Below are 115,343 nucleotides of genomic sequence, written 5' to 3'. Positions count from 1 at the left end.
AAGAAGGGATAGAAACTATTATAACAACCGGTCCTCCGCACAGTGTTCACCTTATTGGTTATTACTTACAGAAGTCTCAGCCTTTAAATTGGATTGCAGATTTCCGTGATCCGTGGACAACCATTGGTTATCACAAAAAACTGAAACTATCTTCATCAGCAGAAAAAAAGCACAAACAACTAGAGTCTGATGTTTTGAATGCTGCCGATAAAATTATAGTTACGAGCAATACAACAAAGCTAGAATTTCAACAAATTACTAATCAGCCAATAGAGGTCATAACTAACGGATATGATTGTGAAATAGCTTCTTCTTATAAATTGGATTCTAAGTTTACTATTGCACATATTGGTTCCTTATTAAGTGGAAGAAATCCAATGAACCTGTGGAGGGTCTTATCAATTTTGGTAAAGGAAAACGAGGATTTTAAGAAGGCACTACAATTGCGTTTTATTGGTGTAGTAAGCGAAGAAATACTTGCATCAATATCTGAAGCCGGTTTGCAAGAGTATATTGAGATTGTTGGCTATGTTACGCATCATGAGGCATTAGCATGTCAAAAATCATCTCAAGTATTGTTACTGGTAGAAATAGATTCGGTAGATACCATTGGTATCATACCCGGTAAGCTGTTTGAATATATGGCGGCAAAAAGACCTATATTGGGTATAGGTCCTAAAAATTGGGAAGTTGCTGGTATTGTTAAGGAAACGAAAACCGGACAGATGTTTGACTATTCTGATGATATTGAGTTGAAAAACGTACTTTTAAACTGGTTTCAGCAATTTCAAAAAGGAGAATTGCAAATAACCTCTGGTAGTATAAAGCAATACAGTAGAAGGGAACTCACCCGAAAATTGGTCGAATATATTTAATGGGTATCGTACTAAAACAGTCGTTGAATAATACAATTGTAACCTATTTTGGTTTTGCAATTGGGGCGGTCAATACCTTGTTTTTATACACCAATTTTATGCAGCCGGGTAATTATGGTTTAATACAGGTCATCTTATCTGTATCTGCTGTACTTATGCCTATTCTGGCATTTGGTGTACCCAATAGTTTGGTGAAATTTTACTCTAGTTTTAAGAATGATCAAACTCAGAATTCATTTCTTACTTTAATGCTTTTACTTCCCTTAATATTGATTGTGCCTGTTGCGTTATTAAGCTATTTAGCTAATGACACCATTGGAAAACTGCTTTCTAGACAGAATAATGTGGTTAAAGATTATGTCTGGCATATCTTTTTAGTGGGTATGGCCATGGCATATTTTGAAGTTTTTTATGCCTGGGCAAGAATTAGAATGAAATCTATGTTCGGCAATTTTATGAAAGAGATCTTTTGTAGAATAGGTCAGACTATCTTGCTTCTTCTTTTATATTTCAAAATCATAGATATTGAATTTTTTATTAATGCTTTAGTAGGTTTCTATCTTGTACGTGCTGTAATCATGAAATTCTATGCATACACGGTGCGTAAACCTAAATTGAATTTTATACTTCCTGAAAATTGGAAGACCATAGTTAAGTATAGCGCTCTTATTATTTTGGGTGGATCTACTGCTATTGTACTTATGGAGGTTGATAAGGTGATGCTGAATAACTTTCTTGAACTTGAAAATGTAGCTTTCTATGCTGTGGCTGGGTTTATTGCATCAACCATTGCGGTACCATCTAGGGCAATGCATCAAATAACATACCCGTTGACGGCAACTTACTTAAACAGTAACGATAAGCCTGCGCTTGCACAATTATATCAAAAAAGCTCATTGACCTTATTCATTGTTTCCGGTATTCTTTTCCTTCTCATCCTATTAAATTTAAATGAACTATACGAGCTGCTACCAGAAAAGTACTCCGGTGGGTTTATGATCGTTTTTTGGGTTGGATTGGTGAAGGTGTATGATGCTTTGCTGGGAAATAATAATTCGATTCTATTCAATTCTGATTATTATCGGTCTATTTTGTTTTTCGGGGTATTATTGGCTGTACTTGCTATATTATTTAATCTTTGGTTAATTCCCAAGTATGGAATAAATGGTGCTGCCATTGCTAGTTTCAGCGCCTTTTTTATATACAATACTTTAAAATTAGGGTATGTGAAATCCAAATTTAAAATATTGCCATTTACAAATGAGACTTTGAAGGTGTTTGCGTTATTGGTTGTTGTAGCGGCTATTTTTTCTGCTTTTAGCTTTGGTTTTCATCCGCTACTTAATATTATTCTCAAAAGTATTTTAATGATGGTATTTTACATAGGTGTACTTTATCGCTTTAAAATATCGGAAGATGTCTATGGTTTTCTAAGTAAATACTTGCGCCGCTAACTACATTTGCTGTGCACGTTGCCTATTCGGTTTTTGAATACCGTATTGCTGTTTATATATTTTCACGATTATTAAAAATAGGTTGATTATCAACGGACCAAAAATCAGTCCGACAAAACCGAAAAGGGGAATACCTATTAAAACGCCTATTAGGGTAATTAAAGGATGAGTGCTATCGAGCTTTTTAAGTACAAAAAGTCTAATGACATTGTCTGTCATTGCTACGACTGTAGCACCATAAATTAAAATGCCCCAAGCTTGAAAACTTTCTCCGCTTGCAAGACTTAGCACAAATACCGGTAGAATACCTACCAGCGTTCCGATAAACGGAATCATAGACCCAATAGTTACAATTACGAACCAGAAAAGCGGATTTTCAACCCCAAAAATATAAAAACCTATCAATGCTATAATTCCTTGGGCTACAGCAACTAGAGGTATGGCAATAGCATTAGACCGTACAACGTTGTCGATTTCCTTGCCTAATACAACTAAATTTTTATTACTTAACGGTATGTATTCAAGAAGCGATTCTTTTAATTGTTTTGGACTCTTAAGCATGTAGTAAAGTAGAAATAACAGAATACCTAATGAGATGAGAATATTGAAAGTACTATTGGCGAAACCCTGCATATTATCGGTTAACCAGTTAGATGCTTGCTGAGGGTCAATGGTCGACGAAATATCGTACCCTATATACTTTTCAATTTGAAATACTTGGTCTTTGAAAGCTTTTGTTACTTGTTCAGATTTATCTGCCAAATTACCTATTTCTGAACTAAGCATAAATCCTGCCCCTGTTATAGGAATAAAAATACCTATAAATGCCAGAAAAATGAGTAACATGGCGGCCCACGTTCTCTTTATTCCTTTGTTGATTAGTTTTAGCATCCACTTTCTTAATACTACATAAAGTGTTAGTGCACCTAGCACACCAGATATGTAAGGAAGCATATATTTGATAATCAACCCACCTAAAAAAATAATCAATGTTAGAATAATTAGTTGTCTAAGAACTTTATGATTGATTTTCTTCATGAGATACGTTTATTGGTTGATTAAATGTCAGTTGAAAATTAATCTTATATATTCAGGTTCATTAACTCACTTCAATTTTTTAGTAGTCCGAAAATGATTCATTTAAATATCAGGTAAAACCTATTTAACTTTGACGCATTATTATGTATCTAAAAGAAACACATATTGTACCTGAGAATGTAAATGCATTGCGATTACAAGAATATGGGGTTGGAGTTTTTCAGCGTATATCAACGAAATCTGCTTTAAAGAAAGCTATTAGAAAAGAATTGGTTTTGGTTGATGGTATTGTTGCGTCTACTGCGACCATGATAATTGGCGGAGAGAAAATAATTTATAAGTATCCATCAGAAAACAAAGTAAAGACAAGACTCGTGTTAAAACTTGATGTGGTTTATGAAGATGAGTATTTGGCAATTATCAATAAAACTGCAGGAATATTGGTAAGCGGCAACGGATTTAAGACCGTAGCCAATGCACTTCCTCAAAATTTACAAAAGAGTCCTGCCGATGACGCTGTTGCACCTCAACCGGTGCATCGTTTAGATTATGCCACAACAGGTTTACTTTTAGTAGGTAAGACAAGTAGTGTTATTACTAAACTGAATCAGTTATTTGAAAATAAGAATATTAAAAAGGAATATTTTGCGGTTACTATTGGCAAAATGAAAAACAGTGGTACTATTACCTTTGAAATAGATAATAAGCCTGCAAAGTCTTCTTTTGAGGTTATAGAAACCGTTGTTTCTAAACGCTTTTCGTTTTTAAATTTGGTTAGGTTGAGTCCGCATACGGGTAGAAGGCATCAATTGCGCAAACATCTATTTGCTATCGGAAGCCCGATTTTAGGTGATGCCGATTATTTTTTAGATGGACTGCAGTTGAAGGGTAAGGGGTTGTACCTGCATGCAAGGTCACTTCGTTTTAAGCATCCTATGACCGATGAAGAAATACATTTAAAAACTGATCTGCCTAAAAAATTCACAAAATTATTTACAACAAATATTAGGCTATAAGAGAAAAAGCGCCGCAGTGAATAAAATCACTACGGCGCTTAACAACTAACCAACCTAAAAACTTTTTTTAATATCTTCTGATACTTCTAGTCGCTGAACTTGTTCTTGAACTTGAGCTTCTAGCAGGAGCTTTACTCACAGATCTTGAACTAGAACTTCTGCTTACCGTACTTCTAGACGGACTACTGGTCGCTTTTCTAGATACAGTACTACGTTGTGTTCTGGTATTTGTTGCAGTTCTAGTGTTTGCACTTCTGCTAACCGGTTTTTTATACGTAGTACTTCTTTTTACGGTATTACTTCTTGGTGTACGGCTTACTTCTCTCTTGGTAACCGTTCTGTTTGGCGAAGTACGCACAGCAGATCTGTTACTTCTTTTAACCGTACCGTTATTGGTACTTCTTGTAACTGTTCTATTTTGTGTTGTTCTACCGCTATTCGCATTGCTACGTCTTACAGTAGTCGATCTATTTATATTTGAACTTTTGTTAGCTCTTTTGGTATTATTAGATGCCAACGTTCTGTTCGTTCTTAAACCATTATCTCTTTTAGCAACGGTTCTATTACTTCTATAGTTGTTGTTTCTTACCGCAACTCGCTTGTCATTTCTATAGACTTTGGCTCTATTGTTTCTAACCTTATTGTATCTATATTGTTTACCTACATGAACATAAGCTCTTCTAAAGTTGTTTCTGTAAGGGCTATAGTAAGAATATCTTACAGGGGTATAATATCTTCTGTAAGGGCTATTATACACAAAGCTAAATCCTACTGCAGGTCTTACGAACCATCTGTGAAATGGACGGTATACATAGTTTCTATTATATATGTTGATATAACCAGTATGGTAATCATAAAAACCACGGTTGTTATAGAATACGTTCATTTGACCAACACTACGTACACGGTTATTTCTATAATTGATATCTACATCACCAATCTGACTTACACGACCGTAATAGTCATAATAAATAGGTACATTTTCAACTTGTATTACCGCACCGTAATCATCATATTGAGCAAACGGACTATAATCATAACCAGAATTAAATGTTACTCCGTTTTTTCTTCCTATAACCTGGTTCTCTATATAGAAATCAAATTCACCATCTGGGTAAACAGAAAATGTAATTCCGTTTTCTATAAAAATAAATGAGTTGTCGTATCTATAAGAATTGCTGGTTGCAACCTTATCTTCGCTAATACCTGTAGCGAAAACACCTGTGGTGCTAAAAATCATCGCTGTAAAAAGTAGTACTAATTTCTTCATAATATAAGGTTTTAAATCTGCCCCTTAGGCAGTTGTTCTAAATGTAATTATTCACATTCTCTTAGTAGTAAGCAAACAGCGTGCCAAAAAAAGAAACCTTTAATTATCGTATTGATAATCAAAGGTTTAAATATTATTTATTAATCTTTTGAAGTATTAGAAACTAAGTTAATTTTTCTTTTAAGTAGCTCCCCGTATATGATTTTTTGCTTTTTATAACCTCTTCTGGAGTACCTTCTGCTAATAATTGCCCCCCATTTTCTCCACCACCTGGTCCAAGGTCAATAATGTAATCGGCACATTTTATTAAATCTATATTATGTTCGATTACTACAATTGAATGTCCTTTTTTAATAAGAGCATTGAAAGACTTCAATAATTTTTGAATATCATGAAAGTGCAATCCGGTTGTTGGTTCATCAAAAATGAACAGTGCCTTGTCTTTTGTGCTTCCTTTAATTAAGAAAGATGCCAATTTAATACGTTGCGCTTCACCGCCGGATAGGGTAGAGGAAGATTGTCCCAAAGTTACATAGCCTAAGCCAACATCTTGCAATGGTTTTAGCTTGGTGACAATTCTAGTTTGCTCCCCAGTTTCAAAAAACTGAATGGCATCATCAATGGTCATATTAAGAACATCATCTATGTTGGCATTGTTGAATGTTACTTCTAGAACTTCTTTTTTGAATCTTTTGCCACCACAAGTTTCACATTCCAAGTGAACATCTGCCATAAACTGCATTTCTACAGTTATCTCGCCTTCACCTTTACATTTTTCACAACGACCACCATCAACATTGAACGAAAAATGTTTTGCTTGGTAATTTCTTATTTTACTTAGTTTCTGATTGGCATATAAATGTCTAATATCATCATATGCCTTTATATAGGTAACCGGGTTGGAGCGTGAAGATCTACCAATAGGGTTTTGATCAACAAACTCCACATGTTTAATATGGTTGAATTTGCCCTCTACCGATGTGTGCTGACCAGCTTTCTCTCCATAGCCACCTGTCTCTTTTAATATAATAGGATACAGCAACTTTTTCACCAAAGTACTTTTACCACTGCCGGATACTCCCGTAACCACGGTCAACATATCTAATGGAAAAGTGACATTAATATTTTTAAGGTTATGTTCTCTTACACCTTTTATAGTAATATGATTTTTAGATGTTCTTCTTTCTTTTGGTACTTTGATCTCCATCTTACCATTTAAATACTGTGCGGTAAGCGATTTTGATTTAAGTATTTCTTTTAAGGTTCCTTGTGCAACAACCTCACCACCGTGAGTACCAGCTTCAGGACCTATATCTATAACCATATCTGCCGCTTTCATAATATCTTCATCATGCTCCACAACAATTACCGTATTGCCTAAGTTTCGTAATGATATTAATACGTCAATAAGATTTTCTGTATCTCTAGGGTGTAAGCCAATACTAGGTTCATCTAATATATACATAGAGCCCACCAAGCTACTACCCAATGATGTAGCTAAGTTTATACGCTGACTTTCCCCACCGGATAAGGTGTTCGATTTTCTATTTATGGTCAAGTAGTTCAATCCTACTTTATCTAAAAATCCTAATCTTGTGTTTATTTCTACTAAAAGTCGCTTCGCAATGGTAGCTTCACTTTCATTTAGTTGTAGCTCATTAAAGAAGACAATTAACTTTTCAATTGATAAACCTACTAATGAAGAAATTGAAGCGCCGCCAACTTTTACATAATCGGTTTCTTTTCTTAATCGTTTTCCGTTACAGACATTACATTTGGTTTTTCCTCTATATCTAGAAAGCATCACCCTATTCTGTATTTTATAGCTTTTCTCTTCTAACATTCCGAAGAACTTATGCAGACCTATAAAATGGGCATTGCCATCCCATACTAATTGTCTTTGATCTTCAGTAAGTTCAAACCAAGGTTTGTGAATAGGGAAGTCATATTTATAAGCAGAATTTACCAATTGATCTCGATAAAAACCCATGCTTTCCCCTCGCCATGGAAAAATTGCATTTTCATAAACAGATAAAGCCGTATTTGGAACTACTAAATCTTCATCTATACCAATGACATCTCCATATCCTTCACATTTAGGACAAGCACCATACGGATTATTGAAACTGAAAAGATGAACGTTAGGTTCTAAAAACGTCATACCGTCCAATTCAAACTTATTGCTGAAAGGTGTTTGTTTTCCATCTGCCAATTCTTCGATCATACATTCGCCCTTACCTTCAAAAAAGGCTGTATCTATGGCATTTGCCAATCTGTTATGAAAGTCTTCATCATCTTTGGTGATGATTCTATCGATTACCAAATCGAACTTTTTACCAATATCTTCAGGAGCTTGGTCTATACGTAGTACCTTATCATTATACTTTATACGCGCATAACCTTGTTTAGAAAATAACTCTAAGGATTTTAATGCATCTCTATCTTCACGAATAGTTACAGGCGCCAAAAGCAAAAGTTTTGTCCCCTCTTCATACTTCTTTACATGGTTTACTACATCTGTAACAGTATGTTTTTTTACCTCATTACCAGAAATAGGAGAAAAGGTCTTGCCAATACGTGCATACAATAGTTTTATATAATCATATATTTCAGTAGTGGTACCTACTGTAGATCTTGGGTTGGTAGAGTTTACCTTTTGCTCAATTGCAATTGCTGGGGCTATACCTTTTATATAATCTACTTTTGGCTTGTCTAGCTTACCTAAGAACTGCCTAGCATAAGAAGAAAGACTTTCTACATAACGTCTTTGACCTTCGGCATATAGGGTGTCAAAAGCTAAACTTGATTTACCAGAACCAGATAAGCCTGTTATTACAACAAGTTTGTTTCTAGGTATAACAACATCAATATCTTTAAGGTTGTGCAGTTTTGCTCCCTTGATAATAATGTTTTCTTTCGGATTTACTTCGGCGAGTGTAGGCATACAAATTTCTAAGATTACAAAGATACGCTTTGACTTTTTTCTGAACTAAAAAATGCCGGTTATCTAAAAATAGAAGAAGATTTTTTCACATTTTTATAAGACTATTTATTTTTTTATATCTTTGAGATTCATAAAAATTCAATTAGCCTATAACGCAACATTACTTTTAAAAGTTAGAATTTAACCATTAGACCCTTGTTCATTATGAATTTGGGGCTGCTTTTTAACCCTACAAGTAACGTTATGGTAGTACAAGTTGAAGATTCCCAATTAGTAAAACAGTACATTCAAGGAGACGAAAGAGCTATAGAAGCTTTAATTAATCGTCATAACTCTCGCCTTACCGGTTTTATCTATTCTAAAGTAGGTGACCGCGAACTGACCGAAGATATTTTTCAAGACACATTCATGAAAGTTATACGTACCCTTAAAAGAGGTGCATATAATGAAGAAGGTAAATTTTTACCTTGGGTAATGCGAATTGCACATAACCTTGTTATCGATCATTTTAGAAAGCACAATAGAATGCCAATGTATAATAGTAAAGAAAGCTATAATATATTTTCATTACTTGGTGACGATAAATTGAATGCCGAAAAACAATTGATCAAAGAACAGATCGATTCTGATTTACTTAGAATGATTAAAGAATTACCTGAGGATCAGCAAGAAGTTTTAGAGATGCGTATATATAAGGATATGAGCTTCAAAGAAATTTCTGATAATACAGGTGTTAGTATTAACACCGCATTGGGTAGAATGCGATACGCTTTAATTAACCTTAGAAAGTTAGTAGAGGCCAATAATATAGTTTTAACGAATTAATAGGTCTTAGGTCGAGTGGATCTACTATCTTCATCAATGTGTCGTTCTTTAGATGAACCTAAATACACGTAGCATGGAAAAAATATACACGAAAGACCAGAATAAGACCAAAGTAATTACAGCTAAGCCAGAAACAATTGAGTTTTTACTCGCTTATTCTAAATCTTTAAAAATAACAGAAGTAGACGGATTGCAGTTTGAGAGTAACTTGAACTAATAAATTCTTACAAATATATATAGACCCTTAGGTATACCCTAAGGGTCTTTTTTTATGTCTAAAATTGGTTTATCACTGTATTTTGCTGCTGTAAAGCACTTTTTTTCTTGTAGGGAAACAAGCTTTTCTGTCTTACCTTATATATAGGTATAGTAATGCAGGGCTAATAATAAAGGGCTTTTAGCTCATTTTTGTCTTTCCTACATTTCTCGGCCGAACTATCTGAAATTAAATTTATTGTATAGAAATATACTTTTTCGATATTTCACATCATAAATACGTGTTTTGACAACATACTTTTTCCTACAGCCCCCCTTTTCTCTAGTTTTATATCAGAAATAAAAAACAAACCAATTAACTAAAAGGATTAACCCAATCTTAACCAATTAAAGAAAGTAACTCGTATGAAACTACAAATTGAAGACTCAGAATTAGTTAAAGATTACATCAACGGTAACGAAGGTGCTCTTGAAGTTTTAATTAACAGACACAACCAACGTATTACTAGTTTTATCTATTCTAAGGTTTTAGATAGGGATATCACAGAAGACATTTTTCAAGATACCTTTATTAAGGTTATTAAAACTTTAAAAAGAGGTAAGTATAGTGAAGAAGGTAAATTTTTACCTTGGGTAATGAGAATTTCTCATAACCTTATTATCGATCACTTTAGAAGAAACAAAAGAATGCCAATGTTTGAAGGTAGCGATGACTTTAATATCTTCTCTGTAATAGGTGATGATAAGTTGAATGCCGAAAAACAATTAATAAAAAATCAAATCGATACTGATTTAAGACAATTGGTTGAAGAGTTGCCAGATGATCAAAAAGAAGTTCTTTTAATGCGTATCTATAAAGATATGAGTTTCAAAGAAATCTCTGAAAACACTGGTGTTAGCATTAATACTGCTCTTGGTAGAATGCGTTATGCTTTAATTAATCTTAGAAAAATCATTGAAAAAAACAACATCGTTCTAACCAATTAATTCGGAGTAGAAAATACAATAAACAATATTTCCAAATTTGCTGCGTTATTTTATTGTAACAACGTAGGAAGTATGGAAAAAATTTACTCAGATTACCAAGAACAGACCGGATTTAACAAAGTTTGTCCGAAGACAATCAACTTCTTATTGAGCTATTCACAAGCCCTCTATGAATTTGAACACGAAGATTTAGAATTCGAAGTATTTTTGAATTAATAAAAAAAACCGCTTTTAGCGGTTTTTTTTCTTTTTATAGTAGTCGTTAAGTACCGTTTTTCTCCCAATTGTTTTCGTAATTATATCTTTTTCCAAATCCCAGCCTCTTGCAGGTGAATATTCTCTTCCATACCAGATAATTTGCAAATGAAGATCGTTCCAAATTTCTTTAGGAAACAAACGTTTTGCATCTTTTTCTGTTTGCACCACATTTTTTCCGTTCGTAAATCCCCATCTGTATAATAATCTATGAATATGGGTATCTACGGGAAAAGCCGGTATACCAAAAGCTTGTGAAATAACAACACTTGCGGTTTTATGACCTACAGCTGGTAATTCTTCTAAGTATGCTAACTCTTGTGGTACTTCACCATTATGTTTATCAATTAAAATTTGTGATAAACCATGAATTCCTTTGGCTTTCATTGGTGAAAGGCCTACTGGTTTTATGATTTCCCTGATTTCATCAATACTTAATTTAATCATGTCATAAGGGTTGTCTGCCTTTGCAAATAGGAGGGGGGTAATTTTATTTACCCTAACGTCTGTACTCTGAGCAGACATTAAAACGGCAATTAATAAAGTATACGGATCTTTATGATCCAATGGCACAGGAATTTCTGGATACAACTCTTTAAGAGTAGAAATTGTAAAAGCTATTTTTTCGGCTTTTGTCATTAATTGTTTAATTTTGTTTGTAAATATTTAAACACAAATTTAAAAAATATCATAGATGAATACATTAAAAGTTGGTGATAAAGTACCATCATTTTCTGCAAAGGATCAAGATGGCAATACTGTGAATTTATCGGATTACAAGGGAAAAAAACTAATCGTATTTTTCTATCCAAAAGCTAGCACACCAGGTTGTACGGCAGAAGCTTGCAATTTAAGGGATAATTATGCTGAATTACAATCACAAGGCTATGAACTTTTAGGGGTAAGTGCCGATTCTGAAAAAAGACAAACGAATTTCAGGAACAAATATGAGTTTCCTTTTCCTTTATTGGCAGATGAAGATCACACTGTCATCAATGCATTTGGTGTCTGGGGCTTAAAGAAATTTATGGGTCGTGAGTATGATGGTATTCATAGAAAAACCTTCGTGGTAGATGGTGAAGGTATAGTTACAAAAGTAATTGATAAAGTAAAAACTAAAGATCATGCAGCGCAGCTATTATATTGATATTTAGTTAATTAAATAAAAAAAACGCCCATTTTAAATGGGCGTTTTTTGTTTCTTATATATTATAAATCAAATGTTTATTTTGCTTCTTGACCCTCTGTTTTTCTAGTGAATAATTGTTTTTGCTTAATGATTTCAGCAATACCTTCTGGTAACATTTGTTCCCAACCTTCGTCGTTGTTCATTAATTTTTTTAGAACATCCCTAGAGAATATGTGCATTACCTCTGGTTCGTAATCTATAATGTCCATTACTTTGCCGTTGTACTTAAAGAATTTATACAACTCTTTCATACGTGGGTGAACTTTAACATTATTACTGGTCATGATCTGACCGGTATCGGCATTTTTCATTGGGTATAGATACACCTGTAAATCTTTAAAGAATAATTTACCGAATGCCTCTAATATACCACCACTTAAATGACGGTAGTATTTTTCATCGAATATGTCTACTAGGTTATTTACACCCATGGTTAAACCAATTCTATTTTTGGTATAGTTATTAAAGTACTCTACCAATTTGTAATATTCTTGGAATTTAGAAATCATTACAGAGTGGCCTAAAGAACAAAGTAATTCAGCCCTGTCCATGAAATCTTGCTCATCGATTTCACCGGATGCTTTAAGGTTAGATAGTGTTATTTCAAAAATAACGATGGTATTGTTTTGATCAACACCTTTATCACGAATGAAAATGTCATAAGACTTTTCGAACATATCTAAATTCACTTTGGTAACGGGTCTAAAACTACCACGTAATGCCAATATGTTCTTTTTGTAAAGTACAGCTGCAGGTAATAGGTTATTTCCGTCAGGACCGAACATTACAGCATCTGTCATGTCATTCTTAATAAGTTGTAAGCTCATTAAACGGTTGTCGACCTCTTTAAAGTTTGGTCCAGAGAAGTTGATCATATCAATCTCTAACGTATCCTTATCTATATGATCATATAGATATTTCAACATTTTCTTAGGCTTATGATACTTGTAAAAAGCACCATAAATTAAGTTTACCCCAAGAATACCCAATGTTTCTTGTTGTAATCTTGCCTCGTTCTGCTTAAAACGAATATGAAGAATAATTTCATCATATTCTTTTTGATTAGGGTCTAGTTGGTAGCGAATACCTACCCAGCCGTGACCTTTGTATCTTTTAGAAAAATCTATGGTCGCTACTGTATTGGCATATGAAAAGAACAAACGCTCCGGATGGTTTTCGCGACTAATACGCTCTTCCATCAATTGCATTTCATAATGCAACATGGTCTTTAATCTTGCTTGGGTTACATAGCGTCCGTCAGATTCAACACCATAAATGGCATCACTAAAATCTTTATCATAAGCGCTCATTGCTTTTGCAATGGTACCAGAAGCGCCACCTGATCTAAAGAAGTGACGTGCGGTTTCTTGTCCGGCGCCAATTTCGGCGAAAGTTCCGTATATATCCGGATTTAGATTTATACGTAGGGTTTTTGCTTTAATAGAGGGAATATTCTCAAAAACACTATCTTTTTTTAATACCGATGCCATTTTTTACCTGTTTAACTTTTAACAAAGTTATAAAGAATGGTTGTTACATTGGGCAATAGGAGTAAAAAATTGGACTAACTTTCGGTTATTGTTTTTAATCCCTATGAAATACGGTGATCTTATAATTTTCATTAACCAATTTTATTAAAAAGGAATTAAATTTGTAATACATGACTAACAATTTACGTGTTACTTTTTTAGGTACGGGAACTTCTCAAGGAATTCCCATTATTGGCAGTACGCATCCGGTGTGTTTGAGTGATAACCAAAAGGATAAAAGGCTACGGGTGTCTGTTTTGCTTTCTTGGAATGATTACAATTATGTCATTGATTGTGGTCCTGATTTTCGTCAGCAGATGTTAACTCAAAATGTTCGTCACTTAGATGGTATTTTATATACTCATGAGCATTCTGATCACACTGCCGGCTTAGATGATATACGTCCCTTTTTTTTTAGGCAAGGTAATATACCCATTTATGCACATAGCAGGGTGGTGAAATCATTGAAAAAAAGATTTGACTATATATTTCAAGAAAAAAACAAATATCCTGGTGCACCAGCGGTAGATATAAATTTAGTCAATAATAATGAGCCTTTTCAAATTGGTGATAGCATGGTAAATCCTATAATTGTATTGCATAATAAATTGCAGGTGTTTGGCTATAGAATAGGAGATTTTACATATTTAACTGATGTGAAGACGGTGATGCCAGAAGAAATAGAGAAAATTAAAGGTTCTAAAGTTATTGTAGTCAGTGCATTGCGAATAGAGCCTCATATTTCTCATTTTAATTTAGAAGAAGCGCTCGATTTTATAAAAAAGGTAAATCCTGAAAAAGCATATCTAACGCATATTAGTCACCTACTTGGTTTTCATGACGAGGTAGAAAAAATATTGCCGAATAATGTACATTTGGCCTACGATAATTTAACAATCACTATTTAATTATGAAGAGCAAAATATACCTTTACTTATTTCTATTTGTATCATTAATATGTCTATACCTGGTGGTGAGCAGTGGTAATATGACCAAAGCAAATGCAGAAACAATTACAAGGCTAGAAAGTAAGGTTGAAACTTTAAAAGACTCTGTCCAGAAATCTTCTTTGAAAGTACTTGATATGCAGTATTTTTCATTAGAAAATAATGATGATGCCTTAGCTTATTTTGAGCATTTAGACTTACAAGACCCGGCTGGTTACGTTGCCGATAAATTATTGGAAACCAATGCGCAAAAAGGGGATAACCCACTAGTGCCTTACGAGGGAATGCAGAGCGATTTTAAAATCAATAAAATTAAGGTTCTAAACCACAAATGGATTCTTACCGATTTCTCGGATGGAAAATATTGGGGAGAACTATTGATCAAGTACGAACTAAAAGATGATCTTGGGGTAGACTTTACCTTGGTAGATCATTTATTGTATACGCGTAGTAATTAGATTTTATTCGAAATCCACTTTTTAAGAGCGTAGAAATTCTGTGGTGCAACACCATGCCCTGCAGGAAATTCTTCATATACATGTTTAATACCCAAGTTCTTTAAAAGCTCTGGTGCCTTTCTTGCCCAATCTACGGGTATCACTTGGTCCATATCTCCATGAGAACTGTAGAAATTAAGGTTGTCAAAGTTGTTTTCCTTATAAGAATCTACTAGAATGGATTCGTTGATGTATCCGCTTAAAGCAATTATATTTTTTACTTTTTCAGGATATGATAATGCAACGGCATAGCTAAGAATTGTACCTTGACTGAAGCCTAAAAGGTTTACATTGTTTTCATCCAAGCCGTATGTAGAACAAGCCTCTTCTATAAAGGTCTTGATTTTATCACGCGATGCTATAGCTTGGTCATCATCGCTCCATTTTCCTTTTTCGTCATCAAAATTAATGGCATACCACGCATAACCATAAGGTTGTAAAATATAAGGAGCGCGAACAGCAATAATGCATAGTTCTTCTGGTAATTCTGGTGCAAAGGAAAATAAATCTTCTTCATTACTACCATAACCATGTAGCATAAATAAAACTGGTGGTTTTTTGTCTGTAAGACTAGATGGTTTAATAATGTGTTCTAAAGATAGGGGAGCTGTCGTCATTGTGTTATTTAATAAAAGTGAACCATTTTTGAAAATACGGACCTACAATAGGCACAATTTGTTCTTTGTTGCTTAATGCACCGATAAAGCCATATACCCAAAGTACAATGTAGCACAGGTATAAGCCATAAAGCGCATATTGGTTGAACCATACACTAGAAAATATAGCAAAGCCATGAAACATTAAGTGTAGACCAAATGCTTGACGGGTATGTATTCTTGCAAAACGATATTGTGGTTCGTTATTCATAGATAGGGCAATTATTGCCCCAACGATGGTTAAATAGGCAACTATTGCCGTAGTTCTTCCAGGTATTTCGGGAGATTTCTCCATGTTACTTATTTAAAACTAATTGGTTATTTGCAATGGCGCCTACTACTTTTCCTTTCATTTGCTTGCCAATTGCGATGGAGTTTTTACTGGAGCTAAAGATCTGATCTTGTGAAAATTCATAAGTGTCATCTGTAGTAAAAAGCGAAAGGTTTGCTTCTTGTCCAACTTCTAGCTGTGGCTCTGTCATTCCAAAAACAGAACGCCCTTTGGTTAGCAAGGCAATGGTCTGTTCAATATCAAAAAGTTCATTTAGCATACCGAATATGCTTTCTAGTCCTATTGTTCCAAAATCAGCATTGTCAAATTCTACATGCTTTAGTTCTATATTTAAAGGAGTGTGATCAGATGTCACAAAATCTATAGTTCCATTTTTTACTCCTTTTTGCAATGCTTTTATATCTGCTGCCGTTCTCAGTGGTGGCATTACTTTAAATTGTGTGTCAAAATTTTCTAAGGCACTATCGTTAATAACAAGGTTGTGAGCTGTTACACTACAAAACACCTGTAATCCTTTTTTCTTGGCGTCGGCTATAAGTTTCACTGAATTTGCTGTAGAAATGGTAGGTATAAATAATTTTCCTCCCGTATATTCCAAAACAAACAAATCTCGTGCAATCTGTAATTCTTCCGCCAGAGCAGGAATTCCTTTCAAGCCTAATTTTGTGCTGGTAACACCTTCGTTGACAATTCCTTTTCCCGATATACTTTTATCCAACGGAAAAGAAAATACCATTCCGTCAAAATTTTGAGCATATTGAAGGGCGATTTTTAAAAGGTTGGCATTTGCCATTGGATGTTTATAATCGTAAAAGCCCGAGGCGCCGGCATTTTTCATGTCGTAAAGCTCTGCCAGTACTTCACCTTCACCTTTTACGGTCAAATTCCCTAGAGGGTGTACCCTTGTTAATTGATTCTTGGCGGCATTTTTTAAGTATACAATATCTGATGCGGAATCTGGTGTTGGGTTACTACTCGTATTTAAAATAACATCTGTAAATCCGCTTTTTGCGGCAGTTAGTAATCCGTTTTCAATAGTTTCTCTTTCTTCATAACCAGGCTCTCCGAAACTAACTCCGCTATCAAACCAACCAATTGAAACATGTAAATCCTTTATGGCTATAACTTTTGTTTTACCGGTAGGCTCAATAGTAGTCTCAATAGCATCTATAACGCCATTTTTAATAAGAATATCCCTCTTTTTTAAATGAAGGCTCTTAGTACTCCCATTTACTATAGTCACTGATTTTAGAAGTATATTCATAGGTTTATGGGTGGTTTGTTAATAGGTTATTTTAAGAATCTTTGCAGTACCGTTTCTATTAAAACAAAAGCCAGTGCTAAAATAGCAAACCATTTCCAAAACTCGTTAATGGCATTGTCTTTTTGACTTTCTAAAAAGAAATTTGATACTGATGTATTACTGTTATTTTCTGGGAGCGCAGTATATAATAATTCGCTCTCTTTTCTGTCATTATTAAAGCTAATGTGTCTTATCGTTTTGTCATTATGTATAATTTTATAGATACCGGCTTCTTTGGGGTTTTCTATAAGATTAACCTGAACCTTTTTAGGTAATACCCGTTGCTGAGGAATAAACTCATTATTGTCATTAACTATTTTAATGATATCATCTTGTTGCAAAGTAAGGGGTAATTCTATTTCCGTTTTGCTACCAATACTTGCATATAATGGTGGAAGTTTTAAACTATTCATACCCATATTGTAAAAAGCAGGAACAATTAAGGGCGAATTCTTGAAATTTGAATTATCACTACTTAAAGCCGCAGTAAAGAAATAGGCGTTTTTAGACCCTACTAAAAAGGGTTCATTATTCTGATAAGACAATGCCACCGGAGCTTTTGTACTAATTCTAAAGCGTTCTTGAACATTGGGGAACTGAAAATCCGTTACTTTTTTATCGAAAACATTCTTAAATAACGGGTGTGCAGTTTTTACAACGGCGATGGGTATTTCTTGTGCTATTTCAGTAGAGAACCTAGTTGCATCATAAGCACTAGATAATTGATTGTAAGAGTTAATATCGCCTTTTGTAGCAGGTATGAATGCAAAACTACCTCCGTTGGTATTTAAAGATTTCAACGCGGTAATAAGAGAGCTTGGTAATTTTGATATTTCGTTTAGAACTACTAAATCTTGATTTTCAATAGTGCTATAATTTAATTGCGCTAACGTGCTAGTGGTAAAGCTAAAATCTTCATCGGTATATATCCGCTTTAAATAATCGGCAGAGGTATTGCCAATTACCAATACCTTAATTTTCGATTTTTCGTCAATGTTGAAGAAGAATTGATTGTCATAATTCAACCCCGTATCCATAATGGTTACCTTACCCAAGACAATGTCTTTTGCATTTATTGTAAAGCGTACATCCGCTTTTTTGTTTTGATCAAAATTAGCGCCTGTTTTTGCTATTAGTTTAGCATCATTAAATAAAGACACAGGTATGGTCTTTTCTTCAGAATTAGTAGTTAATTGTGCTACTACCTCTATGTTATCATTATTGCGCTCCGCTATAAAAACCGTATCTATAGCCGTATTGCTGATGATTGTATTACCAGGTTTTATATACTGCACGTTGATGGTGCTGGGTGAATCTACATTGGTTAAATTGCCCATACGTTGTTGAAAATCTGATATAAGCACCAAGTTTTTTTGAGAAGCGGTATTATCACTGAAATAGGTTTTTCCTTTTAGAATAATTTCAGAAATACCTAATTGCTCTGAATCTACGGAGAGATTCAGAAGGTCGTTTTGAATATCTTTTATATCAACATCTTTATATACCTGTTTATTGGTGAATAATGTAAAACGTTGATCAGAAGGTATGTTGGTTATAAAATCTTGAATGATATTTTTAAATAGGCTACCATTGTCAATTTGCCCGTTCATGCTAAAAGAATCATCTATATAAAAAACGTTTTCCTTTTCTTGTAGGGCATTGTCATTAGCCATAAATGGTTGGGCAAATGCAAAAACTAATGCAGCTAGTAAGCCCATTCTGATAAATAACAGTAACCATTTTTTTAAAGTGCTGCTTTTTCTAGATTCAGAAACTACTTGTTTTAAGAACTTTACATTAGTAAACGGTGTTTTCTTAAATCTGCGTAATTGAAATAGGTGAATTAGTATAGGAATGAGTAGTAGTAAAAGACCCCAAAGAAGTTCTGGATATTTAAATTGCATTCCTAATTTTGATTATAGCAAAGATAATTATTTTGAAATTAGAAGCTTGTGAGAAATCAACTAATATTTTTGTTCGTCTATCATCAGCAAAAGAAGAAATAATCTACCGATGGCTTTTGTTCCAATTCTTTAAAAAACGATTTAATCATATTTTGGTCATCTTCGTTAGCAACGGTAATAATGGTTTTGGAATTTTTTGATTCTTTTAAGTTAGAGAAGTGGGTCAGGCGGATACCGTAAATATCTTTCCCAATTTTCTTTTCATTATCACAGACCCATTGAAAAGGAATATTTTTCTCTACAAGCAGATTGGCAATCTTTTTTCCTTTTTTACCAGCGCCCCATACCACTAGATTGTCTATTGTTTTGTATTCCAATTTTAAGAAGTAGTGCAACTTAATATCCAAGAAATAATTTTGTGCGTAGTGCTCGCTGGTTCGCGATGTTCTGTTGTTGTAATCTCGCCAATAATGTAGGGTAGTGGTGCAGGGTATGCACTTTAAGCCTATTTCATAGAAACGGAAGGCAAGGTCATAATCTTCAGGATAACGATTAGGATTAAAAGCATCGCTAGCTTCAAAATTTTCTTTATGTACCATCCAACAAGGGGAGGGTATTACACATTCCTTATATATTTCTTTAAAATTATCACCGGTAGCTGTTAATTTGTTCAACCACTTCTCATATCGGTCGTAACCGTCATTTACTCCTGCTTTTGAAAAATATTTTACCTTTCCTACAGCTAGACTTCCTTTTCCTTGTTGTACCAGAGAATTGACCATGACTTCTATTCGTTCTGGGCTCATGTGATCATCAGCATCCATTCTTGTTATAGAGTTGCCACTACTATGTGCGTATGCTTTTCTAAGTGCCGTTATAATGCCGGATTCTTCATTTGAATATATTTTAAATCGAGCATCATTGGCTGCAAAAGTTTTGGCAATTGCTAAACTATCATCGCTTGAATTATCGTTGACGGCAATAACCTCCCAGATATTGTAGGTCTGATTTTGGATGGATTTTAAACATTCTTCAAAATATTCATCAACATTTTTAAAAGGAATAAGGATACTTACAAGCGGTTTTGTCATCATGGCAAGGTAATAAATAACTGAAATTCAACCTTTTCATTTCTTTGAAAAAGTTTTGAAATCACAGAGATGAAAAATAAATAAGAAAAGGCTTTATTAGATAAGAAAACCTTTATATATTTGCACCCGCATTCAGGGAATACCTGATGAGGCACTCAGGAGAAATGGCAGAGTGGTCGAATGCGGCAGTCTTGAAAACTGTTGAGGGTCACACCTCCGGGGGTTCGAATCCCTCTTTCTCCGCTTAGAGCAAAGCTCAATATCTTTTTGATATTGAGCTTTTTCTTTTTACCGTATTATTGTAGACACGCTGCTGCAGAACATATTTTATAAATTAAAATGGTATCTACGTATTTTAATGTTTTGCGCTAATAAGTATAGTTTTTTTGAAATAAATTTGATAGTGAAAAACTATCTAAAAGCATTAATTTAACGTATGCTTACATAATTTACTGCTTGTTAAACTATTTATATTAGAATAAATTTTGCGCATAAAGAAATTGAACATTCTATGGTTAAAACGAGATCTACGTTCTCAAGATCATGAACCTTTGTTCAACGCAGAAAAAGCAGGTTTTCCTTATCTTATAATTTACTTATTTGAACCATCTTTAATTAAGTACCCAGATACAAGTCTTAGGCATTTACAATTTATATATAATTCTGTCTTGGCTTTAAATATCATCTTAAAACCATACAATAGAAATGTATCTCTCTTTTATGGAGAAATGGAAGATATTCTAAAATATTTAAATGCAAATTTTGAAATAGATACAATTTATAGTTATCGCGAAAGCGGAATAAAATTGACATGGTCAAGAGATAAGAAGGTAAAAGAAATTTGTAATGCATATAACATTACGTGGAAAGAGTTTCAGCGAGACGGTATTATTAGGGGGATAAAAAATAGGCAAGACTGGAGTAAACTATGGCACTTAAAAATGCATGAACCTATAATAAGAAACAATTATTCGGTTTCTAATTTAAAACCATTGAGTCATCCGTTTCAGTTACCACAAGATTTTAAAAGTAATTTAGAAAAAGTAAATAGTAATTTTCAACCGGCTGGTGAACAAAATGCACTGAGATATTTAAGTTCTTTTGCTTTAAGTAGAGGTGCTAATTATCAAAAACATATTTCGAAACCGACGGAGAGTAGAAAAGGGTGTAGCAGATTGTCACCATACCTGGCATGGGGTAATATTAGGCTAAAACAGGTATTTCAGTTTGTAGGTACACACCCCAACGGAACAAAGAATGACAAGGCTTTTTCTGCTATGCTGACCAGACTATTTTGGCATTGTCACTTCATTCAAAAATTTGAAGTAGACTGTAGTTACGAAACGCAATGTATTAATAAAGGGTATGAATTGTTAACTCATGAAAAAAATGATGCATTTATTAAAGCATGGAAGTTGGGCGTAACGGGTTTTCTGTTAGTCGATGCTTGTATGCGTGCAGTAACCGATACTGGCTGGATTAATTTTCGAATGAGGGCTATGCTAGTTTCATTTTTGACTTTTAATCTAGACCAAGACTGGAGAGAAGGTACCTACCATTTAGCCAGACTGTTTTTAGATTATGAGCCCGGCATACATTACCCTCAATTTCAAATGCAAGCAGGTACTACGGGTATTAATACAGTACGGTTATATAATCCGGTTAAGAATTCTCAAGAGCATGATCCAGATGGTGTTTTTATAAAAAAGTGGATTCCAGAACTTAATAATGTTCCTACGGCCCATATTCATGAACCTTGGAAAATGACCGTTTTGGAGCAATCTTTTTGTGAAGTTATAATAGGTAAAGATTACCCATTTCCAATAGTGGATTTACAAGAGAGTGCGAGGGTTGCAAGAGAGAAGATATGGGCGCATAAGAATCATCCTGCTGTGCAAAAGGAAAAATATGGATTATTAAAAACTCATGTTAATGACACCCAGAATGATATGCGCTAATGATTTTGCTATGTAATCATCTCATTATCATAGATATATTCTAAACCTATTTTTTAAATCTAATTACAATACAACTACTTATTGCTACTTGCTTAACAAACGGCAAAAATTACAAATGCTTAATTATTTTTGCATTTAGCGGTTTTGTTATAGAATAGAAAAAATCAATTAAGTTTCCCTCTTTGTTTATCAAGTATTTTTGAAAGTTCCACCTTACCGTAGAATTTGTTTTACCATTAAATTCTTTATTTGTTAACCATTGATATAATGGATGTTGATGGCTACCCTTTACATCGATTTTTTCAGTAAGTAAAAAATCAACTCCATAATTACGTTCGCAGAATGCTTTTATTTGCGAGCTATCTCCTGGTTCTTGACCCCCAAATTGATTGCAAGGAACGCCAATAACAGTCAAATTTTGATAAGTATTGCTTAATTTTTGCAAATCTTTATATTGATCGGTAAAGCCGCATTCTGAGGCTACGTTTACAAATAGAATATGATTGCCTTTTAATTTCGAAAGATCAATAGGTTTACCTTCAAGTGAATTAATTTTTATATCATAAATAGAAGTTTTGGTAATCGTATTTTTATAAATGGAAGCTGTTTTAGCTTTTTCAATTTTTTTCATAGGAAATTGTTAAAAATCTGTCTCGCTTTTTTTATGGTAATCAATATATAAGTGTGTTATTTCTGGTGGTCAAGGCTAATTAATTATTTTATTATTTTCATTTCATTTAATAAAAAATATATTTTATAATAAAGCGAATATCACTGAAATGCAATGTTGTAAATGGTAAGATTTAGGTGTCTAAACCATATGCATTACTAATGTGTTTTGCTATTGTTGCACATTTAATTTAAAAAATGATTTTGCAGTGGTTTACTGATTTAAATAGTTTTGTAATTCCGCTATTTTATTAGGTTCATTGAATATACCTCCATAAAATGCAGTTACCGTAGCAGAAGTGTCATCTTTTATACCACGAGAAGACACGCACAAATGCTTGGCATCTATAATGACGGCTATATTTTCAGTTTCTAAAATCTTAGACAGTTCACCAGCTATTTGATTTGTTAGTCTCTCTTGTACTTGTGGTCTTTTAGCGTAATATTGAACAATTCTATTAAGTTTTGAGAGCCCAATTACTTTACCAGAAGATACATAGGCTATATGTGCTTTTCCTATTATAGGTACAAAGTGGTGCTCGCAGTTGGAATAGAAGGTGATGTTTTTTTCAACCAGCATTTGGTTGTACTGATATTTATTGTCAAATAATGCAACTTTGGGCTTGTTGGCAGGGTTTAATCCAGAAAAAATTTCATCGATGTACATTTTAGCTACTCGATTAGGTGTTCCCCTAAGAGAATCATCGTTTAGATCCAGCCCCATTACATCCATAATTTGTGAAAATAATGCTGCTATTTTTTCTTTCTTTTCTTCATCTGATATTTCAAAAGCATCTGCTTTCATTGGGGTTTCCAGACCTGTGTAAATATGATCATCACCTATTTCGTCTTCTGAAAATCCGTTTAAATTGTTTGTTTTAATAAGGGTATTCAACATAATTTCTTGGTGTTTCATATAGTTTAATCTTTAAATCTAAATTCGGGTCAATCTCAGTTTTCAATATATCGTATATAACTATGGCTATATTTTCTACTGTAGGGTTAAGAGTTTTGAATTCGTCAGTATCTAGGTTCAGATTTTTATGGTCAAATCGGTTTAAAATTTTTTCTTCGATCAAATCTGATAAAATCTTGGTATCTATTACGTAACCAGTTTCTTTATCACAAAACCCAATTACTTTAACTTCAAGTTCGTAGTTATGACCGTGATAATTTGGGTTGTTACATTTACCGAAGACTCTTTTATTTTTCTCATCGCTCCAATTTAAATTGTGCAATCTATGTGCTGCATTAAAGTGCTCACACCTTACTAAGGCTAGTTTATTCATTTTCTAAAAAGACGTTTGTATAATTTAACAGGATAAAGATATTATTTTGTTTAATGAATAATGTTAAATATTAAACAAAATTTAAAACTCTTTTTCAGGTTTCAGGATAACGCTACTGTCTATCGCCATCTATTACAACTTATTTAATGGTTAAAAAAGTGGTCGCAAAAAAAAATTATAAGCCATAGTATTCGTATGTAATCGGCTAGCGCTATCGTGTTTGATTATCATTGTTTTAACTTTTGTGAATGGTAGCTTAGTTGCTACACCCTTATTGAGAACAAAACATTATTCATGTCTTAGCTCTGTTTTTTAATAGTTTTTTTTAAAATGATTATATTATATTTAGGATAGCTAAGGTGGCAGGCGCATTATATTTGTTGTCTTTAAAACGCACCTCTTCTAAATAGTCTATGACAAAAGCCAAAATACATGATAGGGAAAAAGAACGCTTAGCGCTTCTTAATACCTATTCAATTTTAGATACGCTACCAGAGAAAGATTATGATAATCTAACTAAATTGGCGGCGGAAATTTGTCAGACCCCAATTTCTTTGATCACACTACTAGATGATAAAAGGCAGTGGTTTAAATCTCATTACGGGTTAGGGGTTTCTGAAACACCTATAGAAGATGCTTTTTGTGCACATGCCATCACTGGAAATGAACCTATTTTTACTACTGAAGATGCTCGCGAAGATGAGCGATTTCATGATAATCCATTAGTAACGGGTGATCCCAATATAGTTTTTTACGCGGGTATTCCTTTAAAGAATGCAAGTGGATTGCCTTTAGGAACCTTATGTGTTATCGATAATAAGCCTAGGAAATTAACGGATAGCCAAAAAGAATCTTTGAATATTTTGTCTGAGCAAGTTATCAATTTATTAGAGCTTAGAAAGAACAAGTTGGAACTTGAGCGGGCGCATAAAAAGCTGAAGAAATTCTCTAAAAAACTAGAGAAAAAAGTATTTCAACGCACTAATCAGTTAGAAATCAAAACTATAAAGTTAGAGCTAATGATTAATGACCTAGAGTCTTTTAATCATATCTGTAGTCATGATTTGCAAGAACCTTTACGTAAAATTCAAATGTTCATCTCACAGATCAGCGATAGTGAATTTAATAACCTTAGCGATGCCGGTAGACATAAATTAGAACGTATCGATAAATCTGCAGCTCGTATGAGAGATCTTATTCAGGATCTATTAACGTACGGTGCAACGGAAACTATTGATAATAGTTTGACGACGGTATCTTTAAAGAAATTGGTATTAGATGTAAAAGATGTGTTGAGTGAGGAGCTTAAAGCGCACAAAACCGTTCTTAGGGTGCCAAAGGATTGTCTAATTACGATTAGGCCTATTCAATTTAAACAATTGTTGTTCAATCTGTTCACTAACGCCATTAAGTTTACTGATAAAGAAGAAAAACCTACTATAAAAGTAGTAGGCAAAATTGTAAAAGGTTCAGATTATCAAGAAATGGATTTATCGGAAGATCAGCTTTATTCACGCATTGTGGTGTCTGATAACGGTATAGGTTTTGATCAAAAATATGAAGGTAAAGTTTTTGAAATATTTCAACGTTTACATAGCGATGATCAATATCAAGGTACCGGAATTGGTCTTGCTATTGTAAAACGCATTGTTACTACCCACAAAGGTCAAATAAGGGTTAAAAGCTCATTAGGTAACGGAGCTACTTTTGAACTATTTATTCCGCTTGCCGATCAAAGAGATTTAAAATAATCTTTTACTTTACCGATATGATTTTCTTTCGCTGTTGTGCTTAACCAACTAGCTTTAAAGCCATTTATGGCCAATTGTTCTATTTGTGCTAAAGTTAAGCCGAGCGCTTTTGCCGTTTGGTAGTAATTCTCGTTCATATACCCACCAAAATATGCTGGGTCGTCTGAATGTATGGTAGCAACAATTCCTTTTTCGAGCATTTTGGCAACAGGGTGATCTTCCATCTTATCGATTACTTTTAAAGCAACATTACTAGTAGGGCAGAGGGTCAAGGCAATTTTTTCATCGACCAATCTTTTAACCAATGCGTCGTCTGTTAAACAACGATTGCCATGATCTATACGTTCAACGTTTAAGATGTCTAAAGCTTCCCAGATATATTCCGCAGGCCCTTCTTCACCTGCATGCGCAACAAGCTTGTAGCCTTGTTCAGCAGACGCTTTAAATACTTTTTCAAACTTACTTGGTGGGTTTCCCATTTCTGATGAATCTAAACCAACGCCATCGATAATGTCTTTAAACGGTAATGACTCTTCTAAGGTTTTAAAAGCATCTTCTTCGCTCATATGACGCAAATAGCTCATGATGAGTTTGTAAGATATGTTTAACTCATTTTTTCCCTTTTCTAGAGCACGGTGAATTCCTTTTATCACCACATCAAAAGCAACACCTCTTTCGGTATGTGTCTGTGGGTCAAAAAACACCTCTACATGCTTTACATTTTCACTGTGTACTTTGGTAAAATACGCCCAAGTTAAGTCAAAGAAATCTTGCTCATGTAATAGTACCTGCGCACCAGCATAATAGATATCTAAAAACTCTTGAAGGTTGTTGAATTTATATGCTTTTTTTACCGATTCTATAGAATCGTAGGGTAACGTAATATGATTTCTTTTTGCAATTTCGAACATTAATTCTGGTTCAAAACTCCCTTCTAAATGTAAATGCAGCTCTGCTTTCGGAATGCCTTTTATGATGCTTTGAAGTTTTGATGTTTCCATGTGAAAAAGATTTAAATACTTTAATGTGATAAGTAGGTCTTAGAATTTTGACAAACTTACTTATTAAAGGTGATAATAGCGAACCGTAAATGCGATAACGACCTTTTTTAAAACTTAAGATTTTTTACAATACGTACGTATTGTAAATGTCATCTAACTCTTTTTCTGGATCTGTACTTAGCCCAGATCGGGTAGTGGAGCTTTGTATAACCGTACTTCTACAAGCTGTTAACCAACCAAAACGGTCAGGTAAATCTAATTTACCTATTGGTCCGCCAGCTTCTTTGCCTTCACAAATCAATTTCCAGGCTTTTAAATATTCGTCTAAAATTTCGTATTCTATATCCGGAGAAAATGCTTTTAACTTTTCTTCATTGATTTGATACTTGATATCTAAAAATTTTGTCCTTTTACAGAATAAAATCACACCTACATTAAAAAACTCTTCTCGTTCAACTTTCGGTACAATTCTAACTATCGCAAATTTGAAGGTATGTCTATCTTGCATCTTCCGCTTCTTTTACTAAAACATCGATCATAGATAGCTTAGTGATTATAAAATTAATGTAAGCAGCTCTTTTTTCATCCGCATTTAAAACATCAGATTCGCTCGTCAACCAATCTTCTGGTATGTTTGAAACAATTTCAGTTACTTTCTCTAGTGTGATGAATTTTTGAATTTCTTCGGCAGCTTCAGGTAGGGCAGTGGCTTGTTGTAAAAGTACATGGTCTTTTATAAACGGAAATGTTCTGCTTAGGTGACTCTCCCAAGTCTCCCAATTATGGTGAAAATAAAAACTTGCACCATTATCAATTACCCATAATTCATTATGCCAGTACAATAGATTTGCATTTTTAGCGGTACGGTCAATATTACTAATTAAACTATCAAGCACCACAACCTTTGAAGCTGTCATGGCATCTTCCTTCGAAATTATAGGGTCGAAAGTTATAGCGCCAGACAAAAAGTGTAACCCAAGGTTAAGCCCTACGCTAAACTTCAGTAAATCTTGAATTTCTTCGTCTGGTTCTGTTTGTCTAAAAGAATCTTCTAAGTTCATAAAGACCAATTCTGGTACATTCAAACCGATGGTCCTTGCCAATTCGCCACCTATAAATTCAGCGATAAGTGATTTTTTACCTTGCCCAGAGCCTCTAAACTTGAGTACGTACAAAAAATCATCATCTGCTTTAACAATAGCCGGCATAGAGCCGCCCTCTCGCAAGGGTTGTAAATATTGAACAACATCTACTGTTCTAATATCGAGTGTATTCATACTGCTAAGATAGTAGTTAGTTCTTTGTGTGCTAAATTCAGTTTTAGGTATGGCTTATAAAAATCTATACTATTTTTTATAAGTCGGTTTTTTATATGAGAAGCAGCATTTTGCATCCTAGTTTTGTTGTAGACTCCTAGTCTTTAATTTTCTTCGTTAACTAACGGAGAGATCATAATATGCGCCCTGTGCGTACCAGGGTTCATGATCCATGGATGGTTTGGGGCAGTCGGAGTTTCTGGTAACCCGATTGATGCCGATGTAGCAAATGGGGTATATATGACATAACGCAGCTTTGCACCTTCTACTTTAGAAGTTTCTTCATTATACATTGAATTTGGACCATAATAAATGTGTAGGGCAGAACCGGGGGTAATTTTTATAGTCCCAGATTTTACTTCTGCTTCACGAATTGCGAATATCTCTTCTGCTGATTTTCCTTCCGCACGTAGAGCTCTACCTCTTGCCATAAATGGTTCTAAGCTTTTGTGGTAGCAAGCTGCGTTGAATCCGTCTTTTCTTGGATCATCTGCCAATACGATATATGCACCATCTCCTTCTTTTAAGGTAACGAACTCACCGTTCATATTATAGCCTATTACTTTGCTTGTAGCCCTGCTTTCAGCTGGTGTCGCCATTAATGCCGTGTTAATAAGATCTTGATCGGTTTCAACGGGTTTTAGTTGCTTTTCTGCTTTAGCGGTTGTTTTCGATTCTGTACTTTCTGTAATCTTGTCTTTAGATTTATCTGATGAATTACAGGAAAGTACTAGAGCGGAACAAAGTAATGCGGCGAATAAGTTTTTCATGATTATTGGTGATTTTTAAATTTCGTTAGATGCAAAAGGATCAAAGAACCCTATTAAAAAGTGATGGATTACGGTTACTAAAATTGCAAACAACATTATATAATATATAGTTTTAAGTAATTTTTCATTTAGTTGGTTTTTTTGGTCATCCACTTAAATTAATAAAATTTACATAGAATAATGACAGTTTCTTTTTTCACTTATAGTTAGATTAACTGAACATGGGTTTTTCTTTTAATACTTTGCATTTTTCACCAAAAAGTAAGTACACTATACCTATTTAGTTTTTTAAAGGGTTTACAGTTTAAGTTATAAGTGATTTTTAATTTCTTCTGATCGGGTAATAAAGTTTGAAATATCTTTCGCCCAGATATGATAGGTTCGTTTTGAAGGGTGTACCCCGTCAACGAAAAATTCAGAAGGATTTATTTTAAGATTGAATCTTTTTATATAATCTGCGCTAGAAGGCTTTAGTGCATAGTAATATACTTGGTCAAAATCTTTTACAATTTTCTTTAATTCCTCACCTAGTATATCAACCAGATTGCCAATTGTAAACTTTATGATCGTTGTAAAAGCGGGAAATTCTTTTATTGGAGGCATATTGGTAAATACAATAGGTGCATCTTTAAATTTACCTTTAATGCTTTTAATAAGTTCACGAACGTCTCTATTCCATTTCTTAGGTGAGTTCAGTTCAAAAGCGTCATTACCGCCAAGACCAATTACAATAAGGTCAATGGCTTCTTCTGTAATAAGGTCTACAATATGGTCATTTACTTTTTTAGCCGTGTAACCACTTTTGGCATAAACTTTCCAGTGTACATTGGTTTGTAAACTAGCTGCTAGTTCATTGGCAAGGAAACCTGTGAATCCTTCTTTATGAGTTTTGACACCTACACCTGCAATAGTGCTTTCGCCTATAGTAAGTAACCGAAGTGTTTTCTTAGAAGATACTATTGTAGAGCCGTCAGAACCTTCTGCCTCTTGTAAGCGCGGAACGGTTTTTTTAATTTTTTTACCTTGAAAATACATTATAGGCAATAGCGGAATGCTTAAGAAAGACCCTAATGTATATTTTAAGTTCATTTTTGAATTGTTAAATGACTATAATCAATTGCGGATTTATGGGTTGTTGTGTTATTTGTATGAAGGTAGGATAAATTACCTTGAAAGTAATGTTTGAGAAGTTTGTTTTCACTATACTAATTCGGCTATTCATTAGAATCTAGTTTATTGTACTTTTTTAGTATTTCAAGAACCTTTTCTATAGGTAAGGATTTTATCTCATGTCCATTTCTACCCGTCATACTTTTTGCTGCCAATAAAGAGTTAAGGATAGCTTCTTCAGTAGCTTCGATCACTCCTAAAAATAGTGGGGATATGGCGCTATTTCTTAGTTCTTTTTTCTCATTGAACAAAGATGAACTTTGATACGGAATCAAATTGTCTTTTGCCGTTGAAACGGCTATCACATAGTCTCCACTGCCATTAGAAGCGATTCCTCCTGTTTTGGCTAATCCCATAATGGCTCTTTTTGCCAATCTTTCAAGATTTCTTGCATTTAATGGGGCATCTGTCATTACTACGATCATACAAGAGCCGTCTACATCATAGGTGAAATTTCTAGAGTAATTATCTAGTTCTTTGGCAATTGGCACACCGTTCAGTTCAAAGACTCCTCCAAAATTTGTCTGTACCAAAACACCTACAGTATAACCGCCAAAAGATTCTGGAATAATTCGAGAAGAGGTACCTATGCCTCCTTTATACTGAAAACAGATGGTACCTGTGCCGGCACCAACATTTCCTTCAGCGACTTTACCTGTTTTAGAATTTTTTATAGCGCTTAATACGTGTTCTTCCCTAATATGTCTTCCTCTAATATCATTGAGATAACCATCATTGGTTTCCCCAACAATGGAGTTGACGGAATGTACATTTTGGTTCTCTTCGTTTTCTAAAGTGTAGGTAATTAAGGCATTTGAAGCCACCGGTACGCTTAATGTATTTGTTAAAATGATCGGGGTTTCAATATTGCCAAGTTCTTTGACCTGAGAATAGCCCGCTAATTTTCCAAAGCCATTTCCTAAGTATATGGCGGCGGGTGATTTTTGTTGAAAGAGATTGCCAGAGTGGGGTAGGATCGCTGTGACTCCAGTCCTAATACTATCACCTATGATTAAAGTGGTATGACCAACAGTTACATCTTTAACGTCTGTAATAGCGTTATTAATACCGGTTTTTAAAACACCTACTTCAATACCATAGTCTCTTAATCTTTTGTTCTGTGAATATGTGTTTACCGTTATAAAAATAATTAGAAGTAGAATTTTATTCATAGTTGGTGTATTACTTCGAAATGGGTTGCTTATTGACAACTTACCTTATATTGTTAGACATGATTATTCCGCTACAAAATTGTCATTATCTTTATCTTCGGTCCAATTGTATTCAATTTCTTTAGCGACTTTTCTAGCAAAGTCGATACCATGCCTATCTGCTAAGAACCCTAATGCCATATCCATACCGGCACTTACACCAGAAGAGGTGTAATATTTACCATCAATTTTCCATCTGGCTTTTTTGTCCCAGTTGACATCTGCACCTTGGGTCTCTACCCATGAAAATGCCCTTTTGTTGGAAGTTGCTTTTTTACCATCTAAAAGTCCTGCTTTGGCAAGAAGTGCACTACCTGTACATACAGATAGCACATAATCACTCTCAGAAGAAAGCTTTTTTATTTCATTTAAAAGCTGAGTATTATCTACTTCTTTTCTCGTACCTAAACCACCAGGAACCAAAATTATCTCAGGTTGTTTTGTGATAGTTTCTAATTTTTCTGTCATAATTGGTACACTGTGTCTATTGGTAATGACGCCACCTTCTAGCGAGTAGAACTTGAGGGTGTATGTGTCTACTAGGCGCCCAAAGATTTCTGCCGGACCAAAAACGTCTAGGGTTTCATAATCATCGAACATGATAAAGGCGATTTCTTTGGTATTTTCCATTTGATCAGGGTTGTTTTGCGCATTCACTTTAAAACAGATTGTTAATATTGCTATTTGAATAAAAAGGAAAATTTGAAATGTTGATGCTTTCATCTTTTGTTTCATAGTACATTTTTAATGTTTTATCATGGTGTAAACTTCTTCTTATTTTCTTGATTATAGTATTTGGTCAGATTCAATAGTTATTTAAGAATTACAAGAATAATTCTTTTATTGAATATTTGATTGTTACAGTTTGGTTATAGATGGTTAAATAGACTAAAACAAGGTTGTTTTTCCCTGCAAATAGCTAAAAATCATAGTTATTTTATCAGGTAGTCGTGCTAGGGTTATGTCGAATTTTAAAGTTGCAAGAATTTGCTATAAAGCACATCTTATTTGCCTCTTCATGTAATTGATTTGCTTTATCAATCATATTAGAATCAGTGATTTTTACTTTAGGATTTAGAGTAACATCGGTGAAGTTTCCGCTTCCGCTTTCAGTTTCTTGCATTATTCCTGTAGCATCATCCATATATTCGGTTACAACAATTTTATGTACGGAGCATAAGTGCAAATACCAGAGCATATGGCAAGCGGACAAGGACGAAAGAAAAAGGTCTTCAGGATTGTATTTACTTTTATCTCCCAAAAACGATGGATCAGCTGAACCATTTATGATATCATATTTTCCTATGGCTTTGATTTTATGATTTCTGTTGTAGGATTTATAGTTTCTGGTTCCGTTTCCCTCATTACCGGTCCATTCTACTTTTATTTCATAATTATGTTTTTTCATACTCATAATTTAAGGTTTCAACAGTTTTAAATGTTAGCAACAATTATAAGAAATATAGAAATCATATGGGTATGATAAAGCGTGTAATTTTTCTAAATAAAGAACCGGTATCAAATTAAATCTAGTATTTCGTTTTCACTTTATCTGAGGTTTTAAGCAGTTTCTATTACAGAGCTAAAGTTCTGTTTCAAAATAATAGAAATAATTCTTATTTAGAATAAATAAAAATAACTATTTTTGTTGTCGAACCAGAAAACGATAACTAAAATTTAATGAGAACACCTATTTCTATTGCCATGGCACTGGTAATTTGTGTAAGTGCCTTTTCACAAAAAGATAAAATAAAGAAAGACCGCGAGGCTATAAAAAGCATGTGCGGTTGTTATGAAGTGTCTTTTAACTTCGCAGAAACCTTTAACCATAGTACAGACTCACTATATAAACCGTCTAAAACCAAAGTAGATAAAGGCTTAGAGTGGGCAGAATTAATAACAGACGAGGACGATAAAATCTCTATTCAACATTTATTACAAGTAGGCAACCCTGCTGATCCGTATATTGTAAAACACTGGAGACAAGATTGGTTGTTTGAGAATACGGATTTGTATTCCTATAATACTAATAACACTTGGACATTTAAGAAGCTGCCTGCTGATCAGGTGAAAGGGCAGTGGACGCAAAAAGTATTTCAAGTAGATGATAGTCCGAGGTACGAGGGTTCTTCTACCTGGGTTCATGTAAATGGTAAAAGTTACTGGGAAAATACGGCAGATGCGCCTTTACCAAGACGTGAGTACACTACAAGAAGTGATTACAACTTGACCGTTCGTGGTAACCGTCATGAAGTTACCGACTATGGTTGGTTACATGACCAAGATAATACTAAGGTAATTCGTAAATCTGGTAAAGAAGATGTTATTCTTGCTCAAGAAAAAGGGTATAATACGTATGTAAAAGTTGATGATACCAAGTGTGCCGCAGCTGCTGCGTGGTGGAAATCAAATACAGATAAATGGGCTTTAGTGCGTATCAAGTGGGATGATGTATATGGTCGTAATCAAGACCTTTCTTTAGAACAGAAAGTAAATAATAAAGTATTGTATAAATATCTTTTTGATGATGAATATGATCAAGAAGATGAAATTGAAGAAGTAATTGAATCATTCGTTAAAAAATAAGAACATGAAAACCGTAAAACAAATAGCCTTAACCGCTCTGTTGTTTGTAAGCTTCACTGGTATTGCACAGCAGAAAAATGAGTTGATAGATCGTAAATTTTGGAAGAGCAATCCAGATGTTGCCACCATAAAACAAAAAATTGCAGAAGGTAATGACCCTGCTGAGATGGATAGCAATTCTTTTGATGCTACTACTTTAGCAATTACCGATAAGGCAGATATAGAGGTAGTTAAATATTTAATATCTCTTGAAGGTAACGCTGTAGATAAGAAAACTCATGATAGTCGTATTTATTTACACTGGGCAGCGTATGCTGGCGATGCTGAGTTAGTTCAGTTTTTATTAGATAATGGAGCATCGGTTACGGCTTTGGATAGTCATAGATATACACCGCTTGCTTTTGGTGCAAATGCCGGACTTACAAACCCTGAAATTTACAAAGCTTTTGAAACTATAGGTGTGAATTTAGTGGAGGAGAAAAATGAACATGGTGCTAATGTTTTACTATTGGCTGCACCTTCTATTAAGACAGAAAAAGAATTGAATTTCTTTTTAGATAAAGGTTTGTCTTTAGATAGTAAGGATAATGATGGTAACGGAATTTTCAACTACGCTTCTAAAAAAGGAAATATAGATTTTTTAAATCTTCTTATTAAAAAAGGAGTTGATTACAAGTCACTTAATGATAATGGTGGTAATGCTTTTATGTTCGCATCGCAAGGTGGCCGCGGATTCAGTAATGGCTTGCCAGTCTATACCTATTTAAAAGGTCTTGGTTTGGAACCTAATATTGTAGAGAAAAATGGGAGCACACCTTTGCACCGTTTAGCTTTTGGTACTAAAGATGCTGCTATTATTGAGCTTTTCTTAAATGCTGGTGCAGATGTAAGCCAAGCAGATGAAAAAGGGAATACTCCGTTTTTAAACGCTGCTGCTAGAAACCAGCTTTCTATAGTTCAATTATTAGCCAAAAATGTGAAGGATATCAATGCTGCCAACAAGAGTGGGGAAACTGCACTTATGCTAGCGGCTCATAGTAACAAGGCAGATGTGGTTGAGTTTTTAATAAGTAAGGGAGCGGATATCAATGCTCAAGATACTGCCGGTAATACGGCTGCTTACTTTTTGGCAGATTCGTATAATAAAAGAAACGCAAAGGCTTTTGATGCTAAGTTAGCTTTATTGAAGTCTAAAGGATTAAAATTCAATAGCGTTCAAGGTGAAGGTAATACATTATATCATGTGGCTGCTAAGAAAAATAACTTAGAGTTATTGAAAAAAGTGTCCGTTTTTAATATAGATGTCAATGCTAAGAACGATGAAGGTTTAACTGCTTTACATGTAGCGGCAATGAAAGCAGAGAATGATAAGTTGCTTAAATTTTTACTTGCTAAAGGTGCGGATGCAAAGAGTACCAATGATTTTGAAGAAACGGTATATGATTTGGCTAGTGAAAACGAATTGTTGCAAAAAGAGAATACGTCTCTTAATTTCTTAAAGCAATAGAATCCTAAATCATATTTATAAATCTCTTATAGAGAACAATTTTTTATATACATGAACAAATTTTTAAAATATATTCCGGCAATTCTATTGGTCGGGTCCTTATTGACCGCATTCAATCCTGTAGATAAGACTCCTGTAAAGTGTCTAATACAATTAACAAACTATTCAGGTGAAGGTGCATATTTAATCGTATCTATTGTTGATGCCGATAATGAATATGTAGAAACGATTTACGTTCAAGGTAAAGACAGCGAATGGTACAGTGAAATTACAGAATGGTGGAAATTCTACGGAAAAAATCGCCCGAATATAGATGCTATTTCTGGTGAGACCATTAGTGGTGGAGAACGCGCACTGAATGTTTTACAGATTCCTAAGGATAAAATAGACCAGGGTTATCAACTACGTTTTGAAACTTCAGTTGAAGATCAAGGGTATTATGCAGATGATATTCAGTTTCCGTTAACCACAGAAAACTTGACCACCAAGGTGGAGGGTAAAGGTTTCATTCGTTACGTACGTATGTTGCCTCAGTAATTGTCTTAAATCATTGTCTTTGGGAGCAGTATTTCGAGACGAAGCAATCTGCTGAATGGTGCCGTTATATGAGATTTGGGTTCCTGTGAAGCAGATTGTTTAATGACAATTTTTAGTTAGCGTGTCACATTGAGCGCAGTCGAAATGCATTGGTTGTGAGATACGAACCTATAAGTTCTCGACTGCGCTCGAAATGACATTAAGTATTTATTTTACAATCACAATTATGTATTCCAGAATGTCTTAGTACAGACATTCTGGAATTTTTAAAATAACAAGATTACAAAATTACATTTCCATTTATGACCATTTCTATTTGGCGCTTTAGTCATCTTACACTTGCCTTGGTTTCTTCACTATTCTTGATAGTGGCTGCTGTTACCGGAATAATTTTAGCGGTAGAGCCCATTTCTCACCAAGCAAAAGGCTATGCGGTAGAGAATTGGGAAGAAGTATCATTGGCAACTACTATAGATGCATTAAAGAATTCTTATGATGAGGTTTTAGAATTAGAAGTAGAATCATCAGGATTCGTAAAGGCTTCGGTTTTGACTATGGAGATGGAAACATTAGATATATATGTGAACCCTATCACAGGTGAACAATTAGGTGAGGTTGAAGAACGACCGTACATATATACTTTTGCGACTAACGTACACCGTTCTTTATTTCTAAAAAGTATAGGTAGATTTTTCGTTGGTCTTATTTCTTTACTCTTATTTATTATTGCCATTACCGGGCTTGTGTTGCTTGCTAAGCGCCAAGGCGGATTCTTAAAATTATTTTCGAAAGTCCAGAAGGATTATTTTGAGTTACGATACCATGTATTATTAAGTAGATGGTTCTTTATTCCCATCGTGATACTTGCATTTACGGGTGTTTATTTATCTGCCGAGAAGTTTAAATTATTGCCGGATACTGTTGTCGAGAAACAAGATGTTGCTTCAAATGGAGCCTCTAAAGTGTATGAACATATTACTGATGTTCCATTTTTTAAGGAAACTACTTTGGCAGATATCAGACAGGTAGAATTTCCTTTTTCTAGTGATTCAGAAGAATATTATCTTATTGCTTTACAGAATATAGAGGTTGATGTAAATCAGCAAACAGGCGCTATAGTGCGCAGTGCAGATTACCCTTTTGTAACATTGGCTTCAAGACTAAGTTTGGTATTACACACGGGTGAGGGTAATGTCATCTGGTCTGTTGTATTATTGCTTGCAAGTGCTTCTATTCTATTTTTTATGTATTCAGGTTTTGTAATGACGTTGAAGCGTAGAAAGAAAGCAAAACGGATAACGCAAATAACAGATAAAGATGAATGTGAGTATATCATCTTAGTGGGGTCGGAGAGTGGTACCGCATTCGATTTTGCACAGCGATTTTATAAGGGATTAACAAAGGTTGGAAAGAAAGTCTATTTATCGGAGCTAAATAACTATGCTGAATACGCAAACGCGACCAACATTATTATATTTACTTCTACCTATGGTGAAGGTGAGCCACCAACAAATGCCCGTAAATTTTCTGAATTGTTTTCGAGGATACAACAACCGAACAAAATCGATTTTTCGGTAATTGGTTTTGGTTCATTAGATTATCCAGATTACTGTAAGTTCGCTATTGAGATAGATGATCAAATAGCATCGGCGAAGAATTTTCAACAGCAATTGCCTTTGTTTAAAATTAATAAATCAGATTTCGATTCTTTTGAACTTTGGATGATTCAATACGCTAATAAAGTCGGATTCACAATTCCTGTAGAAAGACCACTTTTAAGAAAGAAAAAATATAAGAAAGTTGAGTTTGAAGTTTTGGAGCGAACCGATTTAAATGTCGATGATACGTTCTTGTTAAAACTACTGCCAAAATCTAAAGTTGATTTTACCTCGGGAGATTTGTTAGAAGTATTTCCAAATGATGATGATACCGTTCGTCAATATTCGATTGCCAGAATTGACGATACTATTTTACTTAGCATTAAAAAACACGAGTTAGGTAGAGGTTCTAATTACCTCTTCAGATTAAAAGTTGGCGAAACCATAAAAGCTGCAATAGATCAAAACGAAGACTTCCATTTTCCTAAAAATGCTAAAAAATCAATTTTCATCTCAAATGGCACCGGCATAGCTCCTTTCTTAGGAATGATCTCTGAAAATACAACTCAGAATATCTCTATGTTCTGGGGAGGACGTGAAAAGGCTTCTATGGGGATTTATAATTCCGTTTTGGAAAAAGAAGTCTTAAATTCTGAAAATATCAATGTATTTACTTCATTCTCTAGGGAAGGTGAAAAGCAATATGTTCAAGATGTGGTTTTAGAGCAAAAAGAGTTAGTGTTGAAAACCATTAACCAAAATGGCACCATTATGATTTGTGGATCACTGGCTATGCAACATGATGTTCTTGATGTGTTAGAAAGAATACTGCAAGGCAACCAAACCATCAATTTTGAAGCTTTTGAAAAGAGCGGTCAGCTAAAAACAGATTGTTATTAAGCTGTCATTGCGAGGAGCTTTTTTTGCGACGAAGCAATCTGTCGAATTTGTCTAGTATGTTATTTTTGGATAACGATTTAATTTCTAGCCTGCCTGTCGTTATGGAAGGCGCCGTCTTAATGCAATGCTTGTGAGATTCTAACTTAATAGTTCTCGACTGCGCTCGAAGTGACATTAGTTTATTTCCATCGCATCTTTTGCAATCTCACTGCATTTAATATCGCCAAAAGCGCAACACCAACATCGGCAAAAACAGCTTCCCACATAGTAGCTAATCCGCCGGCACCCATAGCTAAAACAATAAGCTTTACACCGAAAGCCAGTGCAATATTTTGCCATACAATTTTACGAGTAGAATTCCCGATTTTGATTGCGGTAGCAATCTTAGAGGGCTGATCATTTTGTATAATAACATCGGCAGTTTCAATGGCGACGTCACTACCAAGTCCGCCCATAGCAATACCGACATCACTAATGGCAAGAACAGGAGCATCGTTAATTCCGTCACCTACAAAGGCAATTTTGGTATTGGATTGTTTTTTGAGTTTCTCTACTTCTTCTAGTTTTTCTTCAGGTAATAATCCGCCTTTTGCCCAGTCAATTCCTAATTCTTTGGCCACTTGTTGGGTAATGGAATCGGTATCTCCAGAAAGCATGATAATTTTATCAATTCCTGACTTACGCATATTTGCTATAGCTTCGAATGCGTCATCTTTTAATTCGTCAGCTACAGTCACATAACCTGCAAATTTTCCATCAATCGCCATCATTACGATAGATTCTACAATGCTATCAGTTGCTGCGGGCACTTCAATTTGGTTCGTGATCATCAACGCCTTATTACCGACCAAGACCGATTTTTGGTTAATTGTTCCTCGTAATCCCTTACCAGCAATTTCGATAACATCCGTAGCTTTAAACTTGTCTCCGCCTGCCTTGTATTCCAAAATTGCCTTTGCAATAGGGTGTGTAGATTGTTCTTCAATGGCGATCAAGTACTTCATGAATTCGTCTTCGGTAAAGATCTGATCTTTAATAAGATCCTTAATCTTAAAAACCCCTTTAGTTATAGTGCCTGTTTTGTCCATTACCACAGTGTTGACCTTGGTTATGGTGTCTAAAAAGGATGCGCCTTTAAATAGAATTCCGTTTCGCGAAGCAGCTCCCAGTCCACCAAAATAACCTAACGGAATAGAAATTACCAAGGCACACGGACAAGAAATAACAAGGAAAATTAGAGCTCTGTACAACCAATCTTGAAAAACATAATTCTCTACAAAGAAGTAAGGTAAAAAGGTTAGCGCAATAGCTAGATAGGTGACAATAGGTGTGTAGACTTTTGCGAATTTTCTAATAAACAGTTCTGTCTTAGATTTACGAGCAGTAGCATTCTGCACCATATCAAGAATACGGGCAATAGAACTGTCTTTAAAAACCTTGGTGGTTTCAATTTCAACTACTCCGTCTAAATTTATGCTTCCGCCGTATATGGAATCTCCTTTTTTAAGGGTATCAGGCTTGCTTTCTCCTGTTAGGGCTGCAGTATTAAAAGAACCTCTCTCTGATTGTAGAATACCGTCTAGCGGGACTTTCTCGCCAACTCTGACTTGTATTATTTCTCCTATTTTAACCTCTTCTGGAGCGATGGAAGTAAATTGATCATCACGGAAAACCAAGGCTTGATCTGGTCGCAGATCAAGTAAAGCTTTAATACTGCCTCTAGCACGCTGTACCGCAGCGCTTTGAAAAAGTTCACCCACTGCGTAGAACACCATTACGGCAACACCTTCTGGATATTCACCAATACCAAAAGCCCCAATAGTAGCTACACCCATTAAAAAGAATTCTGTAAAGAAATTCCCTTTTTTAATGCTATCCCAACCTTCTTTTAATACAGGTAAGCCAACAGGTATGTATGCGATTATGTACCATGCTAATCGTACATATCCTTTGAAAAAATGTAGGGTATTGAAATAGTCTAATACCATACCGGTAACAAGCATTGTAAAACTTATGAGTGCTGGTAGGTATAAATTGAAATTTGATGTATCCGTGACTGCTTCATGGCTATGCCCCTCGTCACTGCAATGGGCGCAAGTACTCTTTGTTTTTGTAAATGTTTTTAAATCTGTCATCTTCTTTTGCATTATAAAACAAAGGTGGGTAAAAGAGTGGTGCAACAGAAGTGCATTTAATGGTCACTACACGAATCGCATATGCCTTTTATCACCAAATTGGCATCTTCCGCAATGTAACCTGCAGGTAAATTGATATGTGGAATTTTGTGTTCGGTCAAACAAACGGTTTTGTCACATTGTCCACAGTGAAAATGTAAGTGTAAATCTTGGTCGATCTCACAATTACAGCCGGGTTGACATAATGCAAATTTTGAAACATTGGTGCCATCATCTATTTGATGAACAATACCTTTTTCTTCAAATGTTTTTAAAGTTCTATACAGTGTAGTTCGCTCCGCTTTTTCAAATGCATTCTCAATATCGGTAAGCGCTACTGCATTTTGTTTCCCGGCCATGAATTTGTAAATAAGAATACGCATAGCAGTAGGGCGTACACTTTTGTTATCTAATGTTTTTTCTATTTCAGTCATGCAAAAACGGAGTTTAAAAATACGCTCAACACTAATGTAATCAATGTTTTAAAAGATTTCAACTTCAGAAGATCTTTAACTTTAAATTAAGCAATTTAAGGTGTTTGAAACTGCTTGCTTTTTGTTGTAAAGTGCTGAAAATTTGAAAAATAACGCGTCTGAAAGTGATTTTTTTAAAATGACGATTACGGATTAAAAAATCTGTAAATCGTGGTCTTTCTTTAGTTCAAAAAATGGAGATGTTTTAGCTATAGTTGCCTCAGTTTTTGAGCTAGTAGTCTAGGTTTTTGTTTGGTGATTAATGATCCTTCAGTCAGTAAGATAGCGGATTCTAATTACAGATGATCTTTAACTTTTAAGTCTTTGATTTTTGAAAATTCAAAAAGCGTTTGATGTCTATTCAATATCGTGAGCAATATGAAAAATAGCATCACCTTGATTCACGATTGGTGATTCGTTGATGCAAATTATATATCCGGAATCTTTTGCTTTTACTTTCTTTTCAAAATACCCGAACGGACCAGAAATACTTCCTATTTCTTCTCCTTTTTCTACTGCTTGTCCAATTTTGATTGAAGGGTGAAACATACCTGAATGTTTTGCTCGAATCCATTTAGAGGCATGAACCAATTTTGGAACTGTTTCTTTCAAGGCATATTCTCCAAGTTCTTTTTCGAAATTTCGCATGCCCAAGTGATGCATCATTCGCAATGCGCCAACAATACCCGTATCGGTTATTTCGCTGTCTATTTGAAGTGATTTTCCGCCTTCATATAATAATACCTTCTTATCAAGTTGATGCAGCGTCTCACGAAACGATTTTTCTCTTCCGGCGGACTTTACAATGAATTCTGCGCCAAATACTTTCGCTAGTGCTAATCCGTCCACATCATCTTTGTCGATTCTTATTTGCGGGGCGTTAAAGCGGCTGTCGCCCCCAGTGTGGTAATCTATACAGTAATCTATAACCGGTGCAATGTCTTTTACTAAATGATAGGCAAAACGGCTTGCTAAGGATCCTCTTAAGCTACCAGGGAAAACCCTGTTCAAATCTCTGCCATCAGGAAATTGACGGGTCTGGTTCAAGAATCCGAATATATTAACAACGGGAATACAAATAACCATTCCACATTCTGGTTTATTGAATTTTTTGGATACTATTTGTCTAACTATTTCAACACCATTAATTTCATTACCGTGAATACCTCCAGTAATCAATAGGGTAGGACCATCTTTTTTACCGCGCTGCACAATTACCGGAACTTCAATTTTTGTTCTGGTGTGTAATTTTGCGATATCCAAATTCAATTGTGCGCCTTTGCCCTTCTGAATGGTTTCTCCTAAAAGTGTATATTTTTTATTAAACATCTTGTATTACCTACATTAAGATTTCTACTATAACCTAAAATGTTACGGTTTGGTATATTTTGATTGGTAAAATTAGTTTATAAAAAGGTGTGAATTACTCAAAAAATTATTTGTTTAAGCGGCGATTAATAGTGAATCATGTTCTTTGTTTGGACATTTGATTTGCTTTTTGACGCCTATAAAATGTGTTCTGTGATTGGTAAAAATTAAATTTATCTTTGAGTAGTTAATTACATTGTATTTTTAAAACTATATGAAGATTTATAAGTCTGTCTCCTATATTATATTATTGCTTTTTATAGCATCTTGTAAAAATCAGAACAAAAACGAAGCTAGCGGTGTTGCTCAAGAAAATCATGAATTCACCAATGATCTTATAAACGAGACCAGCCCTTACCTTTTACAACATGCACACAACCCTGTAGATTGGAAAGCTTGGTCAGATGATGTTTTTAAAAAAGCATCCGAAGAAAATAAGCTAGTTGTTTTAAGTGTAGGGTATTCTACTTGTCATTGGTGTCATGTTATGGAAGAGGAGTCTTTTGAAGATACCGAAGTAGCTAAACTTATGAATGATAAGTTTGTTAGCATTAAAGTTGATAGAGAAGAACGACCGGATTTGGATATGGTATACCAGACAGCTCTGCAATTGGTTAACGGAACAGGAGGGTGGCCTATGAACGCTATTATAATGCCCAATGGGAGTCCGGTGTTTCTAGGTACTTACTATGAGAAAGAAGAATGGAAAAACATTTTAGTCAAGTTCAGTACGGAGTATGAAAAGAATCCTGAGAAAATGGCTGAGTATGCCACCATGTTGGCAGGCGGCGTACAAGAGGTTTATGATCAGCCAGCAAAACAATTAGCAAATGCCATTACGCCGGATAAATTTGTAGACGGAATTACGGAGTGGGCTACCCTTTGGGATAAACAATGGGGCGGTAACCTGGGGCAGCAGAAATTTATACTACCTGCTAATTTGACGATGTTGTTAGATTATGCCGTGCTACAAAAAGATAAGGAAGCTGAAAATCATGTTATAAATACGTTGGATAAAGTAATATATGGCGGAATTTATGATCACGTAGATGGTGGTTTTTTTAGATACAGCACAGATAATACATGGAAAGTTCCTCATTTTGAAAAGATGCTGTATGATAATGCACAGCTCGTGTATTTGCTTTCAAAAGCATATAAGTTGACTAAAAATAAAGAGTACAAAACTAAGGTGGAGGAAACCCTGAAGTTTTTAAAGGTTGAGATGAGAAATGAAGATGGAGGTTATTTTAGTGCAATGGATGCTGATAGTAACGGGGAAGAAGGAGTCTATTATGTTTGGCAGAAGGGAGAACTGCAGTCATTATTAGGTGATAACTTTGAATTGTTCTCCAAATACTTCGATATAGAGGATAGTCAGGTTTGGGAAGATGGAAACTATGTGTTGAACAACACCATTTCTAAAGATAAATTTTTAAAGGAGTTCGATTTGAGTGAAGAAGCCTTTGATAAGAAAAAGGAGAATTGGAAATCGACTTTATATCAAGCACGACAAAAAAGAGAAAAGCCCACTAAAGACTATAAGATTTTAACATCCTGGAACGCTCTTTTAATTGATGGGCTTTTGGAAGCTTATAAAGCTTTTGGTGATGAAAAATATTTAAGAGAGGCTGTGTCCATATTTAATTATTTGCAACAACATAATTATAAAGGCGGAGAATTAGTGCATTCTTACACTAAGGATAGTAAGCAGAAAGAGGTGTTCTTAGAAGATTATGCTTTTTTGGCTAAAAGTGCTTTTGCCTTGTATGAAGTTACCTTAGACGTCTCATATTTACAAATTTCAAAAGAGTTGATGAAAATAGGTTCGGAAAAATATAAAAGTAATTCTGAGTTATTCTATTATAATGTTTCCAGTGATTTGGTACCGAGTATAATCAACACATCTGACGGAGTGGTACCTTCTGCGAATGCTATTATGGCACAGAATTTTATGCAACTTGGTCATTTAGAGTATAATACCGACTTTTTGAAAAAGGCGGAGCTTATGGGGTCTTTGATTACAAGTGATTTTGAAAGTCATGCCGTAAGCTATGGTGCATGGGGGTCTTTACTTTTGCAACAAGCCTATCCTTTTTATGAAATAGTGGTAGTTGGTAATAATGCCAAGCAATTGCTGAGTGAAATACATGAAACTTACATAGTCAATTCAATTATCGTCGGCTCTACTGTTGAAAGTGATATTTCCCTTTTTAAAGATCGTTTTAATGAAGATGAAACATTCATTTATGTTTGTCAGAACAACACCTGTAAATTGCCTGTAAAAACTGTTTCCAATGCATTTGAGCAAATGAAATCTTTTGGTTATCATGGGTTTAAGTAGATTTATGAGTAGTTGATCTTTAATAGCTTTTATTTTTATTTTTTTGAGTTGACGGAGTTTTTGTATGGACGAATGGTATGCTTATCCTTTATTGATATTAGTAGGTTTCGTTGTTGGTTTTGTTAATACATTAGCTGGTGGTGGTTCTCTTCTTTCATTACCTATATTGATATTTCTGGGGCTACCATCCACTTTAGCAAATGGTACAAATAGGGTAGCGGTAATTTTTCAAACAGCAGTAGCTACTGCTGGGTTTAGAAGTAAGGGTGTTTCTACATTTCCATTTAATATATATTTAGGATGCGCCGCATTTTTCGGTTCTATTTTAGGAGCTCGTTTAGCTGTTGATATTAGTGAGACCCTTTTTAATAGCATACTTGCTATTGTAATGGTTTGCGTGGTGCTAATAGTAGCGTTCGGACCAAAAATTGGAATGAAAGAGATTCAAGAGCGGTTTACCGGGAAATACTTGTGGCTTGGTATTATATCATTTTTCTTTTTCGGAATTTATGGTGGATTTATAAATGCGGGACTTGGATTTATAATCATACTATTTCTGCACTATGTAAATAGAATGACCCTGGTGCGTTCAAATGCGACCAAAGTTGCCGTTGTATTTATGTATATGGTTTCAGCATTGATTGTATTTGCATGGAACAACCAAGTAAATTGGAAGATTGGCTTAATACTGGCAATAGGTAATGGTAGTGGTGCTTGGGTAGCAAGTAGGGTGTCTGTAAATATGGGAGATGGCTTTGTGAAAAAGTTCTTGATTTTTATGGTGTCGATACTGGCTGTAAAACTTTGGTTTTACCAATAATTTAACCAAAATTTGTAATACAATATAAAATAAGATAGCATGCCAGGTTTTGAGTTGTTTGGAGAGAGTGAGAAAAGTCAAGTTCAAGATGTTTTAGATTCTGGGGTGTTAATGCGCTACGGCTTTGATGGTATGCGAAATAACCATTGGAAAGCATTAGAACTTGAAGAAGCTTTAACGAAACGAATGGACTCAAAATATGCACAATTGGTTAGTAGCGGTACTGCTGCTTTAACTGTTGCGCTTGCAAGTGCAGGTGTTGGAGCGGGAGATGAGGTAATAATGCCAACCTTTACGTTTGTTGCAAGTTTCGAATCTATTTTAGCTATAGGTGCCATACCCATTCTTGTTGATGTTGATGAAACTTTAACTTTAAGCCCAAAAGCAGTTGAAAGTGCCATTACGGATAAAACCAAAGTAGTTATGCCGGTTCATATGTGCGGTTCTATGGCGAATCTTGGTGCATTGAAGGTTATTTGTGATACACACAATTTACTGCTGTTAGAAGATGCCTGTCAAGCTATAGGTGGTAGTTATAATGGTAAACCTTTGGGTAGTTATGGTGATTTAGGTTGTTTCTCTTTTGATTATGTGAAAACGATAACTTGTGGTGAAGGTGGTGCGATCATTACCAATAACGAAACTTATAAAACAAATGCCGATCATTACTCAGATCACGGTCATGATCATGTAGGTAATAATCGCGGAGCGGAAACGCATCCGTTTTTGGGGTATAATTTTAGAATTTCAGAATTACATGCAGCTGTGGGCTGTGCACAAATAGAGCGTTTAGATGATTTCTTATCTATTCAAAAGAAAAATTACACTGTTTTAAGAGATAGCTTGTCGCCCCTTAAAAATATTACATTCAGAAAGGTGCCAACTGGCGGCGTGGAAAACTATTCATTTTTATCGTTCTTTTTGCCTAATCAAGAAAAAGCCAAAGCAGCGCATGTAGCTTTAGGTGAAGCTGGTGTTGATGCCTGTTTTTATTGGTTTGATAATAACTGGCATTACTATAAAGAGTGGGAACACCTAACCTCTAAAAGATCTTTAGGTAAATTACCGCAAGAAGTTGTAAATCAGTTGCCTGACTATTCTGAATCTGATTTTTCTAAATCTGACGCTTGGATAGGTAGAACCATCTCTTGCCTAGTAAAGCTAAGCTGGACAGAAGAAGAAGTTGTTGAACGCGCTTCTAGAATGAAAGGAGTACTTTCTAAATTTTCTTAAGTATAAAGTTTAATTAGTAAGATACGTACTCAATAATCTCTAATCCGTAACCTACAATACCTACGCGTTTTGCTTGGGTGCTGTTGGTCATTAATTTCATTTTATGAATACCTAAATCATGAAGTATTTGAGCTCCGATTCCGAAGTCACGATTATCCATTTCAATCTTAGGTGCTTTGTGAACGCCTTGTTTTTGCAATTCTTTCAACTCTTTTAATCTTGAAAGTAAATTAAGGGATTCTGAATCTTGATTAATGAATACTATGGCTCCTTTGCCTTCTTCGTTAATCTTGTTGAACATATCCTCTAACTTTTCGTCCGGGTTATGAGTAAGCGTCCCTAAAATATCATTATTGATAAGGGTAGAGTTGATTCTGGTTAAGATTTTTTCATCCGAAGACCATGAACCTTTTGTTAGTGCAATATGAATATGATTATTTGTAGTTTGCTTGTAGGCTCGTAACCTAAATTCGCCAAAACGAGTGGTAATATCGAAATCAACTTCTTTGTCTATCAAACTATCATGTTCCATTCTATAGGCAACAAGAGATTCAATAGATACAATTTTAAGATCGAATTTTTTAGCAACTTTCACCAATTGCGGTAGGCGAGCCATTGTTCCGTCCTCGTTCATGATCTCTACGATGATACCCGCAGGTTGTAATCCTGCTAATCGTGCAAAATCAATGGCAGCTTCTGTATGACCTGTTCTACGTAATACTCCACCTTCCTTAGCTACTAACGGAAAAATGTGTCCTGGTCTTGCCAAATCATGTGGTTTGGTATCGCTCTCAGTTAGTGCTATAACGGTTTTAGATCTGTCACCGGCAGAAATACCTGTGGTAACTCCTTTTCCTCTTAAATCTACAGATACGGTAAATGCAGTTTCCAAAGGATCGGTATTGGTGCTGACCATCATATGCAATCCCAGATCTTTGCAACGACCTTCTGTCAAAGGAGCGCAGATTAGACCTCTGCCGTGTGTAGCCATAAAATTGACCGTTTCTGGTGTAGCTAGTTCTGCCGCAGCCAAAAAATCCCCTTCATTTTCGCGGTTTTCATCATCAACAACGATAATTACTTTACCGGCGCGAATATCTTCAATCGCTTCTTCTATAGTGTTCAATTGTATGGTACTAATATCTGTCATGGTTATGAATCAGCTTTATCTTTTTTCTTAAATAATTTTTTGAAGAAATCGGCTATAAACCCGAAATCCATCATTCCTTTGTCTTCCGTTGCTCTTTTGGTCAAAACAACTCCTAAAGGCAACATGATCAACGTTGATAGCCAGGCGCCCAACATTGGGTGTATATTTCCTTCTTTAGCATAGTTTCCTGCGAATACACCAATGAAGTAATAGATTAAAAATAATACTATGGCGATAACCATAGGTAAGCCTAAACCACCTTTTCTAATAATAGCACCTAATGGGGCGCCAACGAAGAAAAGAATGATACAGGAGAATGCCAACGCGTATTTGTTGTGAAGCGAAAGAATATGCATGTTGTAGATTTTGTATCGCTTTTGCATTTCTTCTTTTTTACCGCTAACGGTACCTAGAATACTAGAGGTAGCGTTTTTGGCACTGCTTAAAATTTGTATTTGTTGCCAGTCTGGAAATTGCACCAGAAAATTGTCATTGATAGAATCTTGTAGAGCAACATTTTTTTTGGCTAAAATCGCCTTGGCAGCAATTATAGAGTCCTTTTTTAGGATTAATTTCGTTTTATTCGTGTCTTTAGCTTTGGCGATTAAAGGGGCGAACATTCCCGTTCTGCCTTCAATATTTTTAGAAAAAGCACGAACAATACGGTAATTGTCACCTCTTAATGAGTCGATATCTTTGCTTAGTCGAGATATGTTCTTCATTTTGTCTGTACTGATATCTCTTTCTTCCTCTAGTTCTTCGTTATTGATTTCGGGAATGGCAATGTTCATGGTGTAAGTATCAAAATCAGCGCGAGCAAAAGGAAATTTCATTTTTTTGTCATTGCTCTTCGTTTCAACATCTTGATACATGTGCCCGTCTTGCAATACTAATTGTATTACGTCTGAATCTTCACTACTTATCAATTCCCCTTTATAGGATTTTATCACCCTTGTATTTACATTATTGGCAGATTTGGTATGGATAATGACATTTTTTAAAAAGCGGTCATTTTCGCCATATTTTTCATCTACTTTGATATTCATTCCTTCAAAATCACTAAATACCCCTTCAGATACTACTGCGGCTGGTTTTACCTTAGCAATATTTCTACGTAGGTTGTATATTTTTCGTTGTGATAAAGGAATTATATTATTGGCGAAAAAGAAGGTGACTCCGCCTAAAATGGTAACGAATATGATTAAACTTAGCATAGATCGTTGCAGGGAAATGCCTGATGCTTTCATAGCAGCGAATTCATAATTCTCTGCTATAGATCCAAAGGTTAAAATTGAAGATAAAAGTACGGTTAGGGGTAGTACTTTTTCAGTAAGATCTGGCATTAGGTAGAACAGGAACTTACCAATGATAACGATATCTAAGCCTTTACCGGCTAAATCATCGATAAAAAGCCAAATCGTTTGAAATATGAAGATGAACATCAATATTACAAACGAACTGACAAAATTAAAGACGAACCTTGATAGGATATATCGGTCTAGTATTCTCAATAGTTCTAATTTCTTAGAATGAAATAACCTTCATCCTTATATTTAGCTTCATCAAAAGTAAATAAGGTTTTGGACAAAGTTTGATCTGTTTTAAAAGAATTAACAGTGATCGTCGTTTTTGTGCCGTTCTTACCTGTTTCAATTAAGTTGTAAATGTGCTTAGTACCCATATCAATACCTAATAATCTAGATTTTATTTCCGTATCAGAATCAATAGGTGTCAATTTTACATATTGTATTTTTCTTCCTTGAATATTCTGTAGTATATCCCAAGCATAATTATGTCCTTCCTGATAGAAAGTTAACATTTTTGAAGGCGTCATCGCATTTTCGTCTTCAGATTGGTCTTCAATTGTCACTTCTTCATTTTCTGGAACAATCGTGTACACTTTGTTTCCATCGAATATTTGTTTTGATCCTAGGTAATTGAACATGTATTTATTACCAGCAAGGGTTACATCACCTCTTGTTTCTTGATTTATACCAGCATCTGCGTTCTTTAAATCAAATTTGAAATCTACAAAGATGTTGTCATAACTTTGTACTTTGTTATAAACTTCATCAAGTAGGGCTTTTGCTTTATCAGAACTTTGCGCATTTGCAATGGTTACTGTAAACATAATCGTCAATACAAAAATAATTTTCTTCATCTTTTTTAATATTATTCGTTATCCAATATTTGTTGAAGGGCAACCATATCTGCCACATATACTTGTCTGGCCTTACTGCCTTCAAACGGACCTACAATTCCTGCTGCTTCTAATTGATCGATAATTCTACCGGCTCTATTGTAGCCTAATTTCAATTTACGTTGAATTAACGAGGCTGAACCTTGTTGTGCAATTACGATAACCTCTGCGGCTTCACGGAACTTTGAATCCCTTTCAGACACGTTATTATCAAGACTCGTGCCAGAATCCTCGCCAACATACTCTGGTAGTTCGTGCGCTTCTGGATAAGCTCTCTGACCACCAATGAATTCAGTAATTTTAGCAACCTCAGGAGTATCCACAAAAGCACATTGAATACGGGTGACATCATTACCTTGTGTAAATAACATATCTCCTCTACCAATTAATTGATCAGCACCTGCAGTATCTAAAATGGTTCTTGAATCTATTTTAGAAGTTACCCTAAATGCTAACCTTGCAGGGAAGTTGGCTTTAATAATACCGGTAATAACATTTACAGATGGTCTTTGCGTTGCAATAATCAAATGTATACCAATTGCCCTTGCTAACTGGGCAAGTCTTGCAACGGGTGTTTCTACTTCTTTACCGGCTGTCATGATCAAATCGGCAAACTCATCAATTACCAATACAATGTATGGTAAGAATTTGTGTCCGTCATTCGGATTCAGTTTTCTAGCCTTAAACTTGGTATTGTATTCCTTTAAGTTACGTACCATTGCCAATTTTAGCAACTCGTACCTGTTGTCCATTTCAATACAAAGGGAATTCAAAGTATGGATTACTTTGGTGTTATCTGTAATAATGGCTTCTTCTGAATCTGGAAGCTTAGCCAAGAAATGGCGTTCTATTTTATTGTAAAGCGTAAGTTCAACTTTCTTAGGGTCTACTAATATGAATTTTACCTCTGCTGGATGTTTTTTGTATAGTAATGAAGTTAAAACAGCATTTAAACCTACCGATTTACCTTGACCGGTAGCACCTGCCATCAACATGTGAGGCATTTTTGCTAAATCGACCACAAAGGTTTCGTTGCTAATAGTCTTACCAAACGCAATGGGTAATTCCATTTCGGCTTTCTGAAACTTACTAGAAGCAATTACGGAACGCATAGAAACTATCGATGAATTCTTGTTAGGTACTTCAATACCAATAGTTCCTTTACCAGGAATAGGAGCGATGATACGTATGCCTAAAGCTGCTAGCGATAAAGCAATATCATCTTCAAGGTTTTTAATTTTTGAGATACGAACACCAGCTTCCGGTACTATTTCATATAGGGTAACAGTAGGGCCAATGGTAGCCTTGATCTGTGCAATTCCAATTTTATAATTTTTTAGAGTTTCTACAATTCTATTTTTGTTCTCCTCTAATTCTTCTTGATTAATAGTGATACCACCAGTTGTACCGTGTTGGTCTAACAGATCAATATGTGGGAATTTGTAGTTGCCTAGTTCTAATGTTGGGTCAAATTCACCAAAATCATCTACTAATTTGTTCGCTAGAACATCAACTTCTTCGGGCTCTTCAATAACCGATTCAACCTCCATGGCTAAAGATTCCTCTGGCTCAGGTTCAGGAACGGTTACTTCAAAATCTTTTATTTCTTCTTTCTTAGTCTCTTTCTCTTTTTCTAAATGAGGAATTTCTGCTTTGTGTGTATAAGTGTCCACAATTACGGGAGCCTCTTCTTCTAAAGAGGTGGCGAGCATATCATCTTGCTCTTTTTTCTTATTTGCCTTACGTTCTTGGTTGGCTTTGAATTCTGTTGATATAGCTTCTTTTCTAGATTTAAAGAATGATGAAATACCCTCAGGGGTTACATTGAATAACCTAACAAGAATAAATATGAGTCCGAAAATCAATAATAGTAGTACACCTATTTTCCCAGCGTAATCCTGTAGAAAATCGTTCATTTCAAAACCTATCAACCCTCCTAATAGGGGGCTAGTGGTTGCAAAGAAACCTAGGGCAATAGAAATCCAGATTACGAATAATAATCCCCAAATCCATTTTTTGAACAATGCCTTTAAAGACAGTCCTAAAAAAAGATGTATACCCGTAATACATACTAGGAAAGGGAAAATTAGAGAAGCTACACCAAAGCCCTTATACATGAAAAAGTGACTAATACTTGCTCCAAATTTATTTAGTAAGTTTTTTGCAAGCTCATTACGGTCTTTAAACTCTGTCAATAGACTTTGATCGTCTTGCCAGTTAAAATAGAATGAGATAAATGAAAAGAACAACGCAATACTAAAAAGCATCAATAAACTACCCAAAATGATTTTATTCTGTTTGGATAATTTAAACGGTGCTCGTTTTTTAGTAGGTTTCGGCTTTGATTTAGTTGCCTTTTTTGCCATTAAAACTTAATTCTGATGCTAAATTACAAATTTACGATGAGCTACGAAGAACTTACGGATTATGCTATAATACCTTGGGGAGGTAAATGATAAGACCAATAATAGTGGATGCTATAGAAACCAACATAACGGCACCTGCTGAAATATCCTTTATAAATCCGATTTTGACATCGAATTCTGGCTGAATATAGTCTGCAATTTTTTCTACCGCCGTATTCATTCCCTCAATTCCTAAAACAATTGCGATAGCAAATATTTGAAGAATCCATTCGGTATTAGAGATATCAAAGTAGAAACCTGCAGCAGTCATTACTATGGCAATGAAAACTTGAATTTTTATACTTGCTTCGGTGCGTATTAAAAGGAAGGCACCTTTTAGGGCAAAGCCAACACTTTTAATACGATTTACCAAAAAGGATTCTTTGGGCATGAGTGTCCTTTGTTTTTTTTAGTTCATTAACGCCTCTAAAGCTGCTTTGTAGTTAGGCTCTTCTGTAGTCTCTGCAACTTGTTCGGTATACAATACGTTTCCTTTTTCATCAACTACCACAACTGCTCTTGAAAGTAATGGAGCTAAAGGGCCATCTGAAAATGCAACATTATACCCTTTTCCAAAATTGCCATCTTTAAAATCTGAAAGCATTTCAACATTTTCAATGCCTTCTGCACCACAAAATCTAGCTTGTGCAAATGGTAGATCTTTAGAAATACATAGTACTATTGTATTATCTAATTCAGCAGCCTCTTGGTTGAATTGACGTACAGATTGTGCGCAAGTGCCGGTATCAACACTTGGAAATATATTTAATACTACTCTAGAACCTTCATAATCTGAAAGTTTTACGGTAGATAAGTCATTCTTAGTTAATTGAAATTCTGGAGCTTTTCCGCCATTTGCAGGTAAAGTTCCTAATGTGTGTATTTCGTTTCCTTTTAATGTAACCGAAGCCATAACTTTTGTGTTTTTATAATTGAGATTGTGAAATTATAAAATATAAAGTGGAAACGAGCGGGAATACGATAAAAAAAAAGTCCTTTCGTTTATGAAAGGACTTTATATATTTTATATCACTATTATTTGTCTATGGAGCCTAATACGCGTTTCATAAACTGATTCATAGCATCTTTTTTTGGTGTACCTTGTTCTATGCTGTTCGCAACTTCAATGGCACCGTACATATTAGAAATAAGTTCGCCTATTACATCTAGTTCTTCATCTTTTAGTGAAGGTAACTCTGTAAGTGCTTCTAAAGTCTCAATGGTCTCTAGAACAAAATCGCTATCTTTTTCTTCAATGAACTCTGTCAGTAGTTTAATTATGGGTAATCTCACTGATCAAATCTTTTAATAGGTCATACTTATTAGTCTGTACCTGATTTTTAATTTTTCCTTTTTCGAAAGAAGCGAAGGTTGGTAAGTTACTAACGTCTGCCAGTTTTCTAGATTCAGGGAATTTCTCTGCATCTGCCAATACAAATGTAATATTCTCGTTTTGTGAAGCTTCTTTTTTGAATTTAGGCTTCATGATCCTACAGTTACCACACCATGTTGCAGAATATTGAACTACAACGTTTGGATTGTTATCTATAATTTCCTGTAAATTATCTTGTTCTAATTCTAATAGCATAATTGCGTTATTTAAAGATTAATAAAATGAAGATGAAATCTATTGACCTCATCTTCATTACAGTTTTTCTACTTAGTTAGCGTGTGCAGAAAGGTAGCTAGCAACACCGTCTCTATTCGCAGACATTGCTTCTTTACCTTCTTCCCAGTTTGCAGGGCAAACTTCACCTTTTTCTTGAACATGGGTTAGAGCGTCTACTAAACGTAAGTACTCACCAACGTTTCTACCTAATGGCATGTTGTTGATACTTTCGTGTTGTACAACACCTTCCTCGTCAATAATATATGTAGCTCTGTAAGTAACGTTATCACCTTCAACTTGAACAGTTTCAGTTTCTTCATCGTACACTTCGTTTTGGATATCTAAAATACCTAAAACGCTAGATAAATTACGGTTACTATCTGCCAATATTGGGTAAGTAACACCTTCAATACCACCGTTGTCCTTATCTGTACTTAACCATGCAAAGTGTACTTCTGGAGTATCACAAGATGCACCGATTACTATAGTGTTTCTTTTTTCGAACTCACCGATAGCCGCTTGAAAAGCGTGAAGCTCTGTTGGGCATACAAAAGTGAAATCTTTTGGGTACCAGAAAAGAACTACTTTTTTATTGTTTTTTTGAGCTTCTTCTAAAACATTAAGTTTAAAAGTATCGCCCATGTCGTTCATTGCGTTAACGCTAATATTTGGGAATTTCTTTCCTACAAATGCCATAATATGTTTTCGTTTTATAATTTATTGAAACACAAAATTAACACTTGAAAGAAGGATTACAGACTTTCTAAATTAGAATTTTCAATGCTAGAATAACTATTTTGAATAGCTAAAGAAATAGTATTGTTTTGGTAAGAATCGCATAATTTTTGAACCTTAAAATTATCAAATTGATAGAGGAATATCATCTAACGTGTTAATAAAGTAAAAAGGGGAATTTGATTTTATTTTGAAGCTAGCCTTTTGATCTTGATATTTAATCCGGCGAATATGAATGTCATGATCGGACTTAGCCAATTGAAGATCGCGTAAACGAAATATTCAGCTACACCAACTCCTAAAACGCCACTATGATAGGCTCCACAGGTATTGTAAGGTATTAATACAGATGTTACCGTACCGGTGTCTTCTAGTGTTCTACTTAAATTTTCAGGGGCTAAACCTCTATCTTTAAATGCTTTTGAGAACATTTTGCCCGGTACAACAATTGCAAGGTATTGATCAGAAGCGGTACCGTTTAAAACGATACAACTTATCCCGGTACTAAAAAATAAACCAAATGTGGATTTAGCCATTTTTAGCAGTGATTTTGTAATTCTGGACAATGCACCTATTCCATCCATTATTCCGCCAAAAAACATAGCGCAAATAATTAACCAAATGGTACCTAACATACCTGTCATTCCTTTTGAAGAAAATAAATCGCTTAAGGCTTTGTTTTCGGTCGGGACTTCGGTGCTTACGGTTATAGCTTTAAGAATACCTTGGTAACCTGATTGAAAGGTAATCTCTGATGCTCCCGTAATACCGGCAACAACCTCTGGTTGAAAAATCAAAGCAAAAATGGCGGCTAATAATGTACCTACTAATAAAGCAGCTAATGGAGGTGTTTTTTTAACAATTAGGCCTATAACTGCTATAGGTACAAGAAACAACCATCCGTTAATATCGAAAGAAGCGTCTATGGATGCCAAAATAGCATCAACATCAGCTTCTCCATTGGTATCTAAACTAAAGCCTATAATCAAGAATACGATTAAGGTGACCGTTATTGTTGGTACGGTTGTCCACAACATATATTTAATATGAGAGAAAAGTTCTCCGCCGGCCATGGCAGGTGCTAGGTTTGTGGTATCACTCAAAGGAGATAGTTTGTCACCAAAATATGCGCCAGATAAAACTGCACCAGCGGTCATTCCCAAAGAAATACCCAATGCTTCGCCAATACCTATTAAAGCTATACCTACGGTAGCGGATGTTGTCCAGCTACTACCTGTTGCTACCGAAATGATAGCGCATATAATCACACATGCAGCTAAGAATATGGTAGGGTTTAGAATTTGTAGGCCATAATAGATCATTGCGGGAATGATACCACTTACAAGCCAAGTACCTGCCAAAGCACCCACCATTAAAAGTATAAGGAGGGCACCTGTGGTAGACCTGATATTTTCCTCAACCTCAGCAATCATTTGTTTGTATGAAACTTTATTCATAAAACCAACAATTGCCGCTACTGCACCACCTAATAAAAGAATGAATTGATTGGAACCACTTAAAGCATCATCACCAAAAACATAAACATTGTATGCCAACATAGCAACCAGGGCTATAACGGGAATTAAAGCGGCGAAAATGCTTAATTCTTTATTGTCAACGATATGCTCGTTTTCCCTGTGTTCATTGGTATTTTGGTCTGACATTAAGAGTGAGTTTGGTTTCTACGTAATATTACGATTTCTGTTACGGATGTGCAAACCCATTTTATATTTGAAAGGTTAGGCTTTTATGCTTTTGAAATCCAGTATATTAAGGTCTTCAATGCATTTTTTCATTAACATATAGGTTCTTTGAATATCATCGTCTAAACCTATAGAAAATCTAATTAATCCGTTACCTAGTCCCATTTCTTCTTGTTCCTCAAGCGGAATTTCAGAAGATGTTGAGCTTCCAGGTGCGCTGAATAATGTTTTGTAAAAGCCAAGGCTAACCGCTAAATAACCTAATTTTCTTTCTTGCATTAATTCCATTAGTGCGTTGGCATTCTCTAAACTGCCTACATCCATAGTAATTAATCCTCCATATCCGTATTCCGGATTCATTTGATCTTCCATGATCAAATGTCCTGGGTGAGAAGGTAGTCCCGGGTAAACTACGCGTAAGCCGTCTTTTTCAAAATTCTCGGCTAAGTACTGAGCGTTCTCACTATGTTTTTTCATGCGAATATGTAACGTGCGCATATTTTTTAGAATAGATGCTGCTCGCATGCTATCCAGAGTGCTTCCTAATAACATTCCCGCGCCATTGTTTACATCTTTTAGGCTTAGGCAGAATTCCGTTGTCCCACAAACGACACCTGCAACGCAATCGCTAGTTCCGTTAATGAATTTTGTAAGACTATGAATAACGATGTCCGCTCCTAATTTTGCCGGTGAAACGGTTAATGGTGAAAATGTATTATCAACTACTAAAGGCAATTCATTTTTCTTTGCAATTCGAGATAGAGAAGAAATATCGGCAACCTCTAAAAGCGGATTACTTACACTTTCGCAATAAATCATTTTGGTGTTCGGTGTAATAGCTTCAGCTACTGTATTAAGATCTGTGATGTCTAGAAAAGTAGTTTTGATTCCAAATTTTATCAAGAAGTTTTTCATGAATGCATAGGTGCCGCCATAAATTGTTCTACTACTAATAATATGGTCGCCAGCATTACATAATTGTAAAATAACTGCTGTAATTGCTCCCATACCACTTGCGGTCACATTCGCACTTTTGGTACCTTCTAATGCAGCTAATGCCTCACCTAAATATAAATTGGAAGGTGATGAATGTCTGCTATACAAATAACAACCCTCGGTATTACCTTCAAATGTATCGAACATTGTTTTTGCCGATATAAAGGTATAGGTAGATGAATCTGATATAGAGGGATTTACTCCGCCATATTCTCCAAAATATTGTAAATCTTGTAAGTCGTTGCTGTTCTTGTGGCTCATGGGTTGTTGTTTTCGGTAAAAATACTTTTTGATAGTAAAATTGTCAATATGAAGTTGTTAATTCAGTTTTTTAAACTATAAATATTGATATTTTAGAATTTAATTCTATTATTTAGTAAATTTGGTGTAACTACTAGAATATCAATCATTATGAAGCTAGATAAAATAGATAAAAGCCTTTTAGAACTGTTACAGAAAGATAGTAAAAAGACGACCAAGGAATATGCTTTAAAGTTGGGTCTTTCTACTACTGCAATTTATGAGCGTATTAAAAGGTTAGAAAGAGTAGGTGCTATTAGAAGTTATGTGGCATTAGTGGACAAGGCTGTAGTAGATAGAAATTTCACGGTATTCTGTCATGTGAAATTGGTGCAGCATGTAAAGGATAATATTGCCCAATTTGAAGCGCAGGTAATGCGGTTGCAAGAAGTGGTTGAATGTCATCACTTAAGTGGTGACTATGATTACTTATTAAAAATACACGTTCAAGATATGGAAGCCTACCGAAACTTTATGGTCAACAAATTAACGACTATGAGTCATATTGGTAGTACTCAAAGTTCATTTACCATAAAAGAGGTGAAGCATTCAACAGCCATACCGCTTTGAAATTTTTTAACCTAAGGGAGAATCAGAACTATCGCCCTTTGCGAGACTATTTGGCTTTTTAATGCATATTTCCTTAGAAAAGTTAAAAAACTGCAATAAACTGTTATAAAAGCTAACATTTTCGCTTCTAAACAATATATTAAAATGAGTTCTAAAACTAAAAATAGTATTAATTTTGTAAGACATTAGAAAATAAAATTTATGGATCAATATGATGTAGCCATTATAGGCTCAGGACCTGGGGGATATGTGGCAGCTATACGTTGTGCGCAACTAGGAATGAAAACTGCAATAATTGAAAAATATTCCACTTTAGGTGGAACATGTTTAAATGTTGGGTGTATTCCTTCTAAGGCGATGTTAGATTCTTCTCATCATTATGAAGATGCCATTAAACATTTTGACGAACACGGTATAGAAATTCCTGGTGAGATAAAAGTGAACTTGGAAAAAATGATAGCACGTAAGCAGGGTGTTGTTGATCAAACCACCAAAGGTATTGAGTTCTTGATGGACAAGAATAAGATTACCGTTTATGAAGGTTTGGGTAGTTTTAAAGATGCAACCCATGTGTCAATTAAGAAAAACGATGGTAAGACCGAAGAGATAGAGGCTAAAAATATCATTATAGCAACTGGTTCTAAACCTTCAACTTTACCTTTCATAAAATTAGATAAGGAACGTATTATTACTTCTACTGAAGCTTTAGAGCTTAAAGAAGTACCAAAGCATATGATTGTTATTGGTGGCGGTGTAATTGGTCTTGAACTAGGTCAAGTTTACAAAAGACTTGGTGCGGATGTTACTGTTGTTGAGTTTATGGATCGCATAATTCCAGGAATGGATGCTGCACTTTCCAAAGAGCTTACTAAGGTGTTGAAAAAACAAAAAGTAAAATTTGCGTTGTCTCATAAAGTAAAATCCGTTGAAAGAAAAGGTGATCAGGTTATTGTAAAGGCTGATAACAAAAAGGGTGAAGAAGTAGTTTTTGAAGGCGATTATTGTTTGGTTGCTGTTGGTAGAAAACCATATACTGATGGTTTGAATGTTGATGCCGCTGGTGTTAAACTTGATGAAAGAGGTAAAGTTATAGTTGACGGGCATTTGAAAACAAACGTTGATAACATATATGCTATTGGTGATGTAATCAAAGGCGCTATGTTAGCTCACAAGGCAGAAGAAGAAGGTACGTTGGTTGCTGAAATATTAGCAGGTCAAAAACCACATATAGATTATAACTTAATACCTGGTGTAGTATATACCTGGCCAGAAGTTGCCGCTGTTGGTAAAACAGAAGCGGAACTTAAAGAAGCGGGTGTGGAATATAAGGTAGGTCAATTTCCTATGCGTGCATTAGGCCGTGCTAGAGCAAGTATGGATACTGACGGATTTGTAAAGATTCTTGCTGATAAGAAAACCGATGAAGTTTTAGGTGTACATATGGTAGGTGCACGTTGTGCAGATTTAATTGCCGAAGCGGTAACAGCGATGGAGTTTAGAGCTTCTGCCGAAGATATATCTAGAATGAGCCATGCTCACCCAACATATGCGGAAGCGGTTAAAGAAGCGGCGTTAGCTGCTACTGATGATCGTGCATTGCATGTATAATTAGATGAAATATAGTAATGAAAAAGGCAGCCAATTGGCTGCCTTTTTTCGTTTTATAATATGCTAAGAACTACATTTTCATAAGTTAGTTTTTAATCAACCCTAGCACGCGTAATACCTTTTCTGTAACTGTTCTTAATACTTCAAAAGCAATAATTGCAAATTGCTCTAAGTAAATTCTTGTAGTGGATAAAACTGCACGTACATTAGATTTAATTTCTACTTTATGGTCTTCATATTTTAAAGCCAAATAAGTGCTCGCAAACATAAAAAGTATTGCGCCTGGAAACACAAAGTACGGATTTAGGGAATGATGAAAGAATCTATATAAGCCTACGCCAGTAAAACTACCGTATAAAATAATGAAATGAATAATGTAAATAGAAAGGGTGCTTTGGCCTATTCTTAGCCAAGTAGCGTTCATTAAAAACTTTCTTAGTAATATAAATATGGAAAAAACAATAAGTACATCCCCTAAACGTATGAACAAGTAATTGTTGTTATTTATGGATTGAAACAATTCTATTCCCGTAAAATCATATACAGAAAGAAAGAAATCCGAAGAAAGAAATATCAAAGTTAGTCCCGTTACTACGTAAGCCGGTATAATGTAGTTGTAAAGATTTTTACTTTCTTGGTATTTAGAGAATATTACGGACATAAAACTACCTATCGTAGCATATCCTAACCAAGGAATAATGGTGAATACTGAGCCGTTAGCCTTGGTCAAATAATTGGCAAAGACTTGTGGTAAAAACTCGAAGCTTACTGTTTTGTATATCGGTTCAAAAACAAAAAGTAACAGCGTAGTAGAAGCTAGAATGGTTGGGAAAATCCATTTTTGTTTTGCATATGTCAGGATATAAAATCCGATGATGAATAGCAGTGAAAGCCCTATGCAGTGCAATACGTCAACTAAATAGAAAGAATCATAAATCTCGCCTTTGAACAAACCAAAAATGTTCATGCGTAAGAGGTATGCAATGACCAATAATTCAAATCCGCGCTTAATACCTTTCTTAACCCGTGGGTTAGACCAACCAGTTTGCTTAGATCTTATCAATAAGAAAGTGAATATGAATCCGGATACAGTAAAGAAAACCGGAGCGGTAATTCCTCTAAAATACTTCCAAGTGCTGAAAAGCATATTCGTATCGTTTCTAAAGGCATTGTCTAAAAGCCCATCTATAAAATGACCTTGTAACATCATTAGAATGGCCCATGCTCTTATGGCATCTAGAAAAAACAATCTTGAATTAGAGTTGCTCATTATCACAATTATATCCTATATACTTATAAAACAGTACGTTTGGATGTTTAAAGTCGCAAAATTAGATAAAATATTCTAAGGTTTACTGTAATTGAATTAAATTCGCAATCACACATAAAAATAGGTCTATGAGTTACATTTTGGCATTTGCAGGTAGCAATTGTTCAGTATCCATTAATTACAAATTGGTAAAGTATACTGCTAGTTTAATAAAGGGGCAAGAAGTAAAGTTGAGAGATATGTCTAAATATCCATTTCCTATGTATAGTCAAGATGTAGAAAATGAAAACGGATTCTCTAATTCTTTGGTTGAATTCAAGAATGAAATCACCAATGCAAAGGGGCTGATCATATCTGTGAACGAGCACAATAGTTATCCTTCAGCTTATTTTAAAAACACTTTGGACTGGTTATCGAGATTGGATTCTAAATTTCTTGCCGATAAAAAAATATTCTTAATGGCTACGTCCGGTGGGGGTAGAGGAGCAATAGGTGCACTTGAAGTTGCGGAAAAAATGCTTGCAAGATTTCAGGGTACGGTTGTAGAAACTTTCTCATTACCTAAGTACGGTGAAAACTTTGATGAAGAAAAAGGTATTACCAATGACGATCTGGCTAAGGTTTTTGCTACAAAACTAGACTCTTTTGTAAAGGCAATTTCATAAGTCTACATAACTAATGGCAAGTTAAATTATTCTTAGGCTTTCTATTTAAATTATAGGACTTCGTTACCTTTGTTTTGTGTTAAATGCATTCAAAAAACATATTGAAGATTCTTTTCCAGAATTGCTAGATTCTCATTTCATCATTGCATGCAGTGGTGGTCTTGATAGTTCTGTACTCGTAGAATTGTGCCATCTAATAAACTTGAGTTTTTCTATAGCGCATTGTAATTTTAATTTAAGAGGAAAAGCCAGTGATGGTGATGAAAATTTTGTGCGGCAGTATGCCAAAAAAATAGATAAACCCTTTTTTGTAACTCACTTTGATACGCTTGGTTATGTTAATCAGCACAAGGTCTCTGTGCAAATGGCAGCGCGCGAATTGCGCTATGCATGGTTTGATCAGTTGTTAAAAGAGCATAATAGTGCTTATCTGTTAACGGCACATCATGCCAATGATAATTTAGAAACTTTTATAATCAATTTATCCAGAGGTACTGGTATTGATGGCTTAACGGGCATTCCTGCTAAAATAAATGATATACGAAGGCCTTTGTTGCCTTTTACTAGGCAAGAACTTGAATCTTTTGCACAGGTGGAAAAAATGGAATGGCGTGAAGATGCCAGTAATGCCGATGCAAAATATTTACGTAACAAAATTAGACTAGAGATCATTCCGAAGTTGAATGAACTACATCCTACTTTTTCAGATAATTTTAAAAGTACCTTAGATTATTTAGGGCAAACCGATACTATTGCATCGGCATACCTTGAAAAACTTAAAGAAGAACTCTTTGTTGAAAAAGGCGAAAGGCAAGAAGTAAACATCTCAAAGTTGAAAGAATTAAAGCCTTTGTCTACCTATTTATTTGGTTTGTTCAGTTCTTACGGATTCAAGGAGATGGAAAATTTAGAGGCGTTGTTAGACGGACTTTCGGGTAAACAATTGGTATCTAGTTCTCATGTGCTGGTTAAAAATCGTGAGGTATTGATTTTGTCTGCTAAAGATGAAAGTAAATTAGATAGGCAGGAGTATATCATTACAGAAGAAGAAGTACCTTTGAACCTACCCGTGAATTTAAAATTTTCGGTCGTTTCTGAACGTTTTGATAATACGAATAGCGCGATTTTTGTTCAAAAGAATGCATTAATGTATCCTTTGACGGTAAGAAAATGGAAAACGGGCGACTATTTTTATCCGATAGGATTAAATCGGAAAAAGAAATTATCTAAGTTTTTTAAAGATGAGAAAGTAGACGTTTTGTCTAAAGAAAAAACTTGGTTGTTATGCTCGGGCGAGCAAATTGTTTGGGTAATTGGTATGCGTGCGGATCATCATTTTAGGGTTTCAGATAGCGCTCAAGAGATTTTAAAAATAGAATTACATGATTAGATTTTTTACTTTATTATTTTTTATAGTAATCTTTCCGTTCAACACTTTTGCGCAAACGGAAGATGAACCGGTGGTTTGGGAACAGCAGGTCAACAAAATTTCAGAATCGGAATATGAATTGGTAATGCAGGCTAAAATTTTAGATGGCTGGCATATGTACTCTCAATTTACTTCAGAATTTGGCTCTCTACCAAGTGAATTTACTTATAATGGAAATGGAACTATTTATGAATTAATAGATGGAACCACGGAAAGTGAAACAATAAAAGAATACAGTGAAATTTTTGAGGTTGAGGAAACTTATTTCAAAGAAAATGCAACATTTACGCAGCGAATTAAAATATTGGATCCGGCCATAAATCAGATAGATGTTGACTTGTTTTTTCAGGTATGTGAAGAGGTATGTATCCCTATGGATAAAAAATTCATCTTTACGTTAGATGGTTCAGCTGCTCAAGAAATTGTAACTACAGTAGACAATAGAAGCTTAGCTCTAGGGAAGGAGTTACGATTAGATTTAAAGAATAGGGAATTGCTAACTCAAGGACAAGATAGCATTGCAGAGACAACCAGTATCTGGGTTATTTTTGGCTTAGGTTTTCTTGGCGGATTAATAGCTTTGTTGACTCCGTGTGTTTTTCCAATGATACCTTTAACGGTTTCTTTTTTTACCAAGCATTCGCAGAAAAAATCTAAAGGAATAATTAATGCGCTGTTATATGGTTTCTTTATAATACTTATTTACTTTTTATTGAGTCTGCCTTTTCATTTGTTCGACTCGGTAGATTCTCAAATTCTAAATTCCATTGCTACCAATGTATGGTTGAATTTATTGTTCTTCGTAATCTTCATATTCTTTGCCTTTTCCTTTTTTGGGTACTATGAACTAACGTTACCAAGCTCATGGGCAAATAAAATGGATGACGCATCAACAAAAGTAGGTGGCGTCTTAGGAATCTTTTTCATGGCAGTTACCTTGGCAATTGTGTCTTTCTCTTGTACTGGTCCTATACTAGGAGGGTTGCTTGGGGGTACAACCTTGGCGGAAGGGGAAGTTGCGTCTAATCTTACTGCTGGTATGACGGGTTTTGGTGTAGCATTAGCATTGCCGTTTGCACTATTTGCTTTATTCCCTGCGTGGTTAAATTCACTTCCAAAATCTGGTGGATGGATGACCACGGTAAAAGTGGTATTAGGCTTTTTAGAAATAGGTTTGGCTTTAAAATTCTTATCTAATGCAGATTTAGTTGGGCATTGGGGGATACTAAAGCATGAGATTTTTTTAGGTATTTGGATAGTGCTGGGTATAGCAATGACTTTATACTTATTCGGGTTATATAAGTTTCCACATGATGGTCCGGTTAAAAAGTTATCGCTAAGTAGAAAGTTAGCAGCTTTTGTAAGTGCTGCATTTACTATTTACATGATTTTAGGGCTTACCAATATCACCAATTTAAAATTGTTAAGCGGATTTCCTCCTCCTGAATTTTACAGCATCTTTGAGCAAGAGAGCGATTGCCCGTTAGGTATTGATTGCTATAAAGATTTTGATGAAGGTTTAGCGTATGCAAAAGAAGTAAATAAACCTATTCTATTAGATTTTACAGGTTGGGCATGTGTAAACTGTAGAAAGATGGAAGAAAATGTATGGAGCGATTCAGAGGTTTTTCCGATCATAAAAGAAAACTATGTGCTTATATCATTGTATACTGATGATAGGGAAGAACTGGCAGAAGCTGAACAATTTAATTTTCAGTTTGATAGTGGTCGCGTAAAGGAAATTAATAACATTGCCCAAAAATGGGGTACTTTTCAAGATGTGAATTTTGGTTCTATTTCTCAGCCTTTTTATGTGTTACTTTCTCCAGATTTAAAAGTGTTGAACACATCTATTCAAAATACCGATATACCAACTTATAAAAACTGGTTGCTTGAAGGATTAAGAAATAATGACTAGTATGCAGTTTTTGTAGGATGTTCATTACTTGTCAATAAAAAGCAGAGCTACGAGGTGTTTAATGTAAAAAATAGTTTTAACTTGGGAACAATTCCCCCAAACTGAACTATGAAAACACTTAAAAAAATAGGAGCTATCCTATTGGTTATTATTACACTTCTGATTATTGTTGTCGGACTATTTGCATATACTTTAAAACCAGATTATTCTGGTGAAAAAGAACTTGCAGATCTTGAGAAAGAGGTAAACGTCTATTATGATGAATACGGTATTCCGCATATTTACGGAGCCAATGAAAAAGATGCCTTTAGAACTTTAGGCTACGTACATGCCCAAGACCGACTTTGGCAAATGGAACTTCTTAGAAGAATTGCCAGTGGTGGTTTGTCAGAAGTTTTTGGTGCTGATTTAATAGGTACTGATAAATTCTTTTTATCACTAGGTATTGCAGATGCTTCTAAAGTGACAGCAAGTAATGCAGATGCGAACGATGAAGGTGTTATTTTGGCTAAGGCTTACTTAGACGGCATCAATCAACTTATAAAAGAAGGACCAACACCGGTAGAGTTTTATCTAACAGGTATAGATAAAAAAGAATTCGTTTTAGAAGACGTTTATAACACTATAGGCTATATGGCTTTTAGTTTTGCCATGGCCCATAAAACAGATCCTCTTTTAACCACTATAAATGCCAAATTAGGACCTGAGTATTTAAATGGTTTACATGTAGGGTCAAGTGTGGAAACGGAATGGATTAAAAACTATAACCCAACCACATCAGACACTATTCAAAATAACCTTTCGGCTTCTGTAAACAAGGCTTTAAGTGTGTTGGATATTCCTTTGTTTGAGGGTAGTAATAGCTGGGTTATTGCTCCAGAAAAAACTAAGAATGGTGAAGTCATTTTTGCCAATGATCCTCATATTGGTTTCTCACAGCCTTCGGTTTGGTTTGAGGCGCATATAGAGACACCTACATATTCTAAGTATGGATATCATATTGCAGGTATACCATTTCCGTTATTAGGGCATAATAGAAATGTTGCCTATGGTCTAACTATGTTCGAGAATGATGATGTTGATTTTTATTTTGAAGAGAATAACCCTGATAACGAGAATCAGTATTTATCTGAAAATGGATATGTAGACTATGAAATTATAACGAAATCTTTTAAGGTTAAAGATTCTTCTGATGTTGAGTTTACCTATAAAAAATCAATCCACGGTCCAGTTTTAAATGGTATCGCCGATCAAGTACAGGGCGAAAGACCAATTGCTATGTCTTGGTTATACACGCAAATGGAAAATAAAGTAATAGATGCATTATTTGGTTTAAGCCATTCTAACAATCTTAAAGAATTCAAGAAAGCATTACCGAAAATTCATGCGCCGGGATTGAATATTATGTACGGCGATAATGAAGGTAATGTAGCTTGGTTTGCTACTGCGCAACTATATAATATTCCAGATTCAGTAAATACAAAGTTGATTTTTGAAGTGGGAGAAGGGCTTCCAGTTGAAAAAGAATTTATACCATTTAACAAAAATCCGCAGGCTATAAATCCACCAAGTAACTATGTGTATTCTGCCAATAATCAACCTGATTCCATTGCTGGTATGCTTTACCCTGGTTACTATTTGCCAGAAAATAGAGGAAAGCGAATAGTTCAACTTTTAGAGCCTAAAAATGATTGGAATTTAGATTCGGCAAGTGAAATGATTACTGATGTTGTTTCATCTGTAGATCCAGAAATTGTTACCAATTTATCTAAATACTTAGATGTTTCTTTATTGAGTGAAAATGGATTAAAAGCAATTGATAGTTTAAAAATGTGGACGGGAAATTACAAGCTGTCTTCAATTGAAGCCACTATATATAATAGATGGGTTTATTATTTTTTAGAGAATACGTTTAAAGATGAATTAGATGAGGATTTATTCAATCAACTTATAAATACCCACTTTGTTAAACGGTTAATAGCTCCGTTATCTAAGGATGAAGAATCCGTATGGTTAGACAATTTAAATACTTCCAACGTTCAAGAAAGCATGGCAGACATCGTGAATACATCTTTTATGGATGCCATAGCTTCTTTAGAGAAAGACTTTGGTAATAATATGAGTTATTGGCGTTGGGAGAGAGTACATAGTATTGAACATCCCCATCCTATTGGTCAAATTGCCGCGTTGCGTTCCTTTTTTAATGTTGGTCCATTTCCCGTTAATGGTACAAGAGAGGTCATAAACAACTTGGCATTTTCGTACGATAAAACAGGTTATTATAAAACTACTTCAGGTCCCTCAACAAGAAGACTTGTAGATTTTTCAAACGTAGAAAACAGTATTAGTATTCTACCTACCGGGCAATCCGGTAATCCGTTCAGTAAACATTATAGGGATCAAGCGGAAATGTACGTCAACGGAGAGTTTCGAAAAATGATGATGAACAAGGCAGAAATTCAAAAGAGTAAAGAAATCCTTACTTTTAAGCCAAAGGATTAAAAATGCTTACAAAAGTTTATGGGAGTGCGGTATTTGGTGTAGAAGCCACAACGATTATTGTTGAAGTGAATATCGATAAAGGAATTGGCTATCATTTAGTAGGGTTGCCCGACAATGCAATTAAAGAGAGTAATTATAGAATAGCCGCTGCACTACAGAATAACGGATATAAAATTCCAGGTAAAAAAATAACCATAAATATGGCGCCTGCTGACCTTAGAAAAGAAGGTTCTGCATATGATCTTACCTTGGCAATCGGTATTTTAGCAGCATCTAGTCAAATAAAATCAGAGAATATAGAGAAGTATATCATCATGGGCGAACTGTCTTTAGATGGTAGTCTGCAGCCTATAAAAGGAGCTCTGCCAATAGCTATTAAAGCACAGGAAGAAGGTTTTACAGGTTTTATCCTGCCAACCGCTAATGCTAAAGAAGCTGCTATCGTTGGAGATTTAAAAGTATATGGAGTAGATAATATTAAGCAGGTTTTAGATTTCTTTGATCAAGGAGTGCCATTAGAGCAAACCATTATTGATACACGAGAAGAGTTTTATAAAAGTTTAGATTTTCCAGAATTTGATTTCTCGGATGTGAAAGGACAAGAAAGCATTAAGCGCTGTATGGAGATAGCAGCTGCCGGAGGTCATAATATAATTCTAATTGGTCCTCCAGGTGCCGGTAAAACGATGTTAGCAAAAAGGCTGCCTTCTATTTTACCGCCAATGACCTTGCATGAAGCTTTGGAAACCACTAAAATTCATAGTGTTGTCGGTAAAATCAAGAATATGGGGTTAATGAGTCAGCGACCATTTAGAAGTCCACATCATACCATTTCAGACGTCGCACTTGTAGGTGGCGGTGCATACCCGCAACCGGGAGAGATATCGCTTTCTCATAACGGGGTTTTATTCTTAGATGAACTTCCTGAATTTAAGCGTGGCGTTTTAGAAGTTATGCGTCAACCTTTAGAAGATAGGGAAGTAACTATTTCTAGAGCTAGATTTACAGTTACCTACCCAAGTAGTTTTATGTTGGTCGCTAGTATGAACCCTAGTCCGGGCGGATATTTTAACGACCCAGATGCTCCGGTAACTTCGTCACCTGCTGAAATGCAACGCTATTTAAGCAAAATATCAGGTCCATTATTGGATCGAATAGATATTCATATTGAGGTTACTCCTGTACCGTTCGAAAAATTATCTGAAGAACGAAAAGGGGAGAGTAGTGTCGATATCAGAAAACGAGTGACAGCAGCACGAGAGTTACAGACCGCAAGATTTGAGGGTATGGAAAATGTACACTATAATGCTCAAATGAATACAAAACAGATTCGTGAATATTGTAAGTTAGACGATAAGTCTAAAGCCTTGTTGAAAAATGCGATGGAAAGATTGAATCTTTCTGCGAGAGCATATGACAGAATTTTAAAGGTGGCAAGAACAATTGCAGATCTTGGTGGTGCCGATGATTTGGATGGAAACCATATTTCTGAAGCCATACAATACCGCTCATTAGATAGAGAAGGTTGGCTGGGGTAGTATTACTAAAAATGAACAAGAATTGAATGGTCATTATATTTCAAAAACCATTCAAAACTGTTCACCAACTTGAGAGGGTTGGTTGGGGTATAATCGTCTGTAATAAAGAGAAGTCTTCCTTAAGAATATAATTCTTCATTGTTAATATCGTCTTCTGTGTTTTTTGGTGCTGTAAAAATATCTTTAAGTATGTAACTGGTTACAATGGTTAAACCAAGAGTAAGAACAGGTATGGAGTAATCCCAGGTTAACAAATGCATTAATCCGCCACATATAAGGGTAATTACACCTATAACCATTACAAAATTCCATATAATTTCGGTTATGCTATTGTTTACATCTCCGTCTTTTGACATGAAATAAGAAGTACCTTCCATAGCAAACCAAGCAATAAAAGTAAATGCCGTGCCAATTTGAAAAAACAAGGTATGGGTAAAGTCTAAAATTGTCAATATTCCGTTGGTTGTCCAAAAGAGCACTAAAGCCATTTTTATTAGGTCAACGGACTTCTTTTCTTCTTTTCTTGAAAAACGAATTGTATATAATACCAGTATTGCGGCAAAAGAAATAAATATAATTCCTTCAGAAAACGGATAATGAAGTATTCGCATAACCATACCTATTAAAAGAGTTGCTATTGCAGCCCTAATAGGGTTTCTAAATGCTTTTTTAGAATTTTCCATAGCTAGTTTTTTAGTTAATAACTTTAATGTTGGCTTTTAAGCCTTCCATTATTCCGATAATATTATTTACGGTTTCATTTAGATAATAGCGTACTACAATGTGCGGAATTCTAATGGTCGTAAAACCATTTTTGAATGAGTGCATTGCTTCTTCTAAATTATTGATAGCTTCATGTTCTGTTAGCTTTTCATATTCAGAATCAATTTCAATATTGAGTTTTACACGAGAAATGGCAATGTCAATTGACTTTTTACCATCCCACCATTCTAACATAGAATTTACACCTGATTCTTTAAGGGCATAATACAGCTGTATAGCTTCTAATGGTGTGTTGTGTTTATTTATCAATAATTTTATTCGCTCATGGTGTTTTGCGCATAGCTCTACACCTGCACTTTCCATTGCATTTTTGTGATCTAAATAACCGAGTTCTTTCTTACATTCTAAACAAATCATTAATAGGTTAAGTTTATGGATTGGGGATAGCTATAACCTCGTTGTTTTTCATTTATTATGTAATCTCGATGAATGACATCTAAGTTTTAGATGAACTGCATTTTTTTAGATAAACTGCATTTTGAAATGTTAAAATTGTGGTGAAAATGATTCTGAGTATGGTGAGGAAAGTCATATATACCCGTTATATTTACAAGAACGATAATTTTGTTAAATGTTTAAGAAATTAGGTCCGGGAGTATTGGTAGCCGCTGCTTTCATTGGTCCGGGTACGGTTACGGCATGTACCTTGGCAGGAGTGGATTTTGGCTTTAGTTTGCTGTGGGCCATGCTGTTATCTATCATCGCAACTTATATTCTACAAGAAATGTCTGCGCGTTTAGGTATAGTGACACAAAAGGGGTTGGCAGATGTAATTAAGCAAGAACTCCGTAATCCATGGATTCGTAATAGTGTTATAGCTCTTATCTTTTCCGCCATTATAATAGGTAATGCTTCTTATGAAGCCGGTAATATTGGTGGGGCCACATTAGGTATGGAAGCTTTGTTCGGTACAACATACGGTAATTTATACCCCTTTATATTAGGGGGTCTTGCTTTTCTATTATTATATCTAGGGAGTTATAAGGCCTTGGAGAAAGTATTTATAGTACTGGTACTTATTATGAGCCTTTCTTTTGTTATGACGGCTATATTGACCAAGCCATATGTGTGGGAACTTCTAAAGGGATTGTTTATACCAAAAATTCCTGAAAAAGGTATTCTTACCATAATCGCTTTGGTAGGTACTACCGTTGTTCCTTATAATCTTTTTTTACATGCCGCCTTGGTCAGTGAGAAATGGAAATCTAAAGATGATCTTAAATTGGCTAAAAGAGATACTTTGGTATCTATTATATTAGGAGGCCTGGTATCTGTCAGTATTATTATTTCCGCTGCGGCTATTAATTCATCTGAAGTTAATAATGTAATAGATATGGCGAAAGCTTTAGAGCCATTGTATGGTTCCGCTGCGTTATATTTTTTAGGAATAGGTATGTGCGCAGCAGGTATTACTTCGGCAATAACGGCGCCTTTAGCTGCAGCTTATGTTGCCAATAGTTGCTTTGGTTGGAATGCTGAATTCAAAGATGCTAAGTTTAGAATGATTTGGATGATTATTTTAGGGCTTGGTGTTTTCTTTTTATCATTTGGAATAAAACCTATTGAGATTATAAAATTCGCACAGATAACAAATGGATTGTTATTGCCCGTTATTGCGGTATTCTTATTATGGGTTGTAAATAGAGCAGGAGTTATGGGGAAATTTAAGAACTCTGTGTTGCAGAATATTTTTGGCGGACTAATAATTCTTCTTTCCGTTTTATTGGGGGCTAAAAGTATACTAACCGTTTTAGGTATTTTATAGATGACTAAAAAAGTTATTGATATTAATTGCGATGTAGGAGAGGGTATTGGTAACGAGAAAGACCTTTTTCCCTTGATAAGCTCTTGTAATATTGCTTGTGGCGGTCACGCTGGTTCAAAAGAAACTATTTTGCAATGTTTAGAACTAGCAAAAAAATTTGGAGTTAAGGTTGGTGCGCATCCATCGTATCCTGATATAGAAAATTTTGGGCGTATTAGTATGTCAATTTCTAATGATGAGCTTATTAAAAGTATTCAAACTCAAATAAAGTTGTTTGAATCTGTGCGAGAAGAAATTAATATCACATTACATCATATTAAGCCCCATGGCGCTTTGTATAATGATATAGCCAAAGATGAACATTTGGCAGAAACTTTTTTAACAGCGATAGCACCTTATAAACATACTGCCTTATTATATGTTCCTTTTAACAGCGTCATTCATAAATTGGCAGTTAAAAACGGATTTAAAGTTTTAGTAGAAGCCTTCGCAGATAGAAATTATAATAATGATTTAAGTTTGGTGTCAAGAAAAGAAAAGAATGCTTTAGTTGCTAATGATAAAGAGGTGTTGAACCATATCTTACGCATGTATAATGATAAGGTGGTAAAAACAATAAATGGCGATTATGTAACTATAGAGGCAGATACCTATTGTATTCATGGTGATACTCCTGCTGCATTGCAAATTTTGGCGTATCTTTCAAATGAATTGCCACATCATAATCTACAAGTAAAATCGTGAATTCCCCTAAAATAAATATTAAACCGTTCGGTGTTCATTCTGTCTTAATTGAATGGCCTAATGAGGTCAGTGAAATTATATTAGAAAAGATATTACATTTCGAAAGGTTTTTAATCAAAGAAGTGTTTACCAATAAAGAGTGGGAGTTGGTACCTTCTTATAATTCTCTTTTAATTATAAATAGGACGAAACAACTTGATTTCCAGAAATTATCTTCTGAATTACATAAGTGGTACTTGCAATTAAAAGAGTCACCTAAACCGGATAGATATTTGTGGCGATTACCGGTTTCGTATGATTTGGAGTTTGGTCTAGATGTAGAGGAAGTAGCAAATCAACTGCATAAAACGAAAGAAGATATTATTGCCTTGCATACAGGTGCTACATATACCGTTTTTGGTATCGGATTTTTACCTGGTTTTATGTATTTGGGCGGTATTGATAAAAAACTGGAAATACCAAGAAAAGCTACACCAAGGTCAAGAGTGGTAAAAGGTGCAGTAGGTATTGCTGGTAAGCAGGCGGGAATTTATCCGCAAGAGTCTCCCGGTGGGTGGAATATTATCGGAAATTGTGCGGTTCCTATTTTTGATGAATCCAAAGAGAATCCTTGCTTTGTAAGTGTAGGTGATAAAATTGAATTTTATGAAATATCAAAAGCCGAACATGATCTTTGCAAAATAGAAGCTGAGGTAGGAATTTATAAACCTGAAAAAATTAAGATAGATGCTTAAAGTATTAAAAGCAGGTTTTTATACAACTATACAAGATACAGGTAGATTTCATTATAGAAATAAAGGAGTTCCTGTTTCTGGAGTTATGGATGAGATTTCGGTTTTTAAGGTAAATTCTCTACTTGAGAATGAAGAATCTGCTGCTGTGTTAGAAATTACCATGACCGGACCAACGCTTATTTTTGAAAAAGAAACCTATATGGCACTTGGTGGGGCAAAAATGTTAGCTACGCTGAATAATCTTCCTGTTCAAAATTATAAGGTTTATACGATAAGCAAAGGTGATATTCTTTCTTTTGGTAAATTACAAAAAGGTTTTAGATCATACTTAGCTGTAAAAGGTGGCTTTACTTCTAAACAAGTATTAGGTAGTAGGTCTTTCTATCAACCGATCACAAAATATAATAGATTAACTGATAATGATGTCGTGCCATTTGCGGTACAAGAAGATTTTCAACCTAAAATACCAGAGATTAAGGTAGCTTCATTTTTAGACGATTCTGTTCTTGAAGTAAATAAAGCCCCGGAATTTGATATATTGACCGATAAGCAGTTAGAAGAAATTTTCTCTAGAACATTCACTGTTGCACATGAGAACAATAGAATGGCATATCAATTGACCGAAACTATACAGGCACATACAATTTCAATGCTTACGTCTGCGACTATACCTGGTACGGTACAGTTGACACCTGCGGGCAAACTAATTGTGTTAATGAAAGACGGACAAACAACAGGCGGCTATCCAAGAGCGGTTCAATTAACCGATAGGGCTATTTGCATATTGGCACAAAAGAAAGGTGGAGATACCATTAGCTTCAAATTGGTGTAATTTAATACTTTTTGTACCGATTTTGTTAAGGGGTTATTTATCAGCTATTTTTTAAGTACTATTGTAGTATGATATTATCAAATTTAAATATTAGACTAGTCATTGTCATTCCTACTAAGGGATGATATAGTTTTTCATACAATGAAAAAACCTGTATCAGATTTATTTGATGCAGGTTTTTTTATGAAATATGAATAATATCCGTGAGTTTTGAAGTATTGAATATGGTATATAATGACTATTTAAATATTTGGTATTCAATTAATTAAGTTCATTTTTGATAAAGTGAATTTGTATTGTCTATTATTGTTAAAATTAGAAATTTTTATAAACTTTTATCTTTGATTAAGTAGTATTTAAGAAATCAAGATAAGCATACGAGATTTAGATTATGGAATTAAATAAATACAGTAAAAACGTTACTCAAGATCCAACACAACCGGCAGCACAAGCAATGCTATATGCTATTGGTTTTAAAGATGAAGATTTTACTAAACCGTTAGTTGGTATTGCAAGTACAGGTTATGAAGGTAACCCTTGTAATATGCACTTAAATGATTTGGCAAAATTGGTTAAAGAAGGGGTTAACTCTAAAGAAACTGTAGGTTTAATTTTTAATACTATTGGTGTTAGTGATGGTATTTCTATGGGTACCCCGGGAATGCGTTTTTCATTACCATCTAGAGATATTATTGCAGATTCTATGGAAACTGTTGTGCAAGGTATGTCTTATGATGCATTGGTAACGGTTGTAGGTTGTGATAAGAATATGCCAGGAGCATTAATGGCAATGATACGATTAAATCGTCCTGCAATTTTAGTGTATGGAGGAACAATAGCATCTGGTTGTCATGAAGATAGAAAGCTTGATATTGTTTCTGCGTTCGAGGCATGGGGAGAGAAAGTAGCTGGTACTATGGACGATAAAAATTATAAATCCATCATTAAAAAGTCTATACCGGGAGCTGGAGCTTGTGGAGGTATGTATACAGCAAATACTATGGCTTCTGCAATAGAAGCGCTAGGAATGTCTATGCCATATAATTCTTCTAACCCTGCAATCAGCAACAATAAAGAAGAAGAGTGTATTGCAGCAGGAAAGCAAATGCGTATTCTTATAGAAAAAGATATTAAGCCTCTGGATATTGTTACGCGCAAATCTTTAGAGAATGCTATTCGTTTGGTAACCATTATGGGAGGCTCTACAAATGCAGTATTACATTTCTTGGCAATCGCAAGAGCTGCGGATATTGATTTTACGCTTAAAGATTTTCAGCATATAAGTGATACTACTCCATTCATTGCAGATTTAAAACCTAGCGGTAAATATTTAATGGAAGATGTTCATAGAATAGGTGGTATACCGGCTGTTTTAAAATACTTGTTGAAAAATGGTCTTTTACATGGAGATTGTTTAACCGTTACAGGGAAAACATTAGCGGAGAATCTAGAAAATGTTCCAGATTTAGAAGAAGGTCAAGACGTTATTATGCCTTTAGATAAACCAATTAAGGCAACTGGGCATCTAAGAATGTTATATGGTAATTTGGCGGAGAATGGTTCCGTAGCTAAAATTACAGGAAAAGAAGGTTTGTTATTTAAAGGAACAGCAAAAGTGTTTAATAGTGAGTATGATGCCAATGACGCTATACGAGGAGGTAAAGTAGAAAAAGGAAATGTAGTCGTCATTAGATATGAAGGTCCTAAAGGAGGTCCGGGAATGCCAGAAATGCTAAAACCTACAGCGGCCATAATGGGTGCAGGTTTAGGTAAAGATGTGGCATTGATTACAGATGGTCGTTTCTCAGGAGGAACACACGGTTTTGTAGTAGGGCATATTTCGCCAGAAGCACAAGAAGGTGGGACTATTGCTTTAGTTAAAGATGGAGATACAATTACAATTGACGCAGAAACAAATTCTATTAATGTGGAAGTGTCTGATGAGGAATTAGCAAAACGTAAAGAAGCATGGGTAGAGCCGGCTTTAAAGTTTAAGAAAGGAGTATTATACAAATACGCTCGTTCTGTATCATCTGCAGCACAAGGTTGTGTAACCGATGAGTTTTAAATAACACCGGCTAGACTTTAGAAAGTCTAGAAGGATTTTAATATCAGGTAATTGTAACTCTTATATGCAATGCTTGAATTTGATTATGAATTATGGAAACAGTAAAAGAGAAGAAAAAAGGTACAGATTCCAAGAAATCTATTAAGATTTCTGGAGCAGAGGCAATAATTCATTGTTTGTTGGCAGAAGGTGTCGAAACAATGTATGGCTACCCTGGTGGGGCTATTATGCCCGTCTACGATGAGTTATATAAGTTTCAAGATAAATTAACACATATTCTTACAAGACATGAACAGGGTGCTACGCATGCTGCTCAAGGGTATGCTCGTGTTTCCGGTAGAGTGGGTGTCGCAATAGCAACATCCGGTCCTGGTGCAACTAATTTGGTGACTGGTCTTGCAGATGCCCAGATAGACTCAACACCAATGGTTTGCATTACTGGTCAAGTTACTAGGCAACTGTTAGGTACCGATGCTTTTCAAGAAACTGATATTATTGGTATTTCTACACCGGTAACGAAGTGGAATTACCAAATTACAGAGGCTTCTGAAATTCCAGAAGTAATGGCGAAAGCGTTTTACATTGCTAAATCTGGTAGACCAGGTCCGGTATTGATCGATATTACTAAAAATGCACAAATAGATGCTTTCGATTTCTCTTATGAGAAATGTACTGCTGTACGTAGTTATAAGCCGGTACCTAAACCAAAAATGAGTGCAATTCAAGCTGCTGCAGATTTAATTAATAGCGCTAAAAAACCATTTATAGTATGGGGACAAGGTGTTATACTTGGTCAGGCTGAGCAAGAATTGAAAGAATTGGTAGAGAAAGCGGGAATACCTGCTGCATGGACCATTATGGGAGCTTCGGCTTTAGATACGGCTCACCCTTTAAATGTGGGTATGGTTGGTATGCACGGTAACTACGGGCCAAACCTAATGACCAATGAGTGCGATTTGTTAATTGCCATAGGTATGCGTTTTGACGATCGTGTAACAGGTAGATTAGAAGATTACGCCAAACAAGCAAAAGTTATTCACTTCGAAATTGACCCTGCTGAAATTAACAAGAATGTGCATGCAGACGTGGCAGTTTTAGGTAATTCAAAAGATACTTTAGGGTTGTTACTACCATTGATAAATGAGAACAAACATGAGTCTTGGCATAATATCTTTAAAGAAAAATATAAAATTGAGTTTGATACGATTATAAAGAATGACATTCACCCAACCAAAGAAGGTTTAACTATGGGTGAGGTCATCGAAGAAATTAATTTGGCTTCAAATAACAAAGCGGTTATCGTTTCTGATGTAGGTCAACATCAAATGATCGCTTGTAGATATGCTAAATTCTCCCAGTCTAAAAGTAATATTACCTCAGGTGGATTAGGTACTATGGGTTTTGCTTTACCAGCAGCTATAGGTGCCAAAATGGGCGCTATGGATAGGGAAGTGGTTGCTATCATTGGAGATGGTGGTTATCAAATGACTATTCAGGAATTAGGTGTGATTTTTCAACATAATGTACCTGTTAAGATTGTTGTTTTAAATAATGAGCATTTAGGTATGGTGCGCCAATGGCAAGAGTTGTTCTTTGAAAAAAGATACGCATCTACCGTAATGGTGAATCCTGATTTTGTAAAAATAGCTGAAGGTTATAGCATTGAGGCAAAAAGAATATCTGAACGTAAAGATTTAAAATCTACCATTCAAGAAATGATGGCTTCTAAAGAACCTTATTTCTTAGAGGTTAAGGTTGAGCAAGAAGATAATGTATTTCCTATGATACCTTCTGGAGCTTCGGTTTCTGAAGTTAGATTGAAATAGCAGCAATAACAATCTCATGAACGATACGAACATACAGGACATTCCTAAAATACATAAGGAGATAACTCGTAAATCTGAGGAAATCGGATTTACGATGCCTTCAGACCTGTACGTTGGTAGCTTTCTCAAAACCTTAATAGCTTCTAAACCAAATGGTAATTTTTTAGAAATTGGAACTGGTATTGGTCTAAGTCTTTCTTGGATGATTGAGGGTATGGATGCTGATTCTAAATTGATATCCGTAGATAACGATCAAGAATTAATTTCTATCGCTTCTAGTTATTTTGGTGATGATGATAGAGTTGAGGTTGTTTGCAAAGATGGTGCTGATTGGATCAAGGAATATTCAGGTGCAAAATTCGATTTGATTTTTGCAGATGCCTGGCCAGGTAAGTACAGTGAAATCGATGAGGTTTTAAATTTGATAAATGTTGGCGGCTTTTACATTATAGATGATATGACCAAACAGCCAAATTGGCCAGCCGGTCATGAAGATAATGTAATTGAACTGACAGCGTATTTAGAACAACGTAAAGATTTACAATTGACCAAAATGAATTGGTCTACAGGCTTAATAATGGCCGTAAAGAAATAGTAAAGAATAATTATAATGACACCATAAAATCCTTTTGAAGAAAGGAATAGGTAATTAAAGCTTATGGAAAATAAATGGTTTACAATATCGGTATATTCAGAAAATAATGTTGGATTACTGAACAGAATATCAGGTATATTTTTAAAGAGACATATAAATATAGAGAGTTTAAATGTCTCTAAATCAGAGATTGATGACGTTTCTAAATTTACAATTGTTGCTCATACAACTGAGAAGTGGGTACATAATATCGTCGGGCAAATAGAGAAACAAATTGAGGTTATTAAAGCATATTACCATACAGATGATGAAACCATTTATCAAGAATCTGCTTTATTCAAAATAGCATCAGGACTTCTGTTTGACGAGCGTCAAATTCAGAACATTATAAAAGATAACAATGCACAGATTGTTACCGTATCAAGAGACTTTTTTGTAATCGCCAAAAGCGGTAGAAGAAATGAAATTGATGAAATGCACGATCAATTAAAACCTTACGGCATAATGCAGTTTGTAAGATCTGGTCGTATATCGGTTACTAAGGATGAGATGAAAATTTCAGCGATACTAAAAGAATTTTAAATAAAGAATCTAAACAATAATCAAATAAAGTAAATACAAAATGGCCAATTATTTTAATACGCTATCATTAAGAGATAAATTAACGCAACTTGGAAAATGCCGCTTCATGGATTCATCTGAGTTTGCAGATGGCGTAAATGCTTTAAAAGGCAAAAAAATTGTAATCGTAGGTTGTGGTGCACAAGGTTTAAACCAAGGGTTGAACATGAGAGATTCTGGTTTAGATATCGCTTACACACTTCGTGATGCTGCTATAAAAGAAAAAAGACAATCTTTTGTAAATGCAACTGAAAACGGATTTACAGTGGGTACCTACGAGGAATTGATTCCTACTGCTGATGTTGTGATTAACCTTACTCCAGACAAACAGCATACTGCCGTAGTAGGTGCTGTTATGCCATTAATGAAAAAAGGTGCTACACTGTCTTATTCTCACGGTTTTAATATTGTAGAGGAAGGTACACAGGTTCGTGAAGATTTGACGGTGATTATGGTAGCTCCTAAAAGTCCTGGTTCTGAGGTAAGGGAAGAGTATAAGAGAGGGTTTGGCGTACCGACTTTAATTGCGGTGCACCCTGAGAATGATCCAGAAGGTAAAGGTTTAGCTCAGGCAAAAGCTTATGCTGCTGGTACAGGCGGTCATAGAGCCGGTGTATTAGAGTCTTCTTTTGTTGCTGAGGTAAAATCAGATTTAATGGGAGAGCAAACTATTCTTTGTGGTTTGTTACAAACAGGTTCTATTCTTTGTTTCGATAAAATGATCGAAAAAGGAATCGATGCCGGTTATGCTTCTAAATTAATCCAATACGGATGGGAAACTATCACCGAAGGAATGAAGTATGGTGGTATTACGCATATGATGGATCGTCTTTCAAATCCTGCTAAAGTAAAGGCATTTGAATTATCAGAAGAATTAAAAGATATCATGCGTCCGTTGTTTCAAAAGCATATGGATGATATTATGACCGGTCATTTCTCAAAAACGATGATGGAAGATTGGGCAAATGATGATAAGAACTTATTAACGTGGAGAGCTGCAACTGGTGAAACTGCTTTCGAGAAAACTCCTGCAGGTAGCCAAGAGATTACCGAGCAAGAGTTTTATGATAACGGTGTGTTAATGGTAGCCATGGTTAGAGCGGGTGTTGAGTTGGCTTTTGAGGCAATGACGGAATCTGGTATTATTGCCGAGTCTGCATACTACGAGTCTTTACATGAAACTCCATTGATAGCGAATACAATTGCTCGTAAGAAATTATTTGAAATGAACCGTGTTATTTCTGATACTGCAGAATATGGTTGCTACCTTTTTGATCATGCGTGTAAGCCATTATTGACTGATTTCATGAAGGGAATAGATACTGATGTAATTGGTACTAACTTCTCTGGAGATGTTGATAATGACGTTGATAATGCACAGTTAATTGCTATAAATAAGGCATTACGTACGCATCCGGTAGAAATAGTTGGTACTCGTTTACGTGAGTCAATGACAGCAATGAAGCCTATCGTATAGAGTTATCATATTTTATAGATATACCGATTGTCCGGTTGGGTGCATTCTAAAAGTTATGACCATTTATTAGGTTGTAGTTTTAAAAGTAATGTTCTCAAGCGGACAATTTAGGTTTAATGCTAGTTATAATTTTTTAATCACAGAATGCTAATAATATGAAAGGGTCAAAGCCGGCATATTTTCCAAAATTAGATGATGTCTTACAAGCTGCACAAACCATTGCTGAAATTTCAGAAGTAACTCCGTTAACAGATAGTATTCGTTTGTCAAAACAATACAACTGTCAAGTTCGTTTAAAGCGTGAAGATTTACAGCGAGTACGTTCTTATAAAATTAGAGGTGCCTTTAATAAAATAAGCTCCTTAACCGAAGAAGAGCGGGCAAAAGGTGTCATTTGTGCAAGTGCAGGTAATCATGCCCAGGGTGTGGCATTTGCTTGTTTTCATTTAAAAATTAAGGGTACTATTTATATGCCTTCTGTTACACCAAAGCAAAAAGTAGAACAAACGAAACTTTTTGGTGGCGAATGGGTTGATATAGTTTTGGAAGGCGATACGTTTGATGATGCCTCAATGGCAGCTAGAACTTATGGTGATAAACACGGAAAAATTTTTGTACATCCGTTCGATGACCCTAAAATTATAGAAGGTCAAGCAACAGTTGGTCTTGAGCTGATTTCGCAATCAAAAATACCTATTGATTATCTTTTTGTTTGCATTGGTGGCGGTGGTCTAGCATCTGGACTTATTAGTGTTTTTAGTGAGCTTTCGCCTAATACTAAAATAATAGGCGTAGAACCAAAAGGTGCTCCATCTATGAAAACATCCATAGATAAGGGAGAAGTAGTTTCGCTTGATCATATAGATAAGTTTATTGATGGTGCAGCGGTAAAAAAAGTAGGTAACTTAACTTATGCTATCTGTAACTATTATTTAGATAATATGATTACGGTAGATGAAGGCAAAGCATGCCAAACTATTCTAGATCTTTATAATAGGGATGCTATTGTGGTTGAACCTGCTGGTGCTTTGTCTATTGCAGCTTTAGATGATTATAAAGAAGAAATTGCTGGTAAAAATGTAGTGTGTATTATTGGTGGTAGTAATAATGACATTACCAGAACGGCCGAAATTAAGGAAAGAGCTTTATTATATGGAAAACTAAAGCATTATTTTATCATTAGATTCCCTCAAAGACCAGGAGCCTTAAAAGAATTCGTGGTTGACATTCTAGGACCTACGGATGATATTACGCATTTTGAGTATTCAAAGAAATCCAGTAGGGAAAATGCTCCGGCAGTGGTAGGTATAGAATTAAAGAATCCAGACGACTTGAAGCCATTGATAGAACGTATGAAATCTAACAATTTCTATGGAGAATATATAAATGATAAACCGGACTTGTTTGAGTATTTGGTTTAAACTACTTTTAATACTACAGATTTAATTTCTAGTTTTTTAGAAATCAATCTATAATTCAATTATCAATCATAGTGCAAAATAGAAAATGAAATGAGCGATATTAAGATTCCAGAAGAATTTCAAATTACATCAACTATAGACCAAAAACATTATTTGGTCAACGGAGAATTAAAGGAATGGAAGGGTGAGACTACAGAAGTATATTCTACCATTTCTTCAACAAAAGAATACAAACCAACATTATTGGGTAGTATTCCAGATTTGCAAGAGGCAGAAGCGTTAGATGCCTTAGATGGTGCCTTAAAAGCATATGATAAAGGGCAAGGAGTGTGGCCAACAATGCATGTTAAAGACCGTATTGAGTGTATGGAGGTTTTTGTTACAAAAATGAAAACTAAAAGGGAGGAAGTAGTTAAATTGTTAATGTGGGAAATTGGTAAATCCTTACCAGACTCTCAGAAAGAATTTGACCGTACCGTTGAATATATTGAAGATACTATTGAAGACTATAAACAATTAGATCGTGATGCTGCAAAGTTTACGAAACATGATGGTGTGTATGCTCATATTAAAAGAGGACCTTTAGGTGTTGTATTATGTTTAGGACCTTACAACTATCCGTTAAATGAAACTTTTGCTTTGTTGATTCCTGCAATTATTATGGGGAACACCACCATCTTTAAACCTGCAAAGCATGGTGTTTTATTGATTACTCCACTTTTAGAAGCTTTTCAAACAAGTTTTCCAAAAGGTGTTGTAAATGTGTTGTTTGGTCGCGGTAGAACTGTTGCTGCACCAATTATGCAAACGGGTAAAGTAGATGTACTGGCTTTAATAGGTAATAGTAAATCTGCAAATGCGCTACAGGATCAACACCCAAAGAGCAATAGACTACGTTTAGTACTAGGTTTAGAGGCTAAGAACCCTGCAATTATACTACCGGATGCCGATTTAGATTTAACCATAAACGAGTGTCTGGCAGGTACTTTGTCTTTTAACGGCCAACGTTGTACGGCATTGAAAGTGGTGTATGTTCATGAAGAAATCAGTGCGGAGTTTAATAAGAATTTTGCCAGTAAAGTGGATGAGTTGAAATTTGGAAACCCTTGGGAAGACGGAGTAAAATTAACTCCATTGCCAGAACCTGATAAGGCTGCCTATATTCAAGGTTTAATTGATGATGCGCTTTCAAAAGGTGCAAAGATCATCAACAAAAAAGGAGGTAAGCATTTTGATAATTATATATGGCCTGCAGTTCTTTACCCTGTTACGAAAGACATGCGTGTGTATCAAGAAGAGCAATTTGGACCTATCATCCCTATAGTACCATTCTCTGATATTGAAGAACCTTTAGATGATATGGCAGAAAGTAACTACGGTCAGCAAGTTAGCTTGTTTGGTAAAGATGTTTATGCACTTTCTCCATTAATAGATACCTTGGTTAACTTGGTTTGTCGTGTTAATTTAAATAGTTCTTGCCAAAGAGGACCAGATGTTTATCCCTTTACCGGAAGAAAAGATTCTGCACAAGCAACCTTAAGTGTTCATGACGCATTACGTTCGTTCTCTATTAGAACTTTTGTAGCATTTAAAGACAATGAATTGAATACTGAAATAATTCAGAATTTATTGGAAGCCAAACTTTCTAATTTTGTGAGTACAGATTATATATTATAAAGGTCTTAAACTTAGACTATAAAAAAACTCTCCTATTAATTAGGGGAGGTTTCTTTTTTACAATTAGCACTAATCTCGTTAGCTCTTTCCAAACCGGAATAAGGATAGTAGGGTACCGTTTGTTCTTCTTCATTGAATAATACAATGGCACGTTCAACATCTTCACAATAGGGAGTTATAGATTTACCGAAGAATTTAGCTGCACCCATATCCCATTCAGTCTTACCTAATAGTACTCTTGGATTGCTTGGTGCAATTGCTAGTGCCTTTTGATAGATAGCTACATTCTCGCCTGACAAAGTCATACCGTATTTTGCACCATCAAAAGCAATGTAGGCTGTGTTTAATAGCGCATAGGTTATCATTATTTCAGGATTGTTTTCTGATATTTCCGAGGCGTTATCTAAAAATTCTTTCGCCCTTGTCAGCTTTGTATTTAATAACGCTTCGTCTTTTAACCCAAAACTGCTTACTATTTCTATCAATCCGGCATAATAGGGTGGTAGCCAATTATCGGTTTCAGCAGATGCTATTCTTTCAAATAGTTGCACAGTCTCCGTATTTTTTTGTTGCTCCCATAAAGCAAAAGCTTCATTCATACCTTTTTCATATGGTGTTTGTGCACTTAAGCTTAGCGTAAAAATAAATGTAGCGATTAATAGTACTGTTTTCATGATGTAAAGTTTTTTAGTTATGTATTGATGCTCAAATATCTTTTTATTCCGTTACTTTTTATAAAATAGATGACCCAATTGTAGGTTCTTGGTGTTGAATTGTAATTTTTAAAGGTTATCTAATTGGTTGTCATTTTTATTTTCACTAATTGTCCAGAAGAAACCAATGAAAAAGAAGCGGTCGGCAGCTGGTGTAATAGTTCTTCTATCAAATAAACCATCTGTATTGGTCTGGTTAGCGTATTGATATCCATTTACATTTTTGGTTCCTAACACATTACTTACCGACACGTATAATATTTTCTGTGGACTAATTAAGTACGCGTAATTCGCATTTAATGAATTGAAGCTTTTTGCTTCCTCCGTTAAGAATCCTCCTAAATTTGGGTCTGTGTATTTTCTTCCAGATGCATAATTATAGCTGAAGCCCAATTGACTTTTCCAATCCTCGATCCATCGTTTTACTACCAAAGATGCATTATGTTTTGATGCGAAATTTGGCGTAGCACTTGTTGGAAAATTTTGATAGTTTCTTTCCGTATCCAGGTAAGAGTATGACATCCAATACTCAGTATTTTTAATAGACTTATTATCTCTCCAAAATATATCCAATCCTTTGGCGTAACCACTTCCACTGTTATTATAAGTTGAAGTAGGTAAAGCAAACGGAGTCTCGTATTTTACTAAATTGCCATACTCTTTATAATATGCTTCTGCTCTGAATATTTGTTTGTTTTTTACATATTGATAATTGGCTATGTAGTGGGTTGTATTCTCAGCAGTAAAATCAGAATTATATTTTAAGTAATCGTTCTTCGGGTTTTGAAAGAATTCACCATATGCCAACGAGAATTGAGAATTTGCACCAGATTTATAGGCTAATGATAGTCTTGGTGAAAGATTAAATTCTTGTAATAATTCAGAATATTCTCCTCTCAATCCAATCTTGGTAGCCAGTTTTTTTGAAAAGAAAATATCTGTTTCTACAAAGCTGCTGAATATATTGTTATCAAACTCATAATCGTCTTCAAAACCAGAATCTTCGAAGTTCTCTGTAAAGTTTGTTGCGAAATATTCTGCCCCAAAGTTTAATTTGTAGCGACTAGAGAAATACTTTTTAAAAGCTAATTTTAAGTGTGCTGAATTTTCATTGTCGGTAATATCAGAAGTATTGTATTTAATTTCTGAGTGGTCATTGGCAAAACTAATACCTGTGGCAATGCTCCAGTCCTTTTTTAAAAAGTCTTGATAAGACGAGTTGATGTAAAGATTTCTATTTTTTAATCCGAAGCGTATACCATCAGCTACATTAATGTCTTCTTGTGTTAGATCAAAGTTTACCGAACTGTATGCTCCATAAACTTTTAAAAGTCCGTCGTTATTAAATTTATATCTATATACCGCTTCACCACCTACAGATTCTACGGGTTTATGCCATTCATTATTATCAGGATACAGTTTTTGATAAGGTGCTAAATTGATATAGGACGTATTTAAGCTAAGTGAACTTTTCTTCCATTTTTGGGTATTTCCAAGTCCCAGCCCAACGGTCATAATAGAAATTTCAGTTTTCTCTTCTTGTGGTTCGTTTATACTATTTAAAAGTAAAACACTTGATAAGGCTTGTCCGTATTCAGCTGAATATCCTCCGGTAGAAAATGTAATTCCTTTAAATAGAAATGGAGATAGCCTACCTCTTGTGGGTATGTTGTTTGCAGAAGGGGAGTAGGGTGTAAATACACGCATACCGTCTACAAAAATTTGTGTTTCTTCTGCGTCACCTCCTCTTACGAATAATCTACCGTCTTCGGCAACATTTGATGTTCCTGGTAATGTTTGCAAAGCGCCAACAAAATCCCCTAAAGCTCCTGCTGTGGTTACAATATCTAAAGGTTTTAATGCGGTAACCTTGGCGTTGTCGCCAGCATTGAACGTTCCTGCATTTACGGTTACAGCGTCTAGGGTATTTACATCATCCTTGAGTTTTATAATAATGGTATTGAGCTTCGTGACATCATCTGCTTTAGAATAAGTCTCAAATGAAATGGAAGATGCAATTAGTGTTTGTACGCCGGTTGCGGTTGTTTCAAATATAAATGTGCCATCTTCACTGGTGGCAGTACCATCATAAGTGCCTTTTAGATAGACACTTGCTCCCATAATTGGTGAGCCTTGTTGATCAATGATTTTACCCGAAATGGTTGTTTGCGAGAATAAATTCGAACATAAAAGTGTAAGTAATAAGAATAATAGCGTCTTCATTGTTGATTATATTTTGATTGATATCACAAATATGAATCGTAATTGAAGGTTTGAATAAATTGATTTTCTCAGTTGTAGAATTTCTATACTGAATTGTAAAAACTGAATATATGTTGCTAATTCACACGGTTAATTATTAACATAAATATGGTAATTCATGCGTGATGTAACCAGGATATTGGTTTTAACTTTGTCTTTTTAAAATTGATCGAGAACCTATAGTATATATGTTAAACTTAAAATTTATAAGTTATGGATGCTATAAAATCAAATAAGAAAGCATTATTTGCTTTAGCCATCGGAGGTTTTGGAATAGGACTTACCGAATTTGTTATCATGGGAATTTTGACTGAAGTTTCTGGGTCGTTAGGAATAACAATTCCGCAGGCAGGTCACTTTATTGCAGCATATGCATTGGGCGTTGTAGTAGGTGCACCATTATTAACAGGCTTAGGTTCTAAGCTTACGCCTAAGAAAATGCTGTTCTTATTAATGATATGGTTTACAGTATTTAATACCTTGTCCGGACTTGCCACAGGTTATACCAGTTTGTTGTTTATGAGATTTTTATCTGGTATTCCGCATGGTGCTTTTTTTGGTATCGGTGCTGTAGTAGCTACAAAATTGGCTAAAAAAGGCAAAGGTGCGCAAGCTATTTCAATTATGTTTTCTGGTCTTACGGTTGCTAATGTTATTGGAGTGCCTATTGGTACTTATTTAGGGCAGCAGTTCAGCTGGAGTGTTTCTTTCTACCTGGTAGGCTTTGTTGGTTTATTGGCTTTAGGAAGCATTTACCTATGGATGCCAAAAATTGAAGTAGACGAAACCGAAGAAAAAGTAAGTGTTTCTAAAGGATTAAAGAATACTGAACTTTGGGCATTAATTGCACTGACCACTATAGGTACAGGCGGATTCTTTGCTTGGTACAGTTACGTAGCCCCATTAATTACGGATGTTGCTGGTTTGCCAAACCACTTTGTTGGTTACGCTATGATGTTAGCTGGCTTAGGTATGGTAGTTGGTAATTTTTTAGGTGCGAAGATGGCAGAGTTATTTTCACCCTTGAAAGCGGTAATAATAAGCTTATCGGTTATGTGCGGTGTTTTATTATTGAATATGATTATAGCTACTAACCCTTATTTATTAATGGTATTGACTTTTGTTATTGGAGCAATTTCATTTACGGTAGCCACACCTATTCAGATGGCGATAATCAATACTTCTAAAGGTTCTGAAATGCTGGGTTCTTCTATGAACCAAAGTGCTTTTAATATGGGGAATGCATCTGGTGCTTATTTAGCCGGATTACCTATCGCATTTGGCTACGGAATTATTTACTCTAGTTTAGTAGGCGCTATTTTGGCTTTTTCCGGTGTTGCAATCGCTGTAGCTATTTTAATAGTTAGAAAGAGAAAAGAAATTAAATATAGAAAAATGGCGATGAGCTGTTAGTCTTTATTTTTGTAAATTTTAAAAAAGGAACTTCAAAATGGGGTTCCTTTTTTTTTGTCTAAATATTCAGCCGCATGCTTATTTTGAATTTATTTTGTTGCCTTGTAATCAGTTGGTTTGATTGTTAAATTTTTCATTTTATGTAGTTCATCGGTAATTTTATCCATTTTATCACGTTGTTAGAGTACCAAAACTTACAATGCTGTGTCACGTACCAAACTATTTCTGGGAGCCATAATTATGGTTCTTTTACTTTTTGTTCTTACGGCTTCCTCATTTAAGCCAGAACACTCAGAAGCAATTATTTCCAATCCCAACCCTGTTAAAACCCTTGCGGAGAAAAGGGAAATTAAACTCTATAATATTCGTCAACAAGCGCTGAACGAAGCCTTGACCGATTATTTCAATAAAGCTATTGCCTCTGGTGATATTGTTGGAGCGGGCGTAAGTATTGTGAGTGGAGACTCTGTTGTTCTCTCTGATGGATATGGTAAAAGAAGTTTCAACAGTAAAGAATCTGTTGACGGAGAAACGCTGTTTAGACTAGGTTCTATATCAAAAGGCTTTACCGGTGTTTTAGCAGCTAATTTAGAAAGCGAAGGTAAATTACACCTTAATGATAAAGTGGCTGATTATTTACCGAATTTCCATTTTGGTAATCAACGGAATACTCAAAAATTAGAAGTAGCACATTTGCTTTCTCACACTACAGGAACTCCATACCACAGTTATACAGATTTAGTAGAGGCGGGTTACACCATGTCATCGATTAGCGAAAAATTCAATAAAATAAATCCGATTGCCGAACCTGGTGCTCAATATAGCTATCAAAATGCCATGTTTTCTGTTTCACAAGAAGTGATGTTGAAAGCAACAGGAAAAGATATTCAAACGCTTTTAGAAGAAAAATTCTTTAAACCTTTGGGTATGAATTCTGTGTCTATGGATCATAAGACATTAATGCAAAATGAAAATATTGCGCTACCACATATTAGAAGAGGTCATCGATTGAGAACAGTTTTGCCAAGAGATAACTATTATAATGCTATTGCTGCAGGTGGTATCAATGCAAACTCTGAAGATATGGCTAAGTGGATGCGTTTTTTGCTAGGTCATAATCCTGATGTAATGTCTAGAGAAGATATGGCTCAGGTATTTAAACCTTTTGTAGAATTAAATGGTCATAGAAAATATTATCAAAAATGGCCAGGACATGTGAGTTCAGGTTATGGTTTTGGTTGGAGAATACACACTGTAAAAGAGAATGAGAATGCCCCTGAGGAAACTATTTGGCATCATGGTGGTAGTGTTAACAACTACAGAAATGAAATTGCACTTTTTCCAGATTCGGATTTAGGTATTTGTGTACTAATCAACGGACCATCGAAATTGGTTAAGACCGTAATTCCTGATTTACGTGCAATCGTTAAAAGTATTTATGAACAAGAAATTGAAATAGCTACAAGTATTTAAGTACATTGTAATTATCAGATATTAAAAATCCCTTTAATCAAAGATTAAAGGGATTTTCTTTTAGGTATATTTCTTAAATGTTGCTAGCTAACCAATCGCCAACTTCACTTGTTTTGTAACTTTTACCACCATCGGCAAGATCTTCGGTTACATAACCTTCTGCTAAAGATTTGTTTACTACGCGTCTAATTTCTTCAGCTTCTTCTGTCATATTCATGTCTTCAAAAAGCATGGCTGCTGAAAGTACGGTAGCTAACGGGTTAGCGATATCTTTACCAGCTGCTTGTGGATACGAACCATGAATAGGTTCATATAAAGAAACATCACTACCTACAGATGATGAAGGCATAAGTCCCATAGAACCTGCAATTACAGATGCCTCATCAGTTAAAATATCCCCGAACAAGTTCGCCGTTATGATAACATCATACCCTTTTGGCCATTGAATTAAGCGCATTGCAACCGCATCGATAAACTCATAAGTTACTTCTACTTCTGGATAATTTTTTTCCATAGCCTGTACAGTCTCTCTCCAAAGTCTAGAAGATTCCAATACGTTGGCTTTATCAACACAACATAATTTTTTAGAACGCTTCATAGCGAAATCAAAGCCTTTTTTAGCTAATCTTTCTATTTCAAAACGTTGGTAGGTCATAGTGTCAAAGGCGGTATTACCGTCATCTTTTCTTCCACGCTCACCAAAGTAGATACCACCAGTTAATTCACGAAGAATTATTAGGTCGGTACCTTCAATACGGTCTTTTTTTAATGGCGACTTTTCTATAAGAGAAGGGAATGTAAATGTTGGTCTAACATTGGCAAACAAACCTAATTTCTGTCTCATCTTCAATAACCCTTGCTCTGGACGAACTTTTGCAGAAGGGTCATTATCAAATCTAGGATGACCTATAGCGCCAAAAAGAACTGCATCAGCATTTGCACATATTTCATGTGTCTCATCTGGGTAAGGTTCACCAACGGCATCAATGGCCGCTGCACCTGTAAGAGCAGGTTTCCATGTAATATGGTGCTCATACTTTTTTGCAATGGCATCACATACTTTTACTGCTTGATCAATAACTTCAGGACCGATACCATCACCGGCCAATAAGGCAATATCTAATTTCATGGTTTATCGCTTTTTCGCTTTTCGCTGTACGCTAAACGCTATACTTTAAACGTATATAGTTTAGGCTATTTATAATTATATCTTATTTATTAAACTATTTAAACTTCTTCTTACTTTATTTACTTTATCATGAATGATTAAAAACTCTTCTTCTTGAATATACTTTAGATCTTTTGCTAAAATGGTAAAATATTCTAATTCACTTGCTGACCCTTGAGAAATGATTAAAAAACGTTTAAACTCCGCATCAGATTCTCTTCCGCATCCTTCAGCTATATTTGCTGGAATAGATGAAGAGGCTCTTCTCATTTGACTTGTTAATCCAAAATTTTCATTATTAGGAAAGCTTCTAGTCAATTTATAAATCTCTAAAGTAACTTCATGACCTAATTTCCAAACATTATATTTTTTATAATCTCTCATCAAAAGCGTTTAGCGCTCCGCGTCCAGCGTTCAGCGCTAAATTATATTCAACATTTTTTCGGTAGCTTTAATCGCACTTACCGTTTGGTCAGAATCTAAACCTCTTGATGTAAATTCTTTTCCATCCAATTCCCAAGTAATAACCGTTTCGCATAAAGCATCAGAAGTACTTCCTGGGGGTATTCTTACTGCATAATCCGTCAATTTTGGTAATGCAATTTTCTTGGCTATATATACTTTTTTTAACGCATTCATAAATGCATCATATTGTCCGTCTCCTTGTGCATGTGCTTCAATCACTTTTCCATCAATTTCAACAGATAGGGTAGTGGAAGGCATTAATCCCATAGCATGGGTAAGTACATATGATTTTATAAATACCTTTTGCTTATAATCGGCAGTATCCAAAACATCGGAAATAATAAAAGGGAGGTCATCTTTAGTGACACGTTCTTTTTTATCTCCTAATTCAATAATACGTTCAGTAACTTTTTTTAACTCCTCATTGTTTAAAGTTAAACCAAGTTCCTGCAGGTTTTTCTGTATGTTGGCTTTACCAGACATTTTACCTAATGCATATTTACGTTTTCTACCAAAACGTTCTGGCATTAGGTCACTGAAATACAAATTATTTTTACTGTCGCCATCGGCATGTATACCAGCGGTTTGGGTAAATACATTATCCCCTACAATAGGTTTGTTCGCTGGTATGGTAAATCCCGTAAATGCAGATACCAGTTTACTTACTTTATATAAAGAGGTCTCGTTTACATTAATTTCAACTTCTGGTAGAAAGTCGTTAATAACTGCTACGGCACTTGCCATAGGTGCGTTACCGGCTCTTTCTCCCATTCCGTTCACAGTAAGGTGTAAACCATGGCAGCCAGCTTTTACAGCTTCCAAAATATTGGCAACACCCAAATCATAATCATTATGACCATGAAAATCGAAATGTAAACTTGGATATTTTTGCACTATTTCAGACAAATACGCATATGTTTCGGTGTGCGTTAAAATGCCTAATGTATCTGGTAACAATATTCTTTTTACATGCTGAGTGGATAGAAAATCTAGAAATTCAAATACATATGCTTTGGAATTTCGCATTCCGTTACTCCAATCCTCTAAATAGATATTATTGATAATACCTCTTTCTGTAGCTTGTTTGAAAATATCAGCTATTTCAGAAAAATGTTGCTCGGGAGTTTTCTGTAACTGATACTTTAAATGGTTCATGGAACCTTTGGACAGCAAATTTTGAGAAATAGCTCCAGATTTCTGCATCCAATCCAAGGAAATTCCGCCGTCAACAAAAGTTAATACTTCTACACGTTCTAAATAACCTTTTTCGCCTGCCCATTCGGTAATTTTTTGAACAGCATCTAGCTCTCCATCAGAAACACGAGCAGATGCAATTTCAATTCGGTCTACTTTTAGTTCTTCTAAAAGCAACTTTGCCAAGGTTAGTTTTTCCGATGCAGAAAAGGATACGCCCGAGGTTTGCTCACCATCCCTAAGGGTGGTATCCATTATTTCTAACTTTCTTTTTTTCATGTGTTCTAAATGCCATTTTTTGGTTCTAAAAATGGCATAGGGTTAGTTAACGTAAGTGCTCTGTATTGTTCGGATACTTGAAGTTATAACGGAGTGTTCTCTGCAAAGGTCTCAATATCTTTTTTGATGTTCAACAAGTAGTCGATGTCATCAAAACCGTTAAGCATATTGTTTTTCTTGTAATCGTTGATGTCAAAAGACTCACTTTCACCGGTAGGTAATAAGGTTATCTTTTGCTCTTGAAGATTAATTTCCAACTCAGTAGAAGGATCGGCATCAACAGCATCAAATATTTTCTGTAAAAATGCAGCACTTACTTGTACTGGTAATACACCAATATTTAAACAGTTACCTCTAAAGATATCTGCGAAGAAACTTGAAACTACACATCTGAAACCGTAATCATAAACGGCCCAAGCAGCATGCTCACGAGATGAACCTGAGCCAAAGTTTTTGCCACCTACTAATATTTTTCCGCTGAATTTATCTTGGTTCAAAACAAAATCTTCTTTCAAGGTATTGTCTTGATTGTAACGCCAATCTCTAAATAGGTTGTCGCCAAAACCAACACGCTCAGTTGCCTTTAAAAATCGTGCAGGTATGATTTGATCTGTATCTACGTTTTCTATTGGTAAAGGAACCGCAGTTGAAGTTAATATGTCGAATTTATCGTATGCCATTTTTTATAGCTTTTTGCTTTTGGCGTTTTGCCATTAGCTTGTATTATTATAATTGTTACTGTGCTAAAAGCCAGCGGCTAATAGCGAAAGGCAAACTTGTTACACAAGTTCTACCATTAATTCTCTTGGGTCGGTTACTTTACCTGTAACGGCAGCTGCAGCAGCAACTAACGGACTAGCCAATAAGGTTCTAGAACCAGGTCCTTGTCTACCTTCAAAGTTTCTGTTCGATGTACTTACCGCTAATTTACCTGCCGGTACCTTGTCGTCGTTCATTGCCAAACAAGCAGAACATCCAGGCTCACGAAGCTCAAAGCCAGATTCAGTTAAAATATCAAGGATTCCTTCTTCTTTAATAGCTGATTCAACCTTATGCGATCCCGGTACCAACCATGCCGTAACATTGTCAGCCTTTTTTCTTCCTTTTACAATTGAAGCAAATGCTCTAAAATCTTCTATACGACCATTGGTACAACTTCCAAGAAAAACAAAATCAATTGGTTTACCCATCATACTATCACCTTCATTGAAATCCATATACTTCAATGATTTTTGATATGTAGTAGCACCACCTTGTACAGCATCTGCCATAGGTATGTCATTAGAAATTCCCATTCCCATACCAGGGTTGGTACCATAGGTGATCATAGGTTCAATAAGCGAACCGTTAAAAGTCAATTCCTTATCAAAAATGGCGTCTTCATCTGTATATAAGGTTTCCCAATATGCCATTGCTTTATCCCAATCTGCACCTTTTGGAGTAAACTCACGCCCTTTTACATATTCAAATGTTTTTTCATCAGGAGCTATCATACCACCACGGGCACCCATTTCTATACTTAGGTTACAAACCGTCATACGACCTTCCATACTCATCTCTCTAAAGATTTCACCTGCATACTCAACAAAGTATCCTGTTGCTCCAGAAGTGGTTAATTGAGAGATGATAAATAGAGCAACATCTTTAGGAGTCACCCCTTTGCTCATTTTACCGTTAATATTGATACGCATTCTCTTTGGCTTAGGCTGCATAATACATTGTGTAGCCAATACCATCTCAACTTCAGAAGTACCAATACCAAAAGCTATAGCGCCAAAAGCACCATGTGTAGAAGTATGTGAATCTCCACAAACAATAGTAGCACCTGGTTGGGTAATACCATATTCAGGTCCTACAACGTGTACAATACCATTTTTTGCATGTCCTAATCCCCAATAAGAAATACCATATTCATTGGCATTTTCTTCTAACATTCTTAACTGGTTTGCTGAAAGTGGATCTGCAACCGGTAAATGTTGGTTAATAGTAGGAGTGTTATGGTCAGCTGTTGCAAAAGTTTTTTCAGGGTGCATCACAGGTATATTTCTGTTCTTAATACCTAGAAAAGCAACAGGACTTGTTACTTCATGAACCATGTGTCTGTCAATGAACAGTACATCTGGACCATCTTGTATTTTATGTACTACGTGGGAATCCCACACTTTGTCAAATAATGTTTTTGTTGCGCTCATATTCTTTCTAATGTAAGTACGACAAATCTATTAAAAACAAGGGCTTTTTAGAAATTAACACTCTTGAAAATTACGATGTTCAACGGGAAAGTTGTGATATTTTAATGAATTTTTAAGGACGATATAAAATTTCTGGAAGTCAATCGATTACCTGTTTAAATATTTTGAAAAACACATTTACTACTGATAAAAACTCAATTCTTTCCTTTGGTTGATCATATTGTCAATAATTTTAACATTGTCTAGTTAATGTGTAGTTTTAATTGGTCATGTGCTTTCGTTGTCTATGCATTTTAATATTTCTTCATCTTATTATGTGGTAATTTTTACATGTCCATATTATAATTTGATTTTCTATAGTCTATTGGCGATAAGTTTAGATTAAATTATTCAAAAAAATGTGATGATAGCATAATGGTCAAAGCTTGCATTAAAGTCATTATTCGTAATATCAAATGATTAAAATTCAATAAATGATAGAAAAAAATACAAAAAAGCGATATAACATTCTGGCTATGGTATTCTTTACCGTAGTTATAAATTATTTAGATCGTAGCAATATTTCAGTAGCCGCTTTTGCACTTAGTGATGAGTTGGACTTAAGTACTGTTCAAATGGGGTATATTTTTTCTGCATTTGCGTGGACATATGCTATTTTACAAATACCTGGCGGTATTATGGCAGATAAAATAAAAACGCGATTGTTATATCCCGTTCTTATGGTATTTTGGTCTATTGCCACGCTTATACAAGGTGCCGCCAACTCATTTTTATTATTAATAGGGTTAAGGGCAAGTATTGGTATTTTTGAGGCACCCTCTTATCCTATTAATAATTTAATCGTTACTCGTTGGTTTCCTGATAATGAAAGAGCTTCGGCAATTGCGGTCTATACTTCTGGTCAATATTTAGGCTTAGCTTTCTTGACTCCGGTTTTAACTTGGATTCAATCTGAAATGGGATGGAGAGGCTTGTTTATTGTAAGTGGTATCATAGGTTTGGTTTGGGCATTGGTATGGTATCTTTTTTATAGAGATCCAAAGGATCACAAAACGATAAGTTCAAAGGAATTAAAACATATAGCCGAAGGTGGCGGACTTATTAATTTAAAATCGGATATAGAGAAAGAGCCGAAAGAGAAATTTGAAATGTCAGATTTGCTGCAGGTTTTCAAATACAGAAAGCTATGGGGTATTTATATAGGTCAATTTTGTTTGGGTGCCACCGCTATCTTTTTTCTTACCTGGTTCCCTACATATTTAGTGAAATATAGAGGTCTAGACTTTTTACAATCGGGCTTTTTGGCTTCTATACCATTTTTGGCTGCATTTGCAGGGATTCTACTTTCAGGGTTTAGTTCAGATTATTTAGTAAAGAAAGGATATAGTAATGAAATTGCTAGAAAAGGTCCAATTGTTATAGGTATGTTGTTATCCACCGCAATTATTGGTGCCAATTATACGGAAGACAATACGTTGGTTATTTTGTTTTTGACCATCGCTTTCTTTGGTAATGGTTTGGCTAGTATTGCATGGGTGTTCGTTTCGTTAATGGCGCCTAAAAATTTAATAGGGCTTACGGGCGGAGCGTTCAATTTTATTGGTGGACTTTCTGCAGTCGTTGTGCCTGTTGTTATTGGTTATTTAGTGAAGGATGGGGACTTTAAGCCTGCTTTGTTTTTTATTGGAGGAGTTGCTTTTTTAGGATTCTTCTGCTACACTTTTGTTATTGGCAAGGTCGAAAGGATTGTGCCAAAATCTTAAATGAATTTATACGATGAAAATTATTGATATTAAAACATTCCCTATTAATGTAGGTGCCGGTATACAGCTGGTAATTAAAGTTGAGACCGATGAAAATATTTTTGGTTGGGGCGCATCTGGACTTTCAGGAAGAGAGCTTGCCGTTGTTGGTGCCATTCAGCATTTTAAAACATTTTTAATAGGTAGAGACCCAAGGCAAATTGGTGCGTTGTGGCAAGAAATGTACCGTGGGCAATATTTTGAGGGAGGTCGTGTTTTAACGGCCGCCATTTCTGCAATTGATATTGCACTTCATGATGTTAAAAGTAAAGTGTTGAATGTGCCCATTTATGATCTTTTAGGTGGAAAACAACGTGATTATGTGGAGTGTTTTGCCTCGGTTCGTTTCGCTACCAAAGAAGAACTGTTAGACTATTCTAGAACTTTGGTAAAAGAGGGATGGAAAATGTTGCGTTTGGCTCCGGCGGAGTTTGAATCACAGAAAGAACCAGGTATTTTTGAACCAAGGGTTTCCATAGCACTTCTAGCTGATTGGGTTACTACATTACGAAAGGAAATAGGACCCGAAATTACAATGGGTATTGATTACCATACAAGACTTTCTATACCAGAAACCTATTCGTTTATCCAAAGAATGCCAAAAGGTACTCTGGACTTTATTGAAGAACCTATTAGAGACGAAAACCCAGAAGCTTACAAAAGCCTGCGCCAAATGATAGACGTACCCTTTGCAATAGGCGAAGAGTTTTCGAGCAAATGGCAGTTTATGCCTTTTATTGAACAAAATATAACGCAGTTTGCACGTATAGATGTCTGTAACGTTGGCGGTTTAACAGAGGCAAAAAAGGTAGCTGCAATGGCAGAAACCCATTACATAGATTTAATGCCGCATAATCCATTAGGGCCAATATGTACCGCTGCTACTATACAACTAGCGGCTTCGTGCCCTAATTTTAGTTGGTTGGAAGAAATAAATACACCTGCTCAGCAAATGGGCACAAATGCAACTGAATTTTATCCTGTGCAACCTATGCTAGAAGGACCTCGCTACAAGGTGTCTGATTTACCTGGCCTTGGTGTCGATTTTAATGAAGAATTGGCACTTTCTAAAGAATTTATACCTGTAGATATTCCTACATTAAGAAGAAATGACGGGTCATTAACAAATTGGTAAACAAATGAGCTTTATAACTTTTGGAGAAATAATGTTGCGGTTAACGCCCAAAGACCACGGACAGAAAATAAATTCTTCCAACAATTTTAATGTCAATTATGCCGGTTCTGAGTCTAATGTGGCTAGCGCTTTAGGTGTTTTAAATAACAATGTTGATTTCGTTTCCAAGCTACCCGTCAATCAATTGGGTGATGCTGCGGTTAAGAATTTACAGGGTTTTGGTGTACAAACAAGTTTTGTTGTCCGTGGCGGCAAAAGAATTGGAACCTATTTTATCGAGATTGGCGACTCTATTAGACCATCAAGTGTTATTTATGATAGGGCAGACTCCGCCATTAGTACAATTTTGGAAGGGGAGTTTAAATGGAAAGAAATCCTCAAGAATAAAAAATGGCTCTTCCTTTCTGGTATAACCCCCGTACTTAGTGAGCAATGTGCTTTGGAGACTATAAACGCTGCAAAAACAGCCAATGAAATGGGAGTAAAAGTTGCTTTTGACATGAATTATAGAAGGTCTTTGTGGAATTCTAATAAAGATGCACAGGTCATATTCAATAAAATTCTTGAAAATACCGATTTGCTTTTTGGTAATGCAGGTGTTCTAAAAGATGTATATGAAATGAATTTTAGTGGTGATAGTGCTGAAGAAAAGACTATAGACGCTATTAAAAAAGGGAAAAAAGAGTTTGGTGTTAAACAATTGGCTTTTACCATTAGAGATCATAGTTCTGCGAGCGAAAATGAGCTTTCGGGTGTGTTTTTAAATGATAATGATTTATCGGTCTCAAAGGCGATAAAAGTTAAAATAACCGATCGCTTTGGTACTGGAGATGCCTTTGCTGCAGCGTGTTTACATAGTATTGATAAAGGTTATACTAATCAACAAATTATAGATTTCTCCACTGCGGCTTTTGCATTGAAGCATACGATAAAGGGAGATCAGCACACAAGTTCAGAAAATGAAATTAAATCAATAATGGAAGGTAATATTTCCGGACACGTTTTACGATGAATAGAAAAGAAATAGTAGCTAGAATCAAGAATGAAAAAATAGTCGCCATTTTACGCACAAAGAATCAGGCAGATGTTTCAAAGGTGGTTAAGATAGTTTTGGAAACCGGGGTAAATGTGCTAGAAATTACCTCTAACACTCCAGGGTTTTTAGAAGAAATTACGAATGCACGTGCACTATATCCCGATAAAATTATTGGTATTGGTACCGCGATTAATGTAGCTATTGCAGAAAAAGCCATTGCTGCAGGAGCGCAGTTTTTGGTCACCCCAAATACAAATGTTGATGTTATTGCTTTGGGTCATGAACACAATGTACCTGTATTAATGGGTGCCATGACACCTTCTGAAGTATGTATAGCGCATGAAAATGGGGCAGATGTGGTAAAACTTTTTCCTGCTGGGGCTATGGGTCTCAATTTTTTTAAAGCATTAAGGGCTCCTTTGGATCACATAGACTATTTTGCAGTTGGTGGTATAAACCCAAATAACGCTGCAGATTGGTTTAAGGCTGGAGCATCTGGTATTGGTTACGGTTGTGTAGTAAACGACGCAAAGACAGGCATGATAGATTTTGAGTCAACCAAAAAAATGTCTGAAGATTTTTTAATCAAGGCAAAGGCTCATTGATATGATAAAAAATAGTCTGTTTCTACTAATTTTATTTGCTTTAATTTCTTGTAAAGAAATAAAAACTAAGAATACCGATGTGGTAAATACTGTTTCCTCTAAATTTTCAGTTGAAATATTAGATGAAGAAGCGTTACAGATTTTAAATCCTGAATCTTCTTTGCAAATTGTGGCGAGTGGCTTTGATTGGGTAGAGGGACCTTTGTGGATAGAAAACGGACAGTATCTTCTGTTTTCTGATATTCCGCAGAACAAGGTCTATAAATTAAATGACAAGAACGATACGGTAACGTTTTTAAAGCCTTCTGGCTATGATGTTCAAAATTATACGGGTAAGGGCTCTGGGTCTAACGGCTTACTACTGAACCCTGGTGGACAATTGGTTCTAATGCAGCAAGGAGAAAGACGTGTAGGTGTTATGAAATCATTATTGAACGACCCAAGACCACAATACAGTTCTCTAGTGAGTGAATACGAGGGTAAAAGGTTGAATAGCCCTAATGATGGCATATACGATGATGACGGCAATCTCTATTTTACAGACCCACCATATGGACTAGAAAATTTAATTGATGATAAGAATAAGCAGTTGGATTTTCAAGGTGTTTATTGCCTTTTGAAAACTGGCGAACTCCTACTTTTGGATAAAGAGTTGAGCTACCCTAACGGAATTACGCTTTCTCCTGATAATAAAACACTTTACGTAGCGGTCTCAGATGAAAAAGTGGGTGGTGCATGGTACCAATATAATTTAGAGGCTCCTGGCAAGGTAGCGGAAAAGAAACCATTTTATAATGTTGAGCACCTTTTGGGCAAACCAAATGAGCAAGGACTTCCGGATGGTATGAAAACCAATAGCAAAGGTTATGTTTTTGCCACAGGACCAGGTGGCTTGTGGATTTTTACTAAAGAGGCAAAACCCATAGCTAAAATACGAACAGGTCTTTTAACTTCAAATTGTGCATTAACCGCTAATGAAAAGCGTTTGTTTTTAACGGCCGATGACTATATATTGGCTTTAGATTTAAAATAGAACTAACTAATATACGTCCAAATATTCTTGTGTTTCACTAATTGGGCATACATATGTCTAATAATTAGATTCTCTGGTTTACTTAATGAAGGGTCTTCTTTTAGAAGCTGTAAGGCGTAGAAGCGAGCAGATTTTAGAATATCATTATCCTTAACGATATCAGCTATTTTTAAACTAAGCAATCCGCTTTGTTGCGTACCCATAATATCTCCGGGTCCACGTAGTTTTAGATCTACTTCTGCAATTTCAAAGCCGTCATTGGTGGCGACCATGGTCTCTAATCTAGTTTTTGAATCACTAGATAGTTTATGGCTCGTCATTAGAATGCAAAAACTTTGATCTGCCCCACGACCAACACGACCACGTAACTGATGTAATTGTGATAGACCAAAACGTTCGGCACTTTCAATAATCATTACCGATGCATTAGGTACGTTGACACCAACTTCTATAACCGTTGTGGCTACCATAATTTGAGTTTCGCCCTGTACAAAACGGTTCATTTCAAACTCCTTGTCCGCCGGTTTCATTTGCCCGTGAACAATAGAAATCTGATATTTAGGCTGAGGAAAGTCGCGGGCAATACTCTCATAACCATCCATTAAATCTTTATAGTCCATAGCTTCAGACTCTTGAATTAATGGGTACACCACATATATTTGTCTGCCTTTTTCAATTTCATCACGTATAAAACGAAAAACCTTTAATCGGTTTCCGTCATATCTATGTACGGTTTTAATGGGCTTACGACCAGGTGGTAATTCGTCAATTATAGAGATATCCAGATCACCGTATAAACTCATGGCCAAAGTTCTAGGTATGGGTGTTGCGGTCATTACTAATATATGTGGCGGAAATTCATTTTTATGCCACAATTTAGAACGCTGAGCTACACCAAAACGGTGCTGCTCATCAATAATCGCTATTCCTAAATTCTTGTATTTTACTTTATCTTCTAAAAGGGCATGAGTGCCAATAAGTATGTTGAGCTCTCCATTTTCTAACTGTTCGTGAATTGGTTTACGAGCCGATTTCTTTACCGAACCAGTAAGTAAGGCGCAGGTAATCTCCGTTCCTTCTAGTAATTCAGATATGCCTTGAAAATGTTGATTGGCTAGAATTTCCGTTGGCGCCATTAAACAAGCTTGAAATCCATTATCGATTGCTAACAACATGGTCATAACGGCAACAATGGTTTTTCCTGACCCTACATCACCTTGTAATAAACGGTTCATTTGGGCATTGCTGCCCAGATCTGATCGTATTTCTTTGATTACCCGTTTCTGTGCTCCGGTAAGCTCAAAAGGCAATTTATTATTGTAAAAATCCTTAAAATACTCGCCAACTTCACTAAACGGAAAACCTTTGATCTTTTTCTTTCTAGAAACGTTTTTGCCAATAAGCTGTAATTGTATGTAAAAAAGTTCTTCGAACTTTAATCTCCATTGCGCTTTTGCCAATAATTCCTGACTTTTAGGAAAGTGAATATTGAACATGGCTTCGCTCTTGTTTATGAGTTTGAGGTCGTGCAGTAATTTATCTGATAAGCTTTCGGTGAATTTTCCGTTGATTTCTATAAAAAGCTGTTGCATCAGTTTACTGATAACTTTATTGGTGATGCCTTTATTACTTAGCTTTTCAGTAGATGAGTAAACGGGTTGCATATATACCTTAGTACCTTGTTCATGTGCTTTCAATGGTTCCATCTCTGGGTGTGGCATTGAAAATGTACCGTTGTACCAATTACATTTTCCAAAAATGACATAGGGTACATTTAGTTTTAAGTTCTCTCGTAACCACTTCTGACCACGAAACCAAACCAATTCTATTTCCCCGGTATCATCTTTAAAACGGGCTACTAAACGAGAACCTCTTTTTTGTTCTACTGTTTTTAAATGAACTATTTTGCCAACTATCTGAACATCTGCACTGCTACGTTGTAATTGACTTATTTTATAATATTGGGTTTTGTCAATGTAACGGTTAGGGAAAAGATTCAGCAAATCTTGGTAGGTGCTTATCCCTAATTCGGACTTTAAGGTTTCTGCCCTGTTTGGACCAACACCTTTTAAGTACACTACGGGAGTTTGCAGGAAGTTTGCGTTCATGGCACTAAAATAGGGATAAGCCCCTTAATCCCCAAAGGGGAAAATATCATTACTGCTCTTGTAAATATGGTTCTCATGGTAACTAGCGAAATAAGTGTTGTTTAGCATCACATTCAATTCAGGTAAAGGTTAGGGAAGTGCTCCCCAAAACATTAAATTTGAAATGTTATTTGTTTGGTAAGCTGTATGAAGAAATTAATTTTCACCCTTTTTATATTTTTATCCCTCTATGCTTTTGGGCAACATCAAGATAAAGTAGACTTTATTAAAGCTAAGGTTTACCTAAGCCCAGTACTTAAAGAAAAAACGATTAAAGGTGGCGTAATCTATCGTTTTAATGTGTTACAAAATGTTGACTCTATATTTCTTGATGCAAAGAATATGGATTTTTCAAAAGTAGAACTTGACGGAAAAGAGATGGATTTTAATGCCACAAAAAAGATCATTTCCATTCAAAATAAATTTGAAAAGGGAGCATCGCATAAACTGTTTCTTGAGTATGTGGCAAAACCCAAACAAACGGTCTATTTTATTGGTTGGGATGATGATGTAGAAGGCAATGAGCAGATATGGACGCAAGGGCAAGGAAAATACACTAGCCATTGGCTTCCTAGTTTTGATGACATGGAAGAAAAAATAGAATTTGATCTTACTATTGAAGCCGATAAAAAATATCAAGTCATTGCGAATGGTAATCTACTTTTAAAAACTAACAATGATGAAGAAGACCCTATTTGGATATTTGACATGAAAAAACCAATGAGTAGTTATTTGTTGGCATTTGCAATGGGTAATTATGACAAACAAGTATTGACATCTGAAAGCGGTGTAAGCATTGAAAACTATTATTATCCTAATGATAGTCTAAAAGTGGAACCCACGTTTAGATACACAAAACGGATATTTGATTTTTTAGAAAATGAGATAGGTGTCGCTTATCCTTGGCAGAATTATAAGCAAGTGCCGGTACATGATTTTTTATATGCAGGTATGGAAAATACAAGTGCTACTTTTTTCTCTGACGCTTATGTCATTGATTCCATTTCGTTTATTGATAGAAATTATGTGAATATCAATGCTCATGAGCTAGCACACCAATGGTTTGGTAATTTGGTTACCGAAAAGAACAGCGAGCATCATTGGTTGCATGAGGGTTTTGCTACCTATTATGCCTATTTGGCTGAAAAAGATGTCTTCGGGGACGATTATTTTTATTGGAAGTTATTTGATACAGCAAAAGTATTAAGTGAGATTTCAGAAAATGGAGAGGGGCAGAGCTTGCTTAACCCAAAGGCTAGTAGTCTTACCTTTTATGAAAAAGGGGCTTGGGCTTTAGCTATATTGAGAGAAGAAATAGGGGACTCCGCATTTAAAGAAGGAATAAAAACATACCTGAATAAATATAAGTACCAAAATGTGACTGTTGCTAATTTTATTGCTGTAATGGAGGAAACCAGCAATTATGATTTAAGTGATTTTAAAGCTATTTGGTTAGAAGGAGACGTATTTCCAATTGATGCTGCGAAAGATTATTTAATGAAAAATAGTTCATCATTAAGAATGTATTATGTCTTAAAACATGATGATGAGAAAAATTTTAATTCCCCTGAAATTTTAAAGAATTCAGAATTAGCTACGGAATTGAAGTTAGAATTGCTTCAACAAAAAGGTGATTTTCCTGAATTAGAACTTTTGCCTTTAATTGCTAGTGAAGATATCAGAATACGGCAATTTGCAGCACAGAAAATGGGAAAAATTTCTGAGGAGCTAAAAGAATTTACAGAGCCACTATTGTTAGATAATAGTTATATAACCAATGAGTTAATGCTTTATAATCTATGGTCCAGTTTTGATTATGATAGAATTACTTATTTAGAAAAAACTAAAGACATAATTGGTTTGCCAAATAAGAATGTGCGTTTACTTTGGTTAACATTAGCATTGTTTACGCCAGATTATAGACCTACGGAGAATGTTTACTTTCATCGCGAGCTTGTTGGTTATACAAGCCCTATTTATAATACAGAAGTACGGCAAACAGCGTTTCAATATTTATCTGAAATTCAGGCTTTAAATAACGATGCTTATATTAATTTGATAAAGGCGACCAATCATCATTCTTGGCAGTTTAGAAATTATGCCAGAAAGTTATTTGATGCAGTTTGGAGCGACCAAGAAAAGAAAAAAGAAATTGAAAAGATTGTAAATCAACTAAATTCATCAGATTTGCGTTATCTTAAAACGAAATTAAATTAATAATGAAAGCATTAGTTATTTCTGGTGGTGGTAGTAAAGGTGCCTTTGCTGGTGGCGTTGCCCAATACCTTATTCAAGAAGAAGGGAGAAAGTATGATATTTTTGTAGGTACTTCTACCGGTAGTCTACTTATCTCTCATTTGGCACTAGGCAAGCTAGATAAAATCAAAGAAATATATTCTAATGTCAATCAGAAAAGTATTTTTAACAACTGTCCGTTTTTAGTTAAGAATATTCGTGGTAATGAAGAAATTTCAATTAATCATTGGAATGTTTTTAGAAATTTCATGACTGGAAAAAAGACTTTTGGCGAAAGTGAAAACCTGCGTAAACTAATAGAAAACAGTTTAACTATTGAGGAATTTGAAACCTTAAAGAACGGGGATTCAGATGTTGTTATTACTGTTTCTAATCTGTCATTAAATCAAGTAGAGTATAAATCTATTAAAGATTGCACTTATGAAGACTATTGCGATTGGATTTGGATTTCAGCCAACTATACACCGTTCATGAGTTTGGTACGTAAAAACTATTGTGAGTATGCTGATGGTGGTTTAGGTAGTATTGTGCCCATTGAAGAAGCTATAAAAAGGGGTGCGACAGAAGTAGATGTGGTGGTTTTACATACTGAAGTTAATTATATGAACAGGGTAGCCTCGCGTAATCCATTTGAGCTGATTACTACTATGATGAGTTTTATTTTAGATAGAATAGAACATCAGAATATTAGAATAGGAAAATTAGTTGCCAATCAAAAAAATGCAATTATCAACTTGTTTTATACACCTACAATTTTAACAACCAATTCTTTGATATTCGACAAAGCAAAAATGACACTGTGGTGGAAGAGAGGGTATTTGTATGCAAAGAATAAGAACGAAGAAACAAATCCTATAGAACCAAATGAGCATGAATAATGCTTTTACAAGTACAAACAAAAAATGCTTTCCATCTGGAAAGCATTTTTTTTATTTCATTAAATTTTTAATTCTACCATAAATCGCCAATCTCTCTTTTTACAAAAGATAGTGCAGTAGCTGAGGGTGATGTTTTATCCATAGTTTCATTCAAAATATCTTCCCTTAATTTATCTGCAGTTTCAGTATTGCTCATTGCTGCTTTTCTAATCATTTGAATAGTGGCGCTTTTTGCCGCTTTAATTACGTTCCAGCATTCATCTGTCATATAGATTTGCTGAGAAAGGTTGTGGTCAAATTCCGTTTCAACACTTTTGATCAACAAATTTTCATAGGCGTTTTTGTCATCACTTTGTGGTGATACACGAACTACCAAACTTGGTATTGCAATACGTTCTAAGAATAAGGCCATTCTTTCGTATGCTTGTAAACGCACCGGTAATGTATCTTTCTGAGAATCTTTATGTAAAAGAAAACGTCTTCTTCCTTCTTCATTATTAGTGTGCATTCTAAAGAAATAGAAGGCAATGGCACCTGTAACGACAGAAGGTATCAAATAAGCGAAAAGTTGAAAAATTTGGTCGGAGTTCATTTTTTAATTAGTTATTATTTACGAAATAAGAACGTCCAAATTTCTCAATTAGTATAGTGGTTTATCGATGAAATACTTAAAATTAGTTTTTAGCGTCTCCCTTCGCCATATCATAAAATGCTTTATAATCCGGTTGAAACTTTATTTGTAACGATTCTCGTAAGCCGCCATCTTCACCAACTGCAACAATTCGTTCTCCATTTACACCAAAATCTTTAATTAAAATGCTGGCAATAGCAGTAGCTTGCTGCAATGCTACATTCATTTCACCAGTAATATTCAGGCTTGCAACCGTTATGACACTTTTAGGGTTTGCATTTGCAACTTTGGCTACATTCTCTATCCACGTTCTAGATTCGCCTGAAGGATTAATACCCACACCATCTGTAAAGAAAAAGTCTAATTTTTCTGAGATGACTACAGAACCGTCGGTTACACCAACTTTTACATTCTCGCCAAGTACTTGTTTTGCATTTGTCAATATCACCACTGCAGTAGAGTCATTACTGGCTACGGCATCGGTTACACCCTTTAGCTGCTTTTCTTTTCGTTCTAAAACAGCCATGGTCTTATTGATATTTTCTGAATTCTGACTAGACAATGCCGCAAAACTGTTTAAGTTTTTCATTAATGTAGCATTCGCGTCTTGTAATTCCGTTACTTGAGATTGGTATTCATCCGAGCGTTGGTTCGCCAATTTCTCGTTACGTTGAGATGTGCTTACCATTTTAGAAATAGAATCTAGTTTAAATTTCAATTCTTGATTTTGCTCTATCAATTCACTTTTTTTCTGAGCTTGAACTGTGTTTATTCCTATAAAAAATAAAGTAGAACATATAAGAAATCGTTTCATATTAAAATGCATTAAATAGGTTAATCTATATTTTGCCGCCAAGATACGAACAGTCTTTTAAATCTTGTACACTTGTAAACGGTACTTTCGCTTTATTATAGCCGTACGTAGAAGCTAAACTTTTATTTAGGTCATTGTCATCTACGTTTACTTGAACATCGTCCATAGTAAATTGACTGGGGTGCTCATAACCTGCGGCATGAGTGATCTCTAAAAATTCTTTTCTGAATGTGCTGAAATATTGTGCCAATCTGTCTGATTTTAAAGGTACATTTATACCTTTTTGCAACCATTTACTTTGTGTAGCAATACCTGTAGGGCACGTATTATTATGGCAAACTTGTGCTTGTATACAGCCAATACTCATCATGGCTTCACGAGCAACATTAATACAATCTACACCCATAGCAAATGCCATTGCTGCTTTTGCGGGAAAGCCTAATTTACCAGATCCAATAAATACGATACGTTCTGTAAGTTTTCTGTTCAAGAATACTCTGTATAGACTAGAGAAGCCATATACCCAAGGCAAAGAGACGTGATCGGCAAATGATGGAGGAGCGGCACCGGTACCACCTTCACCACCATCTACGGTAATAAAATCTGGACCTTTTCCCGTTTCTAACATGAGATCGGCCAATTCTTCCCATTGGTCTAATTTTCCAATAGCACCTTTAATACCCACTGGTAAGCCTGTTTCGTTAGCGATATCTTCAATAAGTGCCATTAGCTCCTTTACATTAGAAAAGGCTTTGTGTGTTGAGGGTGATAAAACATCTTTACCTACTTCTACACCTCTAATTTCTGCAAGCTCAGGGGTAATTTTTGCTCCTGGCAAAACACCGCCTTTTCCTGGTTTTGCTCCTTGAGATAACTTAATTTCAATTGCTTTGATACACGGATTTTCTTCTACCAGTTTTTTCATTTTCTCCATAGAGAAATTGCCATCTTTAGTTCTTACACCAAAATAGCCAGTACCAAAATGAAATACGATATCGCCACCGTGTTTGTGATATGGCGATAAACCGCCCTCACCTGTATTATGATATGCACCTGATTTTTGAACACCCTTGTTCATTGCTTCTACTGCAGCTGCAGATAAAGAACCAAAACTCATGGCAGATACATTCACTACACTGCTAGGTCTAAAAGGTTTTCTACGCTTGTTGTGCTCACCCATAACTTTTGCACAGGGTATAAAATTGGGTTCTGCTTCGTTTGGGTGGCCTGCAGGAACTTGGTAACCCATCATTCTGTTCTTAACGAAAATATGCTGATGTGCATACAAATCTCTGTCAGAACCAAAACCTTCGTAATTATTTTCCTTTTTTGCAGAAGCGTAAATCCAACCTCTTTCTATTCTATTAAAAGGTAGCTCTTCTCTATTATTGGCAACAAAATACTGACGCATTTCCGGACCGATACTTTCTAGCCAATAACGCAAATGACCAACAACGGGGAAGTTGTGTTTTATGGTGTGCCGTTTCTGAATAAAAATATCATAGATAGCAACAATGAAAAGAAACAAAAAAATCCAAGTCCACCATGGTAGACTTGGAATAGCATTTAAAAAATCGTTCATCAAAATTATCCTTTTGGTTTTATATCTAAAAGCGGTGTTTGGTCGCTATTTAGGTAATCTAAACTCATTTCTGTTAGCGTACGAACTCCTAAAAGTAATCCGCTATCATCAATTAAAAAGTCTGGTGTGTGGTGTGGGTAAGATTCTGTTGTACCAGGAGTCATTCCTCCTAAGAAAAAGAAAAACCCTGGTGCTTCTCTTTGAAAATATGAGAAATCTTCTGCACCCGTAATCGCTTTTTGAAATTGTACATTTTCATCTCCAGCTACTCTTTTCATAGTAGGTAACATTTGTTCTACTAATTCTGGATTGTTATAAGTAATATCGGTAGCGTCTTTAATTACACAAGTAGCTTCACCACCGTAAGCTTTGGCGATGTCACTTACCATTTCTACCATACGTGCATTTAACTTGTCTTTCATGTTATAGTCTAAGGTTCTAATAGTACCGATCATCTCTGCAGATTCTGGTATGATATTAAAACGAACACCACTTTTAATTTTACCAACAGTAATAACTGCTGCTTCATTAGTCAGGTCAGTTTCTCTACTGATTATTGTTTGTAGCCCGTCAATAATTTTAGCACTGATCAAAATTGGATCAACACCTGACCATGGTTGCGAACCGTGAGATTGCTTTCCTTTTACGTTAATTGTAAAACTCTGAGCAGCTGCCATAGTACCACCAGATTTGTATCTGATAACGCCTACAGGGGTTTGAGAGTTAATGTGCAATCCGAAAATCGCATCAACCTTAGGATTGCTCATAACGCCTTCCTTAACCATTAAAAGAGCTCCGCCTTCTTCTCCTGGTGGTGGTCCTTCTTCTGCAGGTTGAAAGATGAACTTAACGGTTCCTTTAATTTTGTCTTTATTTTTAGACATTATTTCAGCAACACCCATTAAAATAGCAGTATGCGTATCATGACCACAAGCATGCATAACGCCTACTTTTTCACCCATAAATTCTGAAGTTACATTAGATTTATATGGTAGATCATTTCTTTCTGTTACCGGTAAGGCATCGATATCTGCTCTAAGTGCTACCACTTTACCAGGTAAGTCACCTTTTAACAGACCAACAACACCAGTATGCGCAACGCCGGTTTCTACCTCAATTCCCAAAGACTTTAAGTGCTTGGCAATTTTTTCCGCTGTCTTAAATTCACGATTCCCCAATTCCGGATTCTGATGAATCTCTCTTCTCCAATCAATTACTTTGCTTTCAATAGCTTTGTAATCTTTTTCAAGATTTGGACCTTGTGCCTGAACGGTAAACCCGAAAAGAACGAGAGCCAATATGCCTAGTTTTCTCATAATCAGTATTTAATGTTAGTTTGTTCTCTATTTTTTGTTGGTCATAAAGACATAAATGCATCAACAGGTGTTCTCTGTAAGCGGAATTAAAGTTTAAATATATTCAAAATGAAAAGAAATACCAGTCATTGTTCACAAATCTAAATCACTTCACTTTTACTATCCCTCATTTATGGCTAAATTTACGTCACTAAAAGAAAGAAAATTTGAGCTCATTTATTGATGAATTGAACGATGCCCAAAAGGCTCCTGTTTTGCATAAAGACGGACCTTTAATGGTAATTGCCGGCGCTGGATCGGGTAAAACTCGTGTACTAACTTATAGAATTGCACACCTTATGGCGCAGGGTGTAGATTCTTTTAATATTCTATCCCTAACATTTACAAATAAGGCGGCTCGTGAAATGAAAGCACGTATTGCTCAAATTGTGGGGGCATCTGAAGCTAAAAACCTTTGGATGGGAACTTTCCACTCCGTTTTTGCCAAATTACTGCGTATTGATGGTGATAAACTCGGCTATCCTGCCAATTTTACTATTTATGACACACAAGATTCTCAGCGCTTATTAGCTTCGATCATTAAGGAAATGGGGCTTGACAAGGATATTTATAAATACAAGCAGATTCAAAATAGAATTTCGTCATTTAAGAATAGCTTAATAACCGTAAAGGCCTACCGTAATGATCCAGATTTGGTAGAGCAGGATGCCATGGCAAAAAAGCCAAGAACAGGGGATATTTACGAAAATTATGTAGACCGTTGTTTTAAGGCGGGTGCAATGGATTTTGATGATTTACTATTGAGAACCAATGAGCTTTTAACACGCTACCCAGATGTGTTGGCAAAGTACCAAGATCGATTTAGGTATATTTTGGTTGATGAGTACCAAGATACCAATCATTCGCAGTATTTGATTGTAAAGGCTTTGGCCGATCGTTTTCAGAATATATGTGTGGTAGGTGACGATGCACAGAGTATTTATTCATTTAGGGGAGCGAACATTAGTAATATTTTGAACTTTCAGAAAGATTACGATAATGTAGGGATGTATCGTTTAGAACAGAACTACCGCTCTACACGAAACATTGTAAATGCTGCCAACTCCGTAATCGGCAAAAACCAAAATCAGATTGAAAAGGTGGTTTGGACGGATAATGATGATGGTCCTGCTATTAAAATTCACAGAAGTACTACTGATGCTGAAGAAGGTAGATTTGTAGCAAATTCTATTTGGGAGCATAGAATGCAGCAGCAAATGACCAATGGTCAATTTTGTGTATTATATAGAACAAACTCCCAATCTAGGGCTATTGAAGATGCCTTACGTAAAAGGGACATTCCATATCGTATTTATGGCGGACTCTCATTTTACCAACGAAAAGAAATAAAAGATGTACTGTCATATCTACGTTTGGTCATTAACCCTAAAGATGAAGAAGCTTTAAAAAGGGTGATAAACTTTCCTGCTAGGGGAATTGGCGGTACTACTTTAGATAGATTAATTGTAGCTGCAAATCATTACAACCGTTCCATTTTTGAGGTAATGGAAAACATAGATCGTATTGATTTGAAAATTAATGCGGGTACCAAACGTAAGTTAACGGATTTTGTAAACATGATCAAGAGTTTTCAGGTCATGAACGAAACTACGGATGCCTTTACATTATCAGAACATGTAGCCAAAAAAACCGGTGTTCTTTTAGAATTTAAAAAAGACGGAACCCCAGAAGGTATCGGTAAGATGGAGAATATCGAAGAGCTTTTAAATGGTATAAAAGATTTTGTTGAAGGGCAGAAAGAAGTTGATGAAGCAACAGGAAACATAAGTGAATTTTTAGAAGATGTTGCACTTGCTACCGATTTGGATAAAGATACGGGTGATGACGATAGGGTTGCATTGATGACCATTCACTTGGCAAAAGGATTGGAATTTCCGTACGTATATATAGTGGGGATGGAGGAAGATCTGTTTCCGTCGGGTATGAGTATGAGCACCCGAAGTGAGCTGGAAGAGGAGCGTAGGTTGTTCTATGTTGCGTTGACCAGAGCTGAAAAACAAGCGTATTTGACATACACGCAAAATAGATATCGTTGGGGTAAATTAATAGACGCAGAACCTAGTCGTTTCTTAGAAGAGATAGATGAGAAATATGTGGAGAACCTTACACCAATTGATGGCGGGTACCGCTACAAATCTCTTATAAATGCCGATATTTTTGGTGAAGTAGATAAGAGTAGGTTACGTCAAGAAAAACCTAAAAGGGGCACGCCGCCAATAGTTGGTCAGCCAAATTCAGGGCAACTTAAAAAATTACGAAAATTAAAGCCTCAGCTATCAGAACCTGTTGGTAATACAAATAAGATCGATCCAAACCTTACCGAAGGTTCATTGATCAACCATACTCGTTTTGGTCGTGGTAAGGTCGTAAAAATTGAAGGTGCCGGTAATGATAGAAAGGCAGAAATAATGTTCGATAAAGGCGATATTAAAAAATTATTACTCCGCTTCGCTAAATTAGAGGTATTGGGATAGTTTAGTAAAATTTAATAACAGTAGCGGTTTTAAACCTTAATGCTATGGCAGAATTTATCAAAATATACGAAGAGAACCCTAACCCTAAAGAGATTAAAAGGGTAGTGGACGTATTGCGTAAAGGTGGCTTGGTTATCTACCCAACAGATACGGTCTACGGGTTGGGTTGCGATATTACGAACACCAAGGCATTGGAAAAAATTGCACGTATTAAAGGGGTGAAATTGGCAAAGGCCAATTGGTCCTTCATTTGTACCGATTTAAGTAATCTGTCAGATTATGTACGGCAAATTGATACTGCCACTTTTAAAATTTTGAAACGAGCTTTACCAGGACCTTATACTTTTATATTACCCGGTAATAATAATCTGCCTAAAGAGTTTAAAAAGAAAAAGACGGTTGGTATTCGTGTGCCAGATAACAGTATAGTTAAAGCGCTGGTTGAAGAATTAGGTAACCCAATTGTTTCAACCTCTATTCGTGATGAAGATGATGTTCTTGAATATACGACTGATCCCGAATTAATTTACGAGAAATGGGACAATCTTGTGGATATCGTAATTGATGGCGGTTATGGTGGTAATGTAGGGTCGACTATAATAGATGTTTCTACCGGAGGTTTGCCTGAAGTTATTCGTGAAGGAAAAGGTAGTTTAGATATTATTTAAAAGCTACATTCAAAAACCAAGACATAAAAAAAGCGGCTCTATAGAGCCGCTTTAATTTTATATGCAAATCAGTAATTATTTGTTGATTGCAGGATCTTTCATTCCTTCTTCAATCATGCTATAAAACTGATCGATTTTTGGAAGAACAACGATACGGGTTCTTCTGTTTTTAGATTTTTCTGTTGTAGAAACCGGTACATATTCAGCTCTACCTGCAGCAGTCATACGCTTAGGATCTACATTGAAATCTTTTTGTAAAATACGAACAACAGCGGTTGCACGCTTAACACTCAAATCCCAGTTATCCAATAAAGAACCGTTACCTCTATAAGGTACGTCATCTGTATGACCTTCTACCATGAATTCGAAATCTGGCTTATTGTTTACCACTTTAGCAACTTTACCAAGAACTTCTTTAGCTCTTCTTGTAACGTTGTAGCTACCGCTGCTAAATAATAATTTGTCTGAAATTGATACGAAAACAACACCTTTTTCAACGCTGATTTCTATATCCTCATCATCCATGTTACCTAAAACACCTTTTAAGCTCTGTACCAAAGAAAGGTTTACAGAATCTCTACGTGTAATTGCATCATTTAATTTACGGATGGTTAAATCTTTTTCTTGTAAACTCTCTAAAGATTTCTCTAAGTTCTCAGCACCTTTGGTAGTCAAAGTTGTTAAGTTGCCCATATTATTGATCAACTCTTGATTGTTTGCTTTTAAGAAAGCATTTTGATCTTCTAAAGTTTGAAGTCTAGATGAAGCTGTTGCTTTTTCTTCTAAACAATCATTCAATTTAACTGTCGCCGAATTCAATAAATCTTGTGCATTTTTATGCTTAGCTTCAAGATCTGCATACTTCTTAGAAGATACACATGATGAAAGTAATAGCGTTACTCCAAGACATCCTAATAATACTTTTTTCATAATTCTATTCTATTATACTTGTTTAAGTGGTTTACTCAATTTTCGCATCTAAGCGACTTCAAAATTATATAATTACAAAGTCACTTATATGTGTTGTTAGTTAATCTTTTACTAAAATGTTAAAATTACTTATTCTATGTACGAAGTAAGACCATACAATGGACTTCGTTACATAGTATTTTCTGAGAAACTGTGTTTTTTCTCTCTTTTTATACATTTTTCCAAATTGTCTGTAAAAGCTTAAATGTGCCCTAAAAATAGCGAAAAAGTGTTTAAATCTTAACTGGAAAAGAAATCGTATTGCCGCAATACCATCTAACAGCAATCTCAAGAATATAATGATGAAAGCCTTTCTTCTAGGAAGATTCTTTGTAATCGAAAATAATGTATTCCTGAAGTTAAGGTATGTTTTCTTTGGATTCATGTTACTTAATGTAGAACCACCTAAATGAAATACTTTAGAGGTGCCCACATAAAATATTTTGTAACCGTGGTTTTTAGCACGCCAGCATAAATCTACTTCTTCTTGGTGTGCAAAGTAATCTTCATCGAATCCTTTTAACTCATGAAAAACTTCTTTTTTAATAAACATGCATGCTCCCGTCGCCCAAAATATTTCTCGCACGTCATCATATTGACCGTTATCTTTCTCTAAAGTCTGAAAGACTCTTCCTCTACAGAATGGATACCCCAGCTGATCAATGAACCCACCAGCT

The 115,343-nt window shown here is 35.3% G+C and carries 100 protein-coding genes and 1 tRNA gene (2 of these 101 cut by a window edge); 49 read left to right on the top strand and 52 right to left on the bottom strand.

Annotated elements, in window-relative coordinates:
* Both SJY30_RS06565 and SJY30_RS06560 read left to right on the top strand, forming a co-directional pair.
* On the top strand, positions 1-875 hold the 3' portion of the coding sequence (locus tag SJY30_RS06565; RefSeq protein WP_396634777.1) for a glycosyltransferase family 4 protein. 397 nt of this gene lie to the left of the window's left edge; the window shows 875 of its 1,272 coding nt (coding positions 398-1,272); its start codon lies off the left edge, out of view; it ends in the stop codon at positions 873-875.
* Positions 875-2,329, top strand: a complete 1,455-nt coding sequence (locus SJY30_RS06560; protein WP_396634776.1) for a polysaccharide biosynthesis C-terminal domain-containing protein — start codon at positions 875-877, stop codon at positions 2,327-2,329. Before SJY30_RS06565 ends, SJY30_RS06560 begins: the two co-directional genes overlap by 1 nt.
* Here the strand turns inward: SJY30_RS06560 and SJY30_RS06555 are convergent, their stop codons facing one another.
* The gene (locus SJY30_RS06555) at positions 2,330-3,367 is read right to left on the bottom strand and encodes an AI-2E family transporter (protein WP_396634775.1); all 1,038 of its coding nucleotides are present in this window, start codon (positions 3,365-3,367) and stop codon (positions 2,330-2,332) included. It lies immediately after the preceding gene.
* 143 nt (positions 3,368-3,510) lie between these two features.
* Between SJY30_RS06555 and SJY30_RS06550 the strand changes: the two genes are divergently transcribed.
* Positions 3,511-4,383 (top strand): RluA family pseudouridine synthase, encoded by an 873-nt coding sequence (locus SJY30_RS06550; RefSeq protein WP_396634774.1) that lies wholly within the window; start codon positions 3,511-3,513, stop codon positions 4,381-4,383.
* Positions 4,384-4,450: 67 nt separating this feature from the next.
* Here the strand turns inward: SJY30_RS06550 and SJY30_RS06545 are convergent, their stop codons facing one another.
* Positions 4,451-5,653, bottom strand: coding sequence for a hypothetical protein (locus SJY30_RS06545; protein ID WP_396634773.1), 1,203 nt, complete (start codon positions 5,651-5,653; stop codon positions 4,451-4,453).
* A 163-nt stretch (positions 5,654-5,816) separates the two neighbouring features.
* Complete coding sequence (uvrA, locus tag SJY30_RS06540; protein WP_396634772.1) at positions 5,817-8,597, bottom strand: excinuclease ABC subunit UvrA; 2,781 nt, start codon at positions 8,595-8,597, stop codon at positions 5,817-5,819.
* Between the two features lie 243 nt (positions 8,598-8,840).
* Here uvrA and SJY30_RS06535 point away from each other — a divergent pair, with 243 nt between their 5' ends.
* From SJY30_RS06535 to SJY30_RS06520, 4 genes are all read left to right on the top strand, one after another.
* Entirely contained in the window at positions 8,841-9,422 is a 582-nt protein-coding gene (locus SJY30_RS06535) for an RNA polymerase sigma factor (protein ID WP_036153731.1), read from the top strand.
* Positions 9,423-9,495: 73 nt separating this feature from the next.
* Positions 9,496-9,639 carry a hypothetical protein gene (locus SJY30_RS06530; protein ID WP_396634771.1) on the top strand — a complete coding sequence of 48 codons (144 nt, stop codon included), beginning with the start codon at positions 9,496-9,498 and terminating at the stop codon, positions 9,637-9,639.
* Positions 9,640-10,043: 404 nt separating this feature from the next.
* A complete protein-coding gene (locus SJY30_RS06525; RefSeq protein ID WP_396634770.1) occupies positions 10,044-10,625 on the top strand; it encodes an RNA polymerase sigma factor in 582 nt (193 codons plus the stop codon).
* Positions 10,626-10,697: 72 nt separating this feature from the next.
* Positions 10,698-10,841 carry a hypothetical protein gene (locus SJY30_RS06520; RefSeq protein ID WP_396634769.1) on the top strand — a complete coding sequence of 48 codons (144 nt, stop codon included), beginning with the start codon at positions 10,698-10,700 and terminating at the stop codon, positions 10,839-10,841.
* 15 nt (positions 10,842-10,856) lie between these two features.
* Here the strand turns inward: SJY30_RS06520 and nth are convergent, their stop codons facing one another.
* A complete protein-coding gene (nth, locus tag SJY30_RS06515; protein WP_396634768.1) occupies positions 10,857-11,519 on the bottom strand; it encodes an endonuclease III domain-containing protein in 663 nt (220 codons plus the stop codon).
* Positions 11,520-11,574: 55 nt separating this feature from the next.
* Here nth and bcp point away from each other — a divergent pair, with 55 nt between their 5' ends.
* On the top strand, positions 11,575-12,027 hold the full coding sequence (gene bcp / locus SJY30_RS06510; protein ID WP_396634767.1) for a thioredoxin-dependent thiol peroxidase: 453 nt from the start codon (positions 11,575-11,577) through the stop codon (positions 12,025-12,027).
* Between the two features lie 77 nt (positions 12,028-12,104).
* Here bcp and SJY30_RS06505 read toward each other — a convergent pair whose 3' ends face one another.
* Positions 12,105-13,559 (bottom strand): TonB-dependent receptor, encoded by a 1,455-nt coding sequence (locus SJY30_RS06505; protein ID WP_396634766.1) that lies wholly within the window; start codon positions 13,557-13,559, stop codon positions 12,105-12,107.
* Between the two features lie 170 nt (positions 13,560-13,729).
* Here SJY30_RS06505 and SJY30_RS06500 point away from each other — a divergent pair, with 170 nt between their 5' ends.
* Positions 13,730-14,506 carry an MBL fold metallo-hydrolase gene (locus SJY30_RS06500; protein WP_396634765.1) on the top strand — a complete coding sequence of 259 codons (777 nt, stop codon included), beginning with the start codon at positions 13,730-13,732 and terminating at the stop codon, positions 14,504-14,506.
* Between the two features lie 2 nt (positions 14,507-14,508).
* Complete coding sequence (locus SJY30_RS06495) at positions 14,509-15,003, top strand: hydrolase (RefSeq protein ID WP_396634764.1); 495 nt, start codon at positions 14,509-14,511, stop codon at positions 15,001-15,003.
* Here the strand turns inward: SJY30_RS06495 and SJY30_RS06490 are convergent.
* The 5 genes from SJY30_RS06490 to SJY30_RS06470 form a co-directional block, all read right to left on the bottom strand.
* Positions 15,000-15,659, bottom strand: coding sequence for an alpha/beta hydrolase (locus SJY30_RS06490; RefSeq protein WP_396634763.1), 660 nt, complete (start codon positions 15,657-15,659; stop codon positions 15,000-15,002). The two genes, SJY30_RS06495 and SJY30_RS06490, sit on opposite strands and share 4 nt — an antisense overlap.
* Positions 15,660-15,663: 4 nt before the next feature.
* Complete coding sequence (locus tag SJY30_RS06485; RefSeq protein ID WP_396634762.1) at positions 15,664-15,993, bottom strand: hypothetical protein; 330 nt, start codon at positions 15,991-15,993, stop codon at positions 15,664-15,666.
* A gap of 1 nt (position 15,994) precedes the next feature.
* A complete protein-coding gene (locus SJY30_RS06480; protein ID WP_396634761.1) occupies positions 15,995-17,254 on the bottom strand; it encodes a dihydroorotase family protein in 1,260 nt (419 codons plus the stop codon).
* A gap of 26 nt (positions 17,255-17,280) precedes the next feature.
* On the bottom strand, positions 17,281-19,197 hold the full coding sequence (locus SJY30_RS06475; RefSeq protein WP_396634760.1) for a BatA domain-containing protein: 1,917 nt from the start codon (positions 19,195-19,197) through the stop codon (positions 17,281-17,283).
* Positions 19,198-19,280: 83 nt separating this feature from the next.
* The gene (locus SJY30_RS06470) at positions 19,281-20,291 is read right to left on the bottom strand and encodes a glycosyltransferase family 2 protein (protein WP_396634759.1); all 1,011 of its coding nucleotides are present in this window, start codon (positions 20,289-20,291) and stop codon (positions 19,281-19,283) included.
* 155 nt (positions 20,292-20,446) lie between these two features.
* Between SJY30_RS06470 and SJY30_RS06465 the strand changes: the two genes are divergently transcribed.
* A tRNA-Ser gene (locus SJY30_RS06465) sits at positions 20,447-20,531 on the top strand.
* Positions 20,532-20,773: 242 nt separating this feature from the next.
* Complete coding sequence (locus SJY30_RS06460; RefSeq protein ID WP_396634758.1) at positions 20,774-22,246, top strand: deoxyribodipyrimidine photo-lyase/cryptochrome family protein; 1,473 nt, start codon at positions 20,774-20,776, stop codon at positions 22,244-22,246.
* 109 nt (positions 22,247-22,355) lie between these two features.
* Here SJY30_RS06460 and SJY30_RS06455 read toward each other — a convergent pair whose 3' ends face one another.
* The 3 genes from SJY30_RS06455 to SJY30_RS06445 all read right to left on the bottom strand — a co-directional run bounded on the left by SJY30_RS06455 (position 22,356) and on the right by SJY30_RS06445 (position 24,204).
* A complete protein-coding gene (locus SJY30_RS06455) occupies positions 22,356-22,877 on the bottom strand; it encodes a glutathione peroxidase (RefSeq protein WP_396634757.1) in 522 nt (173 codons plus the stop codon).
* A 252-nt stretch (positions 22,878-23,129) separates the two neighbouring features.
* Positions 23,130-23,831 carry a GTP cyclohydrolase I FolE gene (gene folE / locus SJY30_RS06450; protein ID WP_396634756.1) on the bottom strand — a complete coding sequence of 234 codons (702 nt, stop codon included), beginning with the start codon at positions 23,829-23,831 and terminating at the stop codon, positions 23,130-23,132.
* Positions 23,794-24,204, bottom strand: a complete 411-nt coding sequence (locus tag SJY30_RS06445; protein ID WP_396634755.1) for a 6-pyruvoyl trahydropterin synthase family protein — start codon at positions 24,202-24,204, stop codon at positions 23,794-23,796. The genes folE and SJY30_RS06445 overlap by 38 nt, the downstream gene beginning before the upstream one ends.
* Before the next feature lie 413 nt (positions 24,205-24,617).
* On the opposite strand from SJY30_RS06445, the gene SJY30_RS06440 reads away from it, so the two are divergent.
* Positions 24,618-25,955, top strand: coding sequence for an ATP-binding protein (locus SJY30_RS06440; RefSeq protein WP_396634754.1), 1,338 nt, complete (start codon positions 24,618-24,620; stop codon positions 25,953-25,955).
* On the opposite strand, the gene SJY30_RS06435 is transcribed toward SJY30_RS06440, so the two are convergent.
* The 8 genes from SJY30_RS06435 to SJY30_RS06400 form a co-directional block, all read right to left on the bottom strand.
* A complete protein-coding gene (locus SJY30_RS06435) occupies positions 25,937-26,956 on the bottom strand; it encodes an adenosine deaminase (RefSeq protein WP_396634753.1) in 1,020 nt (339 codons plus the stop codon). The two genes, SJY30_RS06440 and SJY30_RS06435, sit on opposite strands and share 19 nt — an antisense overlap.
* Before the next feature lie 124 nt (positions 26,957-27,080).
* The gene (locus tag SJY30_RS06430; RefSeq protein ID WP_396634752.1) at positions 27,081-27,464 is read right to left on the bottom strand and encodes a DUF3037 domain-containing protein; all 384 of its coding nucleotides are present in this window, start codon (positions 27,462-27,464) and stop codon (positions 27,081-27,083) included.
* Positions 27,454-28,233: a HipA family kinase gene (locus tag SJY30_RS06425; protein ID WP_396634751.1), complete on the bottom strand. Its 780-nt coding sequence runs from the start codon at positions 28,231-28,233 to the stop codon at positions 27,454-27,456. Before SJY30_RS06425 ends, SJY30_RS06430 begins: the two co-directional genes overlap by 11 nt.
* Before the next feature lie 143 nt (positions 28,234-28,376).
* The gene (locus tag SJY30_RS06420; RefSeq protein WP_396634750.1) at positions 28,377-29,042 is read right to left on the bottom strand and encodes a hypothetical protein; all 666 of its coding nucleotides are present in this window, start codon (positions 29,040-29,042) and stop codon (positions 28,377-28,379) included.
* A 309-nt stretch (positions 29,043-29,351) separates the two neighbouring features.
* Entirely contained in the window at positions 29,352-30,131 is a 780-nt protein-coding gene (locus tag SJY30_RS06415) for an SGNH/GDSL hydrolase family protein (protein ID WP_396634749.1), read from the bottom strand.
* Positions 30,132-30,256: 125 nt separating this feature from the next.
* Complete coding sequence (locus SJY30_RS06410) at positions 30,257-31,384, bottom strand: P1 family peptidase (protein ID WP_396634748.1); 1,128 nt, start codon at positions 31,382-31,384, stop codon at positions 30,257-30,259.
* Between the two features lie 63 nt (positions 31,385-31,447).
* Positions 31,448-32,158 (bottom strand): DJ-1/PfpI family protein, encoded by a 711-nt coding sequence (locus tag SJY30_RS06405; protein ID WP_396634747.1) that lies wholly within the window; start codon positions 32,156-32,158, stop codon positions 31,448-31,450.
* 205 nt (positions 32,159-32,363) lie between these two features.
* Positions 32,364-32,831, bottom strand: coding sequence for an OsmC family protein (locus SJY30_RS06400; RefSeq protein ID WP_396634746.1), 468 nt, complete (start codon positions 32,829-32,831; stop codon positions 32,364-32,366).
* Between the two features lie 272 nt (positions 32,832-33,103).
* Here SJY30_RS06400 and SJY30_RS06395 point away from each other — a divergent pair, with 272 nt between their 5' ends.
* From SJY30_RS06395 to SJY30_RS06380, 4 genes are all read left to right on the top strand, one after another.
* Positions 33,104-34,009 carry a DUF6607 family protein gene (locus SJY30_RS06395; RefSeq protein ID WP_396634745.1) on the top strand — a complete coding sequence of 302 codons (906 nt, stop codon included), beginning with the start codon at positions 33,104-33,106 and terminating at the stop codon, positions 34,007-34,009.
* A 4-nt stretch (positions 34,010-34,013) separates the two neighbouring features.
* On the top strand, positions 34,014-35,516 hold the full coding sequence (locus SJY30_RS06390; RefSeq protein ID WP_396634744.1) for an ankyrin repeat domain-containing protein: 1,503 nt from the start codon (positions 34,014-34,016) through the stop codon (positions 35,514-35,516).
* 51 nt (positions 35,517-35,567) lie between these two features.
* On the top strand, positions 35,568-36,053 hold the full coding sequence (locus SJY30_RS06385) for a DUF2271 domain-containing protein (RefSeq protein ID WP_396634743.1): 486 nt from the start codon (positions 35,568-35,570) through the stop codon (positions 36,051-36,053).
* A gap of 302 nt (positions 36,054-36,355) precedes the next feature.
* The gene (locus tag SJY30_RS06380; protein ID WP_396634742.1) at positions 36,356-38,551 is read left to right on the top strand and encodes a PepSY domain-containing protein; all 2,196 of its coding nucleotides are present in this window, start codon (positions 36,356-36,358) and stop codon (positions 38,549-38,551) included.
* A 179-nt stretch (positions 38,552-38,730) separates the two neighbouring features.
* Here SJY30_RS06380 and SJY30_RS06375 read toward each other — a convergent pair whose 3' ends face one another.
* From SJY30_RS06375 to SJY30_RS06365, 3 genes are all read right to left on the bottom strand, one after another.
* Positions 38,731-40,686: a heavy metal translocating P-type ATPase gene (locus SJY30_RS06375; RefSeq protein WP_396634741.1), complete on the bottom strand. Its 1,956-nt coding sequence runs from the start codon at positions 40,684-40,686 to the stop codon at positions 38,731-38,733.
* 56 nt (positions 40,687-40,742) lie between these two features.
* A complete protein-coding gene (locus tag SJY30_RS06370) occupies positions 40,743-41,159 on the bottom strand; it encodes a Fur family transcriptional regulator (protein ID WP_396634740.1) in 417 nt (138 codons plus the stop codon).
* Between the two features lie 396 nt (positions 41,160-41,555).
* Positions 41,556-42,527: a succinylglutamate desuccinylase/aspartoacylase family protein gene (locus tag SJY30_RS06365; protein ID WP_396634739.1), complete on the bottom strand. Its 972-nt coding sequence runs from the start codon at positions 42,525-42,527 to the stop codon at positions 41,556-41,558.
* Positions 42,528-42,780: 253 nt separating this feature from the next.
* Between SJY30_RS06365 and SJY30_RS06360 the strand changes: the two genes are divergently transcribed.
* The 3 genes from SJY30_RS06360 to SJY30_RS06350 all read left to right on the top strand — a co-directional run bounded on the left by SJY30_RS06360 (position 42,781) and on the right by SJY30_RS06350 (position 46,960).
* On the top strand, positions 42,781-44,907 hold the full coding sequence (locus SJY30_RS06360) for a thioredoxin domain-containing protein (protein ID WP_396634738.1): 2,127 nt from the start codon (positions 42,781-42,783) through the stop codon (positions 44,905-44,907).
* Positions 44,908-44,971: 64 nt separating this feature from the next.
* The gene (locus tag SJY30_RS06355) at positions 44,972-45,727 is read left to right on the top strand and encodes a sulfite exporter TauE/SafE family protein (RefSeq protein WP_396634737.1); all 756 of its coding nucleotides are present in this window, start codon (positions 44,972-44,974) and stop codon (positions 45,725-45,727) included.
* 39 nt (positions 45,728-45,766) lie between these two features.
* The gene (locus SJY30_RS06350) at positions 45,767-46,960 is read left to right on the top strand and encodes a DegT/DnrJ/EryC1/StrS family aminotransferase (protein WP_396634736.1); all 1,194 of its coding nucleotides are present in this window, start codon (positions 45,767-45,769) and stop codon (positions 46,958-46,960) included.
* 13 nt (positions 46,961-46,973) lie between these two features.
* Here SJY30_RS06350 and ribB read toward each other — a convergent pair whose 3' ends face one another.
* The 11 genes from ribB to SJY30_RS06295 form a co-directional block, all read right to left on the bottom strand.
* Positions 46,974-48,110 (bottom strand): 3,4-dihydroxy-2-butanone-4-phosphate synthase, encoded by a 1,137-nt coding sequence (gene ribB / locus SJY30_RS06345; protein WP_396634735.1) that lies wholly within the window; start codon positions 48,108-48,110, stop codon positions 46,974-46,976.
* Between the two features lie 2 nt (positions 48,111-48,112).
* On the bottom strand, positions 48,113-49,552 hold the full coding sequence (locus SJY30_RS06340; RefSeq protein ID WP_396634734.1) for an LptF/LptG family permease: 1,440 nt from the start codon (positions 49,550-49,552) through the stop codon (positions 48,113-48,115).
* 74 nt (positions 49,553-49,626) lie between these two features.
* Positions 49,627-50,271 (bottom strand): outer membrane lipoprotein carrier protein LolA, encoded by a 645-nt coding sequence (locus tag SJY30_RS06335; RefSeq protein ID WP_396634733.1) that lies wholly within the window; start codon positions 50,269-50,271, stop codon positions 49,627-49,629.
* A gap of 11 nt (positions 50,272-50,282) precedes the next feature.
* Positions 50,283-52,676: a DNA translocase FtsK 4TM domain-containing protein gene (locus SJY30_RS06330; protein ID WP_396634732.1), complete on the bottom strand. Its 2,394-nt coding sequence runs from the start codon at positions 52,674-52,676 to the stop codon at positions 50,283-50,285.
* Between the two features lie 64 nt (positions 52,677-52,740).
* Positions 52,741-53,106 carry a diacylglycerol kinase family protein gene (locus SJY30_RS06325; RefSeq protein ID WP_036153836.1) on the bottom strand — a complete coding sequence of 122 codons (366 nt, stop codon included), beginning with the start codon at positions 53,104-53,106 and terminating at the stop codon, positions 52,741-52,743.
* An 18-nt stretch (positions 53,107-53,124) separates the two neighbouring features.
* Positions 53,125-53,628, bottom strand: coding sequence for a thiol peroxidase (tpx, locus tag SJY30_RS06320; protein ID WP_133673810.1), 504 nt, complete (start codon positions 53,626-53,628; stop codon positions 53,125-53,127).
* Between the two features lie 122 nt (positions 53,629-53,750).
* Entirely contained in the window at positions 53,751-54,008 is a 258-nt protein-coding gene (locus SJY30_RS06315) for a DUF6952 family protein (RefSeq protein ID WP_396634731.1), read from the bottom strand.
* A complete protein-coding gene (locus SJY30_RS06310; protein ID WP_073246691.1) occupies positions 53,989-54,303 on the bottom strand; it encodes a thioredoxin family protein in 315 nt (104 codons plus the stop codon). Before SJY30_RS06310 ends, SJY30_RS06315 begins: the two co-directional genes overlap by 20 nt.
* Positions 54,304-54,375: 72 nt before the next feature.
* Positions 54,376-55,020 carry a peroxiredoxin gene (locus SJY30_RS06305; protein WP_036153844.1) on the bottom strand — a complete coding sequence of 215 codons (645 nt, stop codon included), beginning with the start codon at positions 55,018-55,020 and terminating at the stop codon, positions 54,376-54,378.
* A 224-nt stretch (positions 55,021-55,244) separates the two neighbouring features.
* Positions 55,245-56,723, bottom strand: a complete 1,479-nt coding sequence (gene nhaC, locus SJY30_RS06300) for a Na+/H+ antiporter NhaC (RefSeq protein ID WP_396634730.1) — start codon at positions 56,721-56,723, stop codon at positions 55,245-55,247.
* A gap of 75 nt (positions 56,724-56,798) precedes the next feature.
* Entirely contained in the window at positions 56,799-58,019 is a 1,221-nt protein-coding gene (locus tag SJY30_RS06295; protein ID WP_396634729.1) for an aminotransferase class I/II-fold pyridoxal phosphate-dependent enzyme, read from the bottom strand.
* A gap of 150 nt (positions 58,020-58,169) precedes the next feature.
* Here SJY30_RS06295 and SJY30_RS06290 point away from each other — a divergent pair, with 150 nt between their 5' ends.
* Together SJY30_RS06290 and lpdA are read left to right on the top strand one after the other, a co-directional pair.
* Complete coding sequence (locus tag SJY30_RS06290) at positions 58,170-58,628, top strand: Lrp/AsnC family transcriptional regulator (RefSeq protein ID WP_396634728.1); 459 nt, start codon at positions 58,170-58,172, stop codon at positions 58,626-58,628.
* A gap of 201 nt (positions 58,629-58,829) precedes the next feature.
* Positions 58,830-60,236, top strand: coding sequence for a dihydrolipoyl dehydrogenase (gene lpdA / locus SJY30_RS06285; protein ID WP_396634727.1), 1,407 nt, complete (start codon positions 58,830-58,832; stop codon positions 60,234-60,236).
* A gap of 85 nt (positions 60,237-60,321) precedes the next feature.
* On the opposite strand, the gene SJY30_RS06280 is transcribed toward lpdA, so the two are convergent.
* On the bottom strand, positions 60,322-61,506 hold the full coding sequence (locus tag SJY30_RS06280; RefSeq protein WP_396634726.1) for a heparan-alpha-glucosaminide N-acetyltransferase domain-containing protein: 1,185 nt from the start codon (positions 61,504-61,506) through the stop codon (positions 60,322-60,324).
* A 128-nt stretch (positions 61,507-61,634) separates the two neighbouring features.
* Here SJY30_RS06280 and SJY30_RS06275 point away from each other — a divergent pair, with 128 nt between their 5' ends.
* The 5 genes from SJY30_RS06275 to SJY30_RS06255 all read left to right on the top strand — a co-directional run bounded on the left by SJY30_RS06275 (position 61,635) and on the right by SJY30_RS06255 (position 69,558).
* A complete protein-coding gene (locus SJY30_RS06275) occupies positions 61,635-62,171 on the top strand; it encodes an NADPH-dependent FMN reductase (protein WP_396634725.1) in 537 nt (178 codons plus the stop codon).
* Positions 62,172-62,247: 76 nt separating this feature from the next.
* Positions 62,248-63,561, top strand: a complete 1,314-nt coding sequence (gene tilS / locus SJY30_RS06270) for a tRNA lysidine(34) synthetase TilS (RefSeq protein WP_396634724.1) — start codon at positions 62,248-62,250, stop codon at positions 63,559-63,561.
* Positions 63,554-65,518, top strand: coding sequence for a cytochrome c biogenesis protein CcdA (locus SJY30_RS06265; RefSeq protein WP_396634723.1), 1,965 nt, complete (start codon positions 63,554-63,556; stop codon positions 65,516-65,518). Before tilS ends, SJY30_RS06265 begins: the two co-directional genes overlap by 8 nt.
* Positions 65,519-65,626: 108 nt before the next feature.
* Positions 65,627-68,020 (top strand): penicillin acylase family protein, encoded by a 2,394-nt coding sequence (locus SJY30_RS06260; protein ID WP_396634722.1) that lies wholly within the window; start codon positions 65,627-65,629, stop codon positions 68,018-68,020.
* 2 nt (positions 68,021-68,022) lie between these two features.
* Positions 68,023-69,558, top strand: coding sequence for a YifB family Mg chelatase-like AAA ATPase (locus SJY30_RS06255; protein WP_396634721.1), 1,536 nt, complete (start codon positions 68,023-68,025; stop codon positions 69,556-69,558).
* Between the two features lie 119 nt (positions 69,559-69,677).
* On the opposite strand, the gene SJY30_RS06250 is transcribed toward SJY30_RS06255, so the two are convergent.
* Positions 69,678-70,241 carry a hypothetical protein gene (locus SJY30_RS06250; RefSeq protein ID WP_396634720.1) on the bottom strand — a complete coding sequence of 188 codons (564 nt, stop codon included), beginning with the start codon at positions 70,239-70,241 and terminating at the stop codon, positions 69,678-69,680.
* A gap of 10 nt (positions 70,242-70,251) precedes the next feature.
* Positions 70,252-70,698 carry a hypothetical protein gene (locus tag SJY30_RS06245; RefSeq protein WP_396634719.1) on the bottom strand — a complete coding sequence of 149 codons (447 nt, stop codon included), beginning with the start codon at positions 70,696-70,698 and terminating at the stop codon, positions 70,252-70,254.
* 214 nt (positions 70,699-70,912) lie between these two features.
* Here SJY30_RS06245 and SJY30_RS06240 point away from each other — a divergent pair, with 214 nt between their 5' ends.
* From SJY30_RS06240 to SJY30_RS06190, 11 genes are all read left to right on the top strand, one after another.
* Positions 70,913-72,106: an Nramp family divalent metal transporter gene (locus SJY30_RS06240; protein ID WP_396634718.1), complete on the top strand. Its 1,194-nt coding sequence runs from the start codon at positions 70,913-70,915 to the stop codon at positions 72,104-72,106.
* The gene (pxpA, locus tag SJY30_RS06235) at positions 72,107-72,850 is read left to right on the top strand and encodes a 5-oxoprolinase subunit PxpA (protein ID WP_396634717.1); all 744 of its coding nucleotides are present in this window, start codon (positions 72,107-72,109) and stop codon (positions 72,848-72,850) included. It begins immediately after the preceding gene.
* Positions 72,847-73,584: a 5-oxoprolinase subunit PxpB gene (pxpB, locus tag SJY30_RS06230; RefSeq protein ID WP_396634716.1), complete on the top strand. Its 738-nt coding sequence runs from the start codon at positions 72,847-72,849 to the stop codon at positions 73,582-73,584. The genes pxpA and pxpB overlap by 4 nt, the downstream gene beginning before the upstream one ends.
* Positions 73,577-74,416 carry a biotin-dependent carboxyltransferase family protein gene (locus SJY30_RS06225; RefSeq protein WP_396634715.1) on the top strand — a complete coding sequence of 280 codons (840 nt, stop codon included), beginning with the start codon at positions 73,577-73,579 and terminating at the stop codon, positions 74,414-74,416. Before pxpB ends, SJY30_RS06225 begins: the two co-directional genes overlap by 8 nt.
* A 391-nt stretch (positions 74,417-74,807) precedes the next feature.
* Complete coding sequence (ilvD, locus tag SJY30_RS06220; RefSeq protein WP_396634714.1) at positions 74,808-76,484, top strand: dihydroxy-acid dehydratase; 1,677 nt, start codon at positions 74,808-74,810, stop codon at positions 76,482-76,484.
* Positions 76,485-76,576: 92 nt separating this feature from the next.
* A complete protein-coding gene (ilvB, locus tag SJY30_RS06215) occupies positions 76,577-78,310 on the top strand; it encodes a biosynthetic-type acetolactate synthase large subunit (RefSeq protein WP_396634713.1) in 1,734 nt (577 codons plus the stop codon).
* 16 nt (positions 78,311-78,326) lie between these two features.
* Positions 78,327-78,905 carry an O-methyltransferase gene (locus SJY30_RS06210; RefSeq protein WP_396634712.1) on the top strand — a complete coding sequence of 193 codons (579 nt, stop codon included), beginning with the start codon at positions 78,327-78,329 and terminating at the stop codon, positions 78,903-78,905.
* A gap of 63 nt (positions 78,906-78,968) precedes the next feature.
* The gene (gene ilvN / locus SJY30_RS06205; RefSeq protein WP_036153906.1) at positions 78,969-79,487 is read left to right on the top strand and encodes an acetolactate synthase small subunit; all 519 of its coding nucleotides are present in this window, start codon (positions 78,969-78,971) and stop codon (positions 79,485-79,487) included.
* Between the two features lie 40 nt (positions 79,488-79,527).
* On the top strand, positions 79,528-81,003 hold the full coding sequence (ilvC, locus tag SJY30_RS06200) for a ketol-acid reductoisomerase (RefSeq protein WP_396634711.1): 1,476 nt from the start codon (positions 79,528-79,530) through the stop codon (positions 81,001-81,003).
* 155 nt (positions 81,004-81,158) lie between these two features.
* Positions 81,159-82,424, top strand: coding sequence for a threonine ammonia-lyase (gene ilvA, locus SJY30_RS06195; protein ID WP_396634710.1), 1,266 nt, complete (start codon positions 81,159-81,161; stop codon positions 82,422-82,424).
* Between the two features lie 90 nt (positions 82,425-82,514).
* On the top strand, positions 82,515-84,101 hold the full coding sequence (locus SJY30_RS06190; RefSeq protein ID WP_396634709.1) for an NADP-dependent glyceraldehyde-3-phosphate dehydrogenase: 1,587 nt from the start codon (positions 82,515-82,517) through the stop codon (positions 84,099-84,101).
* Positions 84,102-84,136: 35 nt separating this feature from the next.
* On the opposite strand, the gene SJY30_RS06185 is transcribed toward SJY30_RS06190, so the two are convergent.
* Together SJY30_RS06185 and SJY30_RS06180 are read right to left on the bottom strand one after the other, a co-directional pair.
* Entirely contained in the window at positions 84,137-84,775 is a 639-nt protein-coding gene (locus SJY30_RS06185) for a tetratricopeptide repeat protein (RefSeq protein ID WP_396634708.1), read from the bottom strand.
* 108 nt (positions 84,776-84,883) lie between these two features.
* A complete protein-coding gene (locus SJY30_RS06180) occupies positions 84,884-87,037 on the bottom strand; it encodes a carboxypeptidase-like regulatory domain-containing protein (protein ID WP_396634707.1) in 2,154 nt (717 codons plus the stop codon).
* 252 nt (positions 87,038-87,289) lie between these two features.
* On the opposite strand from SJY30_RS06180, the gene SJY30_RS06175 reads away from it, so the two are divergent.
* Together SJY30_RS06175 and SJY30_RS06170 are read left to right on the top strand one after the other, a co-directional pair.
* Entirely contained in the window at positions 87,290-88,489 is a 1,200-nt protein-coding gene (locus tag SJY30_RS06175) for an MFS transporter (RefSeq protein ID WP_396634706.1), read from the top strand.
* Positions 88,490-88,693: 204 nt separating this feature from the next.
* On the top strand, positions 88,694-89,962 hold the full coding sequence (locus SJY30_RS06170; protein ID WP_396634705.1) for a serine hydrolase domain-containing protein: 1,269 nt from the start codon (positions 88,694-88,696) through the stop codon (positions 89,960-89,962).
* Positions 89,963-90,035: 73 nt separating this feature from the next.
* On the opposite strand, the gene leuB is transcribed toward SJY30_RS06170, so the two are convergent.
* The 5 genes from leuB to leuC all read right to left on the bottom strand — a co-directional run bounded on the left by leuB (position 90,036) and on the right by leuC (position 95,260).
* Positions 90,036-91,091, bottom strand: a complete 1,056-nt coding sequence (leuB, locus tag SJY30_RS06165) for a 3-isopropylmalate dehydrogenase (protein WP_396634704.1) — start codon at positions 91,089-91,091, stop codon at positions 90,036-90,038.
* A gap of 75 nt (positions 91,092-91,166) precedes the next feature.
* Positions 91,167-91,514 carry a four helix bundle protein gene (locus tag SJY30_RS06160; RefSeq protein WP_116772333.1) on the bottom strand — a complete coding sequence of 116 codons (348 nt, stop codon included), beginning with the start codon at positions 91,512-91,514 and terminating at the stop codon, positions 91,167-91,169.
* 36 nt (positions 91,515-91,550) lie between these two features.
* Positions 91,551-93,068: an alpha-isopropylmalate synthase regulatory domain-containing protein gene (locus SJY30_RS06155; RefSeq protein WP_396634703.1), complete on the bottom strand. Its 1,518-nt coding sequence runs from the start codon at positions 93,066-93,068 to the stop codon at positions 91,551-91,553.
* A gap of 83 nt (positions 93,069-93,151) precedes the next feature.
* A complete protein-coding gene (gene leuD / locus SJY30_RS06150) occupies positions 93,152-93,748 on the bottom strand; it encodes a 3-isopropylmalate dehydratase small subunit (RefSeq protein WP_036153925.1) in 597 nt (198 codons plus the stop codon).
* A gap of 99 nt (positions 93,749-93,847) precedes the next feature.
* Positions 93,848-95,260, bottom strand: coding sequence for a 3-isopropylmalate dehydratase large subunit (gene leuC / locus SJY30_RS06145; protein ID WP_396634702.1), 1,413 nt, complete (start codon positions 95,258-95,260; stop codon positions 93,848-93,850).
* 473 nt (positions 95,261-95,733) lie between these two features.
* On the opposite strand from leuC, the gene SJY30_RS06140 reads away from it, so the two are divergent.
* Genes SJY30_RS06140 through SJY30_RS06120 form a run of 5 tightly spaced genes read left to right on the top strand, consistent with a single transcriptional unit; the run spans position 95,734 to position 100,871 of the window.
* Positions 95,734-97,023: an MFS transporter gene (locus SJY30_RS06140; RefSeq protein ID WP_396634701.1), complete on the top strand. Its 1,290-nt coding sequence runs from the start codon at positions 95,734-95,736 to the stop codon at positions 97,021-97,023.
* 13 nt (positions 97,024-97,036) lie between these two features.
* Positions 97,037-98,197, top strand: a complete 1,161-nt coding sequence (locus SJY30_RS06135; protein ID WP_396634700.1) for a mandelate racemase/muconate lactonizing enzyme family protein — start codon at positions 97,037-97,039, stop codon at positions 98,195-98,197.
* Between the two features lie 4 nt (positions 98,198-98,201).
* Positions 98,202-99,209, top strand: coding sequence for a sugar kinase (locus SJY30_RS06130; protein ID WP_396634699.1), 1,008 nt, complete (start codon positions 98,202-98,204; stop codon positions 99,207-99,209).
* Complete coding sequence (locus tag SJY30_RS06125; RefSeq protein ID WP_396634698.1) at positions 99,206-99,838, top strand: bifunctional 4-hydroxy-2-oxoglutarate aldolase/2-dehydro-3-deoxy-phosphogluconate aldolase; 633 nt, start codon at positions 99,206-99,208, stop codon at positions 99,836-99,838. Before SJY30_RS06130 ends, SJY30_RS06125 begins: the two co-directional genes overlap by 4 nt.
* A 1-nt stretch (position 99,839) precedes the next feature.
* Positions 99,840-100,871 (top strand): SMP-30/gluconolactonase/LRE family protein, encoded by a 1,032-nt coding sequence (locus tag SJY30_RS06120; RefSeq protein ID WP_396634697.1) that lies wholly within the window; start codon positions 99,840-99,842, stop codon positions 100,869-100,871.
* A gap of 2 nt (positions 100,872-100,873) precedes the next feature.
* Here SJY30_RS06120 and recG read toward each other — a convergent pair whose 3' ends face one another.
* A complete protein-coding gene (gene recG / locus SJY30_RS06115; protein ID WP_396634696.1) occupies positions 100,874-102,979 on the bottom strand; it encodes an ATP-dependent DNA helicase RecG in 2,106 nt (701 codons plus the stop codon).
* A gap of 186 nt (positions 102,980-103,165) precedes the next feature.
* Between recG and SJY30_RS06110 the strand changes: the two genes are divergently transcribed.
* Together SJY30_RS06110 and SJY30_RS06105 are read left to right on the top strand one after the other, a co-directional pair.
* Positions 103,166-105,235 (top strand): M1 family metallopeptidase, encoded by a 2,070-nt coding sequence (locus SJY30_RS06110; RefSeq protein WP_396634695.1) that lies wholly within the window; start codon positions 103,166-103,168, stop codon positions 105,233-105,235.
* A gap of 2 nt (positions 105,236-105,237) precedes the next feature.
* Entirely contained in the window at positions 105,238-106,152 is a 915-nt protein-coding gene (locus tag SJY30_RS06105) for a patatin family protein (RefSeq protein ID WP_036153933.1), read from the top strand.
* Positions 106,153-106,225: 73 nt separating this feature from the next.
* On the opposite strand, the gene SJY30_RS06100 is transcribed toward SJY30_RS06105, so the two are convergent.
* The 4 genes from SJY30_RS06100 to SJY30_RS06085 form a co-directional block, all read right to left on the bottom strand.
* The gene (locus tag SJY30_RS06100) at positions 106,226-106,744 is read right to left on the bottom strand and encodes a hypothetical protein (protein ID WP_036153937.1); all 519 of its coding nucleotides are present in this window, start codon (positions 106,742-106,744) and stop codon (positions 106,226-106,228) included.
* An 82-nt stretch (positions 106,745-106,826) separates the two neighbouring features.
* Complete coding sequence (locus tag SJY30_RS06095; RefSeq protein ID WP_396634694.1) at positions 106,827-107,597, bottom strand: hypothetical protein; 771 nt, start codon at positions 107,595-107,597, stop codon at positions 106,827-106,829.
* A 25-nt stretch (positions 107,598-107,622) separates the two neighbouring features.
* Positions 107,623-109,179 carry an FMN-binding glutamate synthase family protein gene (locus SJY30_RS06090; RefSeq protein WP_396634693.1) on the bottom strand — a complete coding sequence of 519 codons (1,557 nt, stop codon included), beginning with the start codon at positions 109,177-109,179 and terminating at the stop codon, positions 107,623-107,625.
* A 5-nt stretch (positions 109,180-109,184) separates the two neighbouring features.
* Positions 109,185-110,495: an amidohydrolase gene (locus SJY30_RS06085; RefSeq protein ID WP_396634692.1), complete on the bottom strand. Its 1,311-nt coding sequence runs from the start codon at positions 110,493-110,495 to the stop codon at positions 109,185-109,187.
* Positions 110,496-110,701: 206 nt separating this feature from the next.
* On the opposite strand from SJY30_RS06085, the gene SJY30_RS06080 reads away from it, so the two are divergent.
* Entirely contained in the window at positions 110,702-113,029 is a 2,328-nt protein-coding gene (locus SJY30_RS06080; RefSeq protein WP_396634691.1) for an ATP-dependent helicase, read from the top strand.
* Between the two features lie 44 nt (positions 113,030-113,073).
* On the top strand, positions 113,074-113,697 hold the full coding sequence (locus tag SJY30_RS06075; RefSeq protein WP_036153947.1) for an L-threonylcarbamoyladenylate synthase: 624 nt from the start codon (positions 113,074-113,076) through the stop codon (positions 113,695-113,697).
* Between the two features lie 75 nt (positions 113,698-113,772).
* Here the strand turns inward: SJY30_RS06075 and SJY30_RS06070 are convergent, their stop codons facing one another.
* Positions 113,773-114,627 (bottom strand): OmpA family protein, encoded by an 855-nt coding sequence (locus SJY30_RS06070; protein WP_396634690.1) that lies wholly within the window; start codon positions 114,625-114,627, stop codon positions 113,773-113,775.
* A 100-nt stretch (positions 114,628-114,727) separates the two neighbouring features.
* On the bottom strand, positions 114,728-115,343 hold the 3' portion of the coding sequence (locus tag SJY30_RS06065; protein WP_396634689.1) for a glycosyltransferase family 2 protein. 386 nt of this gene lie beyond the right edge of the window; the window shows 616 of its 1,002 coding nt (coding positions 387-1,002); its start codon lies beyond the right edge, outside the window — the gene reads right to left on this strand; the stop codon is at positions 114,728-114,730.

The sequence above is a fragment of the Maribacter sp. R86514 genome (assembly GCF_044597005.1).
Lineage (GTDB): Bacteria > Bacteroidota > Bacteroidia > Flavobacteriales > Flavobacteriaceae > Maribacter.
The sequence above is the reverse complement of the archived record's forward strand: the minus strand, read 5'-3'. Positions and strand labels throughout refer to the sequence as shown.

Coding starts and splice junctions, on each gene's coding strand:
- SJY30_RS06095 (WP_396634694.1), bottom strand. CDS start 107,597: ATGAAACGATTTCTTATATGTTCTACTTTATTTTTTATAGGAATAAAC.
- SJY30_RS06365 (WP_396634739.1), bottom strand. CDS start 42,527: ATGTTTAATAAAAAATATACACTTTTAGGAGAAACCATTCAGAAGGGC.
- SJY30_RS06255 (WP_396634721.1), top strand. CDS start 68,023: ATGCTTACAAAAGTTTATGGGAGTGCGGTATTTGGTGTAGAAGCCACA.
- SJY30_RS06175 (WP_396634706.1), top strand. CDS start 87,290: ATGGATGCTATAAAATCAAATAAGAAAGCATTATTTGCTTTAGCCATC.
- SJY30_RS06535 (WP_036153731.1), top strand. CDS start 8,841: ATGGTAGTACAAGTTGAAGATTCCCAATTAGTAAAACAGTACATTCAA.
- SJY30_RS06330 (WP_396634732.1), bottom strand. CDS start 52,676: ATGGCAAAAAAGGCAACTAAATCAAAGCCGAAACCTACTAAAAAACGA.
- bcp (WP_396634767.1), top strand. CDS start 11,575: ATGAATACATTAAAAGTTGGTGATAAAGTACCATCATTTTCTGCAAAG.
- SJY30_RS06480 (WP_396634761.1), bottom strand. CDS start 17,254: ATGAATATACTTCTAAAATCAGTGACTATAGTAAATGGGAGTACTAAG.
- SJY30_RS06545 (WP_396634773.1), bottom strand. CDS start 5,653: ATGAAGAAATTAGTACTACTTTTTACAGCGATGATTTTTAGCACCACA.
- ilvA (WP_396634710.1), top strand. CDS start 81,159: ATGAAAGGGTCAAAGCCGGCATATTTTCCAAAATTAGATGATGTCTTA.
- SJY30_RS06375 (WP_396634741.1), bottom strand. CDS start 40,686: ATGACAGATTTAAAAACATTTACAAAAACAAAGAGTACTTGCGCCCAT.
- SJY30_RS06310 (WP_073246691.1), bottom strand. CDS start 54,303: ATGCTATTAGAATTAGAACAAGATAATTTACAGGAAATTATAGATAAC.
- SJY30_RS06280 (WP_396634726.1), bottom strand. CDS start 61,506: ATGAGCAACTCTAATTCAAGATTGTTTTTTCTAGATGCCATAAGAGCA.
- SJY30_RS06245 (WP_396634719.1), bottom strand. CDS start 70,698: ATGATTTGTTTAGAATGTAAGAAAGAACTCGGTTATTTAGATCACAAA.
- SJY30_RS06140 (WP_396634701.1), top strand. CDS start 95,734: ATGATAGAAAAAAATACAAAAAAGCGATATAACATTCTGGCTATGGTA.
- SJY30_RS06560 (WP_396634776.1), top strand. CDS start 875: ATGGGTATCGTACTAAAACAGTCGTTGAATAATACAATTGTAACCTAT.
- ilvB (WP_396634713.1), top strand. CDS start 76,577: ATGGAAACAGTAAAAGAGAAGAAAAAAGGTACAGATTCCAAGAAATCT.
- leuC (WP_396634702.1), bottom strand. CDS start 95,260: ATGAGCGCAACAAAAACATTATTTGACAAAGTGTGGGATTCCCACGTA.
- SJY30_RS06155 (WP_396634703.1), bottom strand. CDS start 93,068: ATGAAAAAAAGAAAGTTAGAAATAATGGATACCACCCTTAGGGATGGT.
- SJY30_RS06225 (WP_396634715.1), top strand. CDS start 73,577: ATGCTTAAAGTATTAAAAGCAGGTTTTTATACAACTATACAAGATACA.
- SJY30_RS06180 (WP_396634707.1), bottom strand. CDS start 87,037: ATGAAGACGCTATTATTCTTATTACTTACACTTTTATGTTCGAATTTA.
- ilvC (WP_396634711.1), top strand. CDS start 79,528: ATGGCCAATTATTTTAATACGCTATCATTAAGAGATAAATTAACGCAA.
- recG (WP_396634696.1), bottom strand. CDS start 102,979: ATGAACGCAAACTTCCTGCAAACTCCCGTAGTGTACTTAAAAGGTGTT.
- SJY30_RS06070 (WP_396634690.1), bottom strand. CDS start 114,627: ATGAAAAAAGTATTATTAGGATGTCTTGGAGTAACGCTATTACTTTCA.
- SJY30_RS06490 (WP_396634763.1), bottom strand. CDS start 15,659: ATGACGACAGCTCCCCTATCTTTAGAACACATTATTAAACCATCTAGT.
- SJY30_RS06085 (WP_396634692.1), bottom strand. CDS start 110,495: ATGAGAAAACTAGGCATATTGGCTCTCGTTCTTTTCGGGTTTACCGTT.
- SJY30_RS06495 (WP_396634764.1), top strand. CDS start 14,509: ATGAAGAGCAAAATATACCTTTACTTATTTCTATTTGTATCATTAATA.
- SJY30_RS06435 (WP_396634753.1), bottom strand. CDS start 26,956: ATGGAAACATCAAAACTTCAAAGCATCATAAAAGGCATTCCGAAAGCA.
- SJY30_RS06390 (WP_396634744.1), top strand. CDS start 34,014: ATGAAAACCGTAAAACAAATAGCCTTAACCGCTCTGTTGTTTGTAAGC.
- SJY30_RS06550 (WP_396634774.1), top strand. CDS start 3,511: ATGTATCTAAAAGAAACACATATTGTACCTGAGAATGTAAATGCATTG.
- SJY30_RS06350 (WP_396634736.1), top strand. CDS start 45,767: ATGCCAGGTTTTGAGTTGTTTGGAGAGAGTGAGAAAAGTCAAGTTCAA.
- SJY30_RS06475 (WP_396634760.1), bottom strand. CDS start 19,197: ATGCAATTTAAATATCCAGAACTTCTTTGGGGTCTTTTACTACTACTC.
- SJY30_RS06420 (WP_396634750.1), bottom strand. CDS start 29,042: ATGAAAAACTTATTCGCCGCATTACTTTGTTCCGCTCTAGTACTTTCC.
- leuB (WP_396634704.1), bottom strand. CDS start 91,091: ATGAAATTAGATATTGCCTTATTGGCCGGTGATGGTATCGGTCCTGAA.
- SJY30_RS06110 (WP_396634695.1), top strand. CDS start 103,166: ATGAAGAAATTAATTTTCACCCTTTTTATATTTTTATCCCTCTATGCT.
- SJY30_RS06250 (WP_396634720.1), bottom strand. CDS start 70,241: ATGGAAAATTCTAAAAAAGCATTTAGAAACCCTATTAGGGCTGCAATA.
- SJY30_RS06405 (WP_396634747.1), bottom strand. CDS start 32,158: ATGAAACAAAAGATGAAAGCATCAACATTTCAAATTTTCCTTTTTATT.
- SJY30_RS06500 (WP_396634765.1), top strand. CDS start 13,730: ATGACTAACAATTTACGTGTTACTTTTTTAGGTACGGGAACTTCTCAA.
- ilvN (WP_036153906.1), top strand. CDS start 78,969: ATGGAAAATAAATGGTTTACAATATCGGTATATTCAGAAAATAATGTT.
- SJY30_RS06430 (WP_396634752.1), bottom strand. CDS start 27,464: ATGCAAGATAGACATACCTTCAAATTTGCGATAGTTAGAATTGTACCG.
- SJY30_RS06240 (WP_396634718.1), top strand. CDS start 70,913: ATGTTTAAGAAATTAGGTCCGGGAGTATTGGTAGCCGCTGCTTTCATT.
- SJY30_RS06290 (WP_396634728.1), top strand. CDS start 58,170: ATGAAGCTAGATAAAATAGATAAAAGCCTTTTAGAACTGTTACAGAAA.
- SJY30_RS06360 (WP_396634738.1), top strand. CDS start 42,781: ATGAAGATTTATAAGTCTGTCTCCTATATTATATTATTGCTTTTTATA.
- SJY30_RS06125 (WP_396634698.1), top strand. CDS start 99,206: ATGAATAGAAAAGAAATAGTAGCTAGAATCAAGAATGAAAAAATAGTC.
- SJY30_RS06090 (WP_396634693.1), bottom strand. CDS start 109,179: ATGAACGATTTTTTAAATGCTATTCCAAGTCTACCATGGTGGACTTGG.
- SJY30_RS06325 (WP_036153836.1), bottom strand. CDS start 53,106: ATGCCCAAAGAATCCTTTTTGGTAAATCGTATTAAAAGTGTTGGCTTT.
- ilvD (WP_396634714.1), top strand. CDS start 74,808: ATGGAATTAAATAAATACAGTAAAAACGTTACTCAAGATCCAACACAA.
- SJY30_RS06335 (WP_396634733.1), bottom strand. CDS start 50,271: ATGAAGAAAATTATTTTTGTATTGACGATTATGTTTACAGTAACCATT.
- SJY30_RS06415 (WP_396634749.1), bottom strand. CDS start 30,131: ATGAACTTAAAATATACATTAGGGTCTTTCTTAAGCATTCCGCTATTG.
- SJY30_RS06295 (WP_396634729.1), bottom strand. CDS start 58,019: ATGAGCCACAAGAACAGCAACGACTTACAAGATTTACAATATTTTGGA.
- SJY30_RS06525 (WP_396634770.1), top strand. CDS start 10,044: ATGAAACTACAAATTGAAGACTCAGAATTAGTTAAAGATTACATCAAC.
- SJY30_RS06265 (WP_396634723.1), top strand. CDS start 63,554: ATGATTAGATTTTTTACTTTATTATTTTTTATAGTAATCTTTCCGTTC.
- SJY30_RS06120 (WP_396634697.1), top strand. CDS start 99,840: ATGATAAAAAATAGTCTGTTTCTACTAATTTTATTTGCTTTAATTTCT.
- SJY30_RS06470 (WP_396634759.1), bottom strand. CDS start 20,291: ATGATGACAAAACCGCTTGTAAGTATCCTTATTCCTTTTAAAAATGTT.
- tpx (WP_133673810.1), bottom strand. CDS start 53,628: ATGGCTTCGGTTACATTAAAAGGAAACGAAATACACACATTAGGAACT.
- SJY30_RS06455 (WP_396634757.1), bottom strand. CDS start 22,877: ATGAAAAAAATTGAAAAAGCTAAAACAGCTTCCATTTATAAAAATACG.
- SJY30_RS06440 (WP_396634754.1), top strand. CDS start 24,618: ATGACAAAAGCCAAAATACATGATAGGGAAAAAGAACGCTTAGCGCTT.
- ribB (WP_396634735.1), bottom strand. CDS start 48,110: ATGACAGATATTAGTACCATACAATTGAACACTATAGAAGAAGCGATT.
- SJY30_RS06555 (WP_396634775.1), bottom strand. CDS start 3,367: ATGAAGAAAATCAATCATAAAGTTCTTAGACAACTAATTATTCTAACA.
- uvrA (WP_396634772.1), bottom strand. CDS start 8,597: ATGCCTACACTCGCCGAAGTAAATCCGAAAGAAAACATTATTATCAAG.
- SJY30_RS06340 (WP_396634734.1), bottom strand. CDS start 49,552: ATGTTCATCTTCATATTTCAAACGATTTGGCTTTTTATCGATGATTTA.
- SJY30_RS06370 (WP_396634740.1), bottom strand. CDS start 41,159: ATGACTGAAATAGAAAAAACATTAGATAACAAAAGTGTACGCCCTACT.
- SJY30_RS06130 (WP_396634699.1), top strand. CDS start 98,202: ATGAGCTTTATAACTTTTGGAGAAATAATGTTGCGGTTAACGCCCAAA.
- pxpA (WP_396634717.1), top strand. CDS start 72,107: ATGACTAAAAAAGTTATTGATATTAATTGCGATGTAGGAGAGGGTATT.
- SJY30_RS06380 (WP_396634742.1), top strand. CDS start 36,356: ATGACCATTTCTATTTGGCGCTTTAGTCATCTTACACTTGCCTTGGTT.
- SJY30_RS06210 (WP_396634712.1), top strand. CDS start 78,327: ATGAACGATACGAACATACAGGACATTCCTAAAATACATAAGGAGATA.
- SJY30_RS06530 (WP_396634771.1), top strand. CDS start 9,496: ATGGAAAAAATATACACGAAAGACCAGAATAAGACCAAAGTAATTACA.
- nth (WP_396634768.1), bottom strand. CDS start 11,519: ATGACAAAAGCCGAAAAAATAGCTTTTACAATTTCTACTCTTAAAGAG.
- SJY30_RS06485 (WP_396634762.1), bottom strand. CDS start 15,993: ATGGAGAAATCTCCCGAAATACCTGGAAGAACTACGGCAATAGTTGCC.
- SJY30_RS06075 (WP_036153947.1), top strand. CDS start 113,074: ATGGCAGAATTTATCAAAATATACGAAGAGAACCCTAACCCTAAAGAG.
- SJY30_RS06100 (WP_036153937.1), bottom strand. CDS start 106,744: ATGAACTCCGACCAAATTTTTCAACTTTTCGCTTATTTGATACCTTCT.
- SJY30_RS06400 (WP_396634746.1), bottom strand. CDS start 32,831: ATGAAAAAACATAATTATGAAATAAAAGTAGAATGGACCGGTAATGAG.
- SJY30_RS06520 (WP_396634769.1), top strand. CDS start 10,698: ATGGAAAAAATTTACTCAGATTACCAAGAACAGACCGGATTTAACAAA.
- SJY30_RS06105 (WP_036153933.1), top strand. CDS start 105,238: ATGAAAGCATTAGTTATTTCTGGTGGTGGTAGTAAAGGTGCCTTTGCT.
- SJY30_RS06160 (WP_116772333.1), bottom strand. CDS start 91,514: ATGAGAGATTATAAAAAATATAATGTTTGGAAATTAGGTCATGAAGTT.
- SJY30_RS06135 (WP_396634700.1), top strand. CDS start 97,037: ATGAAAATTATTGATATTAAAACATTCCCTATTAATGTAGGTGCCGGT.
- SJY30_RS06355 (WP_396634737.1), top strand. CDS start 44,972: ATGGACGAATGGTATGCTTATCCTTTATTGATATTAGTAGGTTTCGTT.
- SJY30_RS06410 (WP_396634748.1), bottom strand. CDS start 31,384: ATGAATAAAATTCTACTTCTAATTATTTTTATAACGGTAAACACATAT.
- SJY30_RS06395 (WP_396634745.1), top strand. CDS start 33,104: ATGAGAACACCTATTTCTATTGCCATGGCACTGGTAATTTGTGTAAGT.
- SJY30_RS06305 (WP_036153844.1), bottom strand. CDS start 55,020: ATGGCATTTGTAGGAAAGAAATTCCCAAATATTAGCGTTAACGCAATG.
- lpdA (WP_396634727.1), top strand. CDS start 58,830: ATGGATCAATATGATGTAGCCATTATAGGCTCAGGACCTGGGGGATAT.
- SJY30_RS06275 (WP_396634725.1), top strand. CDS start 61,635: ATGAGTTACATTTTGGCATTTGCAGGTAGCAATTGTTCAGTATCCATT.
- SJY30_RS06385 (WP_396634743.1), top strand. CDS start 35,568: ATGAACAAATTTTTAAAATATATTCCGGCAATTCTATTGGTCGGGTCC.
- SJY30_RS06425 (WP_396634751.1), bottom strand. CDS start 28,233: ATGAATACACTCGATATTAGAACAGTAGATGTTGTTCAATATTTACAA.
- SJY30_RS06260 (WP_396634722.1), top strand. CDS start 65,627: ATGAAAACACTTAAAAAAATAGGAGCTATCCTATTGGTTATTATTACA.
- SJY30_RS06190 (WP_396634709.1), top strand. CDS start 82,515: ATGAGCGATATTAAGATTCCAGAAGAATTTCAAATTACATCAACTATA.
- folE (WP_396634756.1), bottom strand. CDS start 23,831: ATGAAACACCAAGAAATTATGTTGAATACCCTTATTAAAACAAACAAT.
- nhaC (WP_396634730.1), bottom strand. CDS start 56,723: ATGTCAGACCAAAATACCAATGAACACAGGGAAAACGAGCATATCGTT.
- leuD (WP_036153925.1), bottom strand. CDS start 93,748: ATGGCATACGATAAATTCGACATATTAACTTCAACTGCGGTTCCTTTA.
- SJY30_RS06445 (WP_396634755.1), bottom strand. CDS start 24,204: ATGAATAAACTAGCCTTAGTAAGGTGTGAGCACTTTAATGCAGCACAT.
- SJY30_RS06505 (WP_396634766.1), bottom strand. CDS start 13,559: ATGGCATCGGTATTAAAAAAAGATAGTGTTTTTGAGAATATTCCCTCT.
- SJY30_RS06185 (WP_396634708.1), bottom strand. CDS start 84,775: ATGAAAACAGTACTATTAATCGCTACATTTATTTTTACGCTAAGCTTA.